The sequence below is a fragment of the Geobacter sp. SVR genome, assembly GCF_016865365.1.
Lineage (GTDB): Bacteria > Desulfobacterota > Desulfuromonadia > Geobacterales > Pseudopelobacteraceae > Pelotalea.
On record NZ_AP024469.1, the window covers coordinates 905,681 to 1,021,023 of the forward strand.

The window sequence follows — 115,343 nt, forward strand, 5'->3', positions numbered from 1 at the left end:
TCTCCGGGTAACGAGGTACTGCATTCCCCTTCTTCAATTGTAGAACCCCTGCCTGCGGGAGACAACACAATGGAAGGAATTGACTTTTGCCGGCTGCAGCGGCATAACATCCTTCCCGAATTCCACATCCTCACACACCAGGGAGATACCGTGATTCTGACCGGAACCATCGCCAACGTTGCCACCATCTGCGCCGGCGCTTTGATCGGCCGCTATGCCGGCCGTTTTGTCCCCAGCAGGATGCGCCAGACGGTCATGGCCGGGCTGGGGTTGACGGTGCTGCTCATCGGCCTGCAGTTGGCGCTGAAAAGCCGGCAACCGCTGATTGTCATCGGCAGCCTGATCCTGGGCGGGGTCCTGGGTGAACTGCTGCAGATCGAGGCACGCCTTGAATCGTTCGGCAGATGGCTGCAGGGGCGCTTTGCCGGTGCGGGAAATATTGCGGAAGGGTTCGTGGCCGCCAGTCTGCTCTATTGCGTGGGGGCCATGGCGATCATGGGTGCGCTCCAGGACGGCTTCGGCGGCAAGCCGACCATCCTTTACGCCAAGGCCGCACTGGACGGTGTGGCCTCCGTTGCCCTGGCATCGACCCTGGGCATCGGGGTGCTCTTCTCCGCGCTGCCGGTAGGGCTGTACCAGGGCTCCATCACCCTTGCGGCAGGGTCGGCCAAGGCGCTGCTGACCGAACCGGTGGTGCTGGAAATGAATGCGGTCGGCGGGCTGCTGATCGCTGCCATCGGCCTGGATCTGATCGGGCTGAAACGCCTGCCGGTGGGCAACATGCTGCCGTCGGTCTTTGTGGCGGTGGGGCTGGTCTGGATGTTCGGGCTGGCGTGACAATCGGAGACAACGCCGCGAGCCGGGGTACCGGGGATCAGACGAGGAAAAGGGCCGGGAGCGTGAACGCCCGGCCCTTGTACCTGCAGCGGTTTCAGGCGGTCCGGATCAGAAGAACCTGCTCTTCAGCAGTTCAACCGCCTTCTGCAGTCCTCCACCTTCGGGGATTTCTCCATTGGGAGTGAGTTTGTCCACAAACCCGGGCAGGTGCTGGGAAAGGCGCGAGGTTATCTCTTCCTGCGGAACTCCCAGCCGCGTGGCCAGAGTCTGTATCTTTTCCGAACCGAACCCCTCCCTGATTTGGTCGGGCGAGATGGGCAGGTTCCTGCCCGTGCCGATCCAGGAAGACACGATCTCTCCCAAGCCCCTCTCCTGAAACATCCGCAGCAATCCTCCCAAGCCTCCGGAGCTGCCGGAAAACATTTCCATCACCCCGCTCAAGAGCTGTGTATTTGTCCCCTCTTCTCCCTGCCGGTGGCCTCCCAGCTTTTTGGTGATCTCGTCAAGAATACCCATGATGTACCTCCTTTGCGGTATGCTCAATAAAAGTAGACCAAGCAGGACCGGCCGTGTCAACCCGATTTCGGGCGTGCGGGGCAAATATGTTGCCCGCCTTTGCATCGCCGTTGCCGAGGCTTATACTTTAGGTAGAGGAACTACAGCGGAGCGGGGCCGTCAGTCTCTTCCGCTTTTTCGTGTGATTGTTGGCCGGTCGCCCTGCGGCGGGAGCGCGGGGGAGGGAGCGGAGCCCTCCGGGTGCCCGTGGGAAGATACGGGCCGTAGGTGGCCGCTGTACGAACGGACTATCGGGGTAACGTTTACCCGGGAGGTTAACTATGGAAACTCAATTCTATGAAACACGATCCACCCAGAGAGCAACACGTTTTCCGGCCATCAGCTGGGGCGCGATTTTCGCCGGGCTGGCCAGCGGACTTGCCGTGCAACTGCTGCTGACCCTGTTCGGGATTGCGGCAGGGCTTTCGGCACTCAATCCGGAAGCGGCCGAGCCGATGGGCAGGATTCCGCTGATGGCCGTCATCTGGACCGGGATCAGCCTGATTCTGGCGGCCTTTGTCGGCGGCTTCGTGGCGGCCAGGATGTCCGGATTTTCGCGCCTGGCCGATGGCCTGTTGCACGGGATGGTGGCCTGGGGCATCAGTACGGTAATTTTTGCCTATGCTCTGACAACCTCGGTCGGTTCGCTGATCGGCGGCGCGTTCAGCATAGCGGGGCAGGGGGCCAAGGCAGTAGCAGGCGGGGTGGCAGCTTCCGCCGGCGGCGTGGCAGGATCACAATCGGCCCAGACCCAGCTCGAAAGCCTGTTGAAGGGCACCAGCGGAGGAGGCGAGGTCAGCAAGGAGTCGTTGGCTGCCCTGCAACAGCGGCTTTCGGCGGGAGACCGTGACGGCGCCATGGATGTCATGGTGAATCAGATGGGTTTCACCCAAGAACGGGCGGCTCAGGTGCTGGAAAAGGGATCGACGCTGTTCGGGGCGGCCCAGAACGCGCCGCAGCAGGCCCGCGAAGTGGCGACCTCGGCAGTTTCCGGACTGTCCAAGGCGTCATGGGGGCTGTTCGTGGCATTGCTGTTGTCGATGATCCTGGGGATTTTCGGCGGCGCGGTCGGTTCACGGACAGCATTGAAGCGGCGCCATCCGCTGGTGCACTCCCATTAAATTCAACACCATCGGGTATTGCTTGAACCGAACCTGTCGACGGGTCGAACGTCGACAGGTTCTTTTTTTTGTCACGCCCTGAACCGTCAGCACCCCTGCCGTCAAAACGCCCTGCCGGTATCCGCCTCTTTTCCCCCTGCAGGTTGACTCACCGGTCAATTCTTTTATGCTTTGACTATGAAACTCGAATCACTAAGGCAGACGCCTGCCCAATCTCAACCCCATCGGAGATACCGTGAGAATAGCCCAGGTTTCACCATTGCATGAACGGGTCCCTCCGCTTCTGTACGGAGGCACCGAACGAATCGTTTCATATCTGACCGAGGAACTCGTGCGGCAGGGGCACGATGTGACGCTGTTCGCCAGCGGCGATTCGATTACCACGGCCAGGCTGGTCCCCTGCAGCAGGAATTCCCTGCGGATGGATGAAAGCTGCATCGATCCGATCCCCCATCACCTGCTGATGCTGGAGCGGGTCTTCCGCATGGCCGGCCAATTCGACATCATCCATTTTCATATCGATTATTTTCATTTTTCCATGTCGCGACGCCACCATCTGCCCCATGTGACCACGCTGCACGGGCGTCTCAACATTCCAGACCTTGTGCCGCTCTATCAGGAGTACTCCGAGGTGCCGGTGATATCCATCTCCGATTCGCAGCGTGCCCCACTTCCTTGGCTGAACTGGCTGGGAACGGTCCACCATGGTCTGCCGAAGGATCTGCTGTCCTTCAACCCGAAGGGAGGAGATTACCTGGCCTTTCTCGGCCGGATTTCTCCGGAAAAAGGGGTCGACGCCGCGATAGAGATCGCCCGCCAAAGCGGTATCCCATTGAAGATCGCGGCCAAGATCGACAAGGCCAATCACGATTACTACGAGAATATGGTAAAACCGCGGATCGACGGGCATCTGGTTGAGTACCTGGGGGAGATCGGCGAGAAGGAAAAGCCGGACTTTCTGGGCAACGCACTGGCGTTGATCTTCCCGATCGACTGGGAAGAGCCGTTCGGCCTGGTAATGATCGAGTCCATGGCATGCGGTACGCCGGTGATCGCCTTTGCCCGCGGCTCGGTGCCGGAGGTCATTCGGGACGGCGTTTCCGGTTTTCTGGCCAATGACGTCCAGGAGGCGGTCCAGGCGGCGAAATCTGCCGCCTCCCTCAGCCGGCAGAGCTGCCGGAGCTATTTCGAGAAAAACTTCTCCGCCTCGCGAATGGCCGAGGATTACCTGGCAGTCTACAGGCGGCTGGTTTCCGACGCGAACCGGCCGCCGGCCAGATGCATGGAAAAAGTATCAGCCACAGAGCCACAGCGGCAATACATGGCCGGCAGACTCAGGAGCTTGTGCAATTAGTCCCATATCTGCCATGTCGAAGCCATCGCCGGAAAAACAGGGCCTACGGAGGATCGTATGAAGGAGGTCATCCAGGTAGAGGACCGCTACTATATACTGGCTGCATCGGACCGGGCCGCGGAGTGTCTGCGCGTGTTGAAGCACGGCGAAACTTTTGCGATCTTCGACTGCCACGGCGACATTCAGCCGATCGGACTTGGGGAACAGGGTATCTTTCACGAGGGAACCCGTTTTCTGTCAAAACTGGAGCTGCGTTTCGCGGGCGAGCGTCCGCTCCTGTTGGGATCCACCATCAACAAGCAGAATGAACTGCTGGCCGTCGACCTGATGAATCCCGACTTCACTGCCGACGGCCATCAGGTCCGGCGCGATGCGGTACATGTATTCCGCTCCAAGTTCATCTGGAAAGGGAACTGCTACGAGCAGCTGCGTCTGACCAACTTCAGCCTGGAGCCTCTGGAGATACCCTTCAGCCTGAGCTTCGACAATGATTTCGCCGATATCTTCGAAGTGCGCGGTACCAGGCGTGAAGCTCGGGGAACCTTCCGTCCCCCCGAATACAGCGGCTCTACGGCCGTATTGTCGTATGACGGCCGCGACGGCGTTCTGCGGACGACACGTCTCGACTTCCACCCCCCTCCCGCCGGACTGTCCGATTCGGAGGCCACCTACCGGGTGGCTCTCAAGCCGAAGGAGTCGGCCACCTTCTGTATCACCGTGACCTGCGCCTGCCGGGAATGCGAGAGCTTCTGCGGCTCCTATGAGCAGGCGCTGGCAGAGTCGCGCGAATCTCTGTACGAATTCAAGAATGACTACTGCGAGATCGTCACCGATGACGACCATTTCAACACCCTGCTGGCCCGCTCACAGTCGGACCTGATCATGATGACGACCTGCACGGAGTCGGGCGCCTATCCCTATGCCGGGGTTCCCTGGTTCAGCACCCCCTTCGGCAGGGACGGCATCCTGACTGCCCTGGAGATGCTGTGGGCCAATCCGGATATGGCCCGCGGCGTACTTACCTTTCTGGCTCACACCCAGGCCGACCGGATCGATGCGGAAAACGATGCCGAACCGGGCAAGATCCTGCACGAGACACGCAAAGGCGAGATGGCCGCTTTGCGGGAGATTCCCTTCGGCTTCTATTATGGCAGCGTCGATTCCACACCGCTGTTCATCGTCCTGGCCGGTGCCTATTACGAGCGCTCGGGCGACCGGGATTTCATCGCCGGGATTTGGCCCAATGTGCTGCGGGCGCTGGAATGGATCGACACCTACGGCGATGCTGACGGCGACGGCTTTGTCGAGTATGCCCGGCATTCGCACGAAGGCTTGGTACAGCAGGGGTGGAAGGACTCGGAGGATTCCGTCTTCCATGCCGACGGCACCCTGGCCAAGGCTCCCATTGCCCTGTGCGAGGTGCAGGGCTATGTCTATGAAGCCAAGGTGCGGGCCGCGGAAATGGCAACCGCACTGGGAGAAACGGAGCGTGCCGCCGTACTGCGGGAGCAGGCCAGCACGTTGCAGCGGCGGTTTCACGAGGCTTTCTGGTGCGAGGATCTCTCGGTGTACGCCCTGGCCCTGGACGGGGACAAGCGCCCCTGCCGGGTACGCTCCTCCAATACGGGGCACTGCCTCTTTTCAGGCATCGCCGCCCCCGAGCATGCCGGTCTGATCTCCGCCAGCCTGTTGTCGGACATCTTTTTCACCGGCTGGGGCATACGCACCATTGCCAGCACCGAGCAGCGCTACAACCCGATGTCCTATCACAACGGCTCGATCTGGCCGCACGACAACGCCCTGATCGCGGCCGGCCTGGCCCGCTACGGCTACACGGAAAAAGCCATCGATGTGCTGCAAGGTATCTTCGATGCCTCCCAGGCCATGGAGTTGCACCGGCTGCCCGAACTGTTCTGCGGTTTCAAGCGCCGCGACGATTTCAGTCCGATCCTCTATCCGGTGGCCTGCGCCCCGCAGGCCTGGGCCGCCGCTTCGGTCTACCTGATGCTGCAGGGCTGCATCGGCCTGTCGATCGATGCCGTCAGTAAACGGGTCCGTTTCAACTTTCCGGTTTTGCCTCCGTTTCTCAACGAGGTACGCATCGACAATCTCCGGGTAGGGGCTGATGCTTCCGTGGATGTGGTACTGAAGCGGTACAACGGGGATGTGACCGTAAGCGTGGTGCGCAAGCAGGGGCCGGTGGAGGTGATGATCGTCAAGTAACTCACGCACACGCTCCGGGCAGGGGCGATGGAGGGCATGCCGAAGCCGGCGCGGGCCGCAGCAGGCGGGCGGTTGAGGCATCCGGCTCGTGCCGGCGGACCCTGGCGGACCCGGTGGGCAGGTCTTGACTTCTCCCCAGCCGGTTCTACCCTTTAAGAAAGACCTGAATTTCTGGAACGGCACCCGCCGGGCGAGGTACCTGTTACTCGCCATGAGGCCGCCAGAAAAGCCTTGGCCCGGGCGCTGGAGCCACGGATTCAGGAGCGGACCGACAACGGTCGCAAGGAGGCTGGATATGGCTAAGCTCAACGATAAGGACTACGACATCGTCAGCGTGATTTACCATTCGTCCCAGGCGGCGGAAATCTGCAGCAAATACGTTCAGGATGCCGCCAGAGAGGGTGACAAGGAAGCGGAACAGTTCTTTCATGACGTCCAGGACAAAAACGAAAGCCTCGTCGCGAGAGGGAAGGATCTGCTGAGATCCAGGATGTGAGCTCTGTAGCCGGATGCTGGAAGCATCTACTATGGCGGGTTGCATGACCCGTGAATATATCAATGTCAGGGTATCGCCGGACCGGAAACACGCGGTCCGGCGATTTGCGTTTTAAGGCCGTCATTTCCCCTCAGGTACGGGAAATCCATGGTTGACATATATTGTAGTTTTTGAATATATTGTTTTACGAATATTGGGAGGATCGCATGCTGCAGATGTACATGATACTGGCAATAGTGCTGCTGATTCCGGGACCGGCCAACAGCGAATCCCTGAAGCTGTCGCTCCGGGAGAGCATTGCCATGGCGCTTGGAACGAGCCATCGTATCAAGGCGGCCTCGTCCGGGGTGCAGGCAGCTCAGCAGAATGCGGCAGCCGTGGAGTCGCGCTACTATCCCGGCATCTTCCTCGATGAGAACTTCATTGCGTCCGATACCCCCACACGGGCCTTCATGATGAAGCTCGACCAGGGGCGTTTCACCCAGGACGATTTTCAGACCAGCACGCTCAACCATCCCGACCCGCGGCACGATTTCCGGACCGCCATCACTGCGGAGATCCCCCTGTTTGTCCCCTCCACGGCGCCGGCGCGCGCCATGGCGGTCAAGGAAGCGGAAAAAGAGGCCGCGCACCTGGATGCCGAGCAGGAGGAGGTGGCCTTCCAGGTATTCCGGCTCTACCTGCAGGCCCGCACGGCCGCGGCCCAGGCAGCGGTTGCCGGGCAGGCGGTGGCGGATGCCCGCGAAAACCTGCGCCTGGCCGATGTGCGCAGCCGGGCCGGCACCGGTCTGAAGTCCGACGAACTGCGCGCTCGCAGCCATCTCGCCACCCTGGAGCAGCGCCTGATCACGGCCAACAATGACCTGGCCATCGCCCGGATGCGTCTGGCCACGACCATCGGTCTTGGCCTCGGTTCCCGGGTGGAAACGCAGGATGAGCCGCTGGCGTTCCCTCTCGACGCCAGCGAAGAGAGCCTCATGGCCGCGGCCCGCGCGGAGCGGCGCGACCTGCGCGCCGCGCGCACCGAGCTGGAGCGGACGGACGCCGCGGTGAGTCTGGCCACCAGGGCCTATCTGCCGACTCTGGGGGCCGTGGCCGGCTACGAGATGCACGGTTCAGCGCCATTCAGCGCCGACAACGATTCCTGGATGGCCGGCCTGAGCCTCCGCTGGCAACTGTTCGACGGTTTCGGCCGCTCCCGCGAGCGCGGCCGGGCCGCGGCCCTGCGGACGGCTGCCGGGGAGCGCCTGCGGAGCAGTCAGGACGAGGTCGAATTTCAGGTGCGGGAAAGCCTGCTCAGGCGGGAAGAGATGCTGCAGCGCCGGGAGGTGGCGCGCCATGCCCTGGCAGATGCCGAGGAGGCGGCCCGCCTGGTGGCCCGGCGCTTCGAAAATGCCCTGGCTACCATGGTGGAACTGCTGGATGCCCAGACAGCCCTGAACCAGGCCCGGGCCACGCTTCAGGCCAGCGAGGCCGATGCCGCGCTGGCGACCGGCGCGGTCTGGCATGCCTGCGGGATCTTTCTGAAGGAGATGAGATGAAACAGCGAATCATGGCGCTTCTGTGCGCGGCCGTGCTGCTCGGCGGGTGCTCCCGGGGGCACGATGGCGGGAAACAGGCCAGCGCGCCCCCCGTGGTGCTGAAGGGGCTTGCGCTGCAGGCGGTCACCCGCTCGGCCCTGCCCGATACCCTGGAGGCGACCGGAACGGTGCGCGCCCGCACCAGCGCGGTGGTGGCCTCCCGCATCCCCGGCACGCTCAGCATGCTGAACGTGCGGGAAGGGGACCGGGTCAGCAAGGGGCAGGTGCTGGCCCGGCTGGACGCCCAGGAACATCAGGCCGCCGCCGCGGCAGCCCTGGCCGGGATCGACGAAGCGCAGCAGGCGCTCGAAGAGAGCCGGGCGCGCCAGCGGCTGGCCGACCTGACCTTCGAGCGGTTCCGCAGGCTGTTCGACGAACAGGCCGTCACCCGCCAGGAGTTCGACATCCGGCGGACCGAACGGGACCTGGCCGCCCAGGCCGTGGCGCGGGCCGAGGCGCGCCTGAAGCAGGCCCGGGAAGGCTCGGGGGCGGCCCGGACCCTGGCCGACCAGACGAGCATCCTCGCACCGCTCACGGGCATCGTCACCAGCCGGCAGGCGGACCCGGGCAGCACGGTTTTCCCGGCCCAGCCTCTGATGACCATCGAGGACGGAACGCACTATCAACTTGAGCTCGATATCCCGGAGAACATGGTGGCCAGACTCAGGCCGGGTATGCCGGTGGGGGTGACGCTGGATGCCCTGGGTGCCGCACCCGCCTCATTCACCGCCCGGATTGACGAAATCGTGCCGGCTGCCGACCCGCGCAGCCGCACCGTTGTCGCCAAGGTTCCCCTGGAGCGGGCCGGACTCAGGTCGGGCATGTTCGGGCGGGGCAGCATCACCCTGGGCAGTTCCACCTCCGGTATTCTGGTGGCGGAGCAGGGGATCGTGAGACGCGGAGCCCTGACCTCGGTCTGGGTGGTTGACCGGGACAACGTGGCCCGTCTGCGCCTGGTGAAGGCCGGCAAGACGGCCAGCGGCCGGGTCGAGATCCTGGCCGGCCTGTCGGAGGGGGAGCGGGTGGTGGTATCGGGCGCGGAGAAGGTCAGCGAAGGAGCCAGGATCGAATGAGTCAGGGGAATCCGCTCGGCTTTGCTGGACACATGGCCCGTGCCTTCATCAACTCGAAGCTGACCCCGCTGATCGTGGTGGCCGCACTGCTGCTTGGACTGTATGCCGTGAAGCAGACCCCCCGCGAGGAAGAACCCCAGATCTCCGTCCCCATGGTGGACATCTACCTGCCGATGCCCGGCTCGGCGCCGCAGGAGGTTCAGGAACGGGTGGTCAAGCCGCTGGAGGCCAAGCTGTGGGAGATCACCGGGGTCGAGTACCTCTATTCCATGAGCCGTCCCGGCCTGGGGATCATCACCGTGCGCTTTCTGGTGGGGCAGAACATGGAGGAGTCGCTGGTCAAGCTCTACAACAAGGTGATGAGCAACCGCACCCTCCTTCCGCCCGGCGCGGCTGAACCGCTGGTGGTGCCCAAATCCATCGACGATGTGCCGATCATGGCCCTGACCCTCTGGTCGGGCCGCTACGATCATGACACCCTGCGCACCCTGGCCCGGGAAGTGGCGGACGAGCTGAAGAAGGGGGCAAACACTGCCGAGGTGGAGATCAGGGGAGGGCTCTCCCGTCAGGTGCGGGTTGTGCTGGATGCGCCGCGCCTGGCCGGATACGGGCTCTCACCGCTTCAGGTGGCCGCGGCCCTGCAGAAGGGGAACGCCACTCTTCCCTCGGGCAGCTTCTCCAGTGCCAACAGGGAGCTGCTGGTGGATACGGGCGGTTTTCTGGACAACGCCGAGGCGGTCAGGCGCCTGGTGGTGGGGGTCTACAACGGCAAACCGGTCTACCTGGCCGATGTGGCCCACGTGGAAGATGGCCCGAGCGAACCGGCCGATTATGTCTTTTTCGGGGTGGGAGCGGCGGCACACGCAGGGGCGACCGGCCCGGTCGCCCAATCCGGACGAGGCAGCGCCTCGCCCCTGCAGATCAATGAAAACGCCGACTACCCGGCCGTGACCATCTCCGTGGCCAAACGCAAGGGGGCCAACGCCACCTGGGTGGCCGAGGACCTGCTGGCCAAGGTCGAGTCCCTGAAGGGGACCCTGATCCCGGCGGACGTGCAGGTCACGGTCACGCGCAACTACGGCGAGACCGCCAAGGAGAAGAACAACGAGCTCCTGTTCCACATGTTCCTGGCCGCCATATCGGTCACCATCCTGATCGCCCTGTTCATGGGGTGGCGTGCCGGGGCGGTGGCCGCCATCGCCATCCCGGTCACCCTGGCCCTGACCATGCTGGTCTTCAACCTGATCGGTTACACCCTGAACCGCATCACCCTGTTTGCCCTGATCTTCTCCATCGGCATCCTGGTGGACGATGCCATCGTGGTGGTTGAGAACATCCACCGCTACTTCACCACCACCGTGCTGAAGCCGCTGGAGGCGGCCATCCGTGCGGTGGACGAGATCGGCAACCCCACGGTGCTGGCCACCTTTGCGGTCATCGCCTCCATCCTCCCCATGGGGTTCGTCGGGGGACTGATGGGGCCCTACATGCGCCCCATCCCGGTGGGTGCCAGCATGGCCATGCTCTTCTCCCTGCTGATCGCCTTCATCGTCACCCCCTACTTCGCCTTCCGCTTCATGCGGGGCGAGTCCCACCATGGCACGGCGGAAGCCCCGGAAGAGTCGCGGCTGACCGCCTTTTACCGGAAATGGATGGGGCGCCTGATCCACGAGAAACGCCTCCGCTGCGGCTTCCTGACCGGCGTGGTGGTCCTGTTGCTCCTCTCCTGCTCCCTGATCTGGTTCAAGGCCGTGACCGTCAAGATGCTCCCGTTCGACAACAAGAACGAGCTGCAGGTGATCATCGACGCCCCCGAGGGGACCCCCCTGGAACAGACCGCCCGCATTACCCGCGAGATGGGTGACGCCCTGCGGAGGGTGCCGGAGGTGACCGACTTCCAGATGTACGTCGGCACCAGCGCCCCCTTCAATTTCAACGGCCTGGTGCGCCACTACTACCTGCGCGAGGCGCCCAACCAGGCCGACATTCAGGTGAACCTGCTTCCCAAGGACCAGCGCTCGGACCAGTCCCACGCCATTGCCAAACGCATCCGCCCGCTGCTGAAAACGGTGGCCGACCGATACGGGGCCCGGGTCAAGGTGGCTGAAATTCCGCCCGGCCCGCCGGTGCTGGCCACCCTGGTGGCCGAGGTCTACGGCCCGGACGACGCCAGCCGCGCTGCCATCGCCGCCAAGGTCAGGACGATCATGGAAAAGACGGTCGGTGTGGTGGATGTGGACTGGTACCGCGAGGCTGACCAGGAGAAGATCACCTTTGGCGTTGACCGGGAAAAGGCGGCCCTGTCGGGCATCAGCGTGGAGGATGTGGCCCGGACCCTGGCCATCGCACTCCATGGCCAGGACGTGGGGCTTCTGCACCAGGCCGGGGCCAAAGAGCCGGTCTTCATCAACCTGCGCCTGCCAACCGCCCAGAGAAGCTCGGTGGCGAACCTCTCCGCCATCCACGTCCCCGGCCCCCAAGGCAGCGTGCCGCTCTCCCAGTTAGTGCGGGTTACGGTCGGGGACGAGGCAAAGACCCTCTACCGCAAGAACCTCAAGAACGTGGTCTATGTCATCGGCGACGTGGCGGGCCAGATAGAGGCCCCGGTCTATGCCATACTGAAGATGCAAAAGGAGATCAGCGACCTCCCCACGCCTGACGGCACGCGGATCGAGATCCTCGCCAGCCGCCAGCCCTGGTCGGAACGGCACATGGGGATGAAGTGGGACGGCGAGTGGCACATCACTTACGAGGTCTTCCGCGACCTGGGGATCGCCTTCGGCGCGGTAATGGTGCTGATCTACATCCTGGTGGTGGCCTGGTTCCGGGACTTTACCACGCCGCTCGTGATCATGGCCCCGATCCCGCTGACCCTGATCGGCATCCTGCCCGGCCATGCCCTGTTCGGCGCCTTCTTCACCGCCACCTCCATGATCGGCTTCATTGCCCTGGCCGGAATCATCGTGCGCAACTCGATCATCCTGATCGATTTCGCCGAGATGAAGCGCCGTGAGGGCATGGCCCTGGACGAGGCCATCATCGAGGCGGGCGCGGTGCGGTTCCGCCCCATGCTGCTCACCGCGGCCGCGGTGGTGGTGGGGAGCTTCGTGATCGTGTTCGACCCGATCTTCCAGGGACTGGCCATTGCCATGATGTGCGGCGAGATCGCCTCCACCGCCTTGTCGCGGGTGACGGTGCCGATCTTGTATTATCTCGTGCAGAGCTGGAAAGAACGGCATAATTCTGCAACCACGAAGGGCACGAAGGAACACGAAGAGGGGCTCAAAACATGACAGATTTGCTATTCAGAGACGAAGTGTTTCAGATCATTGGGGCCGCTATCGAGGTTCACAAGGAACTTGACGTTTCTTTCGTGTATCTTCGTGCCCTTCGTGGTTAGAGGAGTCAAAATGTTCCGGTCGAAAAAGGCGCAACCAGCAAGCGAAGGAAGGGAATTGGCAGAGCAATGCCGCATCGAGGCCGAGGCGCTGTACAGCTCCGGCACGCACCACTGCGCCGAGGCGGTGGTGGGGGCGGTCAGTGGCTTTGGCGGCGGCTCCGGGTCAGGGTGCATCTGCGGCGCAGTGTCGGGCGACACGGCCGCCATGGGGCTCGTGGTGAACAGCAGAAAGGACATCATGCACCTGACTCGCGAGCTGCACACCTGGTTCAAGGAGAAATACCGGGTGACCTGCTGCAAGACCATCCGCGCCGCCAACGACAAGGGGATCTGTCCCATCATCACCGGCGAGGTGGCGGGGCGGATCGCCGAGATGCTGTCGCATCGGTAATTCAGTGAGGTACATTATGAAAGATATCCTGCTGCTGATCGGCGTTGTGGTGTTCTGGTATGCCCTCCAGAGGTACATCCTGCCGTACTTCGGTGTGCAAACGTGAATGTCGCAGACCTGTGACCTCGGGGACCGGGGTACGAAGAACAACGCCGACAAAGAAGATCGCAAGAAAAACACGTCACAAGGACAAGCACCATGAAAGAAGAATTCTATATCGAGCGGGTCGTGAGGATCATCGCCGGGACATTCGTGATGGTCTCGCTGCTGCTGGCCCATTTCCATAGCCCCTACTGGCTCTGGTTCACCGCCTTCGTGGGGCTGAACCTGTTCCAGTCCGGATTCACCCAGTTCTGCCCGATGTTCGGCATTCTGGCGAAGCTGGGGGTGCCGAGGTTTCCAAAGGGCTGCTGCAAATAGAACCTGTCGCCAGCGGCAGGTGACAAACGGCTACTCCCAGCCCGCACTCAGCGCGGCAACCCCGGCCCATCCCCCGGTCCCACCGATTCGACCCGCGGCACCACATTCTCGAACAGCTCCTGCGCCACGCTCTGAATATCTTCGGCCGTGACCGCGGCGATGGCCTGCAGCGACGTTGCGATCGGCTCCGGCGCACCCAAGAGCGAGGTGGTGTTGGAGATGCGGCGCACCTGGGTCTCGCATTCGTCCAGCGCCATCAGCCGTTTGGAACGGATCTGCTCCTTGGCCGCCTCCAGCGTCTCGTGGCTGACCCGCTCCCTGCAGAACCGCAGCACCTCCCCATGGCTGACGTCGATCGCTTCCTGGGCGCGGTCGGCGCTGGTGCCGGCGTAGATCAGGAGACCAGCCGTATCGCTGTAGGAGGCCATCTGCGAGTAGACCGAATAGGCCAGGCTGCGGCGCTCCCTGACTTCCCGGAACAGCCGGGAACTCATGCCGCTGCCCAGGATCTGGTTGAATACCGCCAGGGTGTGGCGGTGCTCGTTGCCGGCCGGCGGAAGCGGGTAGCCCATGTAGAACTGGGTCTGCTCCATCTGGCGTTGATAATGGAGATGATCGGCAGTGGCAGGGCTCCAGCCCGGTTCGGGAACCGTCACCGGCAGCCGTCCGGTCGGCAATCCCCCCAGCAGCCGCTCGGTCAGGTCTACGATGCGATCGTGCTCCAGATTGCCGGCCGCCGACACGATGGTGGCATGGGCCAGGTAATGGGATAGTTTGTGCGACATCAGGCGGTCGCGGGAAATCGCGCCGATCGATTCGGCTGTGCCGAGGATCGGCGATCCGAGCGGATGGGCCTTCCAGAAGCCCTGATGAAAGCGGTTATAGACGAAGCGGCCGGGGTTGTCGTAGTTCATGGCTATTTCCTGCAGCACCACCCCGCGCTCCTTCTCGACCTCCGTCGGCGGCAGGTTTGAATGCACGAACATGTCAGCCAGGATCGCCAGGGTCGCAGGCACCGCTGCCGCACGCGAGACGGCGTAGTAGAAGACCTCCTCCTGGCTGGTATAGGCATTCACCCGGGCTCCCAGCGCGTCGAACTCCTCCATGATCCGGTCTGCGGTGCGCGTCGGGGTGCCCTTGAACAGCAGGTGCTCGATGAAATGTGACGCTCCGCCGCTCTCGGCATCCTCGTGCCTGGTGCTGCTGTCGATCCGTATTCCCACGGCAGCGCTCTGCATGCCGGCAATTTTCTGGGTTGCCACCCTGATCCCGTTTGAAAGGGTCGTCATCCGCACATTCGGCAGGTTATCGAACATTGGCGTACGTGCTCCTTGCGTATCTGATTCATCCGGAATTGTCCGGTCGGCCGCGGCAAAGAATTGGCGGCCCTCTCATTCAAAGATACCGATCATTTGCCATTACCGCAACCGGGAAAACCGGTTGAAATACCGCTTCGGTGCCGATCGGGGACGGCGTTTTCTTGCCCATCAGGGTCTTTGGTCTATACTTTTATCGCAGGCAGCAATCACCCGGAAAGGGAGCTTCGGCTGAGGTGATGTATGGTAACCGAGGAGACGAGGGCGTTTCTGGACGGCATACAGACGGCAATCGTTGCCACGTCCGACGCGGAGGGACATCCCCATCTGGCGCTGGGAAGCGGTTTCCGCTTCATGGACGAAAGTCACATCGTATTCCAGAACTGGTTTTGCCGGACGACCCTGCAGAATCTGGAGAGCAACCCGCGGGTGGCGCTGGCGGTACTGCGGGAACCGGGCGGCACCGGTTACCAGTTCATCGGCAGCGTGGTCCGCAGCAGTGATGCCGCTCTGCTGGGGGGATACGCGCCGGACGTTGAGCCCCCCGATGAGCCGCAGGCCCTGATCCGCCTGGTGGTGCGGGTGGAGCGGGTACTGGCGTTTTGCAGCGGGTTTCACACCGATCTGCCTGTCGAATTTGACAGTGCGGTACACCTGTGACAGGAGGGCAGCCTATGAACCTGGAAATGCATGCGGTAAAGATAGATTACCCGGAAGGGTGCAATATCATCATGGGACAGGCCCATTTCATCAAGACCGCCGAGGACCTGTACGAGATCGTGGCCACCACCCTGCCGCAGGCCCGGTTCGGAGTGGCCTTCAGCGAAGCCTCCGGCGCCTGCCTGATCAGGACCGAGGGGAACGATCAGGAGCTGGAGCATGTCTGTGCCACTGCCCTGAAGGCGATCGGTGCCGGCCATGTCTTCTGCATCCTGCTGCGGGATGGGTACCCGATCAATATCCTCAACCAGTTGAAGCACTGTCCGGAGGTTTGCACCATCTACTGCGCCACAGCTAACCCGCTCCAGGTGATGGTCGCCTCCACCCTGCAGGGGTGGGGTATCCTGGGGGTGATCGACGGTTTTCCCCCCAAAGGTATCGAGTCCGACGAAGACCGACAGGAACGGCGGGAGCTTCTGCGGCGGATCGGGTACAAGCGGTGAGATACAAGCGGTGAGAAGATATTTCCAGCGAGGTTGAACCGCGTTGAATCTGAAGCCGTAACGTCTCCATGCCTGCGCTGGCCTGGAAGGCCTCTGCCCTGACGTTTCTGCGGCATGGAGCGGCTCTGCGGAGGGCCCGCGAATCAAGCGACTGTAGCTGCACAGGCGACGTTGGGGCCCCGGCTCTTCCAGGCGCTCCGGCATTCCGACGTCACGGCTTCAGAATGTGTCGCGTAATAACTCCCTGTCCCCTTTAGGACCTATGGTCCCTCTTATCCTAAGAGGGGGAACGCATTGATCACGGTTCAGCCGAAACTCCGGTGGAGCCGCTCTGGAGCGTCCCTCCCCTTAAATTAAGGGGAGGACAGGTGGGGTTACAGGTTTGAGCTTTCGGCTTCTACAAAGATTCGAGGCACCTGAACTTCTCCCTGCTCTCCGTTTCTCCGCGTTATACGCCTTGCACCCCGAGGAACGCATGCGCTATCCCGCCTTGCTGACCGACCTGTACGAACTGACCATGCTGGCCGGCTACCTGGAAGAGGGGATGGCCGACAAGCCGGCCATCTTCGACCTGTTCTTCCGTACCAATCCGTTCGAGGGGAGTTATGCCGTGTTTGCCGGGCTGGGGCCGGCCCTGGATTATCTGGAGGGACTGCGCTTTCTGCCCGGGGAACTCCGCTATCTGCAGAAGCTGGGTATTTTCCGACCGCGCTTGCTGGAGTACCTGCGCGAATTCCGTTTCGGGTGCACCGTGACTGCTCCGCCGGAAGGGACGGTCATGTTTGCCAACGAACCGCTGCTGACCGTGGAAGGGAGGCTGGCCGAAGCCCAACTGGTGGAGACGGCGCTGCTCAACATGATCAATTTTCAGACGCTGGTGGCCACCAAGGCGGCCCGCATCAGTCATGCAGCAGGCGCGTCCGAGGTGATCGAGTTCGGCCTGCGGCGGGCGCACGGGCCGGATGGCGGGCTTTCCTGCGCCAGGGCTGCAGCCGTGGGAGGGGTACGCAGCACCAGCAACGTCCAGGCCGGCATGTCATTTGGCCTGCCGGTGCGAGGCACCCATGCCCACAGCTGGGTGCTGGCCTTTCCCGACGAACTGACCGCTTTCCGCGCCTATGCCGCGGCTTTTCCCGACAGCACAGTGCTGCTGGTGGACACCTTCGACACCCTCAAAAGCGGTCTGCCCAATGCCATTACCGTGGCGCGGGAGCTGCGCGGCGCAGGTCACGAGCTGCGCGGCATCCGCCTCGACTCCGGCGACCTGGCCTATCTTTCCCGCGAAAGCCGTCGGATGCTGGATGAGACCGGCTTTCCCGGGGTACGCATCATGGCCTCCAACGAACTGGACGAGCACGTGATCAGTTCGATCAGGGAGGAGGGAGGGCAGGTGGATTACTACGGCGTCGGCACCCGTTTGGCCACCTGTACCGGTCCGGGAGGGGGCGCGCTGGGCGGGGTGTACAAATTGGTGGCCATAGATGGCCTGCCGAAGCTCAAGCTGACCAGCGACATATCCAAGGCCACCTTGCCGGGGAAAAAGCGCCTCCTGCGGGGAGTGACGCCCCGGGGGGACTACATCCAGGATGTGGTCTGCCTGGAGGATGAGCAGCCGCAGGCGGGCGATCAGGTTTTCGATCCGGCCAATCCGCTCCAGCACGTTGTGCTGCCGCAGGAGACCGGGCTGCACGAGTTGAGGTGCGTGGTGATGGAAAACGGCCGACGCACCGCTGCCGTAGAGACGCTGGATGTCATGGCGGAGCGCTGTCGGCAGGATCTGGCCCGCTTGCCGCAGGGCTGCCTGCGCCTGGTCAATCCCCACCGCTACAAGGTCTCCGTCTCGGGGCGACTGAACGACCTCAAGGCACGTCTGCTGATCGAGATACGGCAGCAGGAGACACCGGAATGAGCAGGCGCAAGGCGCTCATGATCGTGGACGTGCAGAACGACTTCTGTCCCGGCGGCGCACTGCCGGTGCCGGAGGGGGACCGGGTGGTGGAGCCGCTCAATCGCGCTGCCGGGTGGTTCGTCGCCCTGGGGCTGCCGGTCTTTGCCAGCAGGGACTGGCATCCGCCGGTGTCCCGCCACTTCAGGGAGTGGGGCGGCCCTTGGCCGGGGCACTGCATCCAGGGGACTCCGGGAGCCGCCTTTCACCCGCTTTTGCGCCTGCCCGAGGGGACGCGGGTGTTCTCCAAGGGAAGCGATCCCGACAGTCACGGCTATTCGGCCTTCGAGGGGCGTTGCGAGCGGGGGCGGACGCTGCTGGAGGTGGTGTGCGAATTGGGGGTGGGACATCTTTACGTCGGCGGCCTGGCTACCGATTACTGCGTGCGAGCCACTGCCCTGGAGGCGCTCCACAGTGGACTGGAGGTCACGCTGCTGGCGGATGCCGTGGCCGGGGTGGAGCTCAGTTCGGGCGATACGGCCGCGGCGGTTGCGGAGATGACCGGGGCGGGGGTGCGTCTGGGGAGCGTGGAGGAGTTGCTCGTTCAATCCGATTTCAGGTCATTGCCTTGAAGAGTACTATTTCCTCAGCGGTGTCCGGTTAGCTTTTTGCGGCACGTCAAATAACCCCTCATCCGCTCCTTCAGGGCACCTTCTCCCCAAGGGAGAAGGGATAATACTATTCCCTCTCCCACCGGGAGAGGGTGGCCCATCCCTCACCCTATCCCTCTCCCGGTGGGAGAGGGCAAAGAGTACTCTCCCCCTCTGGTGGAGAGATAGAGAGAGGGACTGGCCGGGTGTTAGTCTCATTGCAACTAGCTACTCAGACAGTGCTGACTATTTTCAGGAATCCGTAACGTCTCCATGACTTGTCTGCAATCACTCTCCGCTGTACCCCGCTGTCCGCTCCAGCAGAAAGTCCACGAAGGCCCGGTTGGCACGGGAGAGATAGGCCCCCCGTTTCCAGGCGATCACCAGGTCCAGGTACAGGGGCGGATCAAAGGAGACTGCCGCCAGATCGCTGTCACCGGCCACCACCATCCGCAGGAAGGTGGATATGCCCATGCCCTCCCGCACCAGGGATTTCACCAGTGAAAACAGGTTGGTCTCAAAGACGATGCGCGGTTCGGCCCCCCCTGCCTTGAACTTGTCCAGCAGTAATTCCCGCTGATAGTAGCCCTCCTTGTAGAACACCAGCGGCTCCTGCGCAAATTCCGCAAGGCTGACCGAACGTCTGGCGGCGAAGGGATGTTCGCGCGGCACGCAGATCATGACCTCCTCCCTGAGAAAGTGCCGCGCCTCCAGGCTCTCCAGCACGCTCCGTTCGGCGATCACCCCCATGTCCAACTCCCCCTGGCCGAGCATCTGCTGGATGCGTCCGGCGCCGTCGCCGTAGACCGACAGGTTCAGGCGCGGGTAACGCAGGGCAAAATCGCGGATAATGCCGGGGAAGAAGTAGGAGCTGAGCATGGGGGGGATGCCGATGCGGACATCCCCTTTCTGCAGTCCCCGCAGGTCGGCCATCTCCTGCTCGGCTGCCTGGGCATCCGCCAGCAGGCGCCGGGCATGCCCCAGCAGGGTCTCCCCCTCGGCCGTCAGCGTGACCCGCTTGTCCTGGCGATTGAAGAGCGTCAGCTCCAGTTCGTCCTCCAGTCGCCTGATCGCCATGCTGATGGCGGGCTGGGCGATGCGCAGGCGCTCGGCCGCGCGGGTGAAGCTCCCCTGCCGGGCTATTTCCACGAAGTATCTGGCCTGCCTGAGATCCATGCATTCCTCGTCATAAAATTAATTTATGTGACAAATAAGAATAATATATTTTTTTTATTGCAAGGCAAGTGTTACGGTGAGGATGCAGCAACGAAGGATCAATTATGAATTGTGGGAGGGGGGGGCATGGGCACCTTCAAGGACCATTTTTCCGGCCGGGCCGCGGATTATACCCGTTACCGCCCCAGCTATCCGCCGGCGCTGTTCGACTGGCTGGCGGGATTGAGCGAACGGCACGAACTGGCCTGGGACTGTGGCTGCGGCAACGGTCAGGCCGCCCTTGGGCTCGTGCCCCATTACCGGCTGGTGCTGGCCACCGATCCAAGTCCGCAGCAGATCGAGAACGCCGTGCCCCACGAGCAAATCAGGTATGGCGTAGCCTCTGCCGAGCAGTCGGGGCTCGATCCGGCATCCATCGACCTGATCGTGGTTGCCCAGGCGCTGCACTGGTTCGATTTCGGGCGTTTTTACGAAGAGGTGCGGCGGGTGGCGCGGCCCGGGGGGATAGTGGCGGCCATTTCCTATGGCGAGGTGAAGGTGGCGGGGGCGCCGGATGCAGTGATCTCGCGCTTCTATCACGATCTGATCGGTCCGTACTGGCCCCCGGAACGGCGGTACGTGGACGAGTGCTATGCCACCATTCCCTTTCCCTTTGCCGAGATCGCGGCGCCCCCCTTTGCCATGGAAGCGGAGTGGAGCATGGAGCATCTGCTGGGGTATCTGGGGACCTGGTCGGCGGTCAAGGAATACCACCGTCAGCGCGGTCACGATCCCCTGGCGCTGATCGCGGAGGAACTTGCCGCTGCCTGGGGAGAACCCGGACAGCTGCGGCGGATCAGCTGGCCGCTGGCCTTGCGGGTCGGCCGGGTCGGGAGGGATGCGTGACAGGCGCAGCTCAGGGCCTGCCACACAGCGCAGGCATCCGCATCGGCACCCCTGCTTACCGCAGGGTCAATCTGGCGCTGTTCTGCGCCGGATTCGTCACCTTTGTCACACTGTACGACGTGCAGCCACTGCTGCCGCTCTTTGCCCGGGAGTTCAACGTCGTGCCGGCGGTGGCCAGCCTGCCGCTCTCGATCGCCACTGCCGCCCTGGCGCTGGGCATGCTGCTGGCAGGCACGGTTTCGGACAGTTTTGGCCGGAGACAGCTGATGACCCTGGCCCTGGTGCTGACCTCGCTGCTGGCCCTGGCCACCTATTTCAGCCATTCCTTTCAATCGCTGCTGGCTCTGCGTCTGGTGCAGGGGCTGGTGCTGGCCGGCGTGCCTTCGGTAGCCATGGCCTACCTGGGGGAGGAGATGGATGCCCATTCCATAAGCAGCGCCATGGGGCTCTACATCAGCGGCAATGCCGTGGGTGGCATGACCGGCCGGATCGGTTCGGCGATTCTGTGCGACCATCTCCCCTGGCAGACAGCCATCGCCGTGATCGGCATCATCAGCCTCGGCTTGAGCCTGCTCTTTCTGAGGAGTCTGCCCCCCTCGGCCAATTTCCACCATCGTCCCTTCCAACTCGGTTATCTGTTCAGCTCGCTCTACCGGCAGTTGCGCGATCCGGGGCTGCTCTGCCTGTACGGGCTGGCCTTCCTGTGCATGGGGGGCTTTGTCTCGCTCTACAACTACATCGGTTTCCGGCTGCTCGATGCCCCTTACAGCCTGAGCCAGTCCAGCGTCAGCCTGATCTTTCTGGTCTATCTGCTGGGGTCGTTCAGCTCCGGCATCGTGGGCAGTCTGATCAACCGCTTCGGGCGCCCCTTCATGATCAGGGTTACCTTACTCGTCATGCTGGCCGGAACGCTGGTCACCCTGGCATCGTCCCTGCCGCTGATCGTGTTCGGCGTGGGTATCTTTACCTGCGGCTTCTTTAGCGCCCATGCCATCGCCTCCAGCTGGGTGGGGCGGCGGGCCAGGACCGGCAAGGCCCAGGCCTCGTCGCTCTACCTTTTCTGCTATTACCAGGGGTCCAGCATTTCAGGGACATTGGGGGGGATGTTCTGGCAGCACCTGGGCTGGCCGGGGGTGGCGTGCATGATCGCGCTGCTGGTAGTGGCGGCATTCGGGGTGGCAACCGTGCTGCTGCGGTTGCCGGCTGCTGAATAGCGGAGCCGCCAAAGGCCATTCAGTCCTTTGAATTGGAGAGCATCAGGCTCAGCCGCCCGTGCAGCGTGTTCAGATCCTCCTCCGTCGGCACCGATGCGCCGATGCCCTTCAGCCAGAACCTGTCGTGGGCCGTCTTGCCCGTGGTCGCTATCTCCAGTTCCGTGGGGAACAGGGAGTAAAAACTGAATGTCCTCAGGATGCCGTATAGAAAGCCGATGCAGTCTCCGCCGGTAATTTCGGTATAGATGCTGCCGTTGTGGTGCGTGGAATGTTCCACCTTGAAGTCGGATATCTTGAGCTGCGGGAGTTCCACCTGTGCTGCCGAGCCCATGATCGCCGGGAGAGGATCGAATTTCTCGATCGGGTCTGACAGGTTGCGCCTGCCCTGGATTTCAAAGGAGGACTCCCAGCAGAGCGGCCCGCATTTCCGTGCGGTTCCCCGCATGATATTGATCTTCCGGTGTGACAGGTGCGACGAAAGCCGGCCCAGCCAGCCCGGCTTGAGGTCGCCGGAGAGGCGCAGGAGGCTTTCGCCGGTGATTGAGGAGGGGGTCAGATCCCACTGGATGCGGGAGTCGGATGTGCAGGATGGTGAAGGGTGTACCGACGTCGTCGTTGATATCACGGCTGTCTCCTTTGATGATCCGGTAGTGCGGTTGTCTCCGGCAGGTCAGCACAGGGCGTGCCAAAGAAAGCATGTTCGATAATTCATGGGGTTATGATCTCAGTGAATGCCGGGCAGACTCGCGGAAAGGCGTTTTTGCCTAAAATTGAGGCGATGCGCTTCGGGAAGGGCAGGATAAAGTGCCGGCCGCATATCTCCTGATCAATGTTTAGCTTGCCAGTGGCAGGGAGATATGACACACTTTTACTGTTCATTGAACAGCCGGTGTAGCATCCGGCAATCTGCAGGAGCAGCACGCATCTTGGTTTCCCCTCTTCTGAACACGATGAAAACATTCCTCGCCGCGGTCCTGTTCCTGGTCCTTGCCCTTGCCCTGGTTTCAGCGGCAGCGGCCCAGGACGTCACACCGGCCTATCCCCCTCTGCCGTCAGGCTATTCCTCCATCAGAGTATTCGACAATCAGGGGCGCTTCGTCGGCCGGATTCTGCCGGAGAAACGCTACTGGGTTTCCATCGATCGCATCCCGTTTTTCCTGCAGCGGGCCGTGGTGGCGGTCGAAGACGCCCGTTTTTTCGAGCATGGCGGAATCGATGTGCGCGGGATCGCACGGGCGCTGGTCAAGGATGTGGTCAAGGGAAGGCTGGCCGAAGGGGGATCGACCATCACCCAGCAGCTGATCAAGAACAAGTACCTTTCCGGCGAAAAGACCATCGAGCGGAAGTTCGAGGAAGCCCGCCTGGCCATGGAGTTCGAGAAGAAATACTCCAAGAAGCAGATCCTGGAGATGTACTTCAACGAGATCTATTACGGGAACGGCGCCTGGGGAATCGCCCAGGCGGCCCGGCTGTATTTCGACAAGAACCCGGAAGAGCTGAATGAAGCCGAATGCGCCCTGCTGGCAGGGGTGCAGAAAAATCCGGCCCGCTACAATCCCCTGGGAAAGGCCACGTACGTCACGGGAAGGCGCGACGTGGTGCTCAAGCGGATGGTGGAACTGGAGATGATCACCTCCCGGCAGCGGCAGAAGCTGCAGTCCAATCCGCCCGCCATCATCAAGCCGGGGCAGGCACAACAGTACCTGACCCATGTCCGCGGCAAGCTGATCGAGCGCTATGGGGCGGATATCATCGAGCAGGGGGGGCTGGAGGTGACGACCGCGATGGATCTGAATCTGCAGACACAGGCGGAGCAGGCCCTGCGCGACGGCGTCAGGCGCATCTCTCCCGAGCTGCAGGGTGCCCTGGTCTGCCTTGATCCGATCACCGGCGATGTCCTGGCCGCCGCCGGGGGAGTCGATGCTGCCGCCAATTCTTATAACCGCGCCTTTTCCGCCAGACGGCAGCCCGGCTCCTCGATCAAGCCGCTGATCTACGCTGCGGCCCTGGAGAAGGGGTACACGGCCAGCAGCATCTGGGACGACACGCCAGTGGCCTACAACCGCGGCAACAACGAAACCTGGAAACCGCTGAACTACGGCAAGGAGCGCTTCGGAGAGCTTTCGCTCCGGCAGGCCCTGGCACATTCCAACAACGTCATCACCGTAAAGCTGCTGGAGGCGATCGGTGTCCCCTATTTCACCGAGTTCACCGGAAAGATGGGGCTGCCGTTGCGGCCGCAGAACGGACTCTCCCTGGCCCTGGGAACCGACGAAGTCAGCTTGAGCGAACTGGTGACCGCCTATACGCCCCTGGCCACCGGAGGCCTGAGATCCGAAGCGCGGACCATCGTGCGCATTTACGACCGCCGCCGCCAGACCTGGACCGAGAACCCGCCTTTAGTCGCTCCGGTCCTCTCCCCGGCTGTCGCCTTTGTCACCACCCAGATGCTGAAGGACGTCATGACCTACGGCACCGCCAAGGGGCTCAGGAAATTCAGCCAGGAGCGCCCCGCAGCCGGGAAGACCGGCACCACCGACGATTATCGTGATGCCTGGTTCGTCGGCTATACCCCCCGGATGGTAACCGGCGTCTGGGTTGGGCACGACAAGCCCCGTCCGGGAGGGAAAGGCTTTACCGGCGGAGCAGTGGCGGCCCCCATCTGGGAGCGCTTCATGCGCAAGGCCCTGGCTTCCAAACCGGCCGTGGATTTCGCCAAACCCGACATGGTGGTGTCAGTTTCCATCGATCCCGCGACCGGTCTGCTGGCGACGGCGGATTGCCCCGTCAAGCGCGAGGAATACTACATCGCCGGAACCGAACCGAGCGAGTACTGCCACAAGCACGGCGAAGCCCCACCGCAGCCGGACAAGGTCGAAGCCGCGGTAACCACGCCCCCCTGATCGTCTCATTCCGGCTCTTGCCTCGAACGAGCTTGACTCCAATGCTTCCAATGTAATAATACTGAAATTTAACAATATTCGGCAGCGCTTCGCATGTCCCCGTCCCCCCTGTTCCTGGGATGGCGGAAGCTGGAGAAGTGCGAGCGCGCCGAATGAAATGCATTGCAGAATTTACATTATGTGGAGGGGTGCTCATGGTTAACCTGATATGGTCGGGTCTGGCGATGATCGTACTGTTGTCAGGCTGCGGCTGGGGCGGGACCCCGACCAGGCACAACGATATTACACCGCTGACCTCGATGCAGATCTCGGCGGTATCCCCGACCATCGCACCGCTGACCTCCACCAAGCTGAGCGTGAAAGGCAATTACTCCGGTCTCTTTACCAGGGACATTACCGATTTGGCGACCTGGTCAAGCGATACGCCCGCCATAGCCGATTTCCTCACCGCCGGCAGCCCGAGCCGGGTGACTGCCCGCGCCTCGGGAACTGCCATACTGACGGCAAAGGTTGTAACCGCCACGGGAACCGTGACGGCCACCTTCTCGCTGACGATCAGCTCGGCCACCATTGACACCCTGACAATCTCTCCCGCAGCCCCCACCATTGCCAAAGGCCTTTCCACGCAATTTACCGCCAGCGGCCTCTTTTCGGACGGCACCACTCAGGATCTGACCTTCGACGCCGTCTGGAGTTCCAGCGCCCCTACCGTAGCCAGCGTGAGCAATGACCCCGCCAGCAAGGGGCTGGCCCAGGCCCTGACCGCCGGCACGACGACCATTGCCGCCACCTTTGATGGGGTCAGCGGCACCACCCTGATGACGGTCACCGTCCCGGTCCTGCAGTCGATTTCGTTCGACCCGGCAGATCCCTCCCTCCTGAGTCTGTCCACCACCACGCTGAAAGCCACCGGGCATTATTCCGACGGCACCACGGCCGATATCACCAGTCAGGCCACCTGGACCTCGTCCCGGACCGATTTCGCCACGGTTGCCGCCAACGGAGCGGTAAAGACCCTGGCGCCGGGCACGACCGCGATCAGCGCCAGCCTGGATGGCATCAGCGGAACCACGAACCTCAAGGTGACCGGTGGTATTCTGAACAGTATCGCGCTGGCCATCACGCCGAATCCGACCGGCTCCCGGCTGGTCCTCGGTACCGACGCCCGCCTGACGGCGACCGGGACATTCACCAACAATGTTACCCGTGACATCACCGGCGCGGTGGACTGGTCGACAACCGATGCGGGCATCGCCACCGTAACCGTTCAGGGAGGCAATCTGGCCCTGCTGAAGGCTTTGGCTGCGACACCGTCAATCACCGTGACCGCCGAATCGGGCACGGTGAGCGCCACGATCACTGTAAATATTACCGCTCCGTCACTGCTGTCGCTGGCAATCGCTCCAACCAGCCTGACCGCAATCACCGGAATCAGCGACCGTCTCACCGCGACCGCCACGTTCAGCGACGGCAGTACCCAGGATGTTACCCTCAACAGCACCTGGACATCCGATAATACCGCGGCAGCTTCGGTCAACAATAGCGATCTCGGCAAGGGAAAGGTCACCGGCGTTGCTGCCGGAACAGCGTTGGTCACCGCCGCTCTCGGCGACAAGTCGGCCACGGCCCAGGTTGTCGTGGTGGCACGTACCGTCCAGCGACTGACTATTTTCAGCCAGAACCAGGCTGTTGTAAGCTCGACGGTCGCTTCCGGGAAGCAGGTGGCATTCAACCTGATCGCCACTCTGAATGATGGTTCCACCAAAGATGTGACCGAAGATGCGGTCTGGAAAATAGACAATACAAAGATCGCCATTCTGGCCGACAGTCTGAATCAACCCGGCCAGGTCGTGGCAGTGGATGGCGGCCAGACGACTCTCACGGCCACCCTGGGGGGCCTGAGCACATCCATTACCGTAGTGGTGCCCTGATGTGCAAGACCAGAGTGGAAAACTCATTTTCAGCCGTACCGAGAAAGGTTGACATGAAATCGATCTGCCGGACATTGATAGCCCTGTGCCTGCCGTTTTTGTTCTGCAGTCCGGCCAGCGCCCAGCATTCAGGCCCCTATGTGGGAGCCTTTGTGGGAGGCAATCTCCTGACAGCCTCCAAGAGCTCCGACAGCCAAGGCACCTTTGAGCTCAAATTCAATCCCGGGCTGATGGGCAGCGCCGTTCTGGGGTGGGATTTCGAGCCGGGCAATCCGGTGGGGGAAGGACGGATCGAGCTTGAGTACACCCATCGCAGCAATCCGCTTGACCAGGCGAGATTTGTCGAGGGAAGCGTCAAGAGCAGCGGCCATGTGGCGGCCGACAGCCTGTTGCTGAACTTTTACGGCGTTTACCGCGAAAACGGTTTCTGGTCCCCCTATATCGGGGCGGGTGCCGGTGCCGCCCGCATTGCAGCTTCCAATCTGCAGGTGACCGGCCAGCCGCTGGGAGACGGATCGGCCTTTGTCTTCGCCTACCAGGCAGCGGCCGGGGTAGACTTTGCGATGACTGACTCCCTCAGTCTGGATATTGGCTATCGTTTTTTCAACACGACCAAGCCCGACATTCCGGAAGCCGGAGGAGGCAGCTTGAAACTGGAGTATTTGAATCACAGTGCCGTTCTCGGACTGCGTTGGGGATTTTGAGCATCGCAGCATTGTCCGAATCAAAAGGCGGCCACCCGGCCGCCTTTGTTGTTCATAACAATAATTATCTCCATCTGCTTTTTAGGTTTTACACTTTGATCAGGTTTTCAGCTTCTTACCCGTGGTCAGGACATCACCGATATTCACGGCGAACCGCAACATGACCGGCTTATGCCATCATCCTGACCACCACCCGACCGCTGATTTCACCTTTGAGGATCGCTGCAATCTTTTCCTCCAGTCCATCCAGAGTTACTCCGGTTACCATCTCTTGCAACTGAGCCGGCTTCCATTCCCCGGCAAGCTTTTCCCATACCTGTAATCTGATATCCGTCGGGCATTTGACCGAATCGATGCCGATGAGACTGACCCCGCGCAATATAAAGGGATAGACATTTACGGGGAGTTCTGTTGATCCAACCAGGCCGCAACAGGTAACAGCGCCGCCGTAGCGGGTTGACTTGACAACTGCCACGAGGGTATCACCTCCAACGACATCCACACATCCAGCCCATCGCTCCTTCATCATCGGCCGCTCCGAACCTGTTAAAACCTGATCGCGAGGTATGATCTCCGCCGCTCCGAGATTACGAAGAAACTGCTCATCGGCACTTTTCCCTGTAGAAGCCACTACCCGGTACCCTGCGCGGGCCAGAATTGCCACAGCAATGGCGCCGACTCCACCTGTTGCGCCGGTGACAAGGACATCGCCGTCTGAGGGGATGACTCCGGCCCGCTCAAGCTTCAACACCGATAGTGCGGCAGTAAATCCGGCGGTGCCAAGGGCCATGGCTTCCGCTTGGGTCAAACCATCAGGAAGTCGCACCGCCCAGCTCGACGGTATGCGGATCAGCTCACCCCAACCGCCGTCCGTCTCCATTCCCAGGTCGTAACCAGTGATAACAACCGTGTCTCCGGCAGCAAAGACGCCACTTTCACACGAGAGCACTTCGCCGACCGCGTCTATGCCGGGAGTGTGCGGGAACTGCCGCGTGACCCCCGGGTGTCCCGTTGCCGAGAGGGCGTCTTTGTAGTTGAGTGAGGAGTAGCTGACTCGCACCACAAGATCTCCCTGCGGCAGGTCGTCGATGGACCGCTCCTTTATTTTCCGCACGAACTGCCCATCATTTGTTTTTTCGACTACAAGTGCTTTGAACTGTGTTGGCGTTGCCATGTCCTTGTCTCCTCCTCTATTTGTAGGTACCGCCGCCAAGAAGGTGGTGGTTGTGTGCTGGTTGCTTCACCAGCAATGGGGCCTGCTTCAAGCGAACGTGCAGAGCCAATAATTAGACCGATCGTCTAATTATTGGCAAAAAAAATCATCTGTGCAGCGCGGCGAAGAAAAAATCCGCAAAAAGGTCAAGCGCATCGGGAGTACCTTCCAACTTGGTCCGCAAAACCGCTCCTTCCCATCCAATCCAAAAAACAGTTGCCAATTGACGACAGTCCGAAATTTCGGGGATTTCCCCGAGTTCTTTTGCTTCTTCGAGGCAAAGGGCGACACGATCCTGCCAGTCCTGAAAAACCGCTCCCAATTCTCTTCGGAAAGATTCAGGTAATGCCCCCATCTCCTGCCCCATATTTCCAACCAGGCAGCCCCGTTTATACTCATAACGTGCCATGCCGTTGCGCGCATCATCGGTGAAGGCTTGCAGCCGTTGCAACGGTTGCATAGTGGTATCAAGAAGAAAGCGATCCAGCTTTCGTGCAAAATAGGCGGCATAGCGCGTAAGCAATTCTGTTCCAAAGGCTTCTTTGCTACCGAAAAAATGATAAAAGGATCCTTTGGGTACACCAACGCGCCGGAGGATTTCATCAATTCCTGCTGAAGAAAAACCCTTCTCGGTTAAAACTTCCACTCCAGCCTGGAGGAGTAATTCCCGTGTTTCGCTGTAACCTCCGCCTTCTTTGGGAGGGCGACCGCGACGACGTGTTTGTTTCTCCATAGTTTCCATGCTTAATTATATAGACCGATCGTCTACTAAATGTCAACTTGAAAAATATATCCCCTTCAGCGCCTTAGGCGGCGTACTGGGTAAGCGCTGTGTACTTGGTACGAAGCCCGCTGAGCCTGCCGCGCAGGCTTGTTATTGTATACCCGATTGGTGAACCCGGCATGATTTTATTCTTGACTTTTTCAGTTTAGAAGGTCAGTTTTAATTAAAATAGTCGAGTTTTTATCTGATAGCTACGATGGAATCCGAAGCATGCGCACGAGGCGGGCCGGACTGTACCGGCGGTTTCAAAGCGTGTGGCCAATTATCTGCACACATCGAAAAGGAGGATGTCATGAAACGCATTCTCGTATCCGTCAGCACCATCGTTGCACTGTTCCTGCCTGTACTGGCGTCTGCCGATACGTGGAAAATCGATCCCGATCACTCCAACGTCGGCTTCAAAGTCCGCCATCTGATGGTGTCCAATGTCAAAGGAAGCTTCGAAAAGCATGCCGGCACGGTTGTGATCGACGACAGGGATATCGCCAAATCAAGGGTCGAGGTGACCATCGATACCGCTTCCATCAATACCAATGTCCGGAAACGGGATGATCATCTGCGCAGCCCCGATTTCCTGGACGTTGCCAAATACCCCTCCATGACCTTCGTATCCAGGAAGGTGGTCCGGGTGGGGGGCGACCGGCTCCAGGTCACCGGAGACCTGACCCTGCATGGCATTACCCGGGAGGTGGTCCTGGATGTGGAAGGGCTCACCGGAGAAAGCAGGGATCCCATGGGCAACATCAGGCGCGGAGCGTCGGCCAGCACCAGGATCAATCGCAAGGATTACGGGCTGACCTGGAACAAGGCCCTGGAAACGGGGGGCGTTGCCGTCGGCGAAGAGATCGCCATAAGCCTTGAAATCGAGCTGATCAAGGCAAAGTAGGAAGGCCCGCCTGCCTGATTTTCTCCGCTACCCTGATTATTACGACTCCATTCCCGCGGGACCATGCGGTACCGCGGGTAGGAGACCGACTGCCCGGGATCCTAACGACGATGAATACAACATTGCTCATAATCGAAGACGATCGGGATCTCAGGAGAGGCATTTCCACCTATTTCAAGGATGGCGGTATAATCGCTCCGTACGGAACAAGAAAATCCAGAAATTGAAGAAACAGCTGCCCCGTCATTACCCCGCAGGAACCTGCGAAAATTTTCCCCGCCGCATCCCATAATGGTCACAAGACAGAGGGCGCTTATATCCAGCTTCCCATGGCTTCTGCTAAATTTCCCCGCCTTTTTTAATAATAGCTTAATATAATTACTGAAATGATTGATCAGTGGGTTTGATTATGCCATCTGCTTTGTCCAAAACCATGCGGTGCGTCTGTGGTGCCCCGGGAAGGCTTTCATTCTCATTTCGCGCAGGTGAGGGAAATGCTGGACGGCCACCAGTGATGAAGCTACTATGCCCCGCATAACATCAAGGTGCTCTCTGTGGCGGTTCGTTTCCGGCTCTTGCGGCATGCTGTCATATGCTTTCGGCGACGGCGGCCCGGTCACTGGTGCTCCGCGATTGCATTCCTTGATTTGATGAAGCTGGAACGCGTTGATCACGGTACAGGTGGTCAATATCGGAAACAGGGGGAATGGATGGCCGTAAAGATTTTATCTGGGCCAGGCATGATCGTGCATCGTGTCGTCGTCCTTTTTTCAATTGTGGTGTTGCTGTGGTGCCTGAAAGTCGAAGCCGCCCCATCGGGAAAACCGTTGCTCCTGCTCGGAGACCGTGACTATCCCCCGCTGAATTTCATGGACAAGCGGGGTGCCAGAGGGGTGACGGTCGACATGGTGAGGGCACTGTCCCGGGAAATGGGACGTTCGATCGACATCGAGCTGACAGACTGGAAAACGGCCCAAGACAGGGTTCTCAAGGGAGAGGCGGACGGGCTGATCGGAATGAGTGTCACCGAAGGTCGCCAGCGGCTCTACGATTTCTCCGATCCGATATTGACGAACGAGTTCGGCTTGTTCGTGCGCAGCGACGATCTGCGTATCAAGGGGACCGGCAACCTGGCCGGGATGAGGGTGGCGGTGACCAGGGGGGGGCTGCCGCTGACGTTCATGGAGTCCCGCCCCGAGGTCGAGACGGTTCCGGTGGAAAGTTACCGGGCCGGCCTGGAACAGGTGGCTGCCGGGAGCGCTGACGCATTTGCCGGCGATCTGTGGGTGGGGGCCTACACCATCCAGAAATATGGTCTGCCGGGTCTCAAGGTCGCGGCCCCTTTTGCTGCGCTGCCCGGGGCCATTGCCCTCAGGAAGGGCAATCCGGAACTGCTTGCGGAGATCAACCGGGCAATCGGCGCACTGGAGCGAAGAGGGGCCATGTCGCGGATCCGGAACGAATGGCGGCCCCATGAGATGGTTTTCCTCTCGCGAGAGCGGGCGAAAGGAATCGTGATAACCACGACCTCCCTCGTCCTTTTGTTTCTTTCCGGTTCCATGGCGGTCTGGATCGTCTTTCTCAAACGGCAGATCAGAGAACGCAGGAAGGCGGAACAGGCCCTGCGCGAGAGCCGGGCAGTGCTGGAGCGGATACTGGATTCGGTGCCGCAGGGAATCTTCTGGAAGGACCGTAACGGCGTCTACCGGGGCTGCAACAGAGCTCTTGTCAGATCGCTCGGTTTTCAGAGTACCGATCAGGTCATCGGCAAAACCGATTTCGACCTGTCATGGCCCGTGAAACAGGCCGAAGCTTACCGGAAGGACGACCGGGAGGTCATGGAGAACAACCGTCCCAAACGCTACATCGATGAACCATTGCAGCAGGCGGACGGTACCCGCTTGAGGATGGATACCACCAAGGTACCGCTTGCTGATGACGATGGGACCGTATATGGCGTTCTGGGTGTCTTCAATGACGTGACCGAGCGCAGGCAAACCCAGACTGCACTCCGGGAAAGCGAGAGGAAATACCGCGAGCTGGTGGAAAATCTGAATGTCGGCGTCTTCAGGAGCAAACCGACATCGGAGAGCATCGTCAGCGCCAACAGCGCCCTGGTCGAGATCTTCGACTACGATACGCTGGAGGAGTTCAGGCGGCAGCCGTTCTCGACACATTATCTTCACGATACCGACTGGTCGCTCTTCCTGGAAAAGATCTCCCGAACCGGCCAGATCAGGGAGTGGGAAGTGGCGGCCCGCAAACGGGACGGTTCCCCCTTCTGGATTGCCATCAGCGCCAAGGCCCATTATGATGGGAACGATACCGTCTGCTGGATCGATGGCATCATCGAGGATATCACCGAGCGCCGCCGCATGCAGCAGACGCTGAAGGAAAACGAGCAGCGCTTCCGCGCCATCTTCGAGCATTCGGGGATCGGCATCGCCGTTGTGGACCTGAACGGACGCCCCGTCGAGAGCAATCCCGTGCTCCTGAAAATGCTTGGCTACAGCGAAAAAGAACTCAGCTCCATGGTGTTCACCGAATTCACCCATCCTGACGACCGGGAGCTGGATTGGGGACTGTCCCAGGAACTTTTCGAGGGAAAACGTGAGTGCTACCAGATTGAAAAGCGCTATATCACCCAAAAGGGGTACATGATCTGGGGACGCCTGTCCGCGTCTCTCATTCGAAACGCTGCGGGAGAGCCGTTATATGCCATAGGAGTGGTCGACGACATCACCGAGCGCAAACAGATGCAGGACATGATGATTCAGGCGGAGAAGATGGCCATGATCGCCGGACTGGCGGCCGGCGTGGCCCATGAGATCAACAATCCGCTCGGGATCATCGTGCAGAATCTGCAGGTTGTGGAGCGGCGTTTTTCCCCGAGATTTCCCCAGAACATCGAGATCGCGGAACAGGTCGGTATCCCGTTCGACCGGTTGCTCGCCTACCTGGAGCGCCAGGAGGTGATCGATTTCATGGCCGGGATGCGGGAGGCCGGCAACCGTGCCTCAAAGGTCATGACCAACATGCTGCAGTTCAGCAGGAAAAGCGACGGCTGTCACCATCCCGCCTCCCTGCCGATGGTGTGCGATCAGGCCATAGAAATGACCAGAAACGATTACGACCTCAGAAAGATCCATGACTTCAAGGCCCTTTCGATTGTCAGGGAATATGCCGATGACGTGCCGCAGATATCGATCGACACATCCGAGATCGAACAGGTGCTGATCAACCTGCTCAAAAATGCCGCACAGGCGTTGTTCGAGCCGTGTGCCATCGATGAGCCCTGCATACGCATCAGCGTCCGCCGTAACAAGGGAATGGCTGAAATCAGGGTGGCCGACAACGGGCCGGGCATGACGGAGGAGACAAAGCGGCGTGTTTTCGAGCCCTTCTTCACCACCAAGGAGGTCGGGGTCGGCACCGGTCTCGGCCTGGCGGTTTCATATGCCATCATCACCAAAAATCACGGGGGCTCGATCGAGGTCGATTCATCGCCGGGCATCGGCAGCTGTTTTACCATATACCTGCCGACCGTGAACTAGGGGCCAAGCATGCATGTAAAAAACCGGACCGTATTGACCGTCGAAGATGACCGGAACCTGCGCCGTGGTATCTCCGCTTTCCTGAAGGATATCGGCTTCACGGTGCTGGAGGCGGAAAACGGCCGTCAGGGCTTTGAAGTATTCATGCGGGAGCGGCCCGACCTTGTGCTCACCGACCTCAAGATGCCGGTGATGGACGGATTCATGCTGATCTCGGCCATCGCGCAGACCGATCCTGACATCCCCCTGGTGGCCATATCGGGAACAGGTGCCGTAAACGATGCCGTGGAGGCCATTCGCCGGGGGGCATGGGACTTCATCACCAAGCCGATTGCCGATCTGGAGGAATTGGAAGCCGTTGCCGGAAAGATGCTGGAGCGTGCCGAAGAACGCCGGGCTCGGCAGGACCACCTTCGTAGCCTTGAAGGCCTGGTCGACAAGCAGTCCCGGCAATTGTCGGATCTGGCCAGGGTGGACAGGCTGACCGGTCTGCCCGCCAAATCGTGCCTGGAAGAATGTTTCCGGCACATGGCCCTGTCAGCCCACCCCGCGCACAGTCCGGCGTTGCTGTCCATTGATCTGGACAATATCAATCCGGTGAATCACACCTACGGCGAGGATTATGGCGATCTGCTGCTCATGGAGGCGGGCAAACGCCTCAAATCCCTGATAAAGCCTTCCGACGGGATCTGCAGGCTGTCCGGGGCCAGGTTTGCCCTGCTGACGTTCCGAGACACCAGCCTCTCCCATCTGGTTACGGAGATCAAGGCGCGTTTCGCGGTCCCTTTCCTGGTATTCGGCCAGGAGTTCTTCATCGGCACAAATGTCGGCATCGCCAGATTCCCCCATGACGGCGAAACGTTCGAGGCGTTGCTCAGGAATGCCGACATAGCCTTGTCCGAGGCGAAACTGCTGGGCAGGAACAGGCACCTGTCCTATTCCCCCGATCTCAGCCGGAGGCTCGAAGGGCGCGTAAAGATGGAAACCCGGCTGCGGCGTGCCCTTGATCGCGAAGAGTTCGTCCTTCATTATCAGCCGCAGGTCGATGCCACATCGTTCCGGATCGTAGGCATGGAATCCCTGTTGCGCTGGCGTCCCACAGGGGAGAGTGAGCTTGTCTCCCCTGCGTCTTTCATACCGCTTCTGGAAGAAACCGGTATGATCGTCCCGGTGGGGGAATGGGTGCTTCATACCGCCTGCAGCCAGTATGTCGCATGGCGAGCCGCCGGCATGCCCGCTCTCAGGCTTGCGGTCAACGTCTCGGCCTGCCAGTTCGGCTCCGGAAGGTTTGCGGAGACGGTCGCGCGGATTCTCGAACGCACCGGCATGGAACCGGCGTGCCTCTGCCTGGAGCTGACGGAAAGCATCGTCATGGGGGACATGCAGCAGACGCTGGCCACCCTCGTAACTCTGGACGGCATGGGGGTAAAACTGTCGCTGGACGACTTCGGCACCGGTTTCTCGTCGCTGGCCTATCTGAGAAAAATGCCGCTGCACGAGCTGAAGATAGACCGGTCATTCATCGTCGGCCTGCCTGACAGTAACGTGGTCGCCATCACGGAGTCCATCATCGCCATGGCCCATAGTCTTAATCTGAAAATCGTGGCGGAGGGGGTCGAAACGAAGGAACAGCTGGATTTTCTGACTGAACGGCAGTGTCAGGAGATACAAGGTTTTTATTTCAGCAAACCCTTGGAAGGGGAGGAGTTTTTTGCGCTCGTGTCCGGCTGGACACGGTGCGGGGCACAGCCTGCTGCGGCAGAGGCGCCCCCTGTGCCATTACATTGCTGACTCGTGAAAGGAATCCCATACATGCAGAAGATCGAACCAGCCACCCTTGAATCGGGCAATGCCATTCCCTTGCTGAAAACGCTCGCCATCCACCTGCGGGAGATCGGTGACGGCCACGCCGTCATGGAGGTTACGGTTGACGAGCGGCATTTCAATTATTTCGGCGGAGCGCACGGCGGCCTGATCGCCACGCTGGTGGACACGGTCTCGTTTTTTCCCCGTCCTCTGCTGCCTTCGGGGACCCCCTGTACGACAACCAACCTCAATGTCACCTATGTCAGGCCTGCAGCCCGGGGGGATGTTCTGACGGCCCGCTCCGAACTGGTGCACCGGGGACGCCGGATAGCGAGTCTGACGATTACCGTGAAGAATCAGGAAGATAAGCTGGTGGCGCACGGAACCGCAACTCTTATGTTGACCCCCTGAACCGGAAGACGTACCGGTCGGGCATGCGGGCTTACCGGCCCGGGTTCGGATCCGTCGGGGGAGACTGAGAAGGTCGGTCGGCACGGCGCTGTTTCCTGCGCCGCCAGGCGGCGCGGGTGCCGAAAAAGCACCCTGCTGCTGTCAGTGTCCAGATCGTGACAATGACTGCCGTTTCGCTGGTGGTGATCATCATGCCGTCCCTGCCGCACGGCACCGAATGTCAGGTCCGGTGCCCCTGCGGTACATGTTTTCGGATGTATTACTGCAGTTTTGGCAGGCGGTAGTCTGCCCCGGCAAACTGGATGTTGGCCGGATCTTCGCAGCGGGGGGGCGAAACGGCATGGACCCCACCGCACGACGGGCAGCTTGCCACAAAGGTTTTCAGTAAGAAGGGGGTCTGGCACCCCTGGCAGGTCGTCGACAATCCGCCGCCGGGCAGCTCCCAGGTTCTGAGGCTGCCGCCATGGGCCTGCGCAACAAACTCCACCAACTCCCTGCCTTCAGCAAACGGTCCCACACCGGCAGCGTGGCCGCATCCGCAATTTCCCATCGTGTCACTCCTGTACAATAGTCTGAAGCGACACTATACACCGGGCCTGCCGCCGGAAAATTGACCCAGGTCAATTATCGCGGGAGCGGCGGACGGGGAGGGCAGTGCGGACATTTCCGCTCCACCGGGCCAGGGCACGGAAGTCGTTGTCCTGTGTGCACCACTCCGATCTTGTTGCCCCCCCGCTGCAGGCGATATGGATCCTCCGAAGGGTTGGGGGAACAGCCCCTAGTTTACAGATCGGCCAGAAACTCCATGATCGCCTGGTTGAAACCCTCCGGCTGCTCCAGGTTTACCATGTGTCCGGCGCCATGCAGAATGCACAGATCGGCATCGGGAAGCCCTTCGGCAAGCAGGCGGGAGTTTTCCAGCGGCAGGGCCTGGTCGAGATCGGCACCGATTACGAGAGCCGGGTGGGAGATGCTGTCGAGCAGGGGGAGATAGTCTTTACGATCCCGCATGGCGATCAGGCCGGCAGCGGCACCCACGGGGTCCGTCGCTCGTATCCAGCCGACCACCTCATCCACCAGCGCCCCGTTTTCCGCCAGGGTTTCCGGCGCGAACAGGAGAGGGCGAAAGGCCTCCACCACTGCCCCGATCCCCTGGTTGCGGCAGGCCTCGGCCAGGGCGGTCCGTCGGGCCTTGCCGGCATCGTCGTCGCCGCCCCCTTTGGTGACGATGAATATTCCGGCGGCCACCCGGTCGGGATGGCGTTCCAGGAGATTCAGCAGAACATAGCCCCCCATCGACATGCCTCCCACCACAGCCTTATCGATCCCCAGGTGGTCCATCAGCGCCACGATGTCGTCGGCATAGGCATTCATGCCGGCTGTGTCGGATCCCGCTCCGCTCCCCCCGAAGCCGCGCAGGTCGGGGGTTATCACCCGGCAGCCGGCTTTGGCCAGCGCTTCGGCCTGTGGCCGCCACATGGTGCGGCAGAGTGGAAAACCGTGGATCAGAACCAGAGGAAGACCGGTCCCTCTGTCGCTGTAGGCCAGTGTGATGCCGTTGAGATCTGCTTTCATTGATACCCCCTGTGGTTGTCGGATCGAATCGATGCACGGGATCCTATCACAAATGGTTGGCAGTGGTAAGTTCTCCGAGCCGGACCGCCGTGATGTCAATCCAGATGCAGCAGGGAAAAGCGTCTGAGGTGCTCCCTGTCCAGAAGGGTCAGACCGGCCCGAGGCCCGATGGTTTCCACGGCGATGATCGTATCCGGATCGTCGAAAGCGATCGTAGCAGGGGTACCGGCTTCCGAGAGCCTGTTGAGCAGAAATCCGTCCAGAAAACGCTCTTCTTCGGCACTGGACAGTCGCCCCTTGAAACCGCGCCGATGCATGCGGACATGGAAGCTGGTGCCGGCCAGGCGGGGGAGCCACTCCAGCACCGTTTCCCGCGAACGAAGTTCGAATTCCGCGGCGGACCGGAAGCTGAACAGGTGCTGCACCGGCATGAAGCGCGAGATCCAGGCGGCGATGTCCGGATTACCGGCCAGCTGTCCCTGAAGATCGGCCAGCAGTCGGAAGGGATCAGGGGCGCGCATCGCCAGGGTATTGAAGAACTCGGTCCTGACTACCTGACCAAAGGGCTCCAACAGCCGGCAGGCAGGGACAAAACCACCCTCGCGGACGGTGATGACGGCATTCCAGTCGCGCACGCTTCTCTCCTTGTGGTTCTGCTTAAAGCATAGCTCTTGGGGGGCTTTTCTCAAATGGGAAGCAGAGTGGCACGAGGAGGGACAAATCTCGACGGGAATTCCCATAAGAAAAGGCGACCTGGCGGCCGCCTTTTCTCTCTTTCCGTGTGGCGACGGCAGCGGGCCGTCCGTCGGCTGTTCAGAAGCCGAACTTTCCCTGAACCCTGCCGATTTTACGCTGTGTCCTGCCCGCAAACCGCTCCAGCTTGCCTATGGCTCCCAAGGCGGTATTCGAGCTTATGCCGGCCACGATCTCCTTGAGTGCGCCCCTGATTTCGCGGAAAAATCCTTTTGCCATGAACTTGGTGCTGGTTTTCATGGTAGCCTCCCGATTCTCAAATAAGGTGCCGTACCATCACACACTCCGTAACCTCTCTTATGTATGTCATTATATCAGAGAGATCGGCGAATGCAGTCGAATGAAATGCGTGCGCATTCTCCGGAGCGAACGCATGCTGACCTGTGCCGATTCCGTGGAGACCGGAAGATTTCACCGATTCAGGTTTTGATTTAGACAGCGATTTGCGGTAGTTTGATTGCCCCGCTACGGCGCTTATCGTTGCAACAGCTTCTGTACATCCATCGGAGGTCGGCCAATGAAAATCGTGATTGCTCCGGATTCGTTCAAGGAGAGCCTGTCAGCACTGGAGGCGGCAGAGCAGATTGCGGCAGGTTTCCGGGAGGTGTTCCCCGATGGCGAGTATGTACTGGTACCTCTGGCCGATGGGGGTGAGGGCACGGTGCAGGCCATGGTGGCCGCCACCGGCGGCAGGATCGTTCCTGTCGATGCCACTGGTCCCTTGGGAACAGCGGTGCCCGCCTTTTACGGCCTGACAGGGGACGGGCGCACCGCCGTCATCGAAATGGCTGCTGCCAGCGGACTGACCCTGGTTCCTCCTGCCCGGCGCAACCCGCTGCTGACCACGACCTACGGCACCGGTGAGCTGATCCGTTCAGCACTGGCCGAGGGGGTCTCCCGCATCATAGCCGGCATCGGCGGGAGCGCTACCAACGACGGCGGCGCGGGCATGCTCCAGGCCTTGGGCATGAAGCTGCTCGATGCCCAAGGGGACGAGATCGGGTTCGGCGGTGGCGCCTTGGCCGGTCTGGCCGGGATCGATGCTGGCGGCTTGGTAAGAGGGGTGCGCGAGGTGAGGATCGAGGTGGCCTGCGATGTGGATAATCCCCTGCTGGGGGTGCGGGGGGCCTCGGCGGTATTCGGCCCGCAGAAGGGGGCTACCCCGGATATGGTGGCGCAGCTGGATGCCAATCTGGCCCATTATGCGGCAGTTATCAGCCGTGATCTGGGAGTTGAGGTGGCCACAAGGCCGGGTGCCGGGGCTGCCGGCGGCATGGGCGCGGCCCTGCTGGCCCTGGGGGGGCGGCTGCGTCCCGGCATTGACATCGTCCTGGATGCAGTCGGTTTCGAGGCCATTGCCCGGGATGCCGATCTGATCATCACCGGCGAAGGGCGCATCGATGGCCAGACTGCGGGGGGCAAGGCGCCTCTGGGGGTGGCGCGCATCGCCAGCCGGCTGGGCAAACCGCTGATCGGCATTGCCGGCAGCTTGGGGTCCGATGCAGAAGGGATATATGCCCATGGCATCGATGCCCTTTTCAGTGCGGTGCCCCGGCCATGCAGCCTGGAGAACGCCCTGGCCGATGCCGCCTCCAACCTCCGCACGGCCGCCCGCAACATTGCCGCAACCATCAGGCTGGGATGCCGGCTGGCCAGGACTTGAATCCAGGCATTCCGAGGGGCGTCCCGATACGAAAAAGCCGCTGCCGCACGTGTGCCGGCCCGCTTCCTCATTCATGAAGCGCATATTTTCACGATTACACTGAAACGAGTTTTTGAAGCCCATGAACAAAGAGCACATCATTCAGCACATCATTGCCGAGCTTTCAGCCGATCTGGAGGTTTTCTCCTCCGCTGCCAGGGCGGCCCACGAGGCAGCCACGCATGAAGAATGCATACCGGACAACAAGTACGATACCACTGCCTTGGAGGCTTCCTATATAGCCCAGGGGCAAGCCAACCGGGCCCAGGAGATCCGGGGCGCTTTAAAGGAGTACCAGGCCCTGACGCTGCATGAGTTCGATGACGAAAAGCCGATCCGGCTGACTGCCCTGGTTACCCTGGAGGACACCGACGGAAATCTCAGGAGGTTGTTTCTCGGCCCGCAGGCGGGGGGCAAGAAGATTGCCGACAGCAACGGGGAGATCGTCGTGATTACGCCGGCATCTCCTCTGGGGCGGTCGTTGCTGGGGTTGCGCACTGGCGACGAGGTCTGCGCACCCGGGAACGCTGCAGGCATGCCCTTTACCGTCGTCTCCGTCTCCTGAGGGGGCAGATGGCCGTCAGAGGGGAGCGGCAGGTGGAGGCCGGAATCCTATGGCTCTTCGGTTGAACCGCTCGGATTCTCCAGGCTGAGGATGCCGGAACTCTCCTCATAGGCAAAAAGCTCCGCATAGCGACCCCACTCGATGGCCACCTGCAGCACCCGTTCCGCTTCATCCTCGCTCAAGAAATCCTCCAGTTCCCGCAGAAAGCGGTCCTCCCTGGCCCGGTTGCCGGGGCGCTCATCGAGCACTTTGCGTATGTGGGCCGCCAGGGTAACGTGCCTGATGAGATGTTCGGCAAATATCTCCTTGCGCCGTAGAATATCGGCATCGACGTAGCTTTTGCCCGAGGGGGTCAGTTCGGCATCTCCGCCTTCGATATGGGCAAAAGCAAGGATGTCGAGCGCTTCGAGAAGCGGGAAGAGCTGATCCACGCCGAATCCCATCTGGTCGGCCAGCTCGGGCAGATCGGCCTTGCCGCTGTAGGGTTCGGCCGCCAGCGCCTCCAGCAGGCCGGCCAACTGGTTGACATGCGCCTCCGGGAGGCGGGAGGAGAGCGGTACCGCCTCCACTTTGGCGCCACGGGGACGCTTGGTCATCAGGGCATAGACCTCATCGACGATCTGGCGGAACGCCGGTGCTTCGCGGTCGCGTGGCTGCGGCAACGGCACCGCCATTTCCGCGATTACCTGCCCCGGATTGCTCCCGAGAATCACGATCCGGTCGGCCAGCAGCACCGCCTCCTCGATGTTGTGGGAAACCAGCAGGATGCCCCTGGTGGGAATGCGGCGCTCCAGCCAGAGCTCGATCAGGTCGGTGCGGAGCGTCTCCGCCGTAAGTACGTCCAGGGCGGAAAAGGCCTCGTCCATCAGGAGCAGCGTCGGTTCGACAACCAGCGCACGGGCAAAGCCGACCCGCTGCCGCATCCCGCCGGACAGTTCCTTGGGGTAGGCGGACTCGAATCCGTCCAGGCCGATCAGGTCGATGGCGGCCAGGGCCCGGCGGCGGCGCTCCTCGCGGGGAACCCTCCTGGCCTCCAGGCCCAGCTCCACATTTTCCAGCACGGTCAGCCACGGAAAAAGGGCAAAGGTCTGAAACACCATGGCCAGCCCCTCCACCGGGCCATCCACCGGCTTGCCGCAGTACAGGACCTCGCCCCCCTCCTGCTGCGTCAAACCCGAGATGATGCGCAGCAGCGTGGATTTGCCCGAGCCGGAGCGGCCGAGCAGGGCAACGATCTCCCCTTCGGCGATGGCAAGATTGACGCCGTCGAGAACCAGATGTTCGTCCCCCTCGCTTTTCTTGTATGACTTCCTGACATCGGTAAGTTTAAGCAGCGTATTGTTCCCTTGTAACGCTTCCATGGTCAGTTCCTTTCAATCCAGGCGATATCTGGTCTGGCTGGTGGTATAGAGTCGCCGCCATACAAAACGGTTGAGCGCCACCACGTAGATGCTCATGGCCGCGATGCCGAGAACGATATGGGGGTAGTCCCCCTTTTCGGTCCATTGGGCGATGTAGGCCCCGAGGCCGGTGGCCGTGAGCCTGGTATCTCCCCAGTTGACCACTTCCGCCACGATGCTGGCGTTCCAGGTGCCTCCGGAGGCGGTCACCAGCCCGGTCAGCAGGGCAGGGAAGATGCCGGGCAGCAGCAGCCGTTTCCAGAGGCGCCATCCGGTGACGCCCAGGTTGCGGGCTGCCTCGCGCAGGTCGGTGGGAATGGCAGCCGCCCCTGCTATGACGTTGAAGAGAATGTACCACTGGGTTCCCAGGATCATGAGCGGCGCTGTCCAGATCTCCGGCGAGAGCCGATAGCGGACCATCAGGAAGACCGCCACCGGGAAGAAGAGGTTCGCCGGAAAGGCCGCCAGGAACTGGGCCAGCGGCTGTACCTTCGTCGACCAGCGCGGATTGAGGCCGATCATCACCCCCAGCGGCACCCAGATCAGGCACGCCAGCACCAGCAGAACCATGACGCGCACCAGGGTGATGAGGCCAAGCACGAAAACCGTGACGATCTCGGAGCGGTCAACGCCGGTACCGACGAACCTGACCAGGAGCCATATCCCCGCCGCAATGCCGCCCCAGAGGCCGATGTGCCATACGGCTGCCTGCAAGCCGTTCCGCAGCCGGGATGGCCGCGGGTGGCGTGCCGGCCGGCGCGGCGGTCGTGGCAACCGTTCGGCCAGGAAAGACCACGCCCGATCGGCTTCCTGCAGTACGGCCCGCAGGAACCCGGCTCTTTTGAACAGGGTAAGCACCCACGACGAGGCGGTGTCCTGGCTTTCGGCCAGTTCGAACTTGAACTTTTCCGCCCAGGCCACCAAAGGTCTGAACAGGAGCTGGTCATAGATGAGGATGACCACCAGCATGGTGATGAGTGCCCAGGCAATGGCGCTCAAATTCTTGTCCCGGATGGCCTGAGCCACATACGAGCCGATACCGGGAAGCGTCACGGCTGTCTTGCCCACGGTGATAGCCTCCGAGGCCACCACGAAGAACCAGCCGCCCGAGACCGACATCATGGTGTTCCAGATCAGCCCCGGGGTGGCAAACGGTGCTTCCAGCCTCCAGAAACGCTGCCAGGGGGAAAGTCCGAACAGGATGGATGCTTCCTGAAGTTCCCGGGGAACGATGCGGAGCGATTGATAGAAGCTGAAGGCCATGTTCCAGGCCTGGGAGGTGAAGATGGCAAAGATGGAGGCTGCCTCGACCCCCAGCAGACTGCCGGGGAACAGGGCGATGAAGCCGGTTACCGTGATCGACAGGAATCCCAATATCGGCACCGATTGCAGGATGTCGAGAACAGGAATCAGCACGGCTTCCGCGCGCCGGCTTTTAGCTGCCAGGGTGGCATAGGTGAAGGTGAACAGCAGGGAACAGACCAGGGCCGCAGCCATGCGGAGCACGCTTCGCAGGGCATACAGAGGCAGATTCTGAGGGGCGAGCGAAAGGGGGAGCTGTTCCCCGGGGGTATAGGGGACCGCCATTTGCCGGCTTCCCCAGGCCATGAGTGTGATAATGCCCATGACGAGAAAGAAAGCCACCAGGTCCCAGAGATTGATACGCAGCTTCAGGTTTCGATTGTTCGAGGTTTCCATGTATTCCATCCATTGCACGTGGTCGTGGCATATCCATGACGGTGCGGCTGCTGTCGCGGTTCATTGCGCAGAACGTCCCCCTTCGGGCGGCAGAACTGCGACCGTGAGGGCCGTGCGCAACGGTATGGTGGTGTGCAGGTATCGGAGGAATAACAGGATTCCCCCCCTTTTGCGTTTATCCGATCACATCCGCGGTTTTCGGCCAAAGCAGGGAGGAAGCGTGGGGGTGCCGGGCGATCAACTCGGGAGTGACGGGATGTTGGAGATGTAACAGCGACTATGACTGTCCAAAGGGGATAACCACCACCTTTCGTTCGTTTTTTTTCGTATTCCAAATAAAAAAAGGCCACGGGAGAACCGTGGCCGGACGATAACGCGCCTCAATTCCCCACTCGTAGGTTTTCAGCAGTGCACAACGTAGGTCATCTGACCAGCTACCTTGGGTAAGGCCTTAATCCGGCAATACCTGGTCTACCCATTGGCGTCTTTCGACGTTTCCGGGCAGTAGCCTGTGTTTGTGCAAACGCCTCATGCTAACGAGGAACTATCATGTAACTACTACCCTGCGATGGATAAAGTCAACGCTTTTCAGCAGCAAGCCGGATACTTCCTGACGCGGTCACCTTCATGCGGACTCGGTGCAACAGGATCTCCCGGAGAGAGCATTCAGTCCTCATGCGTGACGCCGCGAGCGGATGGTGACAAAAGCGTGAAAGGTCCGGCTGTTGCACAGCATGCGCAAGGTGATACAGTTCAAGTAAAGCATGCGGGAGGATACCATGAACATCCTGAAAGGTATCGCGGGTGGAGCATTGCTGCTGGTCGCGGCACAGGCCGTGCCGGTCGATGCTCCGGCGGGCAGCCGGCCGCAATGGCAGGTGCTGTTCGGCGACAAGGATTCACAAAACTCCTATGACAAGGCAAACGTGAAGAAAAACGGAAATATCATCACCGTTACCACCAGGATTGCCTATACCGCCAAGGGAAAGGCGGATGCGCTGGAGCTGTTGAAATACCCCCAGGGCTTTGACGACCTCGCCTACACCATCTACGTGCACGATACCAATTGCAGCGACATGATCAACAAACTGCGCACGGTGACCCATTACAACAGCAAGGGGGCGGAGATCAGAAACGTGGACATGTCGGGCGTGGCGGAATGGGAAAAGATCCAGCCGGACTCGCTCATGGAAATGGTGGCAAATGCGGAGTGCCCGCGGTAGGCAGATGAAGCGCTGCTGGCTGAGTGCTGACCAAAGGCATGCAGGCTGGGTAAAGGGGCCGGATAGTTGTCCGGCCCGCTCCTTTTGTGCCCGAAGTGCTTAGTCGCGTTGGTATCCCAGGGAGTCGTGGCAACTGGTGGTGCAGTTCCCCCCCTTGTCCGTGGCGGTGTAGGTGATGGTAACCGCTTCCGCGCCTTTGGCTCCCTTCGGCCGCATCAGGTAAAGCTGTTGGCTGGCATGGGCATCGTGGCAGGTGAGACAGGGGATGGCAGCGCCCTTCCTGCCGGCATGCAGGTAGTGCAGATTCTGCGTGCCGTCGCGGAATCCGGTCTTGGTGGTTTCCCGCTCTTTTACCAGCGCGCAATCGTGGCATTCGAAGCAGAGTTTTTCCGGCTTGGCCCTGAGCAGTTTCCGGTGCGGCGAATTATGGGGGGCGTGGCAGCCAAGGCATTCGTTCGCCATGATGGGAGGGTGCACGCTCTTTTGGTTTGACTGGTTATCGTGGCACTCGTAGCACAGTGTGGCACTCCTGTCCTTGACGGCATAGAGGCTGTGATCGCTCTGATGGTTGCCGGGCCTGGTCTGGTGGCAGGGGGTGCATTCTTTGCCGGCCACCGCTTCGTGCACGTACCGGCCGGTAATCTTGCTCCGATGGCATTGATGGCAGGGCTTGCCGTTGGAAGGATCGATGGTCCCCTGTGCATCAGCCATAGAGGCGGGCATCTGAAAAATGACTGCAGGCAGAGCAAGCATCAAAGCGGCAAGGGTCTTTTTCATTCGGCCTCCCCTCCGGTAAAGGCGGAAACGCCCTCACCGATCCGTGAATGGTATACACCCACAACTGCGCTGTTTCTTCATTTGCCTGTCAATTTCCGGTCATGACCATCCGCGGCTCGACGTAGCGCAAAAGTGACAGTAAAAGAATACCCGGGGGTAGGAAAAATACAAGACAGGCTGAACCCGAGCGACATTCAGCATATGTCAGGGTACTTGTTCCGTTGTCAGGTGTTCGGAACACTCATCCCCCGTAAACCTCGGGGGAGCCTGCCAGCGCCAGCCAAGCCTGTGCCGCGTGCGACAGATAACCGCCGCGCCGCCAGACCAGGGCCATGTGCCAGTAGATCGCGGGGTGCCCGACTGCGACGCGTTTCGTCAGGGGATGCGGCCGCTGTTCGGCGATCAAGCGTGGCAGCAGGGCAACGCCGAGCTTGGCGGCCACAAGCTCGATGATGAAATCGATCTGGCTCGACTGGGTCGCCACGCTGGGCGTGAAGCCGCTTGCCCGGCACGCCTCCAAAATGATGGGGTTGAGCGCAAACTCCGGTCCGTACAGGATAAACGGCATATCAGCCAACTCTTCGAAGGCGAGCGTGTCGCATTCAGCCAGTGGATGGTCGGCTGCCAGCAGGAGATCAATCGGTTCCCGTCGCACCTCCTGCCACTCGAATTCTTCACTGATCGGCAGCAGCGAAGCGGCCAGGTCCAGTTCACCGGCCAGTACCAGTTCTTCCAGGCGTTTGCTGCCATTCTCCACCAGTTTAATGTCCACATCCGGATAGCGGCTCCGATAGGCGGCAAACCAGCGGGCAAAAAGGGTGTTGCTGCCAATCAAGGGAAATCCCAGACGCAGGGTGCCCCCCGCAAGATTCCGCAATTCCTCCAATTCTATCTTCAAATCGTCGGCCTGCGCCAGGATCGTCAAGGCGCGACGGTAAACGATTTCGCCGGCCTCCGTCAGCCTGCTGCGGTGGCCGATCCGTTCGAGCAACCGGAGCCCCAGTTCATCTTCCAGCTGTTTGACCGCCTTGCTTACTGTCGATTGAGTCGCAAACACCGTCCTGGCGGCTCTCGAAAAACCCCCTTGACGAACCACCTCGACCAATGCCCGCAATGTCCGGATTTCCATTTTTATTCCATTTCTGAATTATTTCGAGTCATAAAATTCATTTTACGAATAGCATGATTCGCCCTATGATGCAATCAAGCAAGCGAAAGGAGCTTCCATGAACAGGTATCGACGTATGAGCGTTTGGCGGCGGCGCTGTCGTTCCAGCCGGTTGTTTCAGGCGCTTCTCATTCTGGGCTTCTGGCTGGGCGGCGAGATTATCGTGCGTTGGACCGGGCTGCCGCTTCCCGGAGCTATTGCAGGATTGTTCATCATGCTCGCTTTGCTGGGAAGCGGGCGGCTCAGCATTGGAACGGTGCGCCGCGGAGCGCAGTGGTTTCTGGCCGAGATGCTTCTCTTCTTCGTGCCCGCAGTGCTGGCGGTGCTGGATCATCCGGAGTTACTCGGTCTGCTGGGGCTGAAGATCCTGGCGGTAATCGTGCTGGGCACGCTGATCGTCATGATTGTCACGGCAACGGTCATGGACGTTTGTTTTCGCCTGAGCGTCGCCGGGAAGGGGCATGCCGATGTCGCAGAGTAGCGACTGGCTGTTCAGGGCGCTATGGTGGTCAGTGTTGACCATTGCGCTCTACATGTTCGGGAAAGCGTTGTACCGCCGCTGGCCCAGCTGGTGGTCGTCGCCGTTGTTGGTGGCGCCGCTGCTGTTGATCATGGCTGCGCTCGCGTCTCATGTGACTTATCGGGAGTATAGCCGGGGGACGCACTGGCTGGTCGCCCTGCTTGCCCCGGCAACGGTCTCGTTTGCCGTTCCGATCTACGAACAGCGCATGCTGATACGTCGGCACTGGCTGCCGCTACTCGTCGGAGTACTGGTGGGGAGTATCACGGCGATAGTCTCTTCATGGCTACTGGCGCGTCTGTTCGGACTGAGTGATCTCGTACGTCTGAGTCTGCTGCCGCGCTCCCTGAGCACCCCCTTTGCCATGACCGTTTCAGGCGATCTCGGCGGTGCACCGGCGCTTACCGCTGTGTTCGTGGTAATTACCGGCGTTTTGGGTGCGGCGATGGGGGAGGGGCTGCTCAACTGCCTGCCGCTGCGATCTGTTCTGGCGCAAGGGGCGCTCTTCGGCATGGGCGCCCACGGGGCTGGTACTGCCAAGGCGCACCAGATTGACGGGGAAATCGGTGCCATTGCAGGGCTCGTCATGGTGCTCGTCGGCATGCTCAATGTCCTGGCTGCTCCGCTGCTTGCCCATATCCTGCACTGATGTGCATGGTGCCCAACCTGCCTCTTGTAGCCCGGTGCTATGGGGCGGGAGACTTCTGCTATTCATCGCCGTATTTTGTGGCTGATCCCCCTTATCCCCCGGATGGCCGGAATGCTGTTCAGTTCCTGTTCGATGTATATTCCATCGGAGGCACATGATGCAGTTGAGCGTGGCGCATTGCCCGAAAATGTGCCATAATGCCCCGCTCAAAATCATACCCATACCGATGAAAGGATGTATCAGTTCAGATGGGAGTCTACGCCAATACCGTCAGCATCACTCAATTTACCGTCACCGGCGATCTGCCGAAGCAGGATCAATTCCAATGGTTTTCCGAAAAACTGGCCGGCCGTGGCTTTCAGTCCATTGAAAACTCCACCGAGGAAGTTTCCGAAGGGTGGGTCCAGGTGGACCGTCCCGATGAGGCAGCTTTTGCGGCACCCTCGGATTTCTGGCGCGACAACTACCTGGTGTTCAGCCTGCGGCGCGACCAGCGCAAGATCCCGGCCTCGGTGCTCAAATCCCATACCGGCCGTGAGGAAGGTGCCTTCCTGTCGCAGCACCCCAACCTGCGGCGCACCCCCAAGAAGAAACGCGAGGAGATCAAGGAACAGGTGCAGTTGAAACTGATGAGCCGCTGCCTGCCGGTCCCCTCCACCGTGGATGTGGTCTGGGACCAGAAAAGCGGCGTGTTGACCCTGTTCAGCCTGGGCTCCAAGGTGGTCGAGCGCTTCGAGGACATCTTCCGCAAGTGCTTCGAGGGCTTCCATCCGGTGGCCATCCATCCTTTTGCCCGGGCCCGGATGCTCTTGGAAGGACAGCTTTTGGACAAGCTGGAGGGTGCCAATCAGGCCAACTCCGATTCGGTCATCGCCCTGATCCGCGACAACCAGTGGCTGGGCTGGGACTTCATGCTGTGGCTCCTGCAACGCGGGGTCAACGGCGAGGGTGAATTCACAGTCAGCCGCCCCGGCCATTTCACGGCCGGCGAGCGTTTTTCGGCCTGGATCGACGATAAGATTCAGCTGCAGGGTGGGGGAGAAGAGGGGGGCATCCAGAAGGTGTCGGTTTCCGGCTCCCAGGACAGTTACCTGGAAGCCATCTCGGCGCTCAAGGGGGGCAAGCAGATCACCAGCGCCACCATCTGCATGGAAAAGGACGAGAACCTCTGGAAACTGACCCTGAAAGGGGAAACCTTCGGCTTTGCCGGGTTCAAGTGCCCTCAGGTGCGCATCGAGCGCGACGCCACGGTGGAGGAGATGAGCGAGCGCGAGGCAGCCTTCTATGAGCGCATGTATCTGCTGGAGCAAGGGGTGCAGATGTTCGACAGCCTGTTCGCCACGTTTCTGCAGGAACGTCTGAGTGACGCCTGGAACGGGCGCATGAAGGCGATCCAGGAGTGGCTGGACGGGAAACAGCAACCCGAATAGAACGCGGAAAAAGCCGGGTCGTTGAGGATGCACGCGGATTGAACAAATTCAGCATCTGTTAGCCTACCCGGAACCGTGCACATCCGCCGCATCCGCAAAAATCCGCGTTCCATTAACGATTTGATTTAGAAGAAGAGGTTCAACGTGAAGTTTATCGATGAAGTAACCCTGTATGCATCCTCCGGCCATGGCGGCGCCGGGTGCGTGGCCTTCCGGCACGAGAAGTTCGTCGAGTTCGGCGGGCCCAGCGGCGGTGACGGCGGCAAGGGAGGGGACGTGGTCTTCCAGGCCATGTCCGGTCTTTCGACCCTGCTTGAGCTGCGCCACAAGCCGCACCAGCGCGCCGAAAAGGGGCACAACGGCATGGGCAAGAACCGCCACGGTGCCGGCGGCGAGGACCTGGTCGTCAAGGTGCCGGTGGGCACCGTGATCAAGGATGCCGAAACCGGGGACCAACTGGCCGACCTGACCGAGGATGGTCAATGCATCGTGCTACTCAAGGGGGGGCGCGGCGGCCAGGGCAATGCCCGCTTCGCCACCGCTACCAACAAGGCCCCCAAGTTCGCCCAGCCGGGGGAGGAGGGGGAGGAACGCAAACTGCGGCTGGAGCTGAAGCTGATGGCCGATGTCGGCCTGCTGGGGCTGCCCAATGCCGGCAAGTCGTCCCTGATCAGCAAGCTCTCGGCCGCGCGTCCCAAGATTGCCGATTATCCCTTCACCACTCTGAAACCTTCCCTGGGGGTGGTGGAGTACAAGAACCGGCGCTCCTTTGTGATGGCCGACATCCCCGGCATCATCGAGGGGGCCCACGAAGGGGCCGGGCTGGGGCACCGCTTCCTGAAGCACCTGGAACGCTCCGGGATTCTGCTGCATCTGGTGGACATCTCCTGGATGCCGGAACGGGACCCGCTGGCCGAGTACACGGCCATTGCCCGCGAGCTGTCCATGTTCAGCCCCGAGCTGGCTGCCAAGGAGCAGATCGTGGTGATCACCAAGACGGACCTGACCGAGACCCGCGAGCATCTGCCCGAGATTCGGAGCTGGTTCGAAGGGCAGGGCATTCGGGTCTTTCCCATATCGTCCGCCACCGGCGAAGGGATACCCGAACTGCTGGACGAAGTGGCCCGCCGGCTGTGGGGGCGGGCTGAGGAAGCATGGTGAGTTTGCAGCAGGTTGATGGGATAAGAAGTTCTCAGACCCTGAATCCGTGAAGCCTTCCAGCCTTCACTCGCTACCCATGCCTCTGCTCTTGCGTTTTCCGCATGAGAAGCATCCCAGCGTAGGTGAAGCGAGATTGTCGGAATGAAGCGGATCCAGCGACGATCGAGCCCCGGCATGACGCTCGCTTCGGCTTCCATGCTTCACGGATTCAGTCGGCCTTAGCCTGTAGAGAGGGAGTTTGTGTGATGCGACGGGAGTTGCTTAAAAAGGTCAAGCGGGTGGTGGTCAAGATCGGCAGCCGTGTGTTGACCGATAGCGACGGCAGCCTGGACATGGCGGTGATCGGGCGGATCAGCGATGATCTGGCCCTGCTGCGCCGCCAGGGGCTGCAGGTGGTGGTGGTGTCCTCCGGGGCGGTAGCTGCCGGCCGCTCGGAACTGGGACTGACCGAGAAACCGCGCACCATACCTCACAAGCAGGCTGCAGCGGCCATCGGCCAGACGCGCCTGATGCGGGCCTACCAGGAGGCACTGGCGCCCCACGGACTCAAGGTGGCCCAGGTGCTTCTGACCTCCGAGGATCTGGCCAGCCGGCATCGTTTTCTCAATGCCCGCGCCACCCTGGACGCCCTGCTCGGGTTCGGCATCATCCCGGTCATCAACGAGAACGATACGGTGGTGGTGGACGAGATCAAGTTCGGTGACAACGACAATCTTTCTGCGCTGGTTACCAACGTGGCCGAGGCGGATCTGCTGGTGATCCTGACCGATATCGAGGGGTTCTACAGCGCTGACCCGCGCAGCGATCCCGATGCCCGGCTGATCCCGCTGGTCAAGGCCGTTACCCGCGAAATCGAGCGGGCTGCCGGCGGCTCGGGCTCCGGCGTCGGCACCGGCGGCATGGCCACCAAGGTGGCGGCGGCCAAGAAGGCGGGCAGGAACGGCGTGGCAACCGTGATGGTGCCGGGCAAGCGGGAAGGGATCATTGCTGCGGTCATGCTGGGGAAGGAGGTCGGCACCCTGTTCCTGCCCGAAGACTCGGGGCTGAACCGCCGCAAGCACTGGATCGCCTATACCCTCAAGCCGGCCGGCCGGATCGTGGTGGACGACGGTGCCCGGGAGGTGCTGCTGAAAAAGGGCAAAAGCCTGCTGCCGTCGGGGATCGTACGGGTGGAGGGGCGCTTCGACCGGGGGGGCTGCGTACGGATCTGCGGACTGGACGAAAAGGAATTCGCCCGGGGACTGTCGGACTACTCGGGCAGCGAGATCGCCCGGCTGGCGGGGCATAAGAGCGGCGAGATCGAGGATATCCTGGGGTACCGCTACAGCGATGTGGTGGTGCACTGTGACAATCTGGTGATGCTGTAGTTTCTCTGGAAAATCTTTTTAATCACTCCGTCGAAATTAAAAAAACCGGTTGCCGGCATAAGCCGGTAACCGGTTTTTTACATGGTGCTTCCGCTGTATTCGCTATTCCACGAAACTCTTCAGCTTTTTGCTGCGGCTGGGGTGACGCAGTTTGCGCAGGGCCTTGGCCTCGATCTGACGAATCCTCTCGCGGGTAACTTCGAAGTCCTGGCCCACCTCTTCCAGGGTATGGTCGCTCTTTTCGCCGATGCCGAAGCGCATCCGCAGGACCTTTTCCTCACGAGGGGTCAGGGTTGACAGTACCCTCGAAGTCTGCTCGGAGAGGTTTGCCTTTATGACCGCCTCGATCGGTGATACCACGGCCTTGTCCTCGATGAAGTCTCCCAGGTGGGAATCCTCCTCCTCACCGATGGGAGTTTCCAGCGAGATCGGCTCCTTGGCGATTTTGAGCACCTTGCGCACCTTGTCCAGCGGTAGCTGCATCCGCTCGGCAATCTCCTCGGGGGAGGGCTCGCGGCCGTTTTCCTGGACCAATTGACGGCTGGTGCGGATCAGCTTGTTGATGGTTTCGATCATGTGCACCGGGATCCTGATCGTACGGGCCTGGTCCGCAATGGCGCGGGTAATGGCCTGGCGGATCCACCAAGTGGCGTAAGTGGAAAACTTGTAGCCGCGCTGGTACTCGAACTTGTCGACCGCCTTCATCAGGCCGATGTTGCCCTCCTGAATCAGGTCGAGGAACTGCAGGCCGCGGTTGGTGTATTTTTTGGCAATCGAAACCACCAGGCGCAGGTTGGCCTCGATCAGCTCCGACTTGGCGATGCGGGCCTTGCTTTCACCCTCTTCGATGGCCAGCAATGCAGTAGAAAGCTCGCTGGCCTTGAAGCCCGATTCCTGTTCGATCTTCTGCAGCTTCTCGGCCGCTGCCACCAGACGCTTGTCGAGCACATCGGTGTCTTCGGCGTTCAGCTTCAGTTTTTTGAGTTCGGCAGGGGCCTTCTCCTCGTCGCGCAGGTATTTCTCCATCAGCGCCTTGAGCTTGTCGGAGGGTATCAGCGTTTCCAGGTCGGCCATTTCCTTCATCAGGCGATCGACCTTGAAGGACAGCTCCTTGAGGCGTTCGGCGATCTTGGTGATGTGCCGGTCTTTCAGCCGCAGGGAGGTCAGCAGCGTGGCCTGATGCTCCTTGGTCTCGCGGGCCTTCTTCTCCAGTTCCTTCTTCTTGGCGGCTGACTTGGCGCTTTCCATGGCCTCGTTGATGGCAACCAGTTCCTGGTCTCCGGCGGCAATGGCGTCAATCACCTCCAGAATGCGCAGCTTGTTGACATCTTCCTCGTCCTCTTCCAGTACCTCTTCTTCCACCTCTTTGCTGATCTCCGAGGCGCCGATCTGGAATTTGCGCAGTTTTTCGCCCAGCAGCACCACTTCCCGGATCGTGATGGGGGTGTTGAGAATCACGCTGGCAACGTCGCGCTCCCCTTCTTCGATCCGTTTGGCGATTTCGACCTCGCCCTCGCGGGTCAGGAGCGACACGGAACCCATTTCCCTGAGGTACATGCGGACCGGGTCGCTGGTGCGGCCGATGGAGCCGGGCTCGAACTCGACCTCTTCGGCTTCGCCTTCCCCCTCCTCGTCCTCTTCCATGTCGATCTTCAGCTTGGGGATCTTGACTTTCTGCGTGGAGTCGACGATCTCGATGTCCATGTCACCGAACATGCCCATGACATCATCGATCTGCTCGGTGGCAATGTCAGGGGGCAGTATATCGTTAACCTCGTCAAAGGTCAGAAAGCCCTTCTCTTTGCCGAGATCGATCAGTTGTTTTACTTCATCCATGTTTTTCTTTGCCATTCTCTCACCTCAAATGCAGTCGTTCATGGCTACAGTTTTGATTTTCTCATGCTTATGTCATTAATTTCATGGAGTAATGCTATATATTCTGCACTGTCCTGGTCCAGTACTCTCAACTTGGCAGTCAGACTTTGAATTGAAGGAAGAGATTTCTTTTTAACTGCGCGTAAGCAGTCTTCAAGTACTGTATGCCAGTTAACGCCTGCCAAGTGTTCTTCTGAAACAAGTAGTTTTGTGAGCAAGTTCTTATGCTCTTGATTTTCTAGACTATCAATCAGTAATTGGAGGTTTTTCGAATTCTCATCACCGGGGACTGTAGCAATAAAATTAGCAATTTCTTGATATTGTCCGCTAAAAATATTGTCTATTCCATATGAGATGATTTCTGCCCTCGCTTCTGGGTATAACCCCATGAGCGAAAGCATCATTTCTTGCGTTGAATCGCCTCGCTTATGTGGGTGGCTTTTGTCGCTAACTAAATCTTGTGAGGAAAGAGTTATACCTCCCAAAGCTTTACGAAAAGTATGAATTGGAATTTCCAATAAACGGCAAACTTCTTTTTCGTATAAATCTCTTTCAAGAGGCCTAGTAATTTTTTTAAAAGTCGGAACAATCTCGTCTATGATTCGTCTTTTGCTATCTACACTGTCCAGTGGAGTGCTGGCCAAAATCGACTGTACAAAAAACTCGAAAGCCGGCCGGGCCTTTGTCTGGCAGGTGCGGAAGGCCTCGACCGTGTTGCCGGCCAGGAAGCTGTCCGGATCGTCGCCGGAAGGCAGCGTGATGACATAGGCCGGCAGGCGCTGCTCCAGGAACAGCTCCATCGAACGGATGGTCGCCTTGCGGCCGGCCGCATCGCTGTCGAACAGGGTAAACACCCGGGCCGCATGCCGCTTGATGAGCCCGGCGTGATGCGATGTCAGGGCGGTGCCGCAGGTGGCCACCACGTTGCGGATGCCGGCCCGGTACAGGGCCAGGTGGTCGAAGTAGCCCTCCACCAGGATGACGCTGTTCTCGGTCCTGATGGCCGGCAGGGCTAGGTCCAGCCCGAACAGCACCGAACTCTTGTGGTAGATCGGCGATTCGGGCGAGTTGATGTATTTGGGCAGCGAAGCATCCAGCACCCGGCCGGCAAAGGCGATCACATGGCCTTTGGCATCCCGGATCGGAAAAATCAGCCGGTTGCGGAACAGATCATACCAGCCCCGGTCGCTTTTCCGGATGATGCCCAGCTTCAGGGCGGTTTCCAGTGGGATGCCGCTGGCTTTCAGATGCTGAACCAAGCCGTCGCCGCGATCCGGAGCAAAACCGAGCCGGTAGGTTTCGGCAATCTCCCCCCGGGCAGTGCGCTGTTCCAGGTAAGAACGGGCAATCGAACCCTCCGGTTTCTGTTCAAGAACCGTCCGGTAATAGCCGGCAGCCAGATCGTTGATGCGCTGGAATGTCTGCCGTTCGCTCTGGGCCTGCTTTTCGGCCGGCGTCAGCTGGCGTTCCTCGATTTCAACCCCGGCCTTGCGGGCCAGCAGCTTGACCGATTCCGGAAAACTCAGCCCTTCGATCTTCATGATGAAGGAGAAGGCGTTGCCCCCGGTGCCGCACCCAAAGCAATGAAAGATCTCCCGGGCCGGATTCACGTTGAATGATGGGGTCTTCTCGGCGTGAAACGGGCAGAGTCCGGTGTAATTGGCGCCGGCACGACGCAACTGCACGTAATCGGACACGACCTCCACGATGGAGAGCCGCTCCATCACCTCGCGCACCTTCTCTTCCGGGATCATGGCCGCACACCCGGTTTTTCCCGCCAAGCGGCGATCATTCTGTTGCCCAACTGGGCGAACATACTGGCCGAATCGGAGCTGTTGATCCTCTGCTTGAGCTTGAGCGGCATGAAATCCGCTGTGGCAATACAGAATAACATGCTCAGCAGCAGCACGCCTTCGGCGGCACCGATCAGGAGCCCCCCCAGGCGATTGAGGCTGCCCAGCATGACGACCCGCAGGGCGGCCGTGATGATGTTGCCGAGGATGTGGGCGATGAATCCCGTCAGCAGCAACAGCAGCATGAAGGCCAGAAAGGCGGCCACATGCGCCGGAATATGCAGGATTGCGTGTATCGGAGCCGAAAGGGACGGATAGTAATGATACGCAAGCCATCCACCCAGGATCAGACCTGCCAGCGACGACGCTTCGTTGACAAGTCCGCGAAACAGCCCCTTCAGGGCAAAGAAAGCCAGGATCACCAGGATGACGATGTCAAAAAGGTTCATCGAAGTGCCTTGATACAATTACAAAGAAGGGGCGATCATAGCGATAGCCCCTCAAATATGGACGGATATGCCGATGTCGGGCAATAGCGTGCGTCAGGAAAGGCGTCGTCTGACAATGTCGCTGACAACCTTGCCGTCCGCCTTCCCGGCGGTCAGCGGGGTCACCGCCTTCATGACGATGCCCATATCCTTGGGGCCGGCTGCCCCGGTCTCGCTGATGATACGTTCGACCAATTGTTCCAGTTCGGCTGTTTCCATCTGGCGCGGAAGGAAGCCCAGCAGGACATCCAGTTCCGCCTGTTCTTTGGCGGCCAAATCTTCCCGGTTTCCCTCACGATAGAGGCGGATCGATTCGCGGCGCTGTTTTGCCAGGGAGGAGATGACCTCGATGATGCCCTGGTCGTCCAGTTCCCGCATCTGATCGATTTCGCGGTTCTTCACCGCCGAACGGATCATGCGGACAGCCGAAAGGCGCAGGTCATCCCGCGCCTTCATGGCTTGTTTCATCGCTTCGGTTAATTCTTCCTTAAGGGCCATGCGTGCTTTGGGTCCCCCGCGTACGGTTTCAAAGTCGGAAAAAGTATCTCCTGCCCCATGAAAGGGCAGGAGAATGTCTTACTAGTCCATCATCTTGCGCTGTTTCTTGAGGGCACGCTTGCGAGCGGCAATGGCCTTTTTCTTGCGCTTGATGCTTGGTTTCTCGTAATGTTCGCGTTTACGAACTTCGGAGAGAATGCCTGCCTTTTCGCACTGCTTCTTGAATTTCTTCAGGGCGAGCTCAAACGGTTCGCTCTCCTTGATTTTTACTCCCGGCATCCAGTATCCCTCCCCCCATTGTGAAGTGACTGCCAAGACGATCGTACTGCGCCGTGACGTAAAAAATATGCGAGTTATATAACATAGCAGCTATGGGAATATTGTCAAGATAAAAACGGAATTTACAATAGGATAGCCTGCTCAGGACGGACGGGAGTTCTTTTCCTCAATGCCCGATGTGCCGAAACGGCGTCGCAGTTCCCCGAATATCTCCTCCGGCGGAATCTCGTGGTATCCCAGCAGCACCAGGGTGTGAAAAAACAGGTCCGCGGTTTCGCAGACGATCTCGCGGCGCGCACCCCCTTTGCCGGCGATCACCAGCTCGGTGGATTCTTCGCCCACCTTCTTGAGAATCGTGTCCAGTCCCTTCCGCATCAGCGAGGCAGTATAGGAGTTTTCCCCGGGATTGGCCTTGCGGTCGAGAATCACCTGATAAACGGCATCGAGGATATGTTGCGGGGGCTGATTCATTGGTGGGTCCTGTCTGCACCGGGAGTGCGAATTACAATCTGACCGGCACGTTACGGTCGCTGAGAAACTGTTTGGCTTCCCCGATGGTGTACTCGCGGTAATGGAAGATGGAGGCAGCCAGGCAGGCGCTGGCGCCGGCCCGCGTGAAGCCGTCGTAAAGATGCTCCAGATTGCCGACCCCGCCGGAGGCGATCACCGGTATTGAAACCGCGTCCACCACCGCACGGGTCAGGTCGAGATCATATCCGTCTTTGGTGCCGTCGCAGTCCATGCTGGTCAAGAGAATCTCTCCCGCCCCGTAGGACTCCATCCGGACCGCCCACTCGACTGCGTCGATACCGGTCGTTTTACGTCCCCCGTGGGTGTAAACTTCCCAGCGGTTCTCGCCCGGAACACGCCGGGCATCAATGGCCACCACTGTGCACTGGGAACCGAAGCGTTCCGCGGCTTCCCGGACAAATTCGGGCCGGTGCACGGCTGCGGTATTGATCGAGGTCTTGTCAGCACCGGCATTCAGCATGCGGCGGATGTCCTCCACCGTGCGGATGCCCCCGCCGACGGTCAGCGGCATGAAGACCCGCTCGGCGGTGCGGCGCACCACATCCACGATCGTGTCGCGCTCATCGCTGGAAGCGGTGATGTCCAGGAAGGTCAACTCGTCGGCACCCTGGTGGTCGTACATTTCGGCGATTTCGACAGGATCGCCGGCGTCACGCAGTTCCAGGAACTGCACCCCTTTGACGACTCGCCCCCCTTTGACATCCAGGCAGGGTATAATGCGTTTGGTCAACATGCGCGTTTCTCCGAAACGCAGGTTAAGATTGAGGTTAAGGTCAAGAGAACTTCATTCTCAACCTCAACCTGGACCTCAACCTGCTTTTGTAAGTGCAATGGCTTCGGCCAGCCTGATCGATCCGGTGTAGACCGCCTTGCCGGTGATCACGCCGGTGACGCCGCTCTGCTCGATTGCCATCAGGTTCCTGATGTCGTCGAGTGAGGAGACACCCCCCGAGGCGATGACCGGGATCGATATGGCTTCGGCCAGCGTTTTGGTGGCATCGAGGTTGGGGCCCTGCAGCATTCCGTCGCGGCTGATGTCGGTGTAAATGATGGCAGAGACGCCGAAGTCCTCGAATTTTCGGGCAAGGTCCACGGCGGTGGTGTCGGTCACCTCGGCCCAGCCCTGTACCGCCACCAATCCGTTTTTGGCGTCGATCCCTACCACGATTCTGCCGGGGAAGCTGGCGCAGGCCTCGCGCACCAGTTCGGGGTTGCGCTGTGCCGCGGTACCGATGATAACCCGCGAGAGCCCCAGCGAGAGATAGGCCTCGATAGTGGCCAGATCACGGATGCCCCCCCCGAGCTGTGCCGGAATGGCGATGGTCTTGACGATGGCCTCGATGGCGCTCCGGTTGCGGGGTTCGCCGGCAAAGGCGCCATCCAGATCGACGAGGTGCAGCAGTTCGGCCCCCTGGTTCTGCCAGTCCAGAGCCTGCGCGGCCGGGTTGTCGTTGAACACCGTATCCTTGTCCATCAGCCCCTGTTCAAGGCGGACGCATTTTCCTTCTTTCAGATCAATGGCAGGTATGACGAGCATCGGTAGTTACCTTTCAAAGCAATGGAACGCGGAAAAAGCAGGATTTTAGCGGATTGACACGGATAAAAGGAAAAAGGTAAATCCGCGTGAATCCGTCGTATCCGCGAACATCCGCGTCCCAATACTTCTGTTTTATTTCATTGCGGCGAAATTCTTCAGTATCCGCAGCCCTACAGCCTGCGACTTTTCCGGGTGGAACTGGGTGGCGACGACGTTGTCCTTCCAGACGGCCGAGCAGAATTCGATGCCGTAGCTGGTGGTGGCAGCGGCGACGGATGGATCATCCGGACGGACATAATACGAATGAACGAAATAGACGTTGGCGTTATCCTCTATCCCTTCGCATACCGGCGGACGCCGGCTGAAGCTGAGCTGGTTCCAGCCCATGTGGGGGACCTTCAGTTCCTCGTCATTCTCCCGCATTCCTTCCGGAAAGCGCAGGACATGGCCGGGGATCACGTCCAGGCCTCGGTACAGGCCGAACTCGACACTGTCGGTAAAGAGCAGTTGCATGCCGACGCAGATCCCCAGGAACGGGCGTCCCTCCCCGATCACCTTCAGGATCGGTTCAACGAACCCCCCCTGTTCCAGATTGCGCATGCAGTCGCGAAAAGCGCCCACACCGGGCAGCACGATTTTCTCCGCCTCCAGGATCATGCGCGGGTCGGCCGTGATGACCGCCTGAGAGCCAACCTTTTCGAAGCCTTTCTGCACCGAGCGCAGATTGCCCATGCCATAGTCGACGATGGTGATCATTTGATGCCGTTCCTGTTGATGTAGGTGCCATAGCCCTTATCAACGCCCTTGATGTGGTTGATCAGCCAGTCCTGCAGGAAGTTGATCACATCCTGTGCGATGAGCGGAGTGCCGGAGTTGAATTTACCGATCAGGTCGACCACCTGATCGACCAGTTTTTTGTGATGTGCCTTATGGGTGGCCTCATCGGGATATCCCGCAAAGCTGCGTTCCTCTTCGGCAAAATGATTAACGGTATATTCGGCCAATCCATTCAGCACCCGGCCGATCGCTTCCTTGCTCTTCTTCTGCTGCATGGCGTCGGCCAGATCGTTGACCATGTTGAAAAGCACCTTGTGCTGATCGTCGAATTTGCCGACCCCGGTCGCAAACGACGGGTCCCATTCCAGGGCCTTGGAGAGGCGGAATTTCCCGACCAGTTCGTGCAGGCCGTCGACCTGCTGTGCCAGCGTAGTGGTGGCCTGAGTGGTGTGCCGGGCGTTTTCCACATTGCGATTGACGACATCGGTGATCAGCTGGATGTTGTTGGTGATCTCCTGGGTGGTGGCGGTCTGCTCCTCGGCAGCAGTGGCAACCTGGCTGATCTGCATCGTCAGGTCGTTGATCTTGTTGAGGATGTCTTCCAGGGCCTCACCGGAGCGGGCGGTTTCGGCGGTGCCGCGTTTGACTTCGTCGACCCCTTCCGACATGGAGTTGACGGCGCTCTGTGTCTCGTTCTGAATCGCCTTGATCATTGCAGCGATTTCCTTGGTCGCCTTGGTGGTGCGTTCCGCCAGAGCCCGGACCTCATCGGCAACCACCGCGAACCCACGCCCCTGCTCGCCTGCCCGGGCAGCTTCGATGGCTGCGTTCAGAGCCAGAAGATTGGTCTGGTCGGCAATGTCCTGGATGGTGTTGACGATGGCGCCGATCTGGTCGGAGCGCTGCCCCAGCCCCTCGACGGTTTGGGACGATATATTCACCCGGTTGGCGATGTTTTCCATCAGGTGGGAACTGCTCTGAACCAGCTGGGAGCCGCTGTGGGTCTGTTCAGTCGCCTTATGGGCGCTTTCGGCAGCATACAGGCAGTTGCGGGCGATATCGCTGGAAGTGGCCGACATCTCTTCGCTGGCAGTGGCGATGGTACTGGCCTGGGTGGCAACGTCTTCGGCGGCGGCCGCCATGGCGTCGGTGGTGGAGCGGACCATCACCACCGAGTCACGCACCGTATCAGCAACGGAAAAGAACTGGCGCATGGCCTTGTTCATATCGGTCATCATGGTATTGAAGGAATTGGCAAGCCGTACGAATTCCTCTCCGCCGGTCACATCGGCTCGCACCGAGAGATCGCCGGCAGCCGCTTTCTCAAGCGCAGTGATTATGCCGGCCAACGGCCTGAAAGCGCTGCTGCTGAGAAAGCCCAGCAGGATCGACATCACGACCAGCACCACTGTGCCGATCAGCGCATTCAGCCAGAGCTGGCCCTGCGGATTCAGGACCGCAATTGCCGCAACTGTGAGGAGGATACTGACAGCGTTGCCGACGATAATGCGCATGGTAAATGACATCGATCTTTCCTTTCAATGGTCTGGCGTGTGGTAGCTGCGTCTAGGCAATCCTCGAAAAATCAGAGATTTTACCGAACATGCGGGCGATTGCGGTCAGGAGAGCCAGGCGATTTTCGCGTACGCGCGGATCTTCCGCCATGACCATGACTTTGTCGAAGAAATGATCCACCGGGCCACGCAGGGTGGCGATTTCCACCAGGGCATCCAGCCAGGCGCCGGATGAGATCAATCCTTCTGTGGAGGCCTTTACCGCCATGGCGGCTTTATACAGATCCCCCTCGGCCGGATCCTGGAACAGGGCCGGATCGACCGGTGCATCCAGGCCCTCCTTGATAATGTTGCCGATCCGTTTGAAGGCCACCGTCAGCGGATCGAAATCGGGATGTGCCTTGAACTCGGACAGTGCAGCGATGCGTGCCGCCACATCCACCAGGTCGTCGAAACCGGCGGCCACGGCGGCATCCACCGCATCAGCCGGGTGCTGTTCGGCAAGCAGGTTGACGAAACGGCCCCGGAAGAACTCCATGATGTCCCCCTGTACCGCCTCGTAGGGACGGGTCATACGGGGGGCCAGAGACGTGAGGGCCTTGTCGACGTAAGCGGACAGGGACAGGCGATATCCCTTGTCGAGAATGATGTTGATGATGCCGAGGGCGGCACGGCGCAGGGCATAGGGGTCGGCCGAGCCGGTGGGGATCAGCCCGACGCAGAAGCAGCCACAGATGCTGTCCAGCTTGTCGGCAATGGAAACAAATGCGCCGATGTCCGACGCCGGCAGTTCACCGCCGGCCTGGGTCGGCATGTAATGTTCGGCAATGGCGTTGGCAACGGCCGGATCGATTCCTTCCAGCAGGGCATATTCACGTCCCATGATTCCCTGCACCTCGGGGAATTCCCCCACCATACCGGACACCAGATCGGCCTTGCACAGATAAGCGGCCTCGCTGGCCTGTGCCTTGACGGCACCGTTGAGATCGTTGGCCAGATCCTCGGCCAATCCCCGGAACCGCTCCATCTTCTCATAAGAGGTGCCGAGCTTCTGCTGATAGACCACCGATTTCAGCGCCTCCACGCGGGTGGCCAGCTTCACCTTCTGATCCTCTTCAAAGAAGAAGCGGGCATCGGAAAGTCTGGCGCGCAGCACGCGTTCATTGCCCTTTACCACCACGGAGGGGTCTTCGGTGAGGGTGTTGTTGACGGTGATAAAGCCGGGCAGCAGTTTGCCGCCGGCATCGACGATCGAAAAATAACGCTGGTGGCTGCGCATTGAGGTGATCAGCACCTCTTTGGGCACCTTGAGGAACTCGGCAGAAAAGGTGCCGGCCACGGCGCTCGGGTATTCGGCCAGATAAGTGACCTCTTCCAGGAGCCCCTCATCCGGGAGCAGCCTTCCGCCGGATGCTTCCGCCACCCGGTGGGTTTCGCGGCGGATGATCTCCTTGCGCCGCTCCGGGTCGGGGATCACAAAGTGGCGTTCGCATTCCTCCAGGTAATGGGCATAGTCACGGACCGGGAAAGGGGTGTTGGCCATGAAGCGGTGACCACGGGACACGGCGCCGCTCTGGATGGTGCCGAATGAAAACGGCACCACGCTGCCATCGAACAGGGCTACGATCCAGTGGATCGGCCGGGCGAAGCGAACGTCCAGATTACCCCAGCGCATGGATTTTCTGAAGGGGATCTCAGCGATCAGTTTCGGCAGGATTTCTGCCAGGATCAGGTGCGTCGGCCGGCCATTTTCCTGTTTAGTGACCGACAGGTACTCGCCCTTTTCGGTGGTGATGATTTTCAGTTCGGAGACGTCGACACCCTGGCCGCGGGCAAAGCCCTCGGCAGCCTTGGTCGGCTTGCCGTCGGCGTCGTAAGCTGCCTTCCGGGATGGACCGGTGGCGGTTATCTCCGCGTCGGGCTGCACATCCGGCAGACCTCGCACCACCAGAGCCAGGCGGCGTGGTGCCCCCAGGCTTTTGACCTCTTCGAAGGAGAGCCTGGCATTGGTCAGTTCGCGGGTGATGATGGCCTCCATTTCGGCCATGGCGCGCGGGATGAACCCGGCGGGAATCTCCTCGCTGCCGATTTCGAGAAACAGTTCTTTGGCGCTCATCGCTCGACGCCCCCTTTCAGCAGCGGATATCCCAGCCGTTCACGTTGCTGCACATAAGCCTCGGCGCAGATCTTTGCCACGTTGCGCACCCGGCCGATGTAAGAGGCCCGCTCGGTGACCGAGATGGCGCCGCGGGCATCCAGGAGGTTGAAGGTGTGGGAGCATTTCATGACGAAATCGTAGGCCGGAAAAACCAGGCCCTTTTCGGCGAGACGGATGCACTCCCGTTCGAAATTGGTAAACGACTCCAGCAGCAGGGGCACATTGGCCTCCTCGAAGTTATAGGTTGAAAACTCCACCTCGGTCTGGTGATGGATGTCGCCGTATTTTACCCCCTTGACCCATTCCAGATCATAGACGTTGTCCACCCCCTGCAGATACATGGCAATGCGTTCGCAGCCGTAGGTGATCTCACCGGCCACCGGCTTCAGGTCGATGCCGCCGGCCTGCTGGAAATAGGTGAACTGGGTGATCTCCATGCCGTCCAGCCATACCTCCCAACCCAGCCCCCAGGCGCCCAGGGTCGGCGACTCCCAGTCATCCTCGACAAAACGGATGTCGTGCTTGTTCGGATCGAGGCCGAAGGAGCGCAGCGAATCGAGGTACAGGTCCAGGATGTTCAGGGGCGACGGCTTCATGATCACCTGGAACTGGTAGTAATGCTGCAGACGGTTGGGATTCTCCCCGTAGCGGCCGTCGGTCGGCCGGCGGGAAGGTTCCACGTAGGCCACGTTCCATGGCTCGGGGCCGAGCACACGCAGGAATGTGGCGGGATTGAAGGTGCCGGCGCCCTTCTCGGTGTCGTAGGGCTGCTGGATGACGCATCCCTGCTTTGCCCAATAGCCCTGCAGCGAGAGGATAAGGTCCTGAAATGTCACAATGAAGTCCTCCGAAGGGGGATTGCACACAAAAGAAAATTAGAATACCAGCTCCACGCAGTGCGGTCAAGAAGCTAGATATGGAGCGGTTTTCCGTATCAAGAGCATTCAGTATGCCGCTCCCAGAAGGAATCGAGAGCGTCGGCAGCACGACCGGAGTGTCGGAGGCATGCAGGAATACCTATAGATGCTGTTCGTTCTGCAGGCGCCGGAGTGCTACCTGACGCCGCTGCCGTGAAGACCGGTGCGCTCACGGTGGTGATGGATGGCAGAGTAGAGCTGGCGTGTGGCTGAACACATATATTCACCTTCAGGGTGCGGTCAAGGCACATCACCCGACGCTTCCCCAGCTCCCCACGGGAAGTACAGCGGTTCGGTCGGCGGTTTTCCCGGCATGGACTGCCGCCGCGGAGGCTCCTGGCCCGATGTGCTGCATACCTGCCGTTGTTCCGGTCACTGTCCCGAAGGCACTCCGGCAGTGCGGCGTCGCCACGTGCGAATGGTTCCGGGGTGGGGGATCGATTATTTACTTTCCTCCATTTTGTGTTATTTATATGTTGACAAGCCCGAGAAATTAAGGATAACGTTTCAGTAACCTCGGTGCACGAACCCAAGTTAATAACGACCCCAGACAACCTTCGCATTTGTTGACGAATCTCCGACTCTATTCAGACGTGAAATAATGTAGGAAGTCTCCTGCCAGGGCACTCTCCTTTTCCGCTTTGAGGTCATGTATCAATACGCCCGTAGCACCAATTCTCAAAAATCACACCATGTCCAATCCATTTTTGCAGCCGCATGACGCATGTCCATCGAACATGCAGGAGAAACGATGAACCTACAGGAACTGAAGGGCAAGAAGATCAACGAACTCAACACCATCGCACGTGATCTCAGTATCGAGGGAGCATCCAGCCTGCGCAAGCAGGACCTGATCTTCGCGATCCTGAACGCCCAGACCGAACAGAACGGCATGATCTACGGCGAAGGGGTGCTGGAAACGTTGCAAGATGGTTTCGGTTTTCTGAGGGCCACCGATTACAACTATCTGCCGGGTCCTGACGATATCTACGTTTCTCCCAGCCAGATCCGGCGCTTCAACCTGCGTACCGGCGATACCGTTTCAGGTCAGATCCGCCCCCCCAAGGAAGGGGAACGCTACTTTGCGCTGCTCAAGGTGGAGTCGGTCAACTTTGAACCCCCTGAGGTCGCCCGCGACAAGATCCTCTTCGACAACCTCACTCCGTTGTATCCCGATGAAAAACTCAAGCTGGAAACTGCCCCTGACAACATGCCGATGCGCGTGGTGGAGCTGGTGGCCCCGATCGGCAAAGGGCAGCGCGGCCTGATCGTTGCCCCGCCCCGGACCGGCAAAACCATGCTGATCCAGAACATCGCCAACTCCATCGCTACCAACCATCCCGAGGTTTATCTGATCGTGCTCCTGATCGACGAACGCCCCGAAGAGGTTACCGACATGCAGCGTTCGGTCAGGGGCGAGGTGGTTTCCTCGACGTTCGACGAGCCGGCCACGCGCCACGTGCAGGTGGCCGAAATGGTCATCGAAAAGGCCAAACGCCTGGTTGAGCACAAACGCGATGTAGTGATCCTGCTGGATTCCATCACCCGTCTGGCGCGGGCCTACAACACCGTCATCCCCCCCTCCGGCAAGATTCTTTCCGGCGGGGTCGACTCCAATGCCCTGCACAAGCCCAAACGCTTTTTCGGCGCTGCCCGCAACATCGAAGAGGGGGGCTCCCTGACCATTATCGCTACTGCCCTGGTGGACACCGGCAGCAAGATGGACGACGTGATCTTCGAGGAGTTCAAGGGCACCGGCAACATGGAGCTGCACCTGGACCGCAAGCTGATCGAGAAGCGTACCTTCCCGGCCATCGACATCAATAAGTCGGGTACCCGCAAGGAAGAGCTGCTGATCGACAAGACCTCCCTCAACCGGATCTGGATCCTGCGCAAGGTGCTCCACCCCATGAACGTGGTCGACAGCATGGAGTTCCTGCTGGACAAGCTTTCCGAAACCAAGACCAATCAGGAATTTCTGGACGCCATGTCCAAATAGAAAAATACAGTTGCAAAAACAGGATGCAATCGATAGTATAAACAATTCCCGCAGTACCATTCGCTCACTGGCGGCGAGATAAGAGGAGGAAGAAAATGAAAGAAGGAATTCACCCCCTGTACAACGAAGTGACCGTGAAATGCCTGTGCGGCAACTCGTTCCAGACCCGTTCGACCCGCAAGGAAATCAACACCGAAATCTGCTCGGCCTGCCACCCGTTCTTCACCGGCAAGCAGAAGCTGGTCGACACTGCCGGCCGCGTCGAGCGGTTCAAGAAGCGCTACGGCCAAATGTAGCCTGTCCTTGGTTCATCGACAAAGGGGGGTTTTGTCTTCAGACAAAATCCCTTTTTCATATGCGGTGAACCCATTTTTGCCCGGAGTCGGGTCCTGCATTTCACCACAGGTGGACAGTGACGTCATGAACGTTGAACTTCTTCAATACACCCCCGAGCCGGAGAAGGCGGTCGCCCTGGCGGCGCGACTTTGCTACTCTCCCTCCTCGATCGGCGCGTTACGCGAACGGCTCGAATCGGCCGATATCGAATCGTTTCTCGACAAGATCATGTCTCTTGGGCATCACTCGGTTCTGGAGCATGCCTCCTTCACCTTCGGCATCGAAGGTATCTCCCGGGTGACGACGCATCAGCTGGTGCGGCACCGGATCGCATCATTCTCCCAGCAGTCCCAGCGCTATGTGTCCCACAAGGAAGAGTTCACCTCGATCATGCCCGACACCATCGCCGAGAATATCGAGGCGCGCCAGATTTTCGCCTTCATGTCCGAGACGGTGCACAAGGCCTATGCCCAACTGGTCGATCTTGGCATTCCGCCGGAAGACGCCCGTTACATCCTTCCCAATGCCACGGAAACAAAGATCATCATGACCATGAATGCCCGTGAGCTGCTGCATTTCTTCGCTCTGCGCTGCTGTCAGCGGGCTCAGTGGGAGATTCGCGAAATGAGCGTGGAGATGCTGCGCCTGGTCAAGAAGGTGGCTCCGGTCATTTTTCGCGAGGCGGGCCCCGGCTGTGTGGGGGGACCATGTCCCGAGGGGCAGTTCTGCTGCGGCCAGACCCAGGAAATACGGGACTACTTCAGGGATCTGGAATGATGGAGTGTTTGACATCTGACACCGAGACACGGAGAAAACCCGTCTGAATAACCCCACGCAATGAGAACGCGGTGAACCATTCCCGATCTTTTGAGTGGAGTGTAAATTTCAAAGACGTGGGGCCGCTTCTGATTTTTCTCTGCGTCCACTGTGGCAGAAGTTCATATCGTTGACTCAAGCGAAAGGTACTATGGAAAAGATCAACGTTGGGGGGCAGGCGGTAATTGAAGGTGTGATGATGCGGGCCCCGCGTTCAGTGGCAATTGCCGTCCGCCGCCCGAACGGTGAAATCGTGGTTAAAAAAGAGCTGGTGGTGCCCCTTTCGGAGCGCTACCCGATCGTCAAGCTTCCCATCATCCGCGGCGCCGTTGCTTTGATCCAGTCCCTGGTGATCGGCATCAAGGCACTCAATTTCTCTGCCAACGAGGCCATGACGGAGGAGGAAAAGCAGGGGGAGAAGGAGAAGGAAGAACTATCCTCCTGGGCCATGGCCGGCACCATGGCGGTGGCCTTCGGTTTCGGCATCGGGCTGTTTTTCGTGCTGCCTCTCTATGCGACCAAGTGGCTGACGCAGCTGTCGCTGATCAGCGACAACAATATCGCTTTCAACCTGGTGGACGGCATCATCCGGGTGGTGGTGTTTCTGATCTACATCTGGAGCATCTCCCGCATGAGCGATATCAAGAGGGTGTTCCAGTATCACGGAGCAGAACACAAGTCCATCTTCGCCTACGAGGCGGGCGAGGAACTGACCGTGGACAACGTACGGCGCTACAGCCGCCTGCACCCGCGCTGCGGCACCAGTTTTCTCCTGATTGTCATGCTGGTCAGCATTGCGGTCTTCTCCTTGATTCCAAAGCTGTGGCCATTCTACCTCAAGGCCGGCTCGCGCGTGGTGCTGCTGCCGCTGATCGCCGGCATCTCCTATGAGTTCCTGAAATGGAGCGCCAAGCACGACAACCATCCGCTGGTCAGGATGATCATCACCCCCGGTCTGGCCCTGCAGCGCCTGACCACCGGCGAGCCGGACGACAGCCAACTGGAAGTGGCTATCCGCTCGCTGGACGAGGCGCTGGAGGTAAACGCCGGATACGCCGATGACCGTCTCGTAGTTTAGGAGATTTCTGAAAAACAGCCATCTCGCCGCCGTCCTCGAAAGCCCTTTTGTGCGGCGTAGCGCTGCTACGCCTCCGCGGGGCTTTCTGCGGGTGCGACGATCTGACTATTTTTGAGCAATCTGATTTGGTAGGGTCGGACGAAGGGGGGGGGCACCGCCCCTCGATAGCCTTGCCCAGACAAGAAAATCCGCGCCTTGAAAACTTCTTTTTGGATCTTCTCTGTGCCCTCTGTGGTAATTATTTTTGTAGTTGAGGTTATGTGATGTTTGACAGGATTGAAGAACTTGAACGGCGCTACCAGGAGCTGGAGGCGCTGTTGTCCGACCCGGCAGTAATCTCCAACCAGCCCGAATTCCGCAAGCTGTCCCGCGAGCATAACGACCTGTCCGAGCTGGTGGCCGCCTATCGCCGCTGGCGCAAGGTGCTGGCCGAGATCGAGGAAAACCGGGAGCTTTTAGGTGACGCGGACATGAAGGAGATGGCCGAGGAGGAGCTGAAGAATCTGGAGGCGGAACGCGAAGCGCTGGAGGCGGATATCCAGGTGCTGCTGCTTCCCAAAGACCCCAACGACAACAGGAGCGTCATCCTCGAGATCCGTGCCGGTACCGGCGGCGACGAGTCGGCGCTGTTCGCGGGGGACCTGTTCCGCATGTACTCCCGTTATGCCGATACCAACCGCTGGAGGGTCGAGACGATCTCCGCCTCCGAGTCGGAGCGGGGGGGCTTCAAAGAGATCATCGCCTCTGTGGAAGGGGAGGGGGTCTTCGCCAAACTGAAGTACGAGTCCGGCACCCATCGCGTACAGCGTGTTCCCGAGACCGAGGCCCAGGGACGCATCCACACCAGCGCCTGCACCGTGGCGATCATGGCCGAGGCAGAGGATGTCGAGATCGACATCAATCCGGCTGACTTGAAGATCGATGTCTACCGCTCATCCGGTGCCGGCGGCCAGCACGTCAACACCACCGACTCGGCGGTGCGCATCACGCATATCCCGACCGGCACGGTGGTGGCCTGCCAGGAAGAGCGCAGCCAGATCAAGAACCGCGCCAAGGCCATGAAGGTCCTGAAGACCCGCATCATGGACACCATCCTGCAGGACCAAAACGCCAAGCTGGCGGCAGACCGCAAGCAGCAGGTCGGCAGCGGCGACCGCAGCGAGCGCATCCGCACCTACAACTTCCCCCAGGGGCGCATGACCGATCACCGCATCGGGCTGACGCTCTACCGCCTGGATTCGATCATGGCCGGGGATATCAACGAAATCACCGAGGCACTCCGCACCCACTACCAAATGGAGGCGCTGAAGGCGCAAAGCGAAGGGGCATAAATCGTCCTCTTCGGGAGTAATCGGAACGGGCATGCCTGAAAATCGGCATGCCCGTTTTTTTATTCCTTGGCGTACAGCGGGTGACGGTGGTTTTTTCCTGGTGACCTGCCCCTTCCGTCGCTCGTCGAGGCTGTGCGGGAAGACAACTCTCGTTTCAGGTGTGCGACATCAATCTCCGATGGGGGTTATGGAGAATTCAAGGACGTTTCCTTCCTGGAGATGGGCCTTGGCCAGCTGTTCCAGTTTCGTTCTCGCATCGGTTCTGATGTTCATGCTGTATTCGAAAATACTGCCATCGTCGGTCAGTCGGTACGACAGATGCGCAACGGAAAAACCGTGGGATTCTATACGCTGCCGAAGTTCCGATTCGTCGGGCATGTTCGAGCGATGAAAGCGGATGATGTGATGGGCGTACACCTGGGCGGGCATGTGTGCCTCCCCGAGCCGGAACAGCCAGAGGGCGCCGATTGTCAGCGCGGTTGCCATGAATACCACCGAATACATGCCCACACCGGCAAGGATGCCTATCGCAGAGGTGGCCCATATCGATGCCGCCGTTGTCAGGCCCCGGACAGCAGCCCTTTCCCGCATGATTACCCCGGCACCGAGAAAACCGATACCGGTCATGATACCCTGGGCAAGCCGCGTCGGGTCGATGCGCACCGTTTCGCTGCTCCCCCCCGGAAACCACTTGTGCTGGTAGATGGTGACCAGCATCAACAGGCTCGATGCCATGCAGACGATCGTATGGGTGCGGAAACCTGCCGGGCGGCCGTGGTAGCTCCTCTCAAGGCCGATCAGTCCGCCGGCCGCCATGGCGACCAGCAGATGTATCAGCATGTTCACGATATCGGTATCCATTGTTCTCTCCCGTTTCCCCCTGTACGGTTGCCATCGTTACACGATTACACCCGTTTTTTCAACGTTGACATGCTTCGCCCGGGATGGGGTCCTGAAAGAGAACTCCTGCCTTCGATGCGGCGGGCAGGAATCTGGCCATTGCTGGGGGAAGCCTCACAGGGATGCCCGCTACGGATGCTCGGAACCGTGGTTTACCTGGCAGATGCGGGGATTTGGTAAGAAATTGGTGCGGGGTGAAGGGTTTTTCCTGCAGAGGCTCCCCGTCAGAGGCAGACATGGCGGAAAAACCTGCGCTGAAGTGGAAGGTTGGATCACTGTATGGTTTTACATGCAGCAGGGCAGGGAAGGGCGAGTGCCTAGCGCTTGAAGTCAGCCGGGTCCAGACGGTGTTTTTTGAGCAGGGTGTAGAAGTCGGCCCGGTACTTCCCGGCCAGGGCAGCGGCACGGCTGATATTCCCCCCTGTCAGTTCGAGCAGGCGCACAAGATAACTGCTTTCAAAGCCATCCTTGGCCTCTTTGAGCGGTTTCAGAGGTTCCCGCACCTCTCCGTTTTTTGCAGGAAGAATGAGCCCTTCATTGATGACCTCCTGCGTGGCCATGGCTACCGCATATTCGATGGTGTTCTCCAGCTCCCGCACGTTTCCGGGCCAGTCGTGGAGCATGAGGCGCTGCATGGCCGCGGGGGAGAACCCTTTCACCCGTTTCTTCATGCTACGGCCGAATTTTTTCAGAAAAGTTTCCGCCAGGAGGGAGATGTCTTCGGTCCGCTCCCTCAGGGGGGGCAGCGTGATCGGGATGACATGGATCCGGTAGTAAAGGTCCTCGCGGAACAGGGACTGGCGCACCAGCTCCTCCAGATTCTTGTTGGTGGCAACGATGACACGCACATCCACCTCGAGGGGACGGTCGCTTCCCACGGGATAGAACTGCCGCTCCTGGAGGACCCGCAGGAACTTGGCCTGAATCGAGAGAGGCATGTCCCCGATCTCGTCCAAAAGGATCGTTCCGCCATGGGCCTGGGCAAACAAGCCTTTCGAAGTGCGGATCGCCCCGGTGAAGGCCCCTTTTTCGTGGCCGAACAGTTCGCTCTCCAACAGGGTCTCCGGCAGGGCTGCACAGTTTATGGCCACGAAAGGACGGTCTTTTCTTCCGCTCGCAAGATGGACGGCGCGGGCGATGACCTCTTTGCCGGTGCCGCTTTCACCGTGAATGTAGACGGTGGAGTCGCTCTCGGCGATCTGGGTGACCACCTCCAGCACCCTGCGCATTGATTCGCTGCGCGCCACCACATTGGCAAAATCGTACCGTTCCGCCAGCAGTCCTTTCAGCCGCTTGACTTCGGTGGTCAGCCGCCGGTTTTCCAGCGCGCGTTCGACATGCAGCCCCAGTTCACGGGCGTCGAAGGGCTTTGTCAGGTAGCTGAAGGCGCCGCGCTGCATCGCCTCCACCGCGTTCTCGATGCTGCCGAATGCCGTAAGGATGATGACTGCCATGCCCGGGCAGGTGACATGGAGTTCCTCCATCAGCGTTATGCCGTCCTGCTGTTCCAGTTGCAGGTCGACGACCGCCAGATCGAAGGCCTGTGACGCTATTGCCTGCCGGGCTTCACTTTCGTTGCGGGCAGGCGTCACCTCGTAGTCCAGGGACTCCAGCCGCATGGTGATGATTTTCAGGAGATTGCGGTCGTCGTCGACCGCCAGGAGTTTTCCACGTGACATCCGGCTCCACCTACCTATCTCAACTGTTTCTTTTTCTCGTCGATTTCCATATCGACCCGCGCTGCCTTTTCCATTGTTTCGAGGACATTGATCCAGATTTTCGCCTCTTCCGCAAACGGGCTGCCCGGGAACTCCTTCTTCAGCCGCACGAAGTAGCTCAGAGCCTTCTTGTAGTCCATCTTGGGATTGGCAAAGTGGACATGGACCAGCCCCATGGTGAACAGCGCCTCATCCCCCAGCGGGCTTTTGGGTGAAAGGGCCAGAACTTTCTGGCTCTCCCGCAGGGCGCCTTCAAAGTCTTCCTTGCGGATGAAGGATTGCACCCGCTGCAGGTGGGCGCGCGCCTCCAGTCCGGATCGCTCGTTTTCCAGCACATCATTCCAGATTCTGGCACTCTCGGCCAGCGGGCTGTCGGGAAAATCCTTCACGAGCTGTGTGAAGTAGCCTTGGGCTTTCCTGTGGTCCATCTTCGGGTTGGCGAAGTGGGCATGGATGAGCCCCATGCTGAACAGTGCCGCGTCCCCGGGGGAACTCTTCCGGGAGTGGTCAAGTATCTTCTGGTTTTCCCGCAGTGCCCCATCGAAGTCCCGCTGGCTTACCAGGAGCTGTACCCGCTGCAGGTGGGCGCGCCCCTCCTGTCCCACGATCTCGTTCTGAAGGATGCCGTCCCAGATCCGGCCGTCTTCCGCGAACGGGCTTTGGGGGAAATCAGTCAGAAGCAGCGTGAAATACTCGAGCGCCTTTTTGTAGTCCTTCTGCGGATTGGCATAATCGGCGTAGACCAGTCCCATGCTGAGCAGCGCTGCATCTGCGGGGGGCGTTTGCGGAGAGTGTTCGAGTACGTTCCGGTTTTCCCGCAGGGCTCCCTCGAAATCGCCCTGCCGGGTCAGGACCTGAACCCGCTGGAGGTGGGCCCGTCCTTCACGCTCCGCCGATACTTCGTCCTGGAGGAAACCGGCCCATGTCTGGGCCTCCCCCGCAAAAGGGCTGTAGGGAAAATCATTCACAAGCTGTTTGAAGAAACCCAGCGCCTTTTTGTAGTCCTTCTGCGGATTGGCACGGTCAACGCAGATCAGGCCCATGCTGAACAGCGCTGCATCGGCGGGGGGAGAGGTGGGGGCGTTTTCGAAGACCCTGCGGTTTTCCCGCATGCCCCCCTCGAAATCCCCCTGGCGAGTGAGAAGCCGCACCTGCTCCAGATGGGCGCGCCCCTCACGTTCCGCCAGTATCGTTGCGAACGTGGCGCATCCCCCCAGTACGGCCAGAACTAGGCCGGCAACGCACAGGTGAAGGTACTGCCTCGTTTGATTTCGCTTTCTGCCCAAACTTTTCCTCCATGTGCCTCTACGATATGCCTGACAATGGCCAGTCCCAGACCGGTGCCCTGAAATCCGTGAGTCCGGGTGGTCGACGCCTGACGGTACTTGTCGAAGATCGTCCCGAGCTCCTGCTCCGGTATCCCCGGCCCCGTATCCGTCACGGAGAGGCGTATTTCATCCCCCCGCCGGCTGACGGCCACCTGTACCGTGCCGCCCGGAGGGGTAAACTTGAGCGCGTTGCCGAGCAGGTTTCTCAGCACCTGCAAGATCCTTTCCGGATCCATGGACACGGCCGGCATTTCGCCAATATGGCTTTCGATCGTGATATTTTTGGCCTCGGCGAGCGGAGCTATTTCGCGGACTGCCCGCATGACCAGGCCAGGCAGGTCTGCAGGCAGAAAGGCGCAGGTAAGCACCCCCGCTTCCAGCCGGGAGAGTTCCAGCAGGCTGCTGACCAGTTCGATCAGGCGGGAGCTCTCTTCGGCAATGATGACCAGCAGTTCGCGCTGTTTTTCCGTTACGTCGCCTCCCAACCCCTCCAGGAACAGGTTTGTTCCCTCCCTGATGGACGTGAGAGGGGTCCGCAATTCATGTGACATCAGGGAGTAGAAATCGGATTTCATCCGGTCCACCTCCCCGAGCTTCATGCACATGCTATTGAAAGCAGCGGCCAGGGTGGCGATTTCAGGGGGCGCCGCCAGATCCAGATCCAGATCGGCCTTCAGTATGCCGCCGGCGACCTCACCGGTCTTCTTCTTCATGCGGGAAAGCGGCAGCGTGATGCTCCGCGTGATCACGATCGAAAGCGCAATGCCGAAAAGAAGGGCAATCCCGGTGATCACCTGGGCAACGGTCCGTGCCCTGGTTCCTGTCCGGTCCAGCTCGTTTATTTTGCGGAGAATGCTCTGCTGGCTGGATGCCTTCAACCGGCCGAGTTCAGCCATGGCCTCGTTCACCAGCCGCTCTTTTTCCCGGTTGTGCCGCTTTGACGGTCGTCTGCCGGCTTCCGCGGAAGCGAGATCCTTCTCGAACAGCCCGGCATAGGCCCCGTTCAGCTCCCGTACGCGGTTCAGGGACTCCTTCACCTCAGGCGAGTCCGCCAGGGTCAGCGCTTCGTTCAGATACTTCTCAAATTCCGCCCGGGAGGCGAGAAACCCGTCATGGAGGGTTTCGTCCTGCAGGAGAGCAAACTTCTTTTCATAGCGGGTCTCGGACAAAAGGGCGCCGGTCATGTCCTTGTTGAGGTCGATGAGGACGTTATGAACCTGGATGATGCGGCGGGAGATATCCTTCATGTGGCCGAGCTGCAGAATGGCGTAAACACTCACTGCGGTGGCCATGGCCAGAACGGCGATGTTTCCCAGGACCAGCCGGGAAAAAATAGTAAGCTTGAAGCCTGTGAGCCTGAATGGTACCTGCACGGTATGTTTTCATTCTCCTGCGGAATTGGGGCCTCGCGGGATTGTCTGCGGCCGCGTGGGTCGTCCGGGCATTGCAGATCTGCCGACTCGCGATCTTTGGAGGGATACAAAAAAAACCTGCCCTCGGTGGCGGGAGCAGGAGTCAACCGGGTGTTGCGAACGCGCTGGCAATTTCGTGCCATGGAATGGTGCGACATTACCAGTATTGAAGATAAAGATCAAGGAAAGGGAGGTAAAGAGACCCGCGTGGCCTGGCGCTCTGGCCCCAGCGGGCGATCCGGCCGGGACGTCGGCAGGGACGGGGCTCTCCGTGCCGCTGCCCCGGCTGCGCTTCGAAGGATGCGCAGCCGCGGCGGACTGAATCGGCCCACATTCGAGTGCTGCCCGCCGTCTGCTTGCCCTCGCCATCAACCGGCATATACTTCCTGGTATGAGGTCATGCCATGGAGGATATCATGGACCGGTCCACTCACTCTTGCCTGGACCCTGAACAGTGGCAACACGTGCAACTCACCCGCCAGGCGATCAGGGCCAGGGCCACGCTCCTGTGCTACACGCTGGCAGCGGGCTTGCCTTTCATAGCCCTTTCCGTCGGCGGGGCCTGCCTCTGCGGCCTGCCCCTCTATCAGATCACCGCAATTGCCGGTTATCACACCATGCTCACGCTGCTCTTCATCTTCGATTCACTCAGGAATGCCGCCCATGCCTGTTTTGTCGAAGCCTGCGACCAGGGGCTGGTGGATATCCGTGAGGGAATTCCGGTTGTGGACCGTGCCTGTCGAAACCGGCATCTCGCGCGGCTCTCCTTTGCCATCGGCGGCCAGCCATCCTGCGGCGAGGGGGGATTACGGTAGCCGGCGGGAGTGCGGCCGGAGAGTCGGACGCCCGGGCTTCTGACGAGACCGGTTTTATAAGCAGAGCGGGATTGAGGAAATATGCGGGCATCAAAAGAGGGACTGCCGATTGGCAGCCCCACTTTTGCGCGGGAATATCCCGGAGCCGCGCCGGACTTCCGGCGGATGAGGGTCACATCAGGCTCAGCAGCATTTTCGTGCCCATGACCAGGAGCAGCAGGGCGAACGCCTTCTTCAATCCGCCGATGGGGAGACTGTGGGCGAGCCGGGCTCCGAAAGGGGCGGTCAGCATGCTGGCCGTTACGATCCCGGCCAGGGCAGGCAGGTGGACGAACCCGAGTGAATGGTCCGGCAGATGAGTGGAAAGACCGTTGATCACATATCCGGCAGCACCGGCCAATGCGATCGGAAAGCCGATGGCCGCCGATGTACCGATGGCGGTGCGCAGGGGGGTGTTGCACCAGATCATGAACGGCACCGACATGGTGCCACCGCCGATCCCCACCAGGCTCGATATCACGCCGATCAGGCTCCCGACCCCGAATATCGCCATATCTCCCGGCAACTGACGATGAGGGGTCGGTTTGATGTCAAGCAGCAGTTGGATGGCCACGAAGTATTGGAAGCCGGCAAAGAAAACCTTGAGAAAACCGGTGGAAAGTTGGGCCGCCACCCATGTCCCGGCCAAGGTGCCGATCAGTATTCCCGGGGTTATCCTCCGCACCGTCTGCCAGTTGACCGCATCGCGCCCGTGGTGGGCCCTGATGCTGGACGCCGAGGTGAACAGGATGCTGGCCAGGGATGTGCCGAGGGCCAGGTGGAGGATATGGGCTGTGGGCAGCCCCTGGGAGGTGAAGATGAAGGTCAGCATCGGCACGATCACCAAGCCTCCCCCCACGCCGAGCAACCCCGCCAGCACGCCGGCACAGGCTCCGGTAGCGAGATAGAGCAGCACCGTCATCTACGGCCTCCCCACCGGCACTACCGAGTCCTGATCCCGAGCAGTGTGCATGCTAATCCTTCAGTTGCCCGGCCAGGAGTTCCACCGTGTGCCGCACGGTGATGTCCGCACCGTCCTGGTCCAGTCCACCCCTGATCTGCAGCACACAGCCGGGGCAGTCCATGGCGACCAGCGGCGCGCCGGTCTCCTTGATGTTGTGCAGTTTGCGTTTCAGGATCGGGGCCGAGATCTCGGGCAGCTTGAGCGAATAGGAGCCCCCCATGCCGCAGCACATGTCGCACTCGAACATCTCGGTCACCTGGTAGCCTGCCTTGCCGAGCAATTCCCGCGGCTGCTCTGACACATTCAGGGTCCGTTTGAGGTGGCAGGAGTCGTGATAGGTGAGCGTGCCCAACCGCTGCCCCTCCTTCAGTGACAAACGCCCTTCGTCCACCAGGCGCTTGGCCAGCGTCGAAAAATCGATGGTTTTGGCAGCCAACTCCCTGGCCTTGGGCATCCACTCGGTCTGGCCCAGGCTTTCGAAGGTGCTGACGAATTCATGCGCCAGCGCCACGGTGCAGGTCGGGCAGGCCGACACCACGTATGCGGCATCAACGCCGAGCAGCGCCTTGATATTGTCGATGGCGTTTTTCTCGGCTACCTCGTAAGCCCCGCTGTAGCGGGCGGGGGCACCGCAGCAGGTCTGCTCCTCCGGAAAGAGTACCTCGATGCCGGCCTTGTTGAGCAGCCGCACCAGCGCCTCACCCATCTCCGGATAGGCGAAGTCGATCAGGCAGCCGGCGTAGAAAACCGCCTTTTCTGCGCATTGGGGCTGTTTGATGTCGTTGAAGCGGTCCCGGAACGGTTCCGCGGCGATGGCGGGCAGACTGCGGCCGTCGGTCATATCGGAAAGGAACAGTGGCAGGTGGCGCAGGAATTTGCCGGATGTGAAGGGCTTGGCAGCCACCGAGGCGGCCCGCAGCATGCCGTGGAAGAGCTTGCGGTTGTTCACCACGCCGTAGATGGCCTTCTGGATCAGCGGGACACCCTGTTCCTTCACCAGCCGGCGCCTGATCTCCATGATCATCTCGGGGATGTCCAGCTTGCCGGGGCAGATTTCCTTACAGTTGCCGCACTGGATGCAGAGCCCCTGGATGTCCTCGGAATTCTGCAACTCCTCGAACCAGGCAGTCAGGATCGTGCCGATGCCGCCGGTATAGATGCTGCCGAAGACATGGCCCCCCACCAGGCGGAAGATCGGGCAGACATTCAGGCAGGAGCCGCAGCGGATGCATTGCAGGGCCTGCTTGAACTTGGGGTCATCGGCCATTTCGGAGCGACGGTTGTCCATCAGGATGATGTGCAGGTCCTTGGGCAATCCGTCGGTATTCTCTCCCGGGCCGGTGATGATCGAAACGTAGCTGGTCAGCAGCTGCGCCGTGGCGCTGCGCGGCAGGGCAGTCAGGATCGGAGCCACGTCCTCGAATTTCTCCACGAACTTTTCGATGCCGACCAGGGCGATGTGAATCCGCGGCAGGGTGGTCACCATGCGGGCGTTGCCCTCGTTGGTCACCAGCACGATGCTGCCGGTTTCGGCTACGGCCAGGTTGGCGCCGGTAATGCCCATGTCGGCTGCCAGGAACTTGGAGCGCAGCTCGTTGCGGGCCACCTCCACCAGGCGCGGGATGTCGGTGGTCAGGCGCTCGTTGACCTCCTTGCTGAAGAGATCGGAAACCTCCTCCTTGGTCATGTGAATGGCGGGCATGACCATGTGGGACGGTTTCTGGCCCGCCAGCTGAATGATCCATTCCCCCAGGTCGGTTTCACCCACCGTGATCCCGTTTTTCTCCAGGTACGCGTTGAGGTGGATTTCCTCACTGGCCATGGACTTGGATTTGACCACGGTTTTGACGTCGTTCTCGCGGGCCACCTTGAGGATGTAGGCCTTGACCTCTTCCGGGTCGGTGGTCCGGAATACCTTGGCGCCCAGGGACTCGGCATTGCGGGTAAAGGCATCGGCCATCAGGTCCAGGTGCGAGGCGGCAAAGGATTTGCGCTCGGCGATGATCGTGCGCAACGCCTCGAAGTCGATGCCCTCATAGGCCTTGGCACGATTGACCTTGTACGCCTCCGAGAATTTGCCCAGCGCTCCGGTCAGGTTGGCGTCGTTGACAGCCCGCTCGATGGACTCCTTGAATTCCTTTTTCATTGTTCTGCTCCCTCCGTTTCGTCGGCACAGACGATAACCAGTCTCTTGGGGCCGTGCACGCCGATGGTCAGCACCCGCTCGATATCAGCCGTACGGCTCGGGCCGGTAATAAACGCTATGTAGCGACTGGTGGCCGGAGTGATCCGGGTAAAGAGCGCGTTCTTGTCGGGCAGGACCCGTGCGGTGGAGATCAGCGCGATGTGGATGGTGGCAAGGGTGGAGACCAGCCTCTGGGCGGCGCCGCTCTGATCCGCGACCAGGGAGCCGGTATCGGCCAGGGCCCAGTCCATATCGCTGATGCCGACCAAGGCATCGGCGGCCAGTTCGCGATCAACATCGAAACGGAGACCCGGCACGCACGAGGTGAGCCGGGTGCGGTCGAGCCCTTCTAGGAACGGACCCTCAGCCCAGGCGGCAAAAGAGCCGGGAGCAGCGGCCACGCCTGCGGACGGCAGGAAGTGGAGGATGAATTCCAGGGCCTCCTCCCTTGTCTTGAAGCGGTGTACTTCTGCACCGACTCCTTCGGCCCTGGTTTTGAACTGTTGAAACAGCATATCGCCTCCTTTTGTCGATCGCGCTGCGCATCCGGTTTCGGCCGATCCGCTGCCGAATGCTCGTATACGAGGAAAAACTTGTTTTATTGTTTTTATGGTTGAATTGTAAGACAAGGACCTTGAACTGCAAGAATACACTGGTTTAAAATTTGTAAAGCCAGGCGCCCATCTACGCTAAACGATTCATTTATTCCTTGTCAACAGGTATTTATCCGGTGTTGTAAAAAATCACTTGACAGTCAAAATGTATTTAAGATATTGGTAAGGCAAATTTGCAAAACCCGATTTTACTGCCTTGCTATCGTCGGACCCGTTAGCGACGTTCACCCCCCTTATGTGGAAAGGAGAAGAGTCATGCCCTGGATTCAAACGTACACCCCCGTAGCAGGTAGTCTCGGGATGTCGGCCCTGGTGGCCGCAATTCCGCTGGTCGTCATCTTCGTCTGTTTGGCCGTGTTGAAGATGAAGGCCCACAAGGCCGGTCCCCTGGCAGTTGCCTCGGCGATCGCCATTGCCATTGCCATATGGGGGATGCCGGCCAAGCTGGCTGGTCTGGCATTCGTGCAGGGTGCGGCTTTCGGTCTGTTCCCGGTCTTCTATATCGTCATCACTACCCTGTTCCTCTATAACATCACCGTCAAGGGTGGCCAATTCGAGGTGATCCGGGCCTCTCTGGCCGGCGTCACCGGTGACCGCCGTATCCAGGCGCTCCTGATCGCTTTCTGTTTCGGAGCCTTTATCGAGGGGGCAGCCGGATTCGGTACCCCGGTTGCCATTGCCGGGGCGACTCTGGCTGGTCTCGGTTTCCGTCCGCTGTACGCAGCCGGTGTCTGCCTGGTGGCCAATACCGCACCGGTCGCCTTCGGCGCCATCGGGATCCCGGTCGTGGCGCTGGCCGGTGTCATGGGCTACGGCGACGACGGCATGATGAAACTCTCCACCATGGTCGGCCGCCAGCTCCCCTTTATCTCCGTCTTCATACCCTTTTACGTTATCCTGATCATGGTCGGTTTCAAGAAAACCATGGAAGTCCTGCCGGCAGTCATCGTCTGCGGGGTGACCTTCGCCGTTGTCCAATGGGCAACCGCCAGCTACCTGGGTCCCTACCTGCCGGACGTTACCGCTTCGCTGGCTTCGATCATAACTCTGGTACTGCTCCTCAAGGTCTGGCAGCCGAAAGAGAATTACGTCTTCGATCATGAGACCGAAAGCACCGGCACCGCTACAGCCCACCATTACACGGCCGGAGAAGTTTTTCGCGCTTGGTCGCCGTACCTGGCCCTGACGATAATGGTACTTCTCTGGGGTATCCCCTCGATCAAGACGGTGCTGGATACCAAAACGGTCGAGTTCGAAGTACCCGGTCTGCACAATGCGATTGTCAAGAAGGTAAACAAGCCGGAAGATGGCCTGAAAAAGATCGCCAAGGTCAATGAAGAGATCGACAAGCAGTTAGCCACCCTGTCCCCCGCCGATCCCAAGCAGCAGGAGCTGGCCGCCAAGCTCAAGGAACTGAAAGGGCTGGAAGAGGCCTTCCAGCCGGTTGAAACGGGACTGGCCGGCAAGGGTGCGGTCCTGACCGACGAGCGCCTCAAGTCCTGCGACCTGGTTTCCAAGAAGATGGCTGAGACCAAGAAGCTTTGTGGTGAACTGGTGAAGGTCAACGCGGTCGGCAAGGACCAGCTCAAACCGCTGGAAAAGGCCGTTGCTGACCAGCTGCCGATCAAGATCGGCGCCAAGTACAAGTTCAACTTCTGGTCCGCAGCCGGCACCGCCATCCTGATCGCCGCCTTTATCTCGTCCTTGTTGTGCGGAGTCAGCATGGGTGATACCTTCCGCCTCCTGGGCAAGACCCTTTACGACATGCGCTTCCCGGCTTTAACGGTTGCTTCGGTGCTCGGCCTGGCTTACGTCATGAACACCTCGGGCATGACCAACTGCCTGGGTCTGATCTTCACCAAGACCGGCCACTGGTTCCCGCTGATCGCTCCGTTCCTGGGCTGGTTGGGCGTGTTCCTGACCGGTTCCGACACCTCCTCCAACGTACTCTTCGGCGGTCTGCAGAAGGCCACGGCAGAGCAGCTGGGGCTGAGCCCGATTCTGACCGGTGCTGCCAACACCAGCGGCGGCGTCATGGGCAAGATGATCTCCCCGCAGTCGCTGGCAGTGGCAACCGCCGCGACCGGCATGGTGGGCGAAGAGGGCACGCTGTTCCGCTTCACTCTCAAGCATTCGCTCTTCCTGACGGTCATAGTCGGTATAATCGTTTACCTGCAGGCCTACGTACTGCAGTGGATGATTCCCTGACCCGGATAATGGAGGGCACCCCGGACCGGGGTGCCCTCTTTTGCTGAACATGCCCTGGACATTCCCATATCGCGGCAGGCGTAAAAAAGCGTCTGCCGCTGCTGTATCGACCGCGGGGTTGCCATGACCTTCAAACCCATCAGGCCCCAGAAGATAACGGTTCAGATCGCCGATCAGATCCGGGCGTCGATTCTGACCGCTGCCTTCGGACCGGGCGAGAAATTGCCGACCGAGCGGGAACTGTGCAGGATCTTCGGGGTCTCCCGGCCATCGGTGAGAGAGGCCTTGAATATTCTGGCCGCTGCGGGGCTGGTGGAGTCCCATCAGGGTGGAGGGACCACTGTCAGGTCGCTGGTAGAGGCATCTGCGGGGAGTCCTCTTTCGGAGTTGATAAAATATGAGCGCGAAAGGGCGCTGGACGTCATCGAGGTCCGTAAATCCATAGAGGCGTGTACCGCCTTCTATGCCGCCGACCGGGCATTGCCTGAGGATGTGAGGCGACTGGAAAAAATCGTTTCCGAGATGGAGGAGAATCTGGCGACCGAAACCCCTTCCCTTGACCTGGATGCCGATTTTCACATTGCTGTTGCGCGGGCAACCCACAATGTGGTCTGGCTGCACCTGATGCAGAACATTTTCGATGCCATGCAGCAGTTCCAAAGGGGGGTCTGGCGGGCGGTCTATCTCACCGTTGACGATCATCGCACCCTCTACCGGCAGCATCGTGATGTTTTCGAGGCCATTCGGGACCGGCAGCCGGAATCCGCCCGGACAGCCATGCTGGTTCACCTGGGATTCGCCGAGCAGAGGAGCGGTATCTATGTCAGCCGGAACGGCGCTGACCGGACTGTTTCTCAGTAAGCTGCGCTTGATTCGTAAAGCCAAATTACCAACCGGTTCCGACGCAGGACGTGGCAGATCTTTTATCTCCCTTGCATTTAAAGAAAAATTGACTCTGTAACCGTGTTGTGGTAATTGGTATTACAAATTTAACAATGTTCTTTTCCACCGAAAACAACAGGTATCTCTTCCTTCCCTGCCGGATAAATAAAACGTTGGCGGTGTCTGCGGCTCCTGTAATTCCAGGCAAAGGAAAAAACAATGGCAACACTGAGGTCGATCTATACCTTCGTTGAGAAGAACTTCTTCAACAGTCTGACCAAAAAGCTGGCAGGGAATATCCTGTTTCTCCTGCTGCTCCAGTCGTTGATGCTGGGAGCGGCACTGATGCATTCCTCTTCCGCAAAGGGGGGGGCGGCCACTGCGGAGGGGGTGTCCGACCAATCGGGCCTCTACCTCATGTTTGCCGCCTATGGCCTGTCGGTAGTGGCATCCATAGGCAGCATCCTGTTTCTGCGCTACCTGCTGATCAAGCCGCTGGCCCAGTTTGCGGCCACTCTGACGACCAAAGACCTCTCCAAGGATGCCCCCCTGATCTCCTACGACGAGATCCGCACCCTGTCCGGCAACTACAACCTGTTGTTGGAGGATATCCGCGACATTCTGCACAACACCAAGCAGATGGCCCTGCGCAGCGCCCTGGACTGCACCCGGGTAATGAAGCAGGTCAAGGACTCGCAGCACAATGCCCGCAAACAGGGGGAGTTGGCGGACATCATCCGCACCTCCAGCCAGGAGGCCAGCCAGGCCATCAATGACATCACCCACAGCACCCATGACATCTCCCGCTCGATCGACGATACCCACAAGACCGCAGTCGGGTCCTTGGCGGAGTTGCAGGAGGTCACCGACAACATCGAGAGCGTGGTCGCCAAGCTGGGAGACTTTTCCAACACCGTTGCCAGTCTCAATACCAATTCGGAAAAGATCCGCGACATCGTCTCGCTGATTCAGGATATTTCCGACCAGACCAATCTGCTGGCGCTCAATGCGGCCATCGAGGCGGCACGGGCCGGAGAGCACGGCCGCGGCTTCGCAGTGGTGGCCGACGAGGTCCGTGCACTGGCTGAACGCGTCAACCGGGCCACCCGGGAGATCTCGTGCAATATCGATGAAATGGTATGCAACGTCAGGAACACCCAGCAGGAAACCGCCGCGATCGGCAACCATATCGTGCGCACCCGCGAAGTGGTGGAACTGACCTCCCGGCATTTCGAGCACTTGGTCGGGGACTCGGAGAACAACAGTTCGCAGCTCTCGCGGATCGCCGCCGCTTCCGAGGAGCTCTCGGTCACCACTGCGGAAACGAGCCGGCAGGTTGCCGATGTGCATGCCCTGAGCTGCGATGTACTGGGCAATCTCGAACAATCCAATACCCTTTCCAGCAGCCTTCAGGAGGTAACCGAGAAGATGCTGGAGGTGGCATCGCGGTTCAGGATCGGTCGCGGCGAGGTGGAGGATCTGATCGGCAGGGCAGCCGCATACCGCGATGTGCTGCGGGCCAGGATGGAGGAGATCGCGGCGCGCGGCATCGACGTCTTTGATCGGAATTACCGGCCGGTCCCCAATACCAATCCGCAGAAGTTCTCCGTGGCCTATAACGATTCCTTCGACCGTGAGTTGCAGCCGATGTTCGACAAGGGGCTGGAGATCTTTCAGGGGGCGATCTATTCTTTGGTAGTCGACGTGAACGGCTATGTGTCGACGCATCACAGCAAAAATCAGAAGCCGCTGACCGGGAACTATGAAACCGACCTGCTCAACAGCCGGGAAAAGAGGGTCTACGCATCCAACACCTTGGAGATAAGGCGCGCCAAGAACGTTACGCCGTTCCTGCTGCAGACCTATGCCCGGGACACCGGCGAAATACTCAACGACCTCTCGCACCCCATATTCATCAACGGCAGGCACTGGGGGGCTTTCATCATCGGTATCCGCCCGGAAATGCTCAGCCGCGGATGATGTCCCCCAACCGCGGCGGCTGTGAGCGGCAGGTGCCGTTTGTCGCAGCGCGGTACCGGAGTTAACGACAATAAAGGAGCATGCAATGGAACAATCCCTCATTAACGATCTGAAAAACATCGTAGGCGAGCAATACACCCTGACCGACCGGGAATCGCTGGCAGTCTACGGCTACGACTCGACACCGGAGCTGGAGAGCAGGCCCGGGGCGGTGCTGCTGCCCGGAACGGCCGAGGAGGTATCCCGCATTGTCCGCCTGTGCCATGGCGCCGGCGTGAGCGTGACCCCGCGCGGTTCCGGCACCAACCTGTCAGGGGGCTCCCTGTCAAGCAATAGCGGCGTGGTGCTGCAGACCAGCCGGCTGAACCGGATCGTCGAAGTGGATGAAGAGAACCTGACCGCCACTGTGGAACCGGGTGTGGTCACCAGCGCCCTGCATCGCGAGGTGGAGTCGCGCGGGCTGTTCTATCCGCCCGACCCAGGCAGCATGAATATCTCCACCATGGGGGGCAACGTGGCCGAGAACTCAGGCGGCCTGCGCGGCCTGAAATACGGCGTTACGGCCGACTACGTCATGGGACTGGAGACTATCCTTGCCGACGGCGAGCTGCTGCGTACCGGGGGCAAGGTGGTCAAGGACGTGGCCGGCTACAGCCTCAATCCGCTGCTGGTCTCCTCGGAGGGCACCCTGGGGATCTTCAGCGGCATCACCGTCAAGCTGATCCCCAAGCCGCAGACCAAAGTCACCATGCTGGCGCACTTTCCGGCCCTGCAGGATGCAGCCCTGGCCGTTTCGGCCATCATTGCGGCCCGCGTGATCCCGGCTACCCTCGAATTCCTCGACAAGGTCACCATCAAATGCGTCGAGGACTACGCCCATGTCGGCCTGCCGCTGGACGTGGATGCCGTTCTGCTGATCGAGGTGGACGGCCATCAGGCGGTCACCGCGGAAGAGGCGGCTGCAGTGGCTGCCATCTGCAACAAGCACCGCTGCTCGTTTTTCCAGACAGCTCGGGATGCGGACGAGGCGCTCAAGCTGGCTGCCGCCCGCCGGACGGCGTTGTCCGCCCTGGCCCGTTTCAAGCCGACCACGATCCTGGAGGACGCCACCGTGCCGCGCAGTTGCATCGCTCCCATGCTGAAGGTCATCCAGGAGGCAGCCCAGAAGTACAACGTCACCATCGGCACCTTCGGTCATGCCGGCGACGGAAACCTGCATCCCACCTGCCTGACCGATGAGCGCGATGCCGACGAAATCAAGCGTGCCCACGCCGCCTTCGGCGAGATCTTCGATGCCGCCATCTCCATGGGGGGCACCATTACCGGCGAACACGGCGTGGGGCTGGCCAAGAAGAAGTATCTCCCGAAGCTGGTCGGAGAGTCCGGCATCCGCGTGATGCGGGGAATCAAGGAAGCGTTTGATCCGAAAGGCATCCTCAATCCGGGCAAGGTGTTTTAGCGGTTGCGAATTTCCGGAACCTGGCGGCGTTGGCCTGCGGCCTCCTCTTGTGCGGCGTAGCGCTGCTACGCCTCCGCGGGAGTCCTTGTCCGCCTTGCCAGAACCCGAAACTTCACAACCGGGAACACCTAAAATTCCTACCTTAATACAGAGGTAACAATATGGATTACGTAAAACTGATCAATTGCATGCGCTGCGGCATGTGTCTTCCCAGCTGTCCCACCTACAAGGAAACCTTTCTGGAAACCGCTTCACCCCGCGGCCGGGTGGCGCTGGTGCGCAAGCTCCAGGAGGGGGAACTGGACCAGTCCGAGCGGTTGCTGGAATACCTTTCGCTCTGCCTGGACTGCCAGGCCTGCGCCTCGGCCTGTCCCTGCGGCGTCAATGCCGGCGAACTGGTGGCCGAGTTCACCTGTGAACGGAAGGCCGAGAGCGGCCTGGGCTTCATGGAAGACCTGATCCTGCGCAAGCTGGTGCCGCACCCGGACCGCCTGGAAACTTCCATGGCACCCATGCGGCTGTACCAGAAGAGCGGACTGCAGAAGCTGGTGCGGACTCTGGGGGTACTCAAGATGTTCCCGAAACCGCTGGAGCGGATGGAAGGACTGCTGCCCGAGCTGCCATCCAAGCCGTTGCGCCAGGCCATCCAGGAAGTGACTCCGGCCGAGGGCACGGAGCGCGGCACGGTCGGTTTCTTTCTGGGCTGCGTGATGAGCCTGATTTTCAGCGATGCCAGCCGCGCCACCGTCAAACTGCTCTCTTCGCTGGGCTACAAGGTCATCACCCCCCGCAAGCAGGTCTGCTGCGGCGCGCCCAATATGCTGGGAGGTGACCTGGACGGCCTGAAGGAGGCCGCCCGCACCAATGTGGAGCTGTTCGGCGGTTATGAGGTGGATTTCATCGTTACCGACTGTGGCGGCTGCGGCGCGGAGTTGAAGAAGTATAGCCATCACTTGGAGGGGGCCGCGGCGGCAAAAGCCTTCAGCGGCAAGGTCAGGGACATCGCCCAGGTACTGGCGCTGCATGGTGAGGAGTTGCGCGCCAAATTAAAGCCGGTGCCCTTCAGCGCCACCTATCATGACCCATGCCACATTGCCCACTGCCAGGGCATCCGCAGGGAGCCGCGCGCGCTGCTCAAGCTGGTGCCCGGTCTGGAATACCGCGAACTGGAGGCGGCCGATGCCTGCTGCGGCAGCGCCGGCACCTACAACATCGCCAAGCCGGAGATGTCCGATCGTATCCTGCAGCGCAAGCTCGACACCATCCGCGCCACCGGCGCCGAGGTGCTGGTGACCAGTAATCCGGGATGTTTGCTGCAATTGAAGAAAGGGATGGCAGAGCAATTGCCGTCGGTCAGGATTATGCATCTGACCGAGGTGCTGGCGCAAAGCATGAGGTAAGCTAAAAAACGTCAGCCACAGAGGACACAGAGAAAAACTGAATAGAACGCGGAAGCGGCCGGATTTAAACGGATGTACGCGGATAACAAAGTAAATGATTAAAACCCGCGTGAATCGGCCGCATCCGCGTAAATCCGTGTTCCATTGCAGTTCAGATTTTGTTGTTTCCTCTGTCTTTGCAGAATAAAAAAGGCCGGCCTGGAACGTATCCCAGCCGGCCTTTTTACGGGTTCTTTGTAAACTGTTACTGGATTTTCAGCACGATCTTGCCGAAATGCTTGTCCTCTTCCATCATGCGGTGCGCCTCAACCACCTGCTCGATCGGGAAAACCTTCTCGATGATCGGCACGATGGTGCGGTCGGCGAACTTGGGCAGCGCCCGGCGGGTGAATTCGGCCACGATCTCCCCTTTTTCCGGGACCGGTCGTGAGCGCAGCACGCTGCCGATGATCTGCTGGCGCTTGACCATCATCAGGGCCAGGTTCAACTCGGCCTTGATGCCGCTGGTCACGCCGATGATGACCAGCTTGCCCTTGTAGGCCAGGGAGTTCATGTTGGGGGCCAGGTATTTGGCGCCGACATGGTCCAGGATCAGGTCGACCCCTTTCTTGTTGGTGAACTCCTTGACCACTTCGGTGAAATCGGGGTTGGCGGTGAAGTCGTTGATCAGGTCGGCCCCCAGTTCCCTGACCCGCTCGATCTTGCTGGGGTGGGCGGTTACGATCAATTTGGCAGTGGGGGTCAGGGCCTTGGCCAGTTGGATGGCCGCAGTGTTGACTCCTCCGCCGCCGCCGTGCAGGATGGCGGTTTGCTTGTCGCGGAACTCGCCGATCATGAAGACGTTCAGGAAAGCGGTGATGTAGGATTCGCACACGCAGGCCGCCTCTTCGAACGACATCGACTCCGGGATCGCCATCAGGTGCGAGGCATAGGCCACGGCATATTCGGCATAGCCGCCGCCACCCACCAGCGTCATGACCCGCTGTCCGACCTGCCATCCGCTGACGCCGGCGCCCAGCTCCTCGATCACGCCGGCCACTTCCAGTCCGAGGATTTCAGAGTCGCCCGGAGGGGGGGGATACTTGCCCTCCCGCTGCACCAGATCGGGGCGGTTGATCGAGGTGGCGAATACCTTTACCAGCACCTGCCCCTCGCCCGGTACCGGACGCTCGGCCTCGCCCACCTTGAGCACCTCGACGCCTCCGAATCCTTCCATCAAAACTGCTTTCATAGTCGTAACCTCCTGGATAAATTGCATGTATGTGCATAGTAAAACCGGGTTTGGAGCAGCAAATGTACCTATTTGACCGCTCTTTGTAAACACAAAAGCGGGACAGCCACACCTGCCTTGATTTATGGCTGAAATTCTGCCATAAAGAGCCGGTTTTTCAACGCCCCCGATCGACTCAGGGAATTGCAAACCTGTTGCGGCAGATGGAGAAACTACTCAATGCATATCATGGTCACCAATGACGACGGCATTCACGCTCCCGGCATCCTGGCCCTGGCTTCGGCTCTGCGCGAACTGGGCGAGGTGACCGTGGTGGCCCCCGACCGGGAACGCAGCGCGGCCGGCCATTCCCTGACGCTGCATGCGCCGCTGAGGGTGTTCGAACTGCGGGAGAAATTCTACGCCGTGGACGGCACCCCCACCGACTGCGTCAACATGGGCATCCACAGCCTGCTTTCCTTTCGCCCCGACCTGGTTGTTTCGGGCATCAACCACGGTGCCAACCTGGGGGACGACATCACCTATTCCGGCACGGTGGCGGCCGCCATGGAGGCAACGCTGATGGGCATTCCGGCCATCGCCGTCTCGCTGGCCACCTTCGATGCCAGCGAGCACTTCCCGGTAGCGGCCCAGGTGGCGGTGCGGGTGGCGCGGCAGGTGCTGGCCAACGGCCTGCCTGCCGATACCTTTCTGAACGTCAATGTCCCCAACTGCTCCGCCGAAGAACTCAAGTCCCCTCTGGTCACCCGCCAGGGGCGGCGCTCCTTTGTCGGAACGGTGGTCGGCAAGACCGATCCCCGCGGCCGCAAATACTACTGGATCGGCAGCGATGAGCCCGATTTCAACGATTATGAAGGCACCGACTTCTACGCCATCAACCGCCGGCACGTGTCTGTCACGCCGCTGCACCTCGATCTGACCAATTACGAAACGATGAAGATCGTCGAGGGGTGGAAAATTTAAGAGGGAGTTGCTGGACAGTATCGGGAAGGGTGGTATACTTTTGATTTTTATGGAGATGCAATGAGTTTTGATGTGGCTCGCAGGAAGATGGTGCAGGAACAGATTGTGGCGCGCGGTATCAGTGATCGGCGGGTGGTCGAGGCCATGTTGAAGGTGCCCCGTCATATATTCGTCCAGGAGGCGTTCGCCGCCCAGGCCTACAGCGATTCATCGCTCCCGATCGGAGAAAAGCAGACCATCTCCCAGCCTTACACGGTGGCACTGATGACCGAACTGCTCGGTCTGACCGGCACAGAGAAGGTGTTGGAGATCGGCACCGGATCGGGCTATCAGACCGCCATCCTGGCCACCCTGGCAGACAGGGTCTTTACTGCCGAACGGATTCGCCCGCTGGCGCTGCGGGCCAGGAAATGCCTGGATTCACTGGCGCTGTTCAACGTCATGCTCCGGATCAACGACGGCGAAGGGAGCCCGATCGGATGGGAGGAAGAAGCCCCTTTCGATGCCATCATAGTGACTGCCGGCGCTCCGGCGGTCCCCGCTGTTCTGACCGAACAACTGGCTCCCAACGGGCGGCTGGTGATTCCGGTCGGAGACGAAGAAGAACAGCGACTGCTCAAGATCGAGCGCCAGGCCGACGGCACATTTGAGACCGCCGTCTCGGTCGGCTGCAGGTTCGTTCCGCTTATCGGTAAACAAGGCTGGTAGCTTTGAATCGTGATAAAGGGAGGCAGCGACAAACATGAAAAACAATGACGATCTGCTGGCGCACGGTTTCAACGTGGAAGAACCCCTTGCTGATACTGACCTGATCATGGAGGAGCCGGAAGAACCGTTGGTGTTTGTCGATGACGAAACCATAACCGAAGAGCCCGAGGAGGAATTGCCCGCGGCGGTGCTGGAAACCTTTGACGACGCCATCAAGATCTACCTGCGCGACATTCAGCGCACGCCGCTGTTGACTGCCGAGTCGGAGAAAGAGCTGGCCCGCCAGATCGAAAAAGGGGACAAGGCTGCCCGCAACAAGATGATCGAATCCAACCTGCGGCTGGTGGTCAAACTTGCCAAGCGTTACATCAACCGCGGGCTGCCGTTCCTGGACCTGATCGAGGAGGGCAACCTGGGACTGATCAAGGCAGTGGAGCGCTTCAGCCTGGCCAAGGAATGTCGGTTTTCCACCTACGCTACCTGGTGGATCCGTCAGGCCATCGATCGGGCGCTGGTCAACCAGTCCCGCACCATCCGCCTGCCGGTGCACGTCTCCGACGATATCAACCGCATGGCGCGCGTGACACGGTCTTTGTCGCAGAAACTGCAGCGGGAGCCGTCCGCCCATGAGGTCGCCGAAGCCATGAACGTCAAGCTGGCCTATGTCCGGCGGCTGATGACGCTCCTGCGCCGCACCTGTTCCATGGAAACACCCATCGGCGACGGCAGTGATTACTTCCTGATCGACACCATCGAGGACAGCTCCATGGTCTCTCCGTCGGAGCTGCTGGAGAATATCGACCACTTCGAACAGATCTCGGCCCATTTCGAGGAACTGAGCGAGAGCGAACAGAAGATCCTGGCACTGCGGTTCGGGCTGGACGACAAGGAGCCCCAGACGCTGGATACGATCGGCCAGAGCTTTGGCGTGACCCGCGAACGCATCCGCCAGATCGAGGCCAAATCGCTGGAAAAATTGCGCAACAGCATGAGGCATTGAACCGGCGCGCCGGTATTGATATGATCCTGAAGCCGTGAAGGGTTCACGGAATCAGGAATGACATGAACATGTAAAAAAGGAGAGAGCGCTGTATGGAAGACCTGAAGAGCATCATCCGCGACGTCCCCGACTTCCCCAAGAAAGGCATCATTTTCAAGGATATCACTACCCTGCTGCAGGACGCCCGTTCCTATCAGCGCATGGTCGACCTGTTGGCGCACCGCTACGTCGGCCAGCATATCGAAAAGGTTGTGGGTGTCGAGGCCCGCGGTTTCGTCATCGGCTCCGCCCTGGCCTACAAGCTGGGGGCCGGTATCGTAATGGTTCGCAAGCCGGGTAAGCTCCCTTCCGAAACCTTCAAGAAGACCTATGACCTGGAGTACGGCACCGACACCCTGGAGATCCACTGCGACGCCATCAAACCGGGTGAGCGGGTCCTGATCGCCGACGACCTTCTGGCAACCGGCGGCACGATGTCGGCAGTGGTGGACATGGTTCAGAGCATGGGGGGGGAGATCGTCGAATGCTGCTTCATGGCCGAGCTCGACTTCCTCAACGGAAGAAACAGGCTGCCGGCCGGCAAGGTCTTTTCGCTGCTCAATTTCTAGTCCGCAGTGGAATTGGGTTGAAAGGAAGGGCCCGGTCTGCTATAAATATCCGGCTTTACAGCATGTGTCCCCGTAGCTCAGCAGGATAGAGCACTTCCCTCCTAAGGAAGGGGTCGGACGTTCGAATCGTCTCGGGGACGCCAATAAAAATAAGCACTTACAATGATATTTTGTAAGTGCTTATTCTTTTTTTTGACAAAAGTGACTTCAGAAGTGACTTACAACTGCTTTGTCTGCCGATTTGTCCGCCAGATAACCCAAAGTTTGTTCCACCACGTTTCATCAGTATTCATCCGGGAACAACACCGTCGTCACTGACCTATCCCATTCCGTGACGATCCATATCGGAGGCAGGCCTTCCCGCGTATAGGCGGAGAATAGCCGCTCGCCATCCATCAGGGCTGTCTCGTTGGTCAATTTATCCTCTGCTCTTATTTCTCCCCAATCCCCTGCCACATGCCGATTTAGCGATTTATAGATATGCGTGGCAAATTCCGTGTTCTCCATCATCATGGTGTACACACTTCTGGTTACGACTATCTTTCCTGGATTGAATTTCATGGCGAATGTTCCTGTAAATTTGCAAAGCTTGTGGATTCGGCTACAGCAGTCCGCGGCTGACGAAAGACACATGGCTGTCGCCGATGATGATGTGATCGAGTATTCGCACCCCGATAATTTCCCCTGTCTCACGTAACCGTTTGGTGATCTCGATATCCTCCCGGCTCGGTGTCGGGTCGCCGGTCGGATGGTTATGGAGCAGGATGATGGCTACCGCCGACGAGAGTAGAGCCGTCTTGAACACTTCCCGTGGATGTACGATGCTCTGGTTGAGCGAGCCGACCGATACCTCATCTACGCAGCAGATACGGTTCTTGCCGTCCAGGTGGATGGTGAAGAAATATTCCTTGGTTTCCTGCCGCAAGAAGCCGAACGTGGCGAAGACCTGGTCAGGACTGGTGTACCTGGTGAATGGCTTCAGGTAGCTGCCGACCTCTTCCTTTATGACCAGGGTTTCATATACGGCCCTGATTTGCTTGAGCTTAAGTGTTCTGGGTTTTGCCGAGGCCTGCTTCTGGCCGAACATGGTATCAGTTGTCAAGGGTTGCCCTCCTGAGCCGGTTGGTATCAGAGTCGATGGTGTAGCCGTTAGTTTCCAGAATCGACCAGAGGTCGCCTAAGGCCGAAGCAAGCAACTCGGCGTCATCCTTGCCGATGTCGTATCCCTCGATTGCCCCCGATATTGCCTCGATGTTTCTGATTGCCGCCGTAACGGCTAGCAGAACCTTGCGGTCGATATGTTCTTCCGGTGAGAGCCGTAAGCTCATGAAGCCGCCTCCTTTCACAGCTTGATATTGGAATTGCGATGTTGCGGATCAGTTGGCGGGCTGCGAACGCACCACTGCCGCACCGATTGTCAGCACCTGGCAGGCGCGATAATCGGTCGATGACTGACTATGCCAATGACGAGCGCCGGGGCTCCCGATGCCGTCAGTTGTATGTGGTTTGGGGAAAATGAACTGCGGAGGAAAAACAGAACTGCGGGGAAAAGACTATATTTTTACGGTATTCAAAGTTGTCAAACCTACTGAAAATTAAACACGCACCCTCTTCAGTAAGAGACACACCCGATCATCGATGTCGCCAAGCGCATACTTGCGCCCATCCTCTTCTCTGGACTTCTTTATGCCTTTATCAAGCCATTTGCAGTGAATGCGTAAATTCGGCTTCTGACCAACTGTTGGGGAGAACTGAACGGCAGCGCCATTGATAAATCGCTTCGAGCGTGGCGAGGGGTCGTGGCAATGCAGCCAACCATCTTTGTAATAAAGAGCTATGATGTAGTGCCAATTATTACGGCTCGAATTTACACATAGCAAAGCCACCCCACCGGAATCCAAACATCGAATGATTTTCCCTGTTGGCCTCAGATGCACCTGATTGCCACTGATAAATTCTGTTTCAATGGTAAATGCGGAATATCGTTCTTCCCGATAGTGTTTGAACCAAAAACCGAGATCTTGAATCGCGTTGAACGATGTGCCGCGGGCACTATCTAAGTCGAGACACTCCTTGTACACCTGATGAACGACAAACGGCGGGATTTCCCGCCGGTCGAAGAGGTAGCTCAACGCATTAATTAACGCCGTTGGTCCGCAATCGTATTCGGATACTTGCAACCGAAATGGCACTTTCATTACGGTTCCATTCCCTTGGTCATGGTCATTGCTCGATTTTGCTCAGTCATACGAGCCTCTAGTTACCAATATCCAACACTGATTTTGGAGGTGCTTTACGCAGGTAGAAAACAGGGTGACCGGTTTTCTGAGTGTATCCGACTTGATCGCATACCCAATGGTAAGTGGCATCAATCGTCGTGCCTTGCTGATAGTTGTACCGATAGTCACGGGTATCAGCGGGAGGTATTTTTTGAAGAATTTTACCCTTAGCATTGTATAAGAACTGAGTGAACAGTAGTGCGGTGCCATCATCGCAATGAATTCTCCAGTTCTGTTCGTGCACAGCCAAATCCTTCATGCCATCATATATTTCCTTTATGCCGCGTTTCGTCGGAATAACCTTAGATATAAAATCCACTATGCCATCCCCATCACCAAGCGTCCTGAACTTCGCTGGGTCCACGTACAGCTTATATTGAGGGACATCTACCACCATTTGTGGTGAGGCAAACGCAGAAGAAGCCATTAAAGCCAAGAAACAGGTTGTTAAAGATTTCACAATGTTCATAAGTTAGACCCCCTTGTCGTGATAGTGCGAGACTTCCATTCTTCACATATGCCGTCTCACCAAAGCATTGTTACCCAAATCAAAATCGTCATTGGAAAGCGAACTACAGTCATATTTAGCCCATGTCAAATGCAATACTTCCTATATCATAGGCTATTTTTTTAATCAATAGCCCATGTCATAAAGTTTTCTTTTCTGCTGGTTGAAATAGAATTCACCAGCGGAGGATTGGTAATGAAAGCGACAAAAGTGCTATTGGGCGAAAGAATCAGAGAGTTGCGTAGAAGCAGAGGCTTGACACAAGAGCAGTTTGCAGACTTGATTGGGGTCGAACAGAAGCACGTCAGCAGGCTGGAACTCGGTAAGAGCTTCCCTCCCATCGAGCGGTTGGAAAAAATTGCAGAGGCATTACAAGTGCCGTTGAGAAATATCTTTGATTTTGTGCACTTGGCCGATCAAGAAGCTCGCACTGCCAGCCTTGATGAAATGATGAAACAGCTAAACGAGGAAAACCAGAAAATTGCATACAAAGTTTTCAATTGTCTTGTCAGATCGCTGCAAGATTAACCAGCAACGTGCAATTCTCAATCGCAATCAAAATAGCACAAAACTCCTATAAAATCAACTAGTTATTTCGATTGCCATAGTTTTTAATATAAAATCAAACATAAAACGCACATGGCGTGCGGTAGTGCTAAGTTCTCAGAAATGGCGGTATATCCGCCTGGTTATCATTCTCCAACGATTCAGGCAGTTGTGGTATCAGAGCCTTCCTGGGATATTTCTGTGAATCGCAACAATAGAGCATGACCGCGAATTGATCGCCAGTTTCGCCGTTGTTGTACAGCCCTATTGTACAGTCAGTGCTGTCAGGGACATTCTCTCGAACCAACCGATCAACCCCGGCAAAATCTTCCATAGAAGCATCTTTTCCAACACTTGCCGAGACAACTACCGATTGGGCCTTGGCAACATCAAATCCTGCCAACAACGGGCTTGCGAGAGCCATCTTCGTAGCTTCTACAGCACGATTTCCCCCCGATGCCATCCCAACCCCAACCTTAATGTCCATGTAGCGGAAAATAGACTCTTTCAGGTCAACACAGTCAATGCCTACGAAACGCTGCTTTGTCACCAAATCAGTTATGCCGCCGATGATCGATCTGACAAGTATGCCGTTGGGTAGGACAAGCACGCTATGCCGCGACTGCAAGATACCCAAGGCTTCTTGAGCACCACCGTTGATGGCTGTACCTTCATGGTGAGAGGGTAGCGCTACCAAGCACATAACGCCTGCACCGATACCTTCGGCATAATCGGCGATACGAACTGTGGCATCATGACCACAGGCATCATCAAGGCAACTAATTATGAAGACCATATCGGCATCCGCAAGGGCCTTACCGATATGCTTTACCGACTCGCAGTCTGCACCAGTCATTTCGTGAGGGTTGAGTGTTATTCTTGGCTGGACGTGACCCAACCTGACTTTAACCGAGGCCACCGACTGTTCCAACTGGCAGCGTTCGGTACCTGTGATAATAAAATCAACGCCATGGATTCCCAGTTCAATGAGCGTGTCAAGGATGTTGCAAGCTTCGTCGCCAACTGCAACTCCCTTTATTACCGGCTTGTATTCAACTTCTTCAGCAAAATTCTGCATAGTCGCGTCCCTCTTTGCTTGAATGTTCCAACGCTGCGTCATCAATCCACTTGAAATAAGCGTAGCCGATTACCTTCCCCCCGGCATCGGTATAGCCCTCGATGGAGTACGTCGAACCGTTGAAATCATATGACTGGTATATTCTCCTGGAACGAAACAGCCGTGTCCTTCGGCATTCATTTCCGACCGGGTTGGCTCTGGCCAGCTATCATATCCGATGTATTGCAATTTTCTCCGGCAAGGCTTACGCTCAAATGCGCCATCATTCTCGAAACCTTCTCGATGGTCTCTCATTCTTCTGCCTCCAATTCCTGGTCATCGTCATCAGCAAAGGTGTCAATGATGTCGGGAATAAAGCGCTCCACGATCCTGTCCGGGAGCATGCGGTAATGCTCGAAATCATCCTCGCGTGCCATCAACAGAAAGTTGCTCAGCGGCACCAGCGCCTGCCCGCATTCTGAGAGCGCGGCGTTGATATCGCCTATAACACCTTCGTCAAGGCGTGGTACGGCCATTATCGAGCGGAGCTGTGGCCAGCTTATGCGGAAGGGGGCAAGGCTGTCCTGGTCAAACTGCTGATTGTATAGCTTGGTGAGAATCTGTGCGGTTTTCTCTGCTGTGCGAGCCATATGATCCCCCTTGCGAGCGTGACGGCAATATTATCTCACAGAGGCATGACAGGAAACGTCACTTGGCAGCAAGTTTGCGAATACGCTTTCTGCTCCCATCCAAGCTCTCTTCACCTCATCTGACACGAATATTCCAGTTGGGGCTTCTGAACAGTCCTACTGGACTCATATCGAGCCACCCCCAGCAAAAAACTTCAGCAGAACATTCTCGAAATAATTGTAAACATTTCTCTGTAATTGACCTTTCCAATCATTTGTCTTTGAATTCTGAGCTGGTCCGTCGCAGTAATTCTCAGGGTTTCAAACTGCTACGAGAATACTTCCTTTTGCATAAGTAAATATGTTCATAAATATACGAATTCCTTTAATGAAGAGGCTTTCCGATGGATATTTAATCCTAATTCTGATATCTAAAACACATTTTAATCCTCACGCCACTTGGAATATATGAATAGACTTTCTAACATTCCATTCCCCCCATCCTGGATACCTCCAGTGGCGATATCATTCGTGATTTTTTCAACCCGGCCTTGGCTGTCTCGACGCGATATGATCGCGGGATCGGATTTTTTAGTGCTTCATGGTTGCGGCTGGCCGCACGGGGTATGGCTGATTTTGCTGCCAACAGCGGGCAGGCACGATGGGTTACTAGCCCGATTCTTGGTGAGGCGGATTGGAAGGCGTTGCAGGAAGGGAGTGCTGCGAGGACTGATGAAGCATTAAAAATGGCGATGGAAGTTAATCTTCAATCGCTGAGAACCCACCTGGAGAAGGACACTCTTTCGGCTCTGGCCTGGATGGTGGCCGACGGCATTCTTGATTTCAAGCTGGCGTTGCCGCGCAACAAGCTGGATCAGGGGGGCATGACAAGTTCGGCATTTAGCTTGATAGATAATGTAGCAACGAACCATCAAATACATCAATGAGGCAACATAGTGGAAAGTGCAACGAATCTCAGAGAAGCATTAAATGTACTCAAAAAATCATCTCCTCAGGCAGTTGAAGTTGAGCGCCCAGATCGTTCGAGGGACATCCTGAAAAAATATTTGTACATTGAAACAAGCATTGAAAGAGACTTCAGGAAAAGACTTGAATCAATAGAATCAGGCCAAATTATATTTTTGTGCGGAAGTAGTGGCGATGGGAAGTCGGCAATATTAACCCGATATAGCAATGAATATGCTCACAAAGCCAATTTTCATCTCGATGCTACCCATAGCTCAGCCCCCCACCAAGATGCTATTACGACACTCGATCAAATTTTTAATGATGCAAAGAAGAGTAGTCGGCCTCTCGTTATTGGTATCAATATTGGAATGATGGGAAACTACGCAGAAGGTGGGTCAGAAGAGAATGATACTATCAAAAGTTCAATGCGAGCCCATCTGAACAATGAGTCCACACCGGCAAATCATATATACCTCGATTTTGAACGATACCCAAAATTTGTTTTTGGTGATAATGGGCAATTTTCGGAATTTGCAAAAGCATTAATGATGCGGCTCACAATGATCGGAAATAATCCATTTCGGGATCTGCTGGAACAAGATAAACATTCAAAGAATGACCCTAGACTGACTGTAAATTTCAACTTGCTTGCATTGGAGTCCGTTCAAGACGTCTTGATTGAGACGTTGCTAAAATCGCGATTAGTTAAAGACCAGTTCATGACGGCTCGCTCCCTGCTAGATTTCATCCACCAATTACTTACGGGTGAGGGCTATCTGTTCGACAACCTTTTTGCAGGGGCAGATAACGAACTATGTCAACGGATTAAATTATTTGATCCGAGTTCATTGAGAACGAAGCATATTGATCAATTTATCCTTCAATTTGGCCTGGGATTAGTTAATGCTGAATTCGAAGAATTTAGAACATACCTCGCCGCTTTTGGCATTACCGAAATTAATAGTCCAGCATCATACATTCGGTTGTTTTTCCTACTTCGTTATGATCAGTTTGGAAACAACTTCCATCATTCATTTACTGGAGATTTTTCAGATGAACTTATCAATATGTATGCAAAGTTTTGGAGTCTGCATACTCAATACGACGGTATCAAAGATTCTCAAATTGATCTTCAAAAGAATTTTTACAACAAAATACTGCTTGCAGCTATCCACAACTATATGAATCGGAATGCAGGAACACTAAAAAAAGGTCAGTATTTTATTGGTGAATATAATGGCTACCAACTAGCTGCACCATTAGAGGTAAAAGTAGACTTTGAGGCAATACAAAATGACTGTTATGACAAGATTGGTTACTTCAACGCTTACCTAAAGGTTTCAGGCAAACAACTGCCAGCACTGCCTGTAAACATCAATCTTCTTGAACTCATGATTAAACTAACTCAGGGTTATCGGCCAAATAAACACGATAAAAACACAATTGTTATTCTTGATGAAGTTGTTGATAGAATTACTGACTTTGCAAATAAAAGCGGAATATTGCTTATAACCAACGGTATTGCACAATACGAAGTTTCTGATCAAGGTAATGATATGTTCTCAGTAAGTGGAGTTTAAAGCCTATGATTCCAGTTCGACTTATTTTGCCTTCTACTTTAGATGATATGCCTAAAACAAACACACTAAATAGTTACTGGCCTCTAAGAAATAACAAGAATGAATTCAATTGGGACGTAGTTGTCGGTTTATTTCTTGGAGCTGCGTGTCGGCAACAAATTCAAGGATATTCTCAGGACGAACTCATTGCGGATTGTCGTAAAGCTTTTGAAGATAAATTGGATGACGTAGACTTCTGGAACATTTTGGAGCAGATGTATTTCGAGAATGGAGCTTTTTACAAAATTGCGCCTGAGTGTTTACTGTTTCGTGCACAGAAAACTAACATTAAGGCTGCTGACGTGCGTATTGCATCAATGTATTTGGGTCTTTTGAATGGTGTAGATTTGTCGAACTACCTTTGTTCAGAAGTTAATTTTATTGAGCAACAAATAGTCGATGTACTTCGCAAAAAAATCACTCCAGGGTTGATTTCTTCTGGTGAGTATCCGTACCTGCCCTTTTTATCTGAATGCTTTCAAAAAGACCTTCTCTTCCTCTCTAGCAAGCCAAAATATATGCTTGGCGAGTTCAAAAATTTTCTCTCTTTTTATGGCTTTCTCTATTGTTCACAGCTTGCTTTAAATTTACCTGAGTGGCGTAAAGGTGCTCCAAAATCAAAACCTTTATATTTCATAATGGATAATGAGAAAGCAAGTTCAGAGCGAACTGAAATTCAACGCTATGGCTGGAGATCTTTCCACGAAGCAGCCAACACACTATTCCCATTGTTATCAATGCTTGAAAATCTCCAGCTTGAAGACAAAAAATCAGTTAGATATCCCTTATGGTATATGGCTGAATCTTTGAAGGATCATAAAGATGCTTATCTCTATAGAGACTCAATTAAGAAATTTGCGCTTGCCTTTAAAGAACAGCGTAATTTGAGCACAGAAATGAAACAGAGCAATGACGTCTTGGATTGGCTCGATAACTTGCAAAAACTTGCAGTAGCTCAGTTTGGGAAAGATCTTACTGACTCATCTCGATATGACGTAAATAGGAAATATGTGAATGAGCTGGTAGAGCTTATTTGTGGTGGTTTTGTACAGAGTCGAGGACGTGCCGGTCGAGTGTTAGTAATTAACCAAGATAATCTAATCCTCTTAACCAATATTTCGATTGGTAATAATGACAAACTTAGATTCCATGAATTGGTTCGAGCTTTTGAAAATAGAGGCGTTTATTTGGACAAGCAAACACAACAGAAGCTGATTGAATTTTATGAACGTATTGGAAATGTAGAGCGAATGAGTGACAGTGGAGACGCGGTATATGTCAGAAAAACAATTTGAGGGTTTTCTTGTCAAAGCATTAATCGATTGGGCGAAAGAATCCGTGAGCCCAGGGTTTAGATATCAATTTAGAACCCCGAGTGATGATAACCGATTGAAACTTTACGAGGCAATGACCCGTGAATCAAATGATGAAGTATCGTTTATGGGGAGTAACCATAAGGTCATTAATTTAGGTACACTTCGTCTGTTGCCTTTATTGCATTTAGATGATGATAGAGGCTTGAACGAACATTATATCGCAACACTGAGAGATTATGTCGCTCCAGACCTTAATGGGCCTTTAGCAGGTTGTGTCGTAATTATAATTCACAATAGCGACCTCGATACTATCCACAATAGTTCTGATCGGTTGGACAAGCATAACGGCATATGGAGCCCATTACGAATAAAGGAAATGCTTGGCAATTTAATAAATGAAAAAGATACAGGGAAAGATATCTCCCGTTGTTTACTTGATTACCAGTTTGCAGCCATTCAAGAAGATGGAGCAACAATGTTCGGCTTCGCTCCATTATACAAGGCATTATTAGACGGAGACCTAAAGTTTGATGAGCTGTCTCTGCTTAATGACCCACTTATCGAAAGCTTTAGCGGTAAGCCACAGCAGATCAAGAAACGACTGGAAGAAAATAGAAAACTCTACAAAGAGCTCGAATATGTTGTTGAACATTTCCCAAATCAACTTGAGAACAGGCTGCTAGATTTTGGCTCAAAGTTCATACAAAAAAGTTTTCCCGCTGACAACATTGATAATTGGAAACAAATAGATTTTCAGGTCTTTAGGGATGAGGCGAATAAGAATAAAAAGAAGACTCTTGAATTTGAAAATGAAATTGCTGGTAATGGCTTAAAATTATTCGCTCGCGATCGTGGTGAGACAAAAGCGGGGAAACGAGAGCGAAATATAATAATTGTAGTTGACGATAATCAGGCTGAAATTGAATTTGAACTACATTTCATAGGAAGTGATCTTGTAGACAAGCAGTTAAAAAAGGCATCAAAATGTCCATTTTCTCAAGCGGATTTTAAAGTTCTTAGCAAAGGGACAAAACGTACAAAAACAATATGTAGGGCACCATTTGACGGCAACCCATTTTTTTTCACTTTGTCAACTGATCGCGATAAACCATCTGAAAGATTTAAATTTAATTGCCTCGCAGTACAGAAAAGTGACTTTTATATTGAGGCATTTAAAACAAATTTTGCCATTGCTCCAAATAAAAAAGAAGTTGTTCTCCAGACTGACAACTGCAAACTGAAAATCAACTCTGAATTGTCAAATTGCTATCTTATTGAGAATATCAACCAAGAAGTAGATGCTGCATGCTATGGAGAGATTGATTATTCAAAGTTAGTGGACGAGTCTGACTTAGTTGAGTTTATCGTTAAGCGCGGTGCCCATAGTTTAAAATTTAGCATAGAGGGGCAGACCGCTACGGACTCACTTACACTACCTATATTGTTTGACAGTGACAGGTATATCCGCCTCCTTAAAGACGAGTATTACGGAGAGTTCAATAGATCAAAAAATGTTGTCATTATTGATAACAAAGAAGTAACCCCTGTCAGTATACGCCTCAATTTACTGAGATGGGAGGCGCGTTTTCTTGATGAGGAAATGATTGCATTCCCTGAAGCAGGTGGTGTGAAGTTAAGCGCCTTGGAACAAGTTGATCCTGCTTTATACCAAGCATACAGGAACTTATTTAGCTATCTTCAAAGTATTGAGACATTGCCTTCATTGGTTGGATGGGGACCAGATTTCCGTCAACATTCGAAAGCAATTATTGAGTCATATATTTCCTACCTTGCAAAAATACCCAAAAATACGGCGTTAAATTCGGATCAAAAGCTGGCGATGAATTTAGGTATTGGAGTGTTTGACGGTAAAGAATACCTTACCCCATACAATCCTCTGATTCTTGCCTATTTTCTTTCCATAGCAGAGCACATTGCTCTTGATGCCGAAGATAGGAGCTTTGAGACATTACCCAAGGTAACCTTGGAGCGACTTACTCCAAGAGGACTATTACCCTATGTTTACAATAACAAGTGTGGTTTCTCTTATTCGCAACAAGTTAAAGAGAATGTGTTTTGGCTTGAGCTTGTTCCGCAACAAGAGAGCAGCTACCAGTTTGTTCGTAAACTCGTAAACGAAAAAATACGTGAATTTAAACGAGCATTCAATCAGCTATTTGCTGCAAATAACGATAGTAAATTGATTATAAATGCTCTGAACCAACAGAGTAGCGAAGAGCTATTTCTCGGGTTGGTGGATTATTTCAAGGAGGAGCTGGATGAAGCCTGTCAGGTTCACGTAAATCTTTATGATGACTCTCTTCAGTTTAATGCATTTGACCGTTTTGCTGAAGAGTCAAGCCTTACTGAAATAAAAACTAAATTAGAACTAGACAGAGGCGCTTCAAAGGATAATGCAGACACAATAATAGACTTGCTTCGAATAAAGTTGACATACAGCAAATTTACGCATATCCAAGTGAACAACAAGCAGGCATACGCGCATCTTGCATTCTTTCGAAATAATCAAAAGATAGATTGCCGGCAGGTTGATATTGATTCTGCATTGAGTGGAGTTGCGGCAGATGGATTCCTAGCCAACGAGGCTTCAGAAAATAAAAGCGGAAGCTACTACACATCGTTTGGCCTTAAAAAAGTTGACTACGAGGATATCCCACATCTCAGGCTAGCAAAGTTGTATGGATCACTTATGCGGCCTGCAAGAGAATCTAATGCCCAATTCACAGGTAGTAATGCTGTAACATTGGCTGTAAGTGATGATTTTAAAAACTTACTGGAGCAAGCGTACGACGCAGCAATTTGGACTACGATCATTGACCCCAAGGTCACGCTGGAATTTTTTACCAGCAATCAGGATGTGGTGCTTATTCATTATTCTGACCAGTATTCAAGCTCAGCTAGCTATGATGCAATCACTGTGACACGAGAAACTGAACTTTTTAGACGAGTACTCCAACAAGGGCAAGGTGGTAGCATTGATGAATTCAATGCTTTTAACGGTGAGTGGCTGCTAAAAATGTTAACGGCTAGCGCCAATGAACGTAAAGGTATCGAAGGAATAATAGGTGCTTATAAGTTCATAACGGGTCTCATTATAGACTCAGACATTACTTGGGTACCACTTTCTGTTGCTGAGATGATTCGTGTTTCGGGTAATATTGGCTTGAAAATGTCAGATAGCGAATTTTCCAGAAACGTTCAGGGCTATCGCTCGGGTGCAATTTCTGATGATGTATTACTTGTTGGGTTCAAGGCACAAGAGCTTTACTTACTGCCTGTAGAGGTGAAAACAGGTGCCCGCCCTGATTACGTCAAAGCAGTTAAACAAGCAAAGGAGCTGAAACGTTATTTGGTAACGCTACTTGGTCCACGCGCATTTGCAAACAAGCTATATCGCGCTTTATTTATCCGGCAGATATTAACACAAATCGACAAATATTGTTTATACAAGGTTTTCTCAGAGGATTATTTTGAACCCTCTCTTAACGATCGGGAAAAATGGCTTTGTGGCAATTATCAGCTTGCAGACGTTGAAAATTACCCGCAAGGTTTTGTGGTTGCTCATGTTGATAGTGATACGGTCTTTGAGCCTACCTATATCGAAACAGAGTCTATACTTAAAATCGAATTACCGTACAGCTTACTAACAGGGCTTGTTAAGACTCCGTTGCATGCATTGCTGGATAAGCGGGGAATCCAGAAACATTGTCATGTTCCAAATGAATATATATTGAGTGGCGAGACCAAATCTACCCCAGTAAATATTGTTGTTGATTTCATGCAGGAAGACGATGAGGTTCATCAAGATCCTGCCATGACTTCCTTGCAAGATTTAACACCTGTAGAAATCAATCCGAAAGGATCCGACGGCCATAACGCAGTCGAAGTATTGCCTCAAATTGATAACTCACAAACTTTACCCCCGTCTGAGCCTCTAAAAATTCTATTCGGCCATAAAGTCATGACCCAGGAACCCATCTTCTGGGAGCCTACTAACACAAACAAGGTGTTTAACACGAATACTGGTATTATAGGAACGATGGGAACGGGTAAAACCCAATTCACTAAAAGCCTGATCACACAAATGATTCGAAGCCAAAAGAACAATGTTGGTGGCAAAGGTATTGGCGTTCTGATTTTTGATTATAAAGCTGACTACGTGAAAGATGATTTTATCCAAGCGACCAACGCTAAAGTTTACAATCTTTTTAATTTGCCATTCAACCCCTTTGCTCTTCTAGGTAATAAGCCCATCTTACCAGTCCATACAGCCAGCCAATTTCGTGCAACGCTAAGCAGATCTTTTGGATTAGGACCAAAACAAGAAAATCGCATTCATGGCTTGGTGATGGAAGCTTACGAGAAGGCAGGCATTTCACCAACAGACGCTAGCACCTGGACAAAGTCGGCTCCTACGCTGAAAAATATTTGGGATCTCTACAATGAACAAGATAAGGTCGAGCAAGATTCACTCTATGCGGCTTTGTATGAATTGAACACATTTCAGATTTTTGAACCAATGCCTGAAAAGACACAGTCACTTTACGATGTGTTGAACGGCGTAGTTGTCATCAATCTTTCTGGATATGATACAAAAATACAAAATCTTGTAGTGGCAATAACACTCGATATTTTTTATTCACAAATGCATCAGCATGGCAGTTCTCACCTGGATGGCAATTATCGTCAGATAACAAAGATGATTTTAGTGGATGAGGCTGACAATTTTATGTCCCAGGAATTTGAAAGCCTTAAAAAGATTCTTAAGGAAGGTAGGGAATTTGGGGTTGGAACAATACTTTCCACTCAAGAATTGACTCATTTTAAGACCAGCGAAGCTGACTACTCAAGTTACATACTTACATGGATAATTCACCGTGTGTCACAACTAAAAAATCAGGAAATCAAGGCAATCTTTAACCCTAAGGACAAGCAGACTGAAGAAGATATTATGCAGCAAATTCGAACACTTGATAAGCATTATAGCTTGTATATAGATGGCGAAAAGAAAATAGCAAAGCTTAAAGATATGGCTTTCTGGCAGTTATTAATAAATGACTAAGATATGCACAATGAAATAATTACTTTCATGAAGGACGCTTTTTTGTGGTCTGCGAGTATTTGATATAACGGGGGGAGCGGCGGCCAATTGCCGGGAAGAAGTTGACAATTTTTCGCTGGACTAGGCTCAGTTCAGTTCACAGGTTGATATTATGCCAGAATGCCTCTTGACACCGCTCAAATTGATACCAGCGGAATAGACCTTGAGCTTTTCCCAAAGGATGATGTTTTAAATTTGCCAAGTTTTATAAATATTTCCCAAACTTCTTAGAAACTGATTCGATTTAAGTCCAATAGAAAATTCCCAACATAAAGAAAAAAATTGACTTCCATTTAATCTTATTTTAACTTCCAGTTCGGTGGAAGTTAAAATAAGGGGGCGGTTATGTCTATTGGGGAATATTCTTTTTCTGCCATCAAGGGAAGGCAGGCAGGACGTGAATTTTACATCTCCATGTGTCCCTTGAAAATAGTCCCCCGCCTTTTTCTGTTTCAACCCGAAGAATTGCCTCCTGAACTTCGCTCCCAGCGAGTATTGAATAGAAATCGCATTCCTGAAATGTCACGGTATATAACTACCAATCGCCAAAATTACATTTTCTCTGCAATTACCGCTTCAATTGATAGCCAAGTGATATTTGACACGCTTATCGTTGATGGCAAAGAACACCAAGACATTGGTACACTTCGAATACCTATTGAAGCCCGTTTCATTTTGAACGATGGTCAGCATCGTAGAGCCGCAATAGAAGAGGCATTGAAGGAACAACCGGATCTGGGTGACGAATCAATTTCTGTTGTATTTTTCATCGACAAGGGGCTGAAACACTCCCAGCAGATGTTCGCCGACCTCAACAAGCATGCCCTCCGTCCCTCACGTTCAACCGGAATTCTGTTTGACCACCGCGACCCATTATCCAGCCTTGCCTGCGAAGTAGTCGAAAACATCCCTGTCTTCAGAAACCTTACTGAGATGGAAAAGACTTCCATCTCCAATCGATCCACCAAACTATTCACTTTGAGTGGCATTTATCAAGGCACACTGGCGCTTTTACGTAGGACAGAAAAGTCTAAGACAATTTCTGATGCTGAAATGAAGGTAGCTTTTGATTATTGGAGTTGCGTTACTGAAAATATGCGCGACTGGAAACTTGCGGCATCAAAGGATATCAGTACTTGCGAGTTGCGCTTGGACTATGTACATGCTCACGCGCTTGCCTTACATGCTATTGGTAAGTTGGGGGCTGCCCTACTGTCTACACCTGGCCGTGACTATAAAGTAGACCTTAAAAAACTGGATGATATTGATTGGTCAAGAAAGAATAGCGCTCTGTGGGAAGGGCGCGCCATGCACTACGGTAAAATCAGCAAATCTCATACCTGCGTTGCCTTGACAACCAACTACCTCAAAAACTATTTTGATCTCCCACTATCACCTGAAGAACGCCAGATTGAAGATACATTCCTAAGGAAATCCTGACCATATATGGATAAAATAACCGAGATCAAAGAACACATCAAAAAGGTGTATCTGGCCTATAATCGTCCGTTTGTGGTCGGTTACTCAGGCGGCAAAGACTCCACCGTTGTCATGCAGCTTGTCTGGGATGCAATCGAAGAAATCCCCCATGACCAACTTAAACAGGATGTTCATGTTATTTCCACGGACACTCTGGTTGAAACGCCGTACATCATCGACTATGTGGCAAAAACTCTGGAGCAGATCAATGTGGCTGCCCGTGCCAGCAACTTGCCTATCCATGCCCATCGCCTGAGGCCTCTGTTCAAAAATAGCTTCTGGGTGAACCTGATTGGCAAGGGCTACCCCGCACCAAGTCGCAATTTCCGCTGGTGTACAGAACGGCTGAAGATAGAACCGGTAAACCGCTTTATTTCCGATTATGTTGATAGATGGGGAGAGGCAACCGTAGTGCTTGGTGCCCGCCGTGACGAGAGCGCTTCCCGTAGTCAGGTGTTGAGCAGTAAGGTGAGGGACCACATGGGGCTTTCCAAGCATCCGACTCTGCCAGCTGCCTTCGTATTTACCCCTATTGAGGAAATGACGACTGATGATGTCTGGATGTATCTACTGAGCCATAAATGTCAGTGGGGTGGCAATAACCGTGACCTTGCCGCTATGTATCAGAACGCCAGCGGTGGTGAGTGTCCAATGGTGGTCGATAAATCAACTCCGTCTTGCGGTAGTAGCCGTTTTGGCTGCTGGACCTGTACACTGGTTCAGCAGGACACCACCATGGAAAACCTGATCGATAATGGTGAAGAGTGGATGACGCCTTTGCTTGAGTTTCGGGATTTTCTGAGCGATACCCAAGACCCGGAGAAGAAGCATATCTACCGCAGTCACAAAAGACGTGACGGCAAAATTACTTACGTGCGAGATGGATCACGTATTGCCTATGGTCCGTATAAACTGGAGTGGCGCAAGGAGTTTCTAAATAAACTTCTACAGATTCAGAATGACATCCGCAAGAATGGCCCCGATCCTGCCGTCAGTCTGATTTCCTTTGAAGAACTGGAATATATTCGTGATTACTGGCGGGAAGAGGAGTGGGCTGATTCTGTCCCGGACATTTATCGGCAGGTCATCGGTGATGATCATATTTGGTTACATGAGGATGGCGTGAAATTTTCAGAGGAAGATTTCCGACTTCTTAAGCAACTCTGTGAAGAGGAAGGTATCAACACTGGATTGCCGACAAAGTTGATTGATCAGGAACGCCGAATGCAGAGCATGAGCCGTCGAGCGGGTATTTTGCAGAAAATTGACCGTATTTTCAATGAGGACTGGGACACAGAGGAAGAAATCCTGGAGTCACTTGGGTCGCAAAATGATATTTAATAAACTGGCAGTGACAAATCTCGGTAATTTTTCCGGTACGCATGTGTTACGGCTTCGTGCGAGTGATCCCCAAAGCAGTAAACCTATCGTCCTTTTTGGTGGCCTGAACGGTGCGGGTAAAACCACTATTTTTGATGCCATCAAGCTCAGTTTGTATGGTTCAGAAATGTTTGGTGCCATTAGCACTGCCAAGTATCACGAATACCTGAAACAGAAAATCCACTGTTCCAAGGTTACGGTGGTTCAGCCAAACAACGCCTCGATTGCCGTGGAGTTTGAGTATGCACATCTCGGAGCGGTTCATACCTATCTGGTGGAACGGATGTGGGAAGTCGCGGGCAAGAAAGTGCATGAAACCTTGACCATTGAAAAGAATGGTAATCCGTTGGATGACATTGAAAGAGATGGATGGCAGGACTTCATCAAGGAGATCATCCCACTGGGATTGTCGCAACTATTCTTTTTTGACGGTGAAAAAATTCAAAAGATGATGTCCGACGATAGTAGTGAAGAACTGAAGAGGTCAATCCTGTCCTTGCTGGGACTAGATCTAGTCGAACGATTGCAAGCGGATTTAAAGATCTATCGGAGTAAGTTTCTTAAAGAACTTTCTACGGAAAACTTCACCAGGGATATTACAGCACTGGAAGCACAATTAGAAGAGACCGAAACGCAAATCAACATCGTGATGGATGACAAAGCCTCATTGGAAAACTCAATTCAACATTTGAATAGTCGAATCACGGATTACAGGAATAAAATGGCGGCACAGGGCGAAGGATATTATCGCAACCGAGTCAGTCTTGAAGAGAAGCAAGGTAGTCTTGAGAGTGATATTGATTCGCTCAAGGACAAATTACGAGAGCTGGCAGCCGGCTTGCTGCCGTTGGCGATAGTGTCAACGTATGCCATGAAACTGAAGAAGCAGATTGAGAATGAAAGCAAGTATAAGGCAAATACGTTGCTGTCTGAAAACCTTAAGAAAAAACATGATGAAATGCTTTCGATCATCAGCTCGTCGGGCTTCTTGAAAATTGATGGTCTTGATTCACGCACTCTCCGAAAGATTAAGTCCCAACTTAAAACTGAAATTGAAATACTTTTTTCGGTTGAAACCAAGCAGGAAAAACAATCGGAGATTTTTGGATTTTCACAGAAACAGGCATTGGAAATTCTGGGGTTGATTGAAAGAGCTGTCAACGTGATCCCATCTGAAATGGCTGTCTTGACTGATATGTATGAAGTCAAATTTCGAGAATTGCGAGATACTATTGCCCAACTTGCCAAGGTGCCGGATGAAGAGTTCATTAAACCAATGTATGAAACGCTGGACGGTCTGAATATTGAGCTTGGTGGGATTACCGAGAAGCAAGCCACTCTGGACGTACAGTTGGCGGAACTGACCAGTACCCGTAGTGAACTGGTCCGCAAGATTGAACAGATAAACCATAAAATTGCGGCTTCCAACGAGCAGGATGAAAAGCTGCAATCTGTGCTGAAGGTGGAGAAAGTGTTGGCAAAGTATCATCTGCACCTCGCCAAACAAAAAATCAACAGCTTGCAAGAGGAGTTCACAAAAATTTTCAAGGTGGTTCATCGCAAGGACGATATGATTGCCCGGGTCGAAATTGATCCTGAAACCTTCTCTGTCACTTTGTATGACCGCAGGGAAAGGCTTATCAACAAGAGCAGTTTGTCATCCGGCGAATTGGAAATTTATGCCATGTCCATGCTGTGGGCCTTGGCAAAAACCTCCGGGCAAAAGCTGCCATTCATCGTAGATACACCCTTGGCGCGTCTGGATTCAAAGCACCGGGATAATCTTATCGAACTGTTTTTCCCGAAGGCATCGCATCAGATGATGATTTTTTCCACCAACACTGAAGTCGATCAACAATACTTCAACCGGCTCCGCCCACACGTAGCTAATGCATATAATCTTGAATATTGCGAAGAAAGCAAATCGACTGTGGTAAAGGAAGGCTACTTTTGGAACTGAGCGGACTAAATTTCAAGCGCATCAAGCTTTCGCAGGAATCAACCAAGAAACTGCAATTGTTTAAGAGCCGCACCGGCCTGACGCCGAACGTCGCCTGTCGTCTTGCCTTGGGTATTTCCATTGCCGAAAATGGCATACCGGCGCTGGAACTGTTTACTGAGGAATCTGGGCAGGAGATCAATCGCTACACCTTATTGGGTGAGCATGAACTGGTACTTACATCACTGTTCCTGCAATGGTGCCATGAAAAGCACATCAAGGCTAAGGATAGAGATGATTATTTCCTCGCCCATATCAATCGCGGTGTTGAGTTGCTTGTGAATCGCGTCCGGGGGCTGGAAAATTTGGCGCAGTTGATAAAGGCAAACTGAGCAATGGAAGAACCGATCTATCTCGACCATAACGCCACAACACCAGTTGACAGGCGGGTGTTGGAGAAAATGTTGCCGTATTTCTGCGAGGTCTACGGCAATGCTGCCAGTATCGATCATATCCACGGGAATAAGGCGAAACAGGCTGTTGATGAGGCACGGCAAACCATCGCAAAGCTTCTTGGCTGCCGTAAGGAGAGTGAGATTGTCTTTACCAGTGGTGCGACTGAAGCAAACAATCTGGCCTTGATCGGGGCGTTTCGCAAGTTTCGGGATAAAGGCCGTCACATCATCTCATCCATAATTGAGCATCCTGCTGTGCTGGATACCCTGAACTATCTGAAATGTGAGGGTGCCGAGATAACGCTCGTGCCGGTGGACGCTTGTGGAGTTATTGATCTTGAAGCATTGGAAGCGGCCATTACCAAGGAAACCATCTTAATCTCGGTAATGTTTGCCAATAATGAAATCGGCACAATCCAGCCGATCAAAGAGATCGGCGCATTGGCTAAATCAAAAAGCATTCTCTTTCATACTGACGCCGCTCAGGCAGCTGGCCACGAGAAGATCAACGTCTATGATATGGACATTGACTTGTTGTCTTTTAGTGCTCACAAGTTCTGCGGTCCAAAAGGCATTGGCGGGCTTTTTGTCCGCTCTTATTCACCGTTGATCAAGCTAAGCCCAATTTCCTTCGGTGGCGGCCACGAAAAGGGGATGCGTTCGGGAACGCTGAATGTGCCGGGAATTGTCGGAATGGCGGAAGCCCTGTCCTTAGCGAATAAAGAGATGAAAGCTGAAAATAATCGGCTGATGGAGGTAGCGAGCCTGATTTGCCAACGAATTCAGCAAACATTTCCGGACATCAAGCTCAACGGGCATCCTCAGAAGAGGCTTTCCCATAATCTGAATCTTACCATCCCCGGTGTTGAGGCAAAGGCCCTAATCCATCTGCTGAAAAACAAACTCTCATTTTCAGCTGGCTCAGCCTGTTCCACAGTCAAGGTCGAACCCTCACATGTTCTGAAATCAATTGGTATCACCGATGAAGAAGCTTTTCAGACAATCAGGCTTGGACTCGGGCAATCCACTCTCGATGCCCAACGAATTGCGGATGCTCTCATCCAGGGTATTCTCCGAATAAAGGGATAATTTGGAATTTGTAGGGGAAACCTTTATGCCATTAAACTCTGATCGAGATCCCGCTTCAGAGCTTCTTAGCCCCGACGAGGCCGCCCATTTTCTCGGGGTCACTCCAGAGTTGTTATTTGCCTACGCTGTTTACCCACCCAAAAAAGCCGCTGGAGACGATTTTACCCTAAAATATACAAGTGAAGGTGGATGCGAAGGGTTTCTCCGCGCAGACCTTGAAACCTTCGACGAATACTTACGACAGCCGTGGTCAGAGCTTGGCACACCCCGCCCCTCACTTCCTTCATACATTGGTGATTACCTGAAGGTAGAGTGCGGCGGCAAATGCGCGAGGTGTGGGAGGGGCTACAAGCTTGAGAATGCTCACATAGTACCATACGCTGAGTCCCGTTCACACCACCACCACAATCTGATCCGTTTATGCGTTGAGTGTCATGAAAAGTTTGAGACCAAACGACTGATTCCATACTCTGAACTGAATGAACTCAAACTGCGGCTAATCGCCGAAATACGTGACCGTTTACTTCCACGTTTGAATACAACGCAAAGTGTAGTAGGTCGTATGCCTAATCCCGCATCGCAATTTATTGGCCGCCAACATGATCTGGGGGAGTTGGTTGAAACGCTCAGGCAGAAAAGGTCAGTAAGTATTGAGGGGCCTGGAGGAATTGGCAAGACTCAGATTTTGCTTAATGCTCTTAAGCTCAGTTCTGATCCACGTCCTGTTCTTTGGATGAATATTGAAGCTTACAGGACCGTGAACGATCTCAAACGTGCCTTGTTGTCAGCGCTTTCAAAGCCAGGCAGTCCTGCTGACTCTTGCTCGATTGTAGACATGTTAGCTGATAAAGAAGTTCGTCTCGTTTTTGATGGAGTCGAGCAAATGTCTCCTGCTGACATGGACGATATAGAGGATTTCTTCGGAACTCTCTTGACAATGACAACTACACCGCAGTTCATTTTCACGTCTCAGGTCGAATTGATCAACCTGGATCTTGAAAAACGTCTCCAGCTTGATCCTATTAGCAAAGAGTCCAGTTTACTAATTCTTGAATCTGCGCTTGTACCAGAATTGAGAAACTTTGACTGTGAGACAGAAGTACTGTGTTCACTGGTTGAGTTTTGTCAGGGGCATCCTCTTACGCTACAAATTACGGCAGGCCTCCTGAGGTACTTTAAGTCTGCATCAACAGTGATGGAGAAGATTCAAAGAAGCGGAAGTGTTGCGATCCAAAATCCTACACGCCGGCGGCAGAATACCCATACGTCTCTTCACGCTTGTTTGTCCGTGTCTTACCAAACTCTCACTTTTGAACAACGTAAAGTGCTCTGGATGGCAGCTCAGTGTCCGGCTGGTTTTCTTGTTGATATGCTGGCTGAAGCAATTGAATTCGGATTCGTTGATTATATGGCGGATGTTGCAGCCCTTCGTCGTTGGCATCTTGTAGATGTTAATAATACCATGCCATTTGGAACTCGACTCTATGTTCTTTCGCCAATTCGGGCGTTTGTCAATTCTGAGTTTCATGAAAATTCTTCTCATGATATTGAGGAACTTGAGTGTCTGCTTGTAATGGACATGACCGCGCAGGCGAGATTTCTTGATAGCAATTTCATGCAGGTCGGCGATGTGGCGTTGGGACTTCAATTGTTTAGCATCGAGTTACCTAATTTCTTGAATGGCTTGCAAATATCGCTGGATCGTGCGAGTGAGAAATCCCTTAAACTTGCCGCCAGCATGGCAGGATGCCTAATGGTATATTGCTTTGTCAACGGTTTCGTACAGCTTGGTATTGAGATATTGCAGATGGGGGCCGACGCAGCTGCGCGGATAGGGAATAAACATCAAGCAAGTGAGCTCTTAGTCCGCTTACTTGCCCTTGCCGAACGCTCCGCAAATACCGAAATAGCCAGTTCTACGGTTTCGGAGCTTATCAGTTTAGCAGATGACTCGTCAGACCCAGTTTTAATCGCCAATGCCGCGAATGGCCGCGGTGTGCTTGCTCAAATGAACAAACAAACTGATGTTGCATCTGAAGCCTTCGCAGTCGCTGCGGTTGAATATGAAAAAATTGCTCAGATGACAGCTAATAAGTTTGGTCAAACAAATGAGAATGAATATCAGGGCAATTTCAATTGGGCCAAACATATGTTGGCGATGACCCTAAAACAACAAGGTACACTGCATGAACACGCCAGACGACCAGTTGATGCCTTACAATATTATGAGCGGGCAATTGCTCTTGTGGAGGAGGGAAGTGATCAGATTAATATCGGGTCTCTCCTGCACCATATGGGGAATTGCGCCGCTGAGATGAATCAGAAGCAAAAGGCATTTGAATATTATTTGGCTGCTGCAAATAAGTTCCAAACCATCCAATTTGAAGAGTATCTGAGTAATAGCCTTGCCGAGCTAGGATATCTACTTGTGGGATGGGAGCCGCCATCGCCGTTCGACTCTCTTCTTACAGAGGAGTTAATGGCGGATGGACTTCTTGATGTAGCACGGCAGGTGGAGCGGGCGTTTTTGCCTTTATCATCTGAACTTAGCGGTCAATGTTCTCAAACTCTGCGTAAAGTATTTGGCATATTTATACTTGCGAGCTTTTCGTCGAAAAACCGTCTCCTGGCAGACTGGGCTTTTCACCTGAGAGAGGAAGTAATACTTTCGTTCGTGGAGCAAGAAGGCTGGGGTG

Annotated in this window: 99 protein-coding genes, 1 tRNA gene and 1 riboswitch (1 of these 101 cut by a window edge); of the genes, 58 read left to right on the forward strand and 42 right to left on the reverse strand. The window is 56.9% G+C overall.

From position 1 onward, the window contains the following. Positions 1 to 150 precede the first annotated feature (150 nt). Entirely contained in the window at positions 151 to 837 is a 687-nt protein-coding gene (locus GSVR_RS04290) for a DUF554 domain-containing protein (RefSeq protein WP_173196677.1), read from the forward strand. Between the two features lie 108 nt (positions 838 to 945). Here GSVR_RS04290 and GSVR_RS04295 read toward each other — a convergent pair whose 3' ends face one another. Further along, positions 946 to 1,353, reverse strand: coding sequence for a YidB family protein (locus tag GSVR_RS04295; protein WP_173196186.1), 408 nt, complete (start codon positions 1,351 to 1,353; stop codon positions 946 to 948). A gap of 320 nt (positions 1,354 to 1,673) precedes the next feature. Between GSVR_RS04295 and GSVR_RS04300 the strand changes: the two genes are divergently transcribed. From GSVR_RS04300 to GSVR_RS04340, 9 genes are all read left to right on the forward strand, one after another. Continuing rightward, positions 1,674 to 2,513 (forward strand): hypothetical protein, encoded by an 840-nt coding sequence (locus GSVR_RS04300; RefSeq protein ID WP_173196184.1) that lies wholly within the window; start codon positions 1,674 to 1,676, stop codon positions 2,511 to 2,513. 235 nt (positions 2,514 to 2,748) lie between these two features. Beyond that, entirely contained in the window at positions 2,749 to 3,867 is a 1,119-nt protein-coding gene (locus tag GSVR_RS04305) for a glycosyltransferase family 4 protein (RefSeq protein WP_173196182.1), read from the forward strand. 57 nt (positions 3,868 to 3,924) lie between these two features. Continuing rightward, positions 3,925 to 6,090: an amylo-alpha-1,6-glucosidase gene (locus GSVR_RS04310; protein ID WP_173196180.1), complete on the forward strand. Its 2,166-nt coding sequence runs from the start codon at positions 3,925 to 3,927 to the stop codon at positions 6,088 to 6,090. 295 nt (positions 6,091 to 6,385) lie between these two features. Further along, complete coding sequence (locus GSVR_RS04315) at positions 6,386 to 6,586, forward strand: hypothetical protein (RefSeq protein ID WP_173196178.1); 201 nt, start codon at positions 6,386 to 6,388, stop codon at positions 6,584 to 6,586. Between the two features lie 206 nt (positions 6,587 to 6,792). After that, a complete protein-coding gene (locus GSVR_RS04320; RefSeq protein ID WP_173196176.1) occupies positions 6,793 to 8,127 on the forward strand; it encodes a TolC family protein in 1,335 nt (444 codons plus the stop codon). Continuing rightward, on the forward strand, positions 8,124 to 9,239 hold the full coding sequence (locus GSVR_RS04325) for an efflux RND transporter periplasmic adaptor subunit (protein WP_173196174.1): 1,116 nt from the start codon (positions 8,124 to 8,126) through the stop codon (positions 9,237 to 9,239). The genes GSVR_RS04320 and GSVR_RS04325 overlap by 4 nt, the downstream gene beginning before the upstream one ends. Further along, positions 9,236 to 12,532, forward strand: coding sequence for an efflux RND transporter permease subunit (locus tag GSVR_RS04330; protein WP_173196172.1), 3,297 nt, complete (start codon positions 9,236 to 9,238; stop codon positions 12,530 to 12,532). Before GSVR_RS04325 ends, GSVR_RS04330 begins: the two co-directional genes overlap by 4 nt. A 117-nt stretch (positions 12,533 to 12,649) precedes the next feature. Further along, positions 12,650 to 13,030: a C-GCAxxG-C-C family protein gene (locus GSVR_RS04335; RefSeq protein ID WP_173196170.1), complete on the forward strand. Its 381-nt coding sequence runs from the start codon at positions 12,650 to 12,652 to the stop codon at positions 13,028 to 13,030. A 198-nt stretch (positions 13,031 to 13,228) separates the two neighbouring features. Beyond that, a complete protein-coding gene (locus GSVR_RS04340; protein ID WP_173196168.1) occupies positions 13,229 to 13,450 on the forward strand; it encodes a DUF2892 domain-containing protein in 222 nt (73 codons plus the stop codon). Between the two features lie 47 nt (positions 13,451 to 13,497). Here GSVR_RS04340 and GSVR_RS04345 read toward each other — a convergent pair whose 3' ends face one another. Beyond that, positions 13,498 to 14,766 (reverse strand): pitrilysin family protein, encoded by a 1,269-nt coding sequence (locus GSVR_RS04345; protein ID WP_173196166.1) that lies wholly within the window; start codon positions 14,764 to 14,766, stop codon positions 13,498 to 13,500. 243 nt (positions 14,767 to 15,009) lie between these two features. Here GSVR_RS04345 and GSVR_RS04350 point away from each other — a divergent pair, with 243 nt between their 5' ends. The 4 genes from GSVR_RS04350 to GSVR_RS04365 all read left to right on the forward strand — a co-directional run bounded on the left by GSVR_RS04350 (position 15,010) and on the right by GSVR_RS04365 (position 18,446). After that, on the forward strand, positions 15,010 to 15,426 hold the full coding sequence (locus GSVR_RS04350; protein ID WP_173196164.1) for a pyridoxamine 5'-phosphate oxidase family protein: 417 nt from the start codon (positions 15,010 to 15,012) through the stop codon (positions 15,424 to 15,426). A gap of 14 nt (positions 15,427 to 15,440) precedes the next feature. Further along, a complete protein-coding gene (locus tag GSVR_RS04355) occupies positions 15,441 to 15,929 on the forward strand; it encodes an adenosine-specific kinase (protein ID WP_173196162.1) in 489 nt (162 codons plus the stop codon). Between the two features lie 475 nt (positions 15,930 to 16,404). After that, positions 16,405 to 17,838 (forward strand): nicotinate phosphoribosyltransferase, encoded by a 1,434-nt coding sequence (locus GSVR_RS04360; protein ID WP_173196160.1) that lies wholly within the window; start codon positions 16,405 to 16,407, stop codon positions 17,836 to 17,838. Then, positions 17,835 to 18,446 (forward strand): nicotinamidase, encoded by a 612-nt coding sequence (locus GSVR_RS04365; RefSeq protein ID WP_173196158.1) that lies wholly within the window; start codon positions 17,835 to 17,837, stop codon positions 18,444 to 18,446. The genes GSVR_RS04360 and GSVR_RS04365 overlap by 4 nt, the downstream gene beginning before the upstream one ends. A gap of 306 nt (positions 18,447 to 18,752) precedes the next feature. Here the strand turns inward: GSVR_RS04365 and GSVR_RS04370 are convergent, their stop codons facing one another. Next, the gene (locus GSVR_RS04370; RefSeq protein ID WP_173196156.1) at positions 18,753 to 19,640 is read right to left on the reverse strand and encodes a LysR family transcriptional regulator; all 888 of its coding nucleotides are present in this window, start codon (positions 19,638 to 19,640) and stop codon (positions 18,753 to 18,755) included. 126 nt (positions 19,641 to 19,766) lie between these two features. On the opposite strand from GSVR_RS04370, the gene GSVR_RS04375 reads away from it, so the two are divergent. Further along, positions 19,767 to 20,525: a class I SAM-dependent methyltransferase gene (locus GSVR_RS04375; protein ID WP_173196154.1), complete on the forward strand. Its 759-nt coding sequence runs from the start codon at positions 19,767 to 19,769 to the stop codon at positions 20,523 to 20,525. Next, positions 20,522 to 21,739 (forward strand): MFS transporter, encoded by a 1,218-nt coding sequence (locus GSVR_RS04380; protein ID WP_239077456.1) that lies wholly within the window; start codon positions 20,522 to 20,524, stop codon positions 21,737 to 21,739. The genes GSVR_RS04375 and GSVR_RS04380 overlap by 4 nt, the downstream gene beginning before the upstream one ends. A 19-nt stretch (positions 21,740 to 21,758) precedes the next feature. On the opposite strand, the gene GSVR_RS04385 is transcribed toward GSVR_RS04380, so the two are convergent. Continuing rightward, the gene (locus GSVR_RS04385) at positions 21,759 to 22,364 is read right to left on the reverse strand and encodes a hypothetical protein (protein ID WP_173196152.1); all 606 of its coding nucleotides are present in this window, start codon (positions 22,362 to 22,364) and stop codon (positions 21,759 to 21,761) included. Between the two features lie 325 nt (positions 22,365 to 22,689). Between GSVR_RS04385 and GSVR_RS04390 the strand changes: the two genes are divergently transcribed. The 3 genes from GSVR_RS04390 (at position 22,690) to GSVR_RS04400 (ending at position 27,277) form a co-directional block, all read left to right on the forward strand. Next, the gene (locus GSVR_RS04390; RefSeq protein ID WP_173196149.1) at positions 22,690 to 24,642 is read left to right on the forward strand and encodes a transglycosylase domain-containing protein; all 1,953 of its coding nucleotides are present in this window, start codon (positions 22,690 to 22,692) and stop codon (positions 24,640 to 24,642) included. 194 nt (positions 24,643 to 24,836) lie between these two features. After that, a complete protein-coding gene (locus GSVR_RS04395; protein ID WP_173196147.1) occupies positions 24,837 to 26,573 on the forward strand; it encodes an Ig-like domain-containing protein in 1,737 nt (578 codons plus the stop codon). 53 nt (positions 26,574 to 26,626) lie between these two features. Further along, positions 26,627 to 27,277, forward strand: coding sequence for an outer membrane protein (locus GSVR_RS04400; RefSeq protein WP_173196145.1), 651 nt, complete (start codon positions 26,627 to 26,629; stop codon positions 27,275 to 27,277). 169 nt (positions 27,278 to 27,446) lie between these two features. Here GSVR_RS04400 and GSVR_RS04405 read toward each other — a convergent pair whose 3' ends face one another. Further along, positions 27,447 to 28,451, reverse strand: coding sequence for a YhdH/YhfP family quinone oxidoreductase (locus GSVR_RS04405; RefSeq protein ID WP_173196143.1), 1,005 nt, complete (start codon positions 28,449 to 28,451; stop codon positions 27,447 to 27,449). Positions 28,452 to 28,596: 145 nt separating this feature from the next. Then, on the reverse strand, positions 28,597 to 29,232 hold the full coding sequence (locus GSVR_RS04410) for a TetR/AcrR family transcriptional regulator (protein WP_173196141.1): 636 nt from the start codon (positions 29,230 to 29,232) through the stop codon (positions 28,597 to 28,599). Between the two features lie 334 nt (positions 29,233 to 29,566). Here GSVR_RS04410 and GSVR_RS04415 point away from each other — a divergent pair, with 334 nt between their 5' ends. The 4 genes from GSVR_RS04415 (at position 29,567) to GSVR_RS04430 (ending at position 35,931) form a co-directional block, all read left to right on the forward strand. Continuing rightward, entirely contained in the window at positions 29,567 to 30,160 is a 594-nt protein-coding gene (locus tag GSVR_RS04415) for a YceI family protein (protein ID WP_173196139.1), read from the forward strand. A 710-nt stretch (positions 30,161 to 30,870) separates the two neighbouring features. After that, positions 30,871 to 33,714, forward strand: coding sequence for a PAS domain S-box protein (locus tag GSVR_RS04420; protein ID WP_173196137.1), 2,844 nt, complete (start codon positions 30,871 to 30,873; stop codon positions 33,712 to 33,714). A gap of 9 nt (positions 33,715 to 33,723) precedes the next feature. Then, positions 33,724 to 35,505 carry a bifunctional diguanylate cyclase/phosphodiesterase gene (locus GSVR_RS04425; protein WP_173196135.1) on the forward strand — a complete coding sequence of 594 codons (1,782 nt, stop codon included), beginning with the start codon at positions 33,724 to 33,726 and terminating at the stop codon, positions 35,503 to 35,505. A gap of 21 nt (positions 35,506 to 35,526) precedes the next feature. Then, positions 35,527 to 35,931, forward strand: coding sequence for a PaaI family thioesterase (locus GSVR_RS04430; protein WP_173196133.1), 405 nt, complete (start codon positions 35,527 to 35,529; stop codon positions 35,929 to 35,931). Positions 35,932 to 35,962: 31 nt separating this feature from the next. On the opposite strand, the gene GSVR_RS04435 is transcribed toward GSVR_RS04430, so the two are convergent. The 5 genes from GSVR_RS04435 to GSVR_RS04455 all read right to left on the reverse strand — a co-directional run bounded on the left by GSVR_RS04435 (position 35,963) and on the right by GSVR_RS04455 (position 38,499). After that, positions 35,963 to 36,124: a hypothetical protein gene (locus GSVR_RS04435; protein ID WP_173195950.1), complete on the reverse strand. Its 162-nt coding sequence runs from the start codon at positions 36,122 to 36,124 to the stop codon at positions 35,963 to 35,965. A 66-nt stretch (positions 36,125 to 36,190) separates the two neighbouring features. Beyond that, positions 36,191 to 36,481 carry a hypothetical protein gene (locus GSVR_RS04440; RefSeq protein ID WP_173196131.1) on the reverse strand — a complete coding sequence of 97 codons (291 nt, stop codon included), beginning with the start codon at positions 36,479 to 36,481 and terminating at the stop codon, positions 36,191 to 36,193. 233 nt (positions 36,482 to 36,714) lie between these two features. Next, the gene (locus tag GSVR_RS04445; RefSeq protein WP_173196129.1) at positions 36,715 to 37,506 is read right to left on the reverse strand and encodes an alpha/beta fold hydrolase; all 792 of its coding nucleotides are present in this window, start codon (positions 37,504 to 37,506) and stop codon (positions 36,715 to 36,717) included. A 95-nt stretch (positions 37,507 to 37,601) separates the two neighbouring features. Further along, on the reverse strand, positions 37,602 to 38,141 hold the full coding sequence (locus GSVR_RS04450; protein ID WP_173196127.1) for a hypothetical protein: 540 nt from the start codon (positions 38,139 to 38,141) through the stop codon (positions 37,602 to 37,604). Between the two features lie 178 nt (positions 38,142 to 38,319). Continuing rightward, positions 38,320 to 38,499, reverse strand: coding sequence for a CsbD family protein (locus tag GSVR_RS04455; protein ID WP_173196125.1), 180 nt, complete (start codon positions 38,497 to 38,499; stop codon positions 38,320 to 38,322). 277 nt (positions 38,500 to 38,776) lie between these two features. Here GSVR_RS04455 and GSVR_RS04460 point away from each other — a divergent pair, with 277 nt between their 5' ends. Both GSVR_RS04460 and GSVR_RS04465 read left to right on the forward strand, forming a co-directional pair. Continuing rightward, positions 38,777 to 39,922: a glycerate kinase gene (locus tag GSVR_RS04460; RefSeq protein ID WP_173196123.1), complete on the forward strand. Its 1,146-nt coding sequence runs from the start codon at positions 38,777 to 38,779 to the stop codon at positions 39,920 to 39,922. Between the two features lie 121 nt (positions 39,923 to 40,043). Further along, complete coding sequence (locus tag GSVR_RS04465) at positions 40,044 to 40,526, forward strand: GreA/GreB family elongation factor (protein WP_173196121.1); 483 nt, start codon at positions 40,044 to 40,046, stop codon at positions 40,524 to 40,526. A 47-nt stretch (positions 40,527 to 40,573) separates the two neighbouring features. Here GSVR_RS04465 and GSVR_RS04470 read toward each other — a convergent pair whose 3' ends face one another. Both GSVR_RS04470 and GSVR_RS04475 read right to left on the reverse strand, forming a co-directional pair. Beyond that, positions 40,574 to 41,887, reverse strand: a complete 1,314-nt coding sequence (locus GSVR_RS04470; protein WP_173196119.1) for an AAA-associated domain-containing protein — start codon at positions 41,885 to 41,887, stop codon at positions 40,574 to 40,576. Positions 41,888 to 41,899: 12 nt separating this feature from the next. Then, positions 41,900 to 43,633 carry an ABC transporter permease subunit gene (locus GSVR_RS04475; protein WP_173196117.1) on the reverse strand — a complete coding sequence of 578 codons (1,734 nt, stop codon included), beginning with the start codon at positions 43,631 to 43,633 and terminating at the stop codon, positions 41,900 to 41,902. Between the two features lie 371 nt (positions 43,634 to 44,004). Continuing rightward, a riboswitch (M-box (ykoK) riboswitch) is annotated at positions 44,005 to 44,172 on the reverse strand. 231 nt (positions 44,173 to 44,403) lie between these two features. On the opposite strand from GSVR_RS04475, the gene GSVR_RS04480 reads away from it, so the two are divergent. Then, a complete protein-coding gene (locus GSVR_RS04480; RefSeq protein WP_173196115.1) occupies positions 44,404 to 44,847 on the forward strand; it encodes a surface-adhesin E family protein in 444 nt (147 codons plus the stop codon). Between the two features lie 99 nt (positions 44,848 to 44,946). Here the strand turns inward: GSVR_RS04480 and GSVR_RS04485 are convergent, their stop codons facing one another. After that, the gene (locus tag GSVR_RS04485) at positions 44,947 to 45,624 is read right to left on the reverse strand and encodes a cytochrome c3 family protein (protein WP_173196113.1); all 678 of its coding nucleotides are present in this window, start codon (positions 45,622 to 45,624) and stop codon (positions 44,947 to 44,949) included. A gap of 241 nt (positions 45,625 to 45,865) precedes the next feature. Then, a complete protein-coding gene (locus GSVR_RS04490) occupies positions 45,866 to 46,753 on the reverse strand; it encodes a LysR family transcriptional regulator (protein WP_173196111.1) in 888 nt (295 codons plus the stop codon). Between the two features lie 97 nt (positions 46,754 to 46,850). Here GSVR_RS04490 and GSVR_RS04495 point away from each other — a divergent pair, with 97 nt between their 5' ends. From GSVR_RS04495 to proB, 5 genes are all read left to right on the forward strand, one after another. Then, a complete protein-coding gene (locus GSVR_RS04495; RefSeq protein ID WP_173196109.1) occupies positions 46,851 to 47,273 on the forward strand; it encodes a CidA/LrgA family protein in 423 nt (140 codons plus the stop codon). Continuing rightward, positions 47,260 to 47,961: an LrgB family protein gene (locus tag GSVR_RS04500; protein ID WP_173196107.1), complete on the forward strand. Its 702-nt coding sequence runs from the start codon at positions 47,260 to 47,262 to the stop codon at positions 47,959 to 47,961. The genes GSVR_RS04495 and GSVR_RS04500 overlap by 14 nt, the downstream gene beginning before the upstream one ends. Positions 47,962 to 48,209: 248 nt before the next feature. Beyond that, complete coding sequence (rdgC, locus tag GSVR_RS04505) at positions 48,210 to 49,391, forward strand: recombination-associated protein RdgC (RefSeq protein WP_173196105.1); 1,182 nt, start codon at positions 48,210 to 48,212, stop codon at positions 49,389 to 49,391. Between the two features lie 144 nt (positions 49,392 to 49,535). Then, complete coding sequence (obgE, locus tag GSVR_RS04510) at positions 49,536 to 50,552, forward strand: GTPase ObgE (RefSeq protein ID WP_173196103.1); 1,017 nt, start codon at positions 49,536 to 49,538, stop codon at positions 50,550 to 50,552. A 245-nt stretch (positions 50,553 to 50,797) separates the two neighbouring features. Then, positions 50,798 to 51,919 carry a glutamate 5-kinase gene (gene proB, locus GSVR_RS04515; RefSeq protein ID WP_173196100.1) on the forward strand — a complete coding sequence of 374 codons (1,122 nt, stop codon included), beginning with the start codon at positions 50,798 to 50,800 and terminating at the stop codon, positions 51,917 to 51,919. A 102-nt stretch (positions 51,920 to 52,021) separates the two neighbouring features. Here the strand turns inward: proB and rpoD are convergent, their stop codons facing one another. From rpoD to glyQ, 12 genes are all read right to left on the reverse strand, one after another. After that, positions 52,022 to 53,770 (reverse strand): RNA polymerase sigma factor RpoD, encoded by a 1,749-nt coding sequence (gene rpoD / locus GSVR_RS04520; protein WP_173196098.1) that lies wholly within the window; start codon positions 53,768 to 53,770, stop codon positions 52,022 to 52,024. A 29-nt stretch (positions 53,771 to 53,799) separates the two neighbouring features. Next, positions 53,800 to 55,548 carry a DNA primase gene (gene dnaG, locus GSVR_RS04525; protein WP_173196096.1) on the reverse strand — a complete coding sequence of 583 codons (1,749 nt, stop codon included), beginning with the start codon at positions 55,546 to 55,548 and terminating at the stop codon, positions 53,800 to 53,802. Next, entirely contained in the window at positions 55,545 to 56,036 is a 492-nt protein-coding gene (locus GSVR_RS04530) for a CvpA family protein (RefSeq protein WP_173196094.1), read from the reverse strand. The genes dnaG and GSVR_RS04530 overlap by 4 nt, the downstream gene beginning before the upstream one ends. Positions 56,037 to 56,129: 93 nt before the next feature. Further along, complete coding sequence (locus tag GSVR_RS04535) at positions 56,130 to 56,573, reverse strand: GatB/YqeY domain-containing protein (RefSeq protein ID WP_173196092.1); 444 nt, start codon at positions 56,571 to 56,573, stop codon at positions 56,130 to 56,132. Positions 56,574 to 56,654: 81 nt separating this feature from the next. Next, a complete protein-coding gene (gene rpsU, locus GSVR_RS04540; RefSeq protein ID WP_173196090.1) occupies positions 56,655 to 56,852 on the reverse strand; it encodes a 30S ribosomal protein S21 in 198 nt (65 codons plus the stop codon). 141 nt (positions 56,853 to 56,993) lie between these two features. Further along, positions 56,994 to 57,323 (reverse strand): phosphoribosyl-ATP diphosphatase, encoded by a 330-nt coding sequence (locus GSVR_RS04545; protein WP_173196088.1) that lies wholly within the window; start codon positions 57,321 to 57,323, stop codon positions 56,994 to 56,996. 31 nt (positions 57,324 to 57,354) lie between these two features. Continuing rightward, positions 57,355 to 58,116, reverse strand: a complete 762-nt coding sequence (hisF, locus tag GSVR_RS04550) for an imidazole glycerol phosphate synthase subunit HisF (RefSeq protein WP_173196086.1) — start codon at positions 58,114 to 58,116, stop codon at positions 57,355 to 57,357. A gap of 75 nt (positions 58,117 to 58,191) precedes the next feature. Next, entirely contained in the window at positions 58,192 to 58,920 is a 729-nt protein-coding gene (gene hisA / locus GSVR_RS04555; protein WP_173196084.1) for a 1-(5-phosphoribosyl)-5-[(5-phosphoribosylamino)methylideneamino]imidazole-4-carboxamide isomerase, read from the reverse strand. 132 nt (positions 58,921 to 59,052) lie between these two features. Beyond that, positions 59,053 to 59,676, reverse strand: a complete 624-nt coding sequence (hisH, locus tag GSVR_RS04560) for an imidazole glycerol phosphate synthase subunit HisH (protein WP_173196082.1) — start codon at positions 59,674 to 59,676, stop codon at positions 59,053 to 59,055. Beyond that, complete coding sequence (locus GSVR_RS04565) at positions 59,673 to 61,223, reverse strand: bacteriohemerythrin (protein ID WP_173196080.1); 1,551 nt, start codon at positions 61,221 to 61,223, stop codon at positions 59,673 to 59,675. Before GSVR_RS04565 ends, hisH begins: the two co-directional genes overlap by 4 nt. Before the next feature lie 40 nt (positions 61,224 to 61,263). Beyond that, positions 61,264 to 63,327 carry a glycine--tRNA ligase subunit beta gene (gene glyS / locus GSVR_RS04570; protein WP_173196078.1) on the reverse strand — a complete coding sequence of 688 codons (2,064 nt, stop codon included), beginning with the start codon at positions 63,325 to 63,327 and terminating at the stop codon, positions 61,264 to 61,266. Beyond that, entirely contained in the window at positions 63,324 to 64,205 is an 882-nt protein-coding gene (gene glyQ / locus GSVR_RS04575; RefSeq protein WP_173196076.1) for a glycine--tRNA ligase subunit alpha, read from the reverse strand. Before glyQ ends, glyS begins: the two co-directional genes overlap by 4 nt. 832 nt (positions 64,206 to 65,037) lie before the next feature. Here glyQ and rho point away from each other — a divergent pair. The 5 genes from rho (at position 65,038) to prfA (ending at position 69,846) form a co-directional block, all read left to right on the forward strand. Next, positions 65,038 to 66,285 carry a transcription termination factor Rho gene (gene rho / locus GSVR_RS04580; protein WP_173196074.1) on the forward strand — a complete coding sequence of 416 codons (1,248 nt, stop codon included), beginning with the start codon at positions 65,038 to 65,040 and terminating at the stop codon, positions 66,283 to 66,285. Positions 66,286 to 66,380: 95 nt separating this feature from the next. Further along, positions 66,381 to 66,581: a 50S ribosomal protein L31 gene (gene rpmE, locus GSVR_RS04585; protein ID WP_173196072.1), complete on the forward strand. Its 201-nt coding sequence runs from the start codon at positions 66,381 to 66,383 to the stop codon at positions 66,579 to 66,581. A 124-nt stretch (positions 66,582 to 66,705) separates the two neighbouring features. Next, on the forward strand, positions 66,706 to 67,398 hold the full coding sequence (thyX, locus tag GSVR_RS04590) for an FAD-dependent thymidylate synthase (protein ID WP_173196070.1): 693 nt from the start codon (positions 66,706 to 66,708) through the stop codon (positions 67,396 to 67,398). A 190-nt stretch (positions 67,399 to 67,588) separates the two neighbouring features. After that, a complete protein-coding gene (locus GSVR_RS04595; RefSeq protein WP_173196068.1) occupies positions 67,589 to 68,515 on the forward strand; it encodes a DUF1385 domain-containing protein in 927 nt (308 codons plus the stop codon). A 263-nt stretch (positions 68,516 to 68,778) separates the two neighbouring features. Then, on the forward strand, positions 68,779 to 69,846 hold the full coding sequence (gene prfA / locus GSVR_RS04600) for a peptide chain release factor 1 (RefSeq protein WP_173196066.1): 1,068 nt from the start codon (positions 68,779 to 68,781) through the stop codon (positions 69,844 to 69,846). Positions 69,847 to 70,014: 168 nt separating this feature from the next. On the opposite strand, the gene GSVR_RS04605 is transcribed toward prfA, so the two are convergent. The 4 genes from GSVR_RS04605 to GSVR_RS04620 form a co-directional block, all read right to left on the reverse strand. Then, positions 70,015 to 70,707 carry an MgtC/SapB family protein gene (locus GSVR_RS04605; protein WP_173196063.1) on the reverse strand — a complete coding sequence of 231 codons (693 nt, stop codon included), beginning with the start codon at positions 70,705 to 70,707 and terminating at the stop codon, positions 70,015 to 70,017. 356 nt (positions 70,708 to 71,063) lie between these two features. Further along, complete coding sequence (locus GSVR_RS04610; RefSeq protein WP_173196062.1) at positions 71,064 to 72,425, reverse strand: sigma-54 dependent transcriptional regulator; 1,362 nt, start codon at positions 72,423 to 72,425, stop codon at positions 71,064 to 71,066. 14 nt (positions 72,426 to 72,439) lie between these two features. Further along, positions 72,440 to 73,750, reverse strand: a complete 1,311-nt coding sequence (locus GSVR_RS04615; RefSeq protein WP_173196060.1) for a tol-pal system YbgF family protein — start codon at positions 73,748 to 73,750, stop codon at positions 72,440 to 72,442. Then, positions 73,693 to 75,165, reverse strand: a complete 1,473-nt coding sequence (locus GSVR_RS04620; RefSeq protein WP_173196058.1) for an ATP-binding protein — start codon at positions 75,163 to 75,165, stop codon at positions 73,693 to 73,695. Before GSVR_RS04620 ends, GSVR_RS04615 begins: the two co-directional genes overlap by 58 nt. Before the next feature lie 455 nt (positions 75,166 to 75,620). Between GSVR_RS04620 and GSVR_RS04625 the strand changes: the two genes are divergently transcribed. Beyond that, the gene (locus GSVR_RS04625; RefSeq protein ID WP_173196055.1) at positions 75,621 to 76,019 is read left to right on the forward strand and encodes a hypothetical protein; all 399 of its coding nucleotides are present in this window, start codon (positions 75,621 to 75,623) and stop codon (positions 76,017 to 76,019) included. Between the two features lie 172 nt (positions 76,020 to 76,191). Here GSVR_RS04625 and GSVR_RS04630 read toward each other — a convergent pair whose 3' ends face one another. Genes GSVR_RS04630 through GSVR_RS04640 form a run of 3 tightly spaced genes read right to left on the reverse strand, consistent with a single transcriptional unit; the run spans position 76,192 to position 79,722 of the window. After that, entirely contained in the window at positions 76,192 to 76,980 is a 789-nt protein-coding gene (locus GSVR_RS04630; RefSeq protein ID WP_173196053.1) for a sulfite exporter TauE/SafE family protein, read from the reverse strand. 52 nt (positions 76,981 to 77,032) lie between these two features. Continuing rightward, a complete protein-coding gene (ldhH, locus tag GSVR_RS04635; protein ID WP_173196051.1) occupies positions 77,033 to 79,168 on the reverse strand; it encodes an L-lactate dehydrogenase (quinone) large subunit LdhH in 2,136 nt (711 codons plus the stop codon). Beyond that, complete coding sequence (locus GSVR_RS04640) at positions 79,165 to 79,722, reverse strand: lactate utilization protein (RefSeq protein WP_239077458.1); 558 nt, start codon at positions 79,720 to 79,722, stop codon at positions 79,165 to 79,167. The genes ldhH and GSVR_RS04640 overlap by 4 nt, the downstream gene beginning before the upstream one ends. Positions 79,723 to 80,076: 354 nt before the next feature. Between GSVR_RS04640 and GSVR_RS04645 the strand changes: the two genes are divergently transcribed. The 5 genes from GSVR_RS04645 (at position 80,077) to GSVR_RS04665 (ending at position 87,750) form a co-directional block, all read left to right on the forward strand. Continuing rightward, positions 80,077 to 82,029 carry an L-lactate permease gene (locus GSVR_RS04645; protein ID WP_173196049.1) on the forward strand — a complete coding sequence of 651 codons (1,953 nt, stop codon included), beginning with the start codon at positions 80,077 to 80,079 and terminating at the stop codon, positions 82,027 to 82,029. Between the two features lie 123 nt (positions 82,030 to 82,152). Continuing rightward, positions 82,153 to 82,890, forward strand: a complete 738-nt coding sequence (locus tag GSVR_RS04650) for a FadR/GntR family transcriptional regulator (RefSeq protein WP_173196047.1) — start codon at positions 82,153 to 82,155, stop codon at positions 82,888 to 82,890. Between the two features lie 240 nt (positions 82,891 to 83,130). Continuing rightward, complete coding sequence (locus tag GSVR_RS04655) at positions 83,131 to 84,891, forward strand: methyl-accepting chemotaxis protein (protein WP_203978793.1); 1,761 nt, start codon at positions 83,131 to 83,133, stop codon at positions 84,889 to 84,891. 85 nt (positions 84,892 to 84,976) lie between these two features. Then, the gene (locus GSVR_RS04660) at positions 84,977 to 86,350 is read left to right on the forward strand and encodes an FAD-binding oxidoreductase (RefSeq protein ID WP_173196045.1); all 1,374 of its coding nucleotides are present in this window, start codon (positions 84,977 to 84,979) and stop codon (positions 86,348 to 86,350) included. A 161-nt stretch (positions 86,351 to 86,511) separates the two neighbouring features. Next, positions 86,512 to 87,750, forward strand: a complete 1,239-nt coding sequence (locus GSVR_RS04665) for a (Fe-S)-binding protein (protein ID WP_173196043.1) — start codon at positions 86,512 to 86,514, stop codon at positions 87,748 to 87,750. Between the two features lie 244 nt (positions 87,751 to 87,994). Here the strand turns inward: GSVR_RS04665 and GSVR_RS04670 are convergent, their stop codons facing one another. Continuing rightward, on the reverse strand, positions 87,995 to 88,981 hold the full coding sequence (locus GSVR_RS04670) for an NAD(P)H-quinone oxidoreductase (protein ID WP_173196041.1): 987 nt from the start codon (positions 88,979 to 88,981) through the stop codon (positions 87,995 to 87,997). Positions 88,982 to 89,200: 219 nt separating this feature from the next. Between GSVR_RS04670 and surE the strand changes: the two genes are divergently transcribed. The 5 genes from surE to GSVR_RS04695 all read left to right on the forward strand — a co-directional run bounded on the left by surE (position 89,201) and on the right by GSVR_RS04695 (position 92,403). Further along, the gene (gene surE, locus GSVR_RS04675; RefSeq protein WP_173196039.1) at positions 89,201 to 89,944 is read left to right on the forward strand and encodes a 5'/3'-nucleotidase SurE; all 744 of its coding nucleotides are present in this window, start codon (positions 89,201 to 89,203) and stop codon (positions 89,942 to 89,944) included. Between the two features lie 60 nt (positions 89,945 to 90,004). Continuing rightward, a complete protein-coding gene (locus GSVR_RS04680) occupies positions 90,005 to 90,652 on the forward strand; it encodes a protein-L-isoaspartate(D-aspartate) O-methyltransferase (RefSeq protein WP_173196037.1) in 648 nt (215 codons plus the stop codon). A gap of 34 nt (positions 90,653 to 90,686) precedes the next feature. Further along, positions 90,687 to 91,652 carry an RNA polymerase sigma factor RpoD/SigA gene (locus tag GSVR_RS04685; protein WP_173196035.1) on the forward strand — a complete coding sequence of 322 codons (966 nt, stop codon included), beginning with the start codon at positions 90,687 to 90,689 and terminating at the stop codon, positions 91,650 to 91,652. Between the two features lie 92 nt (positions 91,653 to 91,744). Further along, positions 91,745 to 92,260 carry an adenine phosphoribosyltransferase gene (locus GSVR_RS04690; protein ID WP_173196033.1) on the forward strand — a complete coding sequence of 172 codons (516 nt, stop codon included), beginning with the start codon at positions 91,745 to 91,747 and terminating at the stop codon, positions 92,258 to 92,260. Between the two features lie 66 nt (positions 92,261 to 92,326). Continuing rightward, positions 92,327 to 92,403, forward strand: a tRNA-Arg gene (locus GSVR_RS04695). A gap of 139 nt (positions 92,404 to 92,542) precedes the next feature. Here the strand turns inward: GSVR_RS04695 and GSVR_RS04700 are convergent. The 5 genes from GSVR_RS04700 to GSVR_RS04720 form a co-directional block, all read right to left on the reverse strand. Further along, positions 92,543 to 92,821, reverse strand: a complete 279-nt coding sequence (locus GSVR_RS04700) for a hypothetical protein (RefSeq protein ID WP_173196031.1) — start codon at positions 92,819 to 92,821, stop codon at positions 92,543 to 92,545. 40 nt (positions 92,822 to 92,861) lie between these two features. After that, the gene (locus tag GSVR_RS04705) at positions 92,862 to 93,362 is read right to left on the reverse strand and encodes a JAB domain-containing protein (RefSeq protein WP_173196029.1); all 501 of its coding nucleotides are present in this window, start codon (positions 93,360 to 93,362) and stop codon (positions 92,862 to 92,864) included. Continuing rightward, positions 93,352 to 93,588 carry a hypothetical protein gene (locus GSVR_RS04710; RefSeq protein WP_173196027.1) on the reverse strand — a complete coding sequence of 79 codons (237 nt, stop codon included), beginning with the start codon at positions 93,586 to 93,588 and terminating at the stop codon, positions 93,352 to 93,354. Before GSVR_RS04710 ends, GSVR_RS04705 begins: the two co-directional genes overlap by 11 nt. Positions 93,589 to 93,855: 267 nt before the next feature. Then, positions 93,856 to 94,458: a hypothetical protein gene (locus GSVR_RS04715; protein WP_173196025.1), complete on the reverse strand. Its 603-nt coding sequence runs from the start codon at positions 94,456 to 94,458 to the stop codon at positions 93,856 to 93,858. Positions 94,459 to 94,516: 58 nt separating this feature from the next. After that, positions 94,517 to 95,008 carry a hypothetical protein gene (locus GSVR_RS04720; protein WP_173196023.1) on the reverse strand — a complete coding sequence of 164 codons (492 nt, stop codon included), beginning with the start codon at positions 95,006 to 95,008 and terminating at the stop codon, positions 94,517 to 94,519. 234 nt (positions 95,009 to 95,242) lie between these two features. Here GSVR_RS04720 and GSVR_RS04725 point away from each other — a divergent pair, with 234 nt between their 5' ends. Then, entirely contained in the window at positions 95,243 to 95,575 is a 333-nt protein-coding gene (locus GSVR_RS04725) for a helix-turn-helix domain-containing protein (RefSeq protein WP_173196021.1), read from the forward strand. Positions 95,576 to 95,702: 127 nt separating this feature from the next. Here GSVR_RS04725 and GSVR_RS04730 read toward each other — a convergent pair whose 3' ends face one another. Together GSVR_RS04730 and GSVR_RS04735 are read right to left on the reverse strand one after the other, a co-directional pair. Then, positions 95,703 to 96,671: a hypothetical protein gene (locus tag GSVR_RS04730; RefSeq protein WP_203978794.1), complete on the reverse strand. Its 969-nt coding sequence runs from the start codon at positions 96,669 to 96,671 to the stop codon at positions 95,703 to 95,705. A gap of 290 nt (positions 96,672 to 96,961) precedes the next feature. Beyond that, positions 96,962 to 97,300, reverse strand: coding sequence for a hypothetical protein (locus GSVR_RS04735; protein ID WP_173196017.1), 339 nt, complete (start codon positions 97,298 to 97,300; stop codon positions 96,962 to 96,964). A gap of 605 nt (positions 97,301 to 97,905) precedes the next feature. On the opposite strand from GSVR_RS04735, the gene GSVR_RS04740 reads away from it, so the two are divergent. The 10 genes from GSVR_RS04740 to GSVR_RS04785 all read left to right on the forward strand — a co-directional run. Continuing rightward, entirely contained in the window at positions 97,906 to 98,226 is a 321-nt protein-coding gene (locus GSVR_RS04740; protein WP_173196015.1) for a hypothetical protein, read from the forward strand. 9 nt (positions 98,227 to 98,235) lie between these two features. After that, positions 98,236 to 99,828: a DNA phosphorothioation-dependent restriction protein DptF gene (dptF, locus tag GSVR_RS04745; protein WP_173196013.1), complete on the forward strand. Its 1,593-nt coding sequence runs from the start codon at positions 98,236 to 98,238 to the stop codon at positions 99,826 to 99,828. Between the two features lie 5 nt (positions 99,829 to 99,833). After that, positions 99,834 to 101,162 (forward strand): DNA phosphorothioation-dependent restriction protein DptG, encoded by a 1,329-nt coding sequence (gene dptG, locus GSVR_RS04750; RefSeq protein WP_173196011.1) that lies wholly within the window; start codon positions 99,834 to 99,836, stop codon positions 101,160 to 101,162. Then, positions 101,143 to 106,266 carry a DNA phosphorothioation-dependent restriction protein DptH gene (gene dptH / locus GSVR_RS04755; protein WP_173196009.1) on the forward strand — a complete coding sequence of 1,708 codons (5,124 nt, stop codon included), beginning with the start codon at positions 101,143 to 101,145 and terminating at the stop codon, positions 106,264 to 106,266. The genes dptG and dptH overlap by 20 nt, the downstream gene beginning before the upstream one ends. 384 nt (positions 106,267 to 106,650) lie before the next feature. Then, on the forward strand, positions 106,651 to 107,745 hold the full coding sequence (gene dndB, locus GSVR_RS04760; RefSeq protein WP_173196007.1) for a DNA sulfur modification protein DndB: 1,095 nt from the start codon (positions 106,651 to 106,653) through the stop codon (positions 107,743 to 107,745). Between the two features lie 6 nt (positions 107,746 to 107,751). Next, the gene (dndC, locus tag GSVR_RS04765) at positions 107,752 to 109,125 is read left to right on the forward strand and encodes a DNA phosphorothioation system sulfurtransferase DndC (protein ID WP_173196005.1); all 1,374 of its coding nucleotides are present in this window, start codon (positions 107,752 to 107,754) and stop codon (positions 109,123 to 109,125) included. Further along, on the forward strand, positions 109,103 to 111,124 hold the full coding sequence (gene dndD, locus GSVR_RS04770; protein ID WP_173196003.1) for a DNA sulfur modification protein DndD: 2,022 nt from the start codon (positions 109,103 to 109,105) through the stop codon (positions 111,122 to 111,124). The genes dndC and dndD overlap by 23 nt, the downstream gene beginning before the upstream one ends. Next, a complete protein-coding gene (dndE, locus tag GSVR_RS04775) occupies positions 111,115 to 111,495 on the forward strand; it encodes a DNA sulfur modification protein DndE (protein ID WP_173196001.1) in 381 nt (126 codons plus the stop codon). Before dndD ends, dndE begins: the two co-directional genes overlap by 10 nt. 3 nt (positions 111,496 to 111,498) lie before the next feature. After that, on the forward strand, positions 111,499 to 112,647 hold the full coding sequence (locus GSVR_RS04780) for a cysteine desulfurase family protein (protein ID WP_173195999.1): 1,149 nt from the start codon (positions 111,499 to 111,501) through the stop codon (positions 112,645 to 112,647). 25 nt (positions 112,648 to 112,672) lie between these two features. Next, a protein-coding gene (locus tag GSVR_RS04785) for an NB-ARC domain-containing protein (protein WP_173195997.1) crosses the window boundary here: on the forward strand, positions 112,673 to 115,343 show its 5' portion. 305 nt of this gene lie beyond the right edge of the window; only the first 2,671 of its 2,976 coding nucleotides appear in the window; it begins with the start codon at positions 112,673 to 112,675; the stop codon falls past the right edge of the window.

Bases quoted from the DNA above. Each gene is read 5' to 3' on its own strand.
- GSVR_RS04490 (WP_173196111.1), bottom strand. From the start codon at position 46,753: ATGGAAATCCGGACATTGCGGGCATTGGTCGAGGTGGTTCGTCAAGGG.
- GSVR_RS04335 (WP_173196170.1), top strand. From the start codon at position 12,650: ATGTTCCGGTCGAAAAAGGCGCAACCAGCAAGCGAAGGAAGGGAATTG.
- GSVR_RS04460 (WP_173196123.1), top strand. From the start codon at position 38,777: ATGAAAATCGTGATTGCTCCGGATTCGTTCAAGGAGAGCCTGTCAGCA.
- dndC (WP_173196005.1), top strand. From the start codon at position 107,752: ATGGATAAAATAACCGAGATCAAAGAACACATCAAAAAGGTGTATCTG.
- GSVR_RS04365 (WP_173196158.1), top strand. From the start codon at position 17,835: ATGAGCAGGCGCAAGGCGCTCATGATCGTGGACGTGCAGAACGACTTC.
- rpsU (WP_173196090.1), bottom strand. From the start codon at position 56,852: ATGCCGGGAGTAAAAATCAAGGAGAGCGAACCGTTTGAGCTCGCCCTG.
- GSVR_RS04320 (WP_173196176.1), top strand. From the start codon at position 6,793: ATGCTGCAGATGTACATGATACTGGCAATAGTGCTGCTGATTCCGGGA.
- thyX (WP_173196070.1), top strand. From the start codon at position 66,706: ATGAACGTTGAACTTCTTCAATACACCCCCGAGCCGGAGAAGGCGGTC.
- GSVR_RS04605 (WP_173196063.1), bottom strand. From the start codon at position 70,707: ATGGATACCGATATCGTGAACATGCTGATACATCTGCTGGTCGCCATG.
- GSVR_RS04300 (WP_173196184.1), top strand. From the start codon at position 1,674: ATGGAAACTCAATTCTATGAAACACGATCCACCCAGAGAGCAACACGT.
- hisA (WP_173196084.1), bottom strand. From the start codon at position 58,920: ATGCTCGTCATACCTGCCATTGATCTGAAAGAAGGAAAATGCGTCCGC.
- GSVR_RS04650 (WP_173196047.1), top strand. From the start codon at position 82,153: ATGACCTTCAAACCCATCAGGCCCCAGAAGATAACGGTTCAGATCGCC.
- GSVR_RS04355 (WP_173196162.1), top strand. From the start codon at position 15,441: ATGAACCTGGAAATGCATGCGGTAAAGATAGATTACCCGGAAGGGTGC.
- GSVR_RS04350 (WP_173196164.1), top strand. From the start codon at position 15,010: ATGGTAACCGAGGAGACGAGGGCGTTTCTGGACGGCATACAGACGGCA.
- GSVR_RS04410 (WP_173196141.1), bottom strand. From the start codon at position 29,232: ATGGAAACTATGGAGAAACAAACACGTCGTCGCGGTCGCCCTCCCAAA.
- GSVR_RS04670 (WP_173196041.1), bottom strand. From the start codon at position 88,981: ATGAAAGCAGTTTTGATGGAAGGATTCGGAGGCGTCGAGGTGCTCAAG.
- GSVR_RS04485 (WP_173196113.1), bottom strand. From the start codon at position 45,624: ATGAAAAAGACCCTTGCCGCTTTGATGCTTGCTCTGCCTGCAGTCATT.
- rho (WP_173196074.1), top strand. From the start codon at position 65,038: ATGAACCTACAGGAACTGAAGGGCAAGAAGATCAACGAACTCAACACC.
- GSVR_RS04375 (WP_173196154.1), top strand. From the start codon at position 19,767: ATGGGCACCTTCAAGGACCATTTTTCCGGCCGGGCCGCGGATTATACC.
- GSVR_RS04780 (WP_173195999.1), top strand. From the start codon at position 111,499: ATGGAAGAACCGATCTATCTCGACCATAACGCCACAACACCAGTTGAC.
- GSVR_RS04310 (WP_173196180.1), top strand. From the start codon at position 3,925: ATGAAGGAGGTCATCCAGGTAGAGGACCGCTACTATATACTGGCTGCA.
- hisF (WP_173196086.1), bottom strand. From the start codon at position 58,116: ATGTTGACCAAACGCATTATACCCTGCCTGGATGTCAAAGGGGGGCGA.
- GSVR_RS04655 (WP_203978793.1), top strand. From the start codon at position 83,131: ATGGCAACACTGAGGTCGATCTATACCTTCGTTGAGAAGAACTTCTTC.
- GSVR_RS04480 (WP_173196115.1), top strand. From the start codon at position 44,404: ATGAACATCCTGAAAGGTATCGCGGGTGGAGCATTGCTGCTGGTCGCG.
- GSVR_RS04595 (WP_173196068.1), top strand. From the start codon at position 67,589: ATGGAAAAGATCAACGTTGGGGGGCAGGCGGTAATTGAAGGTGTGATG.
- GSVR_RS04645 (WP_173196049.1), top strand. From the start codon at position 80,077: ATGCCCTGGATTCAAACGTACACCCCCGTAGCAGGTAGTCTCGGGATG.
- GSVR_RS04330 (WP_173196172.1), top strand. From the start codon at position 9,236: ATGAGTCAGGGGAATCCGCTCGGCTTTGCTGGACACATGGCCCGTGCC.
- dnaG (WP_173196096.1), bottom strand. From the start codon at position 55,548: ATGATCCCGGAAGAGAAGGTGCGCGAGGTGATGGAGCGGCTCTCCATC.
- GSVR_RS04345 (WP_173196166.1), bottom strand. From the start codon at position 14,766: ATGTTCGATAACCTGCCGAATGTGCGGATGACGACCCTTTCAAACGGG.
- GSVR_RS04700 (WP_173196031.1), bottom strand. From the start codon at position 92,821: ATGAAATTCAATCCAGGAAAGATAGTCGTAACCAGAAGTGTGTACACC.
- GSVR_RS04390 (WP_173196149.1), top strand. From the start codon at position 22,690: ATGAAAACATTCCTCGCCGCGGTCCTGTTCCTGGTCCTTGCCCTTGCC.
- GSVR_RS04315 (WP_173196178.1), top strand. From the start codon at position 6,386: ATGGCTAAGCTCAACGATAAGGACTACGACATCGTCAGCGTGATTTAC.
- GSVR_RS04725 (WP_173196021.1), top strand. From the start codon at position 95,243: ATGAAAGCGACAAAAGTGCTATTGGGCGAAAGAATCAGAGAGTTGCGT.
- rpmE (WP_173196072.1), top strand. From the start codon at position 66,381: ATGAAAGAAGGAATTCACCCCCTGTACAACGAAGTGACCGTGAAATGC.
- GSVR_RS04370 (WP_173196156.1), bottom strand. From the start codon at position 19,640: ATGGATCTCAGGCAGGCCAGATACTTCGTGGAAATAGCCCGGCAGGGG.
- GSVR_RS04685 (WP_173196035.1), top strand. From the start codon at position 90,687: ATGAAAAACAATGACGATCTGCTGGCGCACGGTTTCAACGTGGAAGAA.
- GSVR_RS04295 (WP_173196186.1), bottom strand. From the start codon at position 1,353: ATGGGTATTCTTGACGAGATCACCAAAAAGCTGGGAGGCCACCGGCAG.
- GSVR_RS04415 (WP_173196139.1), top strand. From the start codon at position 29,567: ATGAAACGCATTCTCGTATCCGTCAGCACCATCGTTGCACTGTTCCTG.
- GSVR_RS04545 (WP_173196088.1), bottom strand. From the start codon at position 57,323: ATGAATCAGCCCCCGCAACATATCCTCGATGCCGTTTATCAGGTGATT.
- GSVR_RS04420 (WP_173196137.1), top strand. From the start codon at position 30,871: ATGGCCGTAAAGATTTTATCTGGGCCAGGCATGATCGTGCATCGTGTC.
- prfA (WP_173196066.1), top strand. From the start codon at position 68,779: ATGTTTGACAGGATTGAAGAACTTGAACGGCGCTACCAGGAGCTGGAG.
- GSVR_RS04435 (WP_173195950.1), bottom strand. From the start codon at position 36,124: ATGATGATCACCACCAGCGAAACGGCAGTCATTGTCACGATCTGGACA.
- GSVR_RS04740 (WP_173196015.1), top strand. From the start codon at position 97,906: ATGGCTGATTTTGCTGCCAACAGCGGGCAGGCACGATGGGTTACTAGC.
- GSVR_RS04730 (WP_203978794.1), bottom strand. From the start codon at position 96,671: ATGCAGAATTTTGCTGAAGAAGTTGAATACAAGCCGGTAATAAAGGGA.
- proB (WP_173196100.1), top strand. From the start codon at position 50,798: ATGCGACGGGAGTTGCTTAAAAAGGTCAAGCGGGTGGTGGTCAAGATC.
- GSVR_RS04395 (WP_173196147.1), top strand. From the start codon at position 24,837: ATGGTTAACCTGATATGGTCGGGTCTGGCGATGATCGTACTGTTGTCA.
- GSVR_RS04630 (WP_173196053.1), bottom strand. From the start codon at position 76,980: ATGACGGTGCTGCTCTATCTCGCTACCGGAGCCTGTGCCGGCGTGCTG.
- GSVR_RS04475 (WP_173196117.1), bottom strand. From the start codon at position 43,633: ATGGAATACATGGAAACCTCGAACAATCGAAACCTGAAGCTGCGTATC.
- GSVR_RS04660 (WP_173196045.1), top strand. From the start codon at position 84,977: ATGGAACAATCCCTCATTAACGATCTGAAAAACATCGTAGGCGAGCAA.
- GSVR_RS04405 (WP_173196143.1), bottom strand. From the start codon at position 28,451: ATGGCAACGCCAACACAGTTCAAAGCACTTGTAGTCGAAAAAACAAAT.
- GSVR_RS04430 (WP_173196133.1), top strand. From the start codon at position 35,527: ATGCAGAAGATCGAACCAGCCACCCTTGAATCGGGCAATGCCATTCCC.
- dndB (WP_173196007.1), top strand. From the start codon at position 106,651: ATGTCTATTGGGGAATATTCTTTTTCTGCCATCAAGGGAAGGCAGGCA.
- GSVR_RS04530 (WP_173196094.1), bottom strand. From the start codon at position 56,036: ATGAACCTTTTTGACATCGTCATCCTGGTGATCCTGGCTTTCTTTGCC.
- GSVR_RS04625 (WP_173196055.1), top strand. From the start codon at position 75,621: ATGGACCGGTCCACTCACTCTTGCCTGGACCCTGAACAGTGGCAACAC.
- GSVR_RS04500 (WP_173196107.1), top strand. From the start codon at position 47,260: ATGTCGCAGAGTAGCGACTGGCTGTTCAGGGCGCTATGGTGGTCAGTG.
- GSVR_RS04735 (WP_173196017.1), bottom strand. From the start codon at position 97,300: ATGGCTCGCACAGCAGAGAAAACCGCACAGATTCTCACCAAGCTATAC.
- surE (WP_173196039.1), top strand. From the start codon at position 89,201: ATGCATATCATGGTCACCAATGACGACGGCATTCACGCTCCCGGCATC.
- rpoD (WP_173196098.1), bottom strand. From the start codon at position 53,770: ATGGCAAAGAAAAACATGGATGAAGTAAAACAACTGATCGATCTCGGC.
- GSVR_RS04720 (WP_173196023.1), bottom strand. From the start codon at position 95,008: ATGAACATTGTGAAATCTTTAACAACCTGTTTCTTGGCTTTAATGGCT.
- GSVR_RS04470 (WP_173196119.1), bottom strand. From the start codon at position 41,887: ATGGAAGCGTTACAAGGGAACAATACGCTGCTTAAACTTACCGATGTC.
- GSVR_RS04610 (WP_173196062.1), bottom strand. From the start codon at position 72,425: ATGTCACGTGGAAAACTCCTGGCGGTCGACGACGACCGCAATCTCCTG.
- dptH (WP_173196009.1), top strand. From the start codon at position 101,143: ATGTCAGAAAAACAATTTGAGGGTTTTCTTGTCAAAGCATTAATCGAT.
- GSVR_RS04340 (WP_173196168.1), top strand. From the start codon at position 13,229: ATGAAAGAAGAATTCTATATCGAGCGGGTCGTGAGGATCATCGCCGGG.
- GSVR_RS04440 (WP_173196131.1), bottom strand. From the start codon at position 36,481: ATGGGAAATTGCGGATGCGGCCACGCTGCCGGTGTGGGACCGTTTGCT.
- GSVR_RS04425 (WP_173196135.1), top strand. From the start codon at position 33,724: ATGCATGTAAAAAACCGGACCGTATTGACCGTCGAAGATGACCGGAAC.
- GSVR_RS04710 (WP_173196027.1), bottom strand. From the start codon at position 93,588: ATGAGCTTACGGCTCTCACCGGAAGAACATATCGACCGCAAGGTTCTG.
- GSVR_RS04400 (WP_173196145.1), top strand. From the start codon at position 26,627: ATGAAATCGATCTGCCGGACATTGATAGCCCTGTGCCTGCCGTTTTTG.
- rdgC (WP_173196105.1), top strand. From the start codon at position 48,210: ATGGGAGTCTACGCCAATACCGTCAGCATCACTCAATTTACCGTCACC.
- glyS (WP_173196078.1), bottom strand. From the start codon at position 63,327: ATGAGCGCCAAAGAACTGTTTCTCGAAATCGGCAGCGAGGAGATTCCC.
- ldhH (WP_173196051.1), bottom strand. From the start codon at position 79,168: ATGAAAAAGGAATTCAAGGAGTCCATCGAGCGGGCTGTCAACGACGCC.
- GSVR_RS04565 (WP_173196080.1), bottom strand. From the start codon at position 61,223: ATGTCATTTACCATGCGCATTATCGTCGGCAACGCTGTCAGTATCCTC.
- GSVR_RS04465 (WP_173196121.1), top strand. From the start codon at position 40,044: ATGAACAAAGAGCACATCATTCAGCACATCATTGCCGAGCTTTCAGCC.
- GSVR_RS04325 (WP_173196174.1), top strand. From the start codon at position 8,124: ATGAAACAGCGAATCATGGCGCTTCTGTGCGCGGCCGTGCTGCTCGGC.
- GSVR_RS04535 (WP_173196092.1), bottom strand. From the start codon at position 56,573: ATGGCCCTTAAGGAAGAATTAACCGAAGCGATGAAACAAGCCATGAAG.
- GSVR_RS04640 (WP_239077458.1), bottom strand. From the start codon at position 79,722: ATGCTGTTTCAACAGTTCAAAACCAGGGCCGAAGGAGTCGGTGCAGAA.
- GSVR_RS04455 (WP_173196125.1), bottom strand. From the start codon at position 38,499: ATGAAAACCAGCACCAAGTTCATGGCAAAAGGATTTTTCCGCGAAATC.
- GSVR_RS04680 (WP_173196037.1), top strand. From the start codon at position 90,005: ATGAGTTTTGATGTGGCTCGCAGGAAGATGGTGCAGGAACAGATTGTG.
- GSVR_RS04665 (WP_173196043.1), top strand. From the start codon at position 86,512: ATGGATTACGTAAAACTGATCAATTGCATGCGCTGCGGCATGTGTCTT.
- GSVR_RS04360 (WP_173196160.1), top strand. From the start codon at position 16,405: ATGCGCTATCCCGCCTTGCTGACCGACCTGTACGAACTGACCATGCTG.
- GSVR_RS04715 (WP_173196025.1), bottom strand. From the start codon at position 94,458: ATGAAAGTGCCATTTCGGTTGCAAGTATCCGAATACGATTGCGGACCA.
- GSVR_RS04445 (WP_173196129.1), bottom strand. From the start codon at position 37,506: ATGAAAGCAGATCTCAACGGCATCACACTGGCCTACAGCGACAGAGGG.
- dptG (WP_173196011.1), top strand. From the start codon at position 99,834: ATGATTCCAGTTCGACTTATTTTGCCTTCTACTTTAGATGATATGCCT.
- GSVR_RS04690 (WP_173196033.1), top strand. From the start codon at position 91,745: ATGGAAGACCTGAAGAGCATCATCCGCGACGTCCCCGACTTCCCCAAG.
- hisH (WP_173196082.1), bottom strand. From the start codon at position 59,676: ATGATCACCATCGTCGACTATGGCATGGGCAATCTGCGCTCGGTGCAG.
- GSVR_RS04495 (WP_173196109.1), top strand. From the start codon at position 46,851: ATGAACAGGTATCGACGTATGAGCGTTTGGCGGCGGCGCTGTCGTTCC.